The sequence below is a fragment of the Variovorax sp. GW822-FHT04A09 genome (genome assembly GCF_058801005.1).
This window is the reverse complement of sequence record NZ_JBXAMV010000001.1, coordinates 1,068,914-1,184,256: the sequence shown is the minus strand read 5'-3', so window position 1 is coordinate 1,184,256 and position 115,343 is coordinate 1,068,914. Positions and strand designations below refer to the sequence as shown.

At 69.0% G+C, this 115,343-nt stretch carries 97 protein-coding genes (2 of these 97 running past the window's edge); 75 read left to right on the top strand and 22 right to left on the bottom strand.

The features are described 5' to 3' along the window. The 5 genes in view from kdsB to AC1RLW_RS05290 are tightly spaced (at most 14 nt apart) and all read right to left on the bottom strand, a layout consistent with a single transcriptional unit that may run on beyond the window. Window positions 1-32, bottom strand: the 5' end (the start) of a protein-coding gene (gene kdsB / locus AC1RLW_RS05310; RefSeq protein WP_493192418.1) for a 3-deoxy-manno-octulosonate cytidylyltransferase. 742 nt of this gene lie to the left of the window's left edge; only the first 32 of its 774 coding nucleotides appear in the window; its start codon is at window positions 30-32; its stop codon lies beyond the left edge, outside the window. Further along, the gene (locus AC1RLW_RS05305) at window positions 29-211 is read right to left on the bottom strand and encodes a Trm112 family protein (protein ID WP_013541700.1); all 183 of its coding nucleotides are present in this window, start codon (window positions 209-211) and stop codon (window positions 29-31) included. Before AC1RLW_RS05305 ends, kdsB begins: the two co-directional genes overlap by 4 nt. Beyond that, a complete protein-coding gene (gene lpxK, locus AC1RLW_RS05300; protein WP_493192417.1) occupies window positions 192-1,187 on the bottom strand; it encodes a tetraacyldisaccharide 4'-kinase in 996 nt (331 codons plus the stop codon). The genes AC1RLW_RS05305 and lpxK overlap by 20 nt, the downstream gene beginning before the upstream one ends. Further along, the gene (locus tag AC1RLW_RS05295; protein WP_493193061.1) at window positions 1,188-1,613 is read right to left on the bottom strand and encodes an ExbD/TolR family protein; all 426 of its coding nucleotides are present in this window, start codon (window positions 1,611-1,613) and stop codon (window positions 1,188-1,190) included. Between the two features lie 14 nt (window positions 1,614-1,627). Further along, window positions 1,628-2,260, bottom strand: coding sequence for a MotA/TolQ/ExbB proton channel family protein (locus AC1RLW_RS05290; RefSeq protein ID WP_095947709.1), 633 nt, complete (start codon window positions 2,258-2,260; stop codon window positions 1,628-1,630). A gap of 312 nt (window positions 2,261-2,572) precedes the next feature. Here AC1RLW_RS05290 and xseA point away from each other — a divergent pair, with 312 nt between their 5' ends. Both xseA and AC1RLW_RS05280 read left to right on the top strand, forming a co-directional pair. Then, a complete protein-coding gene (xseA, locus tag AC1RLW_RS05285) occupies window positions 2,573-3,886 on the top strand; it encodes an exodeoxyribonuclease VII large subunit (RefSeq protein WP_493192416.1) in 1,314 nt (437 codons plus the stop codon). Window positions 3,887-3,936: 50 nt separating this feature from the next. Beyond that, window positions 3,937-4,518, top strand: coding sequence for a superoxide dismutase (locus AC1RLW_RS05280; protein ID WP_095745206.1), 582 nt, complete (start codon window positions 3,937-3,939; stop codon window positions 4,516-4,518). Window positions 4,519-4,587: 69 nt separating this feature from the next. Here AC1RLW_RS05280 and AC1RLW_RS05275 read toward each other — a convergent pair whose 3' ends face one another. The 3 genes from AC1RLW_RS05275 to AC1RLW_RS05265 all read right to left on the bottom strand — a co-directional run bounded on the left by AC1RLW_RS05275 (window position 4,588) and on the right by AC1RLW_RS05265 (window position 5,830). Further along, entirely contained in the window at window positions 4,588-5,058 is a 471-nt protein-coding gene (locus AC1RLW_RS05275; RefSeq protein ID WP_307637033.1) for a DUF192 domain-containing protein, read from the bottom strand. A gap of 92 nt (window positions 5,059-5,150) precedes the next feature. Then, complete coding sequence (locus AC1RLW_RS05270; protein ID WP_070060553.1) at window positions 5,151-5,339, bottom strand: hypothetical protein; 189 nt, start codon at window positions 5,337-5,339, stop codon at window positions 5,151-5,153. A gap of 152 nt (window positions 5,340-5,491) precedes the next feature. Then, window positions 5,492-5,830 (bottom strand): hypothetical protein, encoded by a 339-nt coding sequence (locus tag AC1RLW_RS05265; RefSeq protein ID WP_062471494.1) that lies wholly within the window; start codon window positions 5,828-5,830, stop codon window positions 5,492-5,494. Window positions 5,831-6,049: 219 nt separating this feature from the next. Between AC1RLW_RS05265 and icd the strand changes: the two genes are divergently transcribed. From icd to AC1RLW_RS05155, 22 genes are all read left to right on the top strand, one after another. Beyond that, a complete protein-coding gene (gene icd, locus AC1RLW_RS05260) occupies window positions 6,050-7,309 on the top strand; it encodes an NADP-dependent isocitrate dehydrogenase (RefSeq protein WP_062471491.1) in 1,260 nt (419 codons plus the stop codon). 360 nt (window positions 7,310-7,669) lie between these two features. After that, entirely contained in the window at window positions 7,670-10,375 is a 2,706-nt protein-coding gene (tssH, locus tag AC1RLW_RS05255; protein ID WP_493192415.1) for a type VI secretion system ATPase TssH, read from the top strand. 98 nt (window positions 10,376-10,473) lie between these two features. Then, window positions 10,474-11,019 (top strand): type VI secretion system contractile sheath small subunit, encoded by a 546-nt coding sequence (gene tssB / locus AC1RLW_RS05250; protein ID WP_062471486.1) that lies wholly within the window; start codon window positions 10,474-10,476, stop codon window positions 11,017-11,019. A gap of 34 nt (window positions 11,020-11,053) precedes the next feature. Next, the gene (gene tssC / locus AC1RLW_RS05245) at window positions 11,054-12,544 is read left to right on the top strand and encodes a type VI secretion system contractile sheath large subunit (protein WP_493193060.1); all 1,491 of its coding nucleotides are present in this window, start codon (window positions 11,054-11,056) and stop codon (window positions 12,542-12,544) included. Between the two features lie 127 nt (window positions 12,545-12,671). After that, a complete protein-coding gene (locus AC1RLW_RS05240) occupies window positions 12,672-13,157 on the top strand; it encodes an Hcp family type VI secretion system effector (protein ID WP_062471480.1) in 486 nt (161 codons plus the stop codon). A 119-nt stretch (window positions 13,158-13,276) separates the two neighbouring features. Next, complete coding sequence (tssJ, locus tag AC1RLW_RS05235) at window positions 13,277-13,861, top strand: type VI secretion system lipoprotein TssJ (protein WP_493192414.1); 585 nt, start codon at window positions 13,277-13,279, stop codon at window positions 13,859-13,861. Between the two features lie 35 nt (window positions 13,862-13,896). After that, entirely contained in the window at window positions 13,897-15,252 is a 1,356-nt protein-coding gene (tssK, locus tag AC1RLW_RS05230) for a type VI secretion system baseplate subunit TssK (RefSeq protein ID WP_493192413.1), read from the top strand. Beyond that, window positions 15,249-16,511 (top strand): sterol desaturase family protein, encoded by a 1,263-nt coding sequence (locus tag AC1RLW_RS05225; RefSeq protein ID WP_493192412.1) that lies wholly within the window; start codon window positions 15,249-15,251, stop codon window positions 16,509-16,511. The genes tssK and AC1RLW_RS05225 overlap by 4 nt, the downstream gene beginning before the upstream one ends. Before the next feature lie 12 nt (window positions 16,512-16,523). Continuing rightward, on the top strand, window positions 16,524-17,180 hold the full coding sequence (locus AC1RLW_RS05220; RefSeq protein ID WP_493192411.1) for a hypothetical protein: 657 nt from the start codon (window positions 16,524-16,526) through the stop codon (window positions 17,178-17,180). A 53-nt stretch (window positions 17,181-17,233) separates the two neighbouring features. Continuing rightward, on the top strand, window positions 17,234-18,598 hold the full coding sequence (gene tssL, locus AC1RLW_RS05215; protein WP_493192410.1) for a type VI secretion system protein TssL, long form: 1,365 nt from the start codon (window positions 17,234-17,236) through the stop codon (window positions 18,596-18,598). 24 nt (window positions 18,599-18,622) lie between these two features. Beyond that, on the top strand, window positions 18,623-22,690 hold the full coding sequence (tssM, locus tag AC1RLW_RS05210) for a type VI secretion system membrane subunit TssM (protein ID WP_493192409.1): 4,068 nt from the start codon (window positions 18,623-18,625) through the stop codon (window positions 22,688-22,690). 18 nt (window positions 22,691-22,708) lie between these two features. Continuing rightward, window positions 22,709-23,440 carry a type VI secretion system-associated protein TagF gene (gene tagF, locus AC1RLW_RS05205; protein ID WP_493192408.1) on the top strand — a complete coding sequence of 244 codons (732 nt, stop codon included), beginning with the start codon at window positions 22,709-22,711 and terminating at the stop codon, window positions 23,438-23,440. Then, on the top strand, window positions 23,437-24,561 hold the full coding sequence (locus tag AC1RLW_RS05200; RefSeq protein WP_493192407.1) for a TagK domain-containing protein: 1,125 nt from the start codon (window positions 23,437-23,439) through the stop codon (window positions 24,559-24,561). Before tagF ends, AC1RLW_RS05200 begins: the two co-directional genes overlap by 4 nt. Beyond that, a complete protein-coding gene (gene tssG / locus AC1RLW_RS05195) occupies window positions 24,558-25,715 on the top strand; it encodes a type VI secretion system baseplate subunit TssG (RefSeq protein ID WP_493192406.1) in 1,158 nt (385 codons plus the stop codon). The genes AC1RLW_RS05200 and tssG overlap by 4 nt, the downstream gene beginning before the upstream one ends. Before the next feature lie 25 nt (window positions 25,716-25,740). Then, on the top strand, window positions 25,741-26,784 hold the full coding sequence (locus AC1RLW_RS05190) for a type VI secretion system protein TssA (RefSeq protein ID WP_493192405.1): 1,044 nt from the start codon (window positions 25,741-25,743) through the stop codon (window positions 26,782-26,784). Next, on the top strand, window positions 26,781-27,365 hold the full coding sequence (locus AC1RLW_RS05185) for a hypothetical protein (RefSeq protein ID WP_493192404.1): 585 nt from the start codon (window positions 26,781-26,783) through the stop codon (window positions 27,363-27,365). Before AC1RLW_RS05190 ends, AC1RLW_RS05185 begins: the two co-directional genes overlap by 4 nt. Before the next feature lie 140 nt (window positions 27,366-27,505). Beyond that, complete coding sequence (clpS, locus tag AC1RLW_RS05180) at window positions 27,506-27,865, top strand: ATP-dependent Clp protease adapter ClpS (protein WP_062471456.1); 360 nt, start codon at window positions 27,506-27,508, stop codon at window positions 27,863-27,865. Window positions 27,866-27,932: 67 nt separating this feature from the next. Beyond that, window positions 27,933-30,254, top strand: coding sequence for an ATP-dependent Clp protease ATP-binding subunit ClpA (clpA, locus tag AC1RLW_RS05175; RefSeq protein ID WP_062471453.1), 2,322 nt, complete (start codon window positions 27,933-27,935; stop codon window positions 30,252-30,254). Window positions 30,255-30,354: 100 nt separating this feature from the next. After that, the gene (cls, locus tag AC1RLW_RS05170) at window positions 30,355-31,803 is read left to right on the top strand and encodes a cardiolipin synthase (RefSeq protein WP_062471451.1); all 1,449 of its coding nucleotides are present in this window, start codon (window positions 30,355-30,357) and stop codon (window positions 31,801-31,803) included. Further along, window positions 31,804-33,243, top strand: coding sequence for an exodeoxyribonuclease I (sbcB, locus tag AC1RLW_RS05165; RefSeq protein WP_095745215.1), 1,440 nt, complete (start codon window positions 31,804-31,806; stop codon window positions 33,241-33,243). A gap of 20 nt (window positions 33,244-33,263) precedes the next feature. Beyond that, a complete protein-coding gene (locus AC1RLW_RS05160) occupies window positions 33,264-33,698 on the top strand; it encodes a DUF3574 domain-containing protein (RefSeq protein ID WP_493192403.1) in 435 nt (144 codons plus the stop codon). Next, window positions 33,685-34,236 carry a GNAT family N-acetyltransferase gene (locus AC1RLW_RS05155; protein ID WP_493192402.1) on the top strand — a complete coding sequence of 184 codons (552 nt, stop codon included), beginning with the start codon at window positions 33,685-33,687 and terminating at the stop codon, window positions 34,234-34,236. Before AC1RLW_RS05160 ends, AC1RLW_RS05155 begins: the two co-directional genes overlap by 14 nt. On the opposite strand, the gene AC1RLW_RS05150 is transcribed toward AC1RLW_RS05155, so the two are convergent. Next, complete coding sequence (locus tag AC1RLW_RS05150; protein WP_493192401.1) at window positions 34,233-34,742, bottom strand: GNAT family N-acetyltransferase; 510 nt, start codon at window positions 34,740-34,742, stop codon at window positions 34,233-34,235. The two genes, AC1RLW_RS05155 and AC1RLW_RS05150, sit on opposite strands and share 4 nt — an antisense overlap. Window positions 34,743-34,752: 10 nt before the next feature. Continuing rightward, window positions 34,753-35,817, bottom strand: a complete 1,065-nt coding sequence (locus AC1RLW_RS05145) for a DUF72 domain-containing protein (RefSeq protein ID WP_493192400.1) — start codon at window positions 35,815-35,817, stop codon at window positions 34,753-34,755. A 61-nt stretch (window positions 35,818-35,878) separates the two neighbouring features. Between AC1RLW_RS05145 and AC1RLW_RS05140 the strand changes: the two genes are divergently transcribed. The 8 genes from AC1RLW_RS05140 to AC1RLW_RS05105 all read left to right on the top strand — a co-directional run bounded on the left by AC1RLW_RS05140 (window position 35,879) and on the right by AC1RLW_RS05105 (window position 42,334). After that, window positions 35,879-37,357 (top strand): sensor histidine kinase, encoded by a 1,479-nt coding sequence (locus tag AC1RLW_RS05140; protein ID WP_493192399.1) that lies wholly within the window; start codon window positions 35,879-35,881, stop codon window positions 37,355-37,357. Continuing rightward, window positions 37,354-38,013 carry a response regulator transcription factor gene (locus tag AC1RLW_RS05135; RefSeq protein ID WP_095947697.1) on the top strand — a complete coding sequence of 220 codons (660 nt, stop codon included), beginning with the start codon at window positions 37,354-37,356 and terminating at the stop codon, window positions 38,011-38,013. Before AC1RLW_RS05140 ends, AC1RLW_RS05135 begins: the two co-directional genes overlap by 4 nt. 116 nt (window positions 38,014-38,129) lie before the next feature. Next, complete coding sequence (locus AC1RLW_RS05130; protein WP_056581174.1) at window positions 38,130-38,630, top strand: GlcG/HbpS family heme-binding protein; 501 nt, start codon at window positions 38,130-38,132, stop codon at window positions 38,628-38,630. Next, the gene (locus AC1RLW_RS05125; protein WP_493192398.1) at window positions 38,630-39,328 is read left to right on the top strand and encodes an ankyrin repeat domain-containing protein; all 699 of its coding nucleotides are present in this window, start codon (window positions 38,630-38,632) and stop codon (window positions 39,326-39,328) included. Before AC1RLW_RS05130 ends, AC1RLW_RS05125 begins: the two co-directional genes overlap by 1 nt. Before the next feature lie 65 nt (window positions 39,329-39,393). Next, window positions 39,394-40,029 carry an FMN-binding negative transcriptional regulator gene (locus AC1RLW_RS05120; RefSeq protein WP_493192397.1) on the top strand — a complete coding sequence of 212 codons (636 nt, stop codon included), beginning with the start codon at window positions 39,394-39,396 and terminating at the stop codon, window positions 40,027-40,029. A gap of 7 nt (window positions 40,030-40,036) precedes the next feature. Then, the gene (locus tag AC1RLW_RS05115; protein WP_493192396.1) at window positions 40,037-40,255 is read left to right on the top strand and encodes a hypothetical protein; all 219 of its coding nucleotides are present in this window, start codon (window positions 40,037-40,039) and stop codon (window positions 40,253-40,255) included. Further along, window positions 40,245-41,360 carry a tRNA adenosine(34) deaminase TadA gene (gene tadA / locus AC1RLW_RS05110; protein WP_493192395.1) on the top strand — a complete coding sequence of 372 codons (1,116 nt, stop codon included), beginning with the start codon at window positions 40,245-40,247 and terminating at the stop codon, window positions 41,358-41,360. The genes AC1RLW_RS05115 and tadA overlap by 11 nt, the downstream gene beginning before the upstream one ends. Further along, window positions 41,357-42,334 carry an LD-carboxypeptidase gene (locus AC1RLW_RS05105; protein WP_493192394.1) on the top strand — a complete coding sequence of 326 codons (978 nt, stop codon included), beginning with the start codon at window positions 41,357-41,359 and terminating at the stop codon, window positions 42,332-42,334. The genes tadA and AC1RLW_RS05105 overlap by 4 nt, the downstream gene beginning before the upstream one ends. Before the next feature lie 52 nt (window positions 42,335-42,386). On the opposite strand, the gene AC1RLW_RS05100 is transcribed toward AC1RLW_RS05105, so the two are convergent. Beyond that, on the bottom strand, window positions 42,387-42,722 hold the full coding sequence (locus AC1RLW_RS05100; protein ID WP_062480058.1) for a hypothetical protein: 336 nt from the start codon (window positions 42,720-42,722) through the stop codon (window positions 42,387-42,389). 331 nt (window positions 42,723-43,053) lie between these two features. On the opposite strand from AC1RLW_RS05100, the gene AC1RLW_RS05095 reads away from it, so the two are divergent. From AC1RLW_RS05095 to AC1RLW_RS05085, 3 genes are all read left to right on the top strand, one after another. Next, the gene (locus AC1RLW_RS05095) at window positions 43,054-44,001 is read left to right on the top strand and encodes an adenylate/guanylate cyclase domain-containing protein (RefSeq protein ID WP_062480056.1); all 948 of its coding nucleotides are present in this window, start codon (window positions 43,054-43,056) and stop codon (window positions 43,999-44,001) included. A 122-nt stretch (window positions 44,002-44,123) separates the two neighbouring features. Beyond that, window positions 44,124-44,474: a hypothetical protein gene (locus AC1RLW_RS05090; protein WP_307583582.1), complete on the top strand. Its 351-nt coding sequence runs from the start codon at window positions 44,124-44,126 to the stop codon at window positions 44,472-44,474. A 185-nt stretch (window positions 44,475-44,659) separates the two neighbouring features. Continuing rightward, entirely contained in the window at window positions 44,660-44,890 is a 231-nt protein-coding gene (locus tag AC1RLW_RS05085; protein WP_070060568.1) for a hypothetical protein, read from the top strand. A 20-nt stretch (window positions 44,891-44,910) separates the two neighbouring features. Here the strand turns inward: AC1RLW_RS05085 and AC1RLW_RS05080 are convergent, their stop codons facing one another. From AC1RLW_RS05080 to AC1RLW_RS05060, 5 genes are all read right to left on the bottom strand, one after another. Next, window positions 44,911-45,270: a response regulator gene (locus AC1RLW_RS05080; protein ID WP_070060569.1), complete on the bottom strand. Its 360-nt coding sequence runs from the start codon at window positions 45,268-45,270 to the stop codon at window positions 44,911-44,913. Between the two features lie 85 nt (window positions 45,271-45,355). Continuing rightward, window positions 45,356-46,573 (bottom strand): hybrid sensor histidine kinase/response regulator, encoded by a 1,218-nt coding sequence (locus tag AC1RLW_RS05075; protein WP_493192393.1) that lies wholly within the window; start codon window positions 46,571-46,573, stop codon window positions 45,356-45,358. Further along, window positions 46,563-47,177, bottom strand: coding sequence for a chemotaxis protein CheB (locus AC1RLW_RS05070; RefSeq protein ID WP_307693691.1), 615 nt, complete (start codon window positions 47,175-47,177; stop codon window positions 46,563-46,565). The genes AC1RLW_RS05075 and AC1RLW_RS05070 overlap by 11 nt, the downstream gene beginning before the upstream one ends. Then, complete coding sequence (locus AC1RLW_RS05065; protein ID WP_493193059.1) at window positions 47,174-48,004, bottom strand: CheR family methyltransferase; 831 nt, start codon at window positions 48,002-48,004, stop codon at window positions 47,174-47,176. Before AC1RLW_RS05065 ends, AC1RLW_RS05070 begins: the two co-directional genes overlap by 4 nt. 47 nt (window positions 48,005-48,051) lie before the next feature. Further along, window positions 48,052-51,546, bottom strand: coding sequence for a response regulator (locus AC1RLW_RS05060; RefSeq protein WP_493192392.1), 3,495 nt, complete (start codon window positions 51,544-51,546; stop codon window positions 48,052-48,054). Window positions 51,547-51,687: 141 nt separating this feature from the next. Between AC1RLW_RS05060 and AC1RLW_RS05055 the strand changes: the two genes are divergently transcribed. The 7 genes from AC1RLW_RS05055 to bioD all read left to right on the top strand — a co-directional run bounded on the left by AC1RLW_RS05055 (window position 51,688) and on the right by bioD (window position 59,323). Next, window positions 51,688-54,018, top strand: coding sequence for an ATP-dependent DNA helicase (locus tag AC1RLW_RS05055; RefSeq protein WP_493192391.1), 2,331 nt, complete (start codon window positions 51,688-51,690; stop codon window positions 54,016-54,018). Next, a complete protein-coding gene (locus AC1RLW_RS05050) occupies window positions 53,996-54,613 on the top strand; it encodes an alpha-ketoglutarate-dependent dioxygenase AlkB (RefSeq protein ID WP_493192390.1) in 618 nt (205 codons plus the stop codon). Before AC1RLW_RS05055 ends, AC1RLW_RS05050 begins: the two co-directional genes overlap by 23 nt. Beyond that, window positions 54,610-55,200, top strand: a complete 591-nt coding sequence (locus AC1RLW_RS05045; RefSeq protein ID WP_493192389.1) for a DUF4304 domain-containing protein — start codon at window positions 54,610-54,612, stop codon at window positions 55,198-55,200. The genes AC1RLW_RS05050 and AC1RLW_RS05045 overlap by 4 nt, the downstream gene beginning before the upstream one ends. 114 nt (window positions 55,201-55,314) lie before the next feature. Next, window positions 55,315-55,626, top strand: a complete 312-nt coding sequence (locus tag AC1RLW_RS05040) for a plasmid stabilization protein (RefSeq protein ID WP_493192388.1) — start codon at window positions 55,315-55,317, stop codon at window positions 55,624-55,626. 298 nt (window positions 55,627-55,924) lie between these two features. Next, window positions 55,925-57,352, top strand: a complete 1,428-nt coding sequence (locus tag AC1RLW_RS05035; RefSeq protein ID WP_493192387.1) for an adenosylmethionine--8-amino-7-oxononanoate transaminase — start codon at window positions 55,925-55,927, stop codon at window positions 57,350-57,352. Next, window positions 57,336-58,568 (top strand): 8-amino-7-oxononanoate synthase, encoded by a 1,233-nt coding sequence (gene bioF, locus AC1RLW_RS05030; protein ID WP_493192386.1) that lies wholly within the window; start codon window positions 57,336-57,338, stop codon window positions 58,566-58,568. Before AC1RLW_RS05035 ends, bioF begins: the two co-directional genes overlap by 17 nt. Beyond that, window positions 58,565-59,323, top strand: coding sequence for a dethiobiotin synthase (bioD, locus tag AC1RLW_RS05025; protein ID WP_493192385.1), 759 nt, complete (start codon window positions 58,565-58,567; stop codon window positions 59,321-59,323). Before bioF ends, bioD begins: the two co-directional genes overlap by 4 nt. Here the strand turns inward: bioD and AC1RLW_RS05020 are convergent. Then, window positions 59,306-60,358 (bottom strand): aldo/keto reductase, encoded by a 1,053-nt coding sequence (locus AC1RLW_RS05020; protein WP_493192384.1) that lies wholly within the window; start codon window positions 60,356-60,358, stop codon window positions 59,306-59,308. The genes bioD and AC1RLW_RS05020 overlap by 18 nt on opposite strands. Window positions 60,359-60,594: 236 nt before the next feature. On the opposite strand from AC1RLW_RS05020, the gene AC1RLW_RS05015 reads away from it, so the two are divergent. After that, a complete protein-coding gene (locus AC1RLW_RS05015) occupies window positions 60,595-61,578 on the top strand; it encodes an AraC family transcriptional regulator (RefSeq protein WP_062482185.1) in 984 nt (327 codons plus the stop codon). Between the two features lie 158 nt (window positions 61,579-61,736). Beyond that, a complete protein-coding gene (locus tag AC1RLW_RS05010; RefSeq protein ID WP_307638263.1) occupies window positions 61,737-62,966 on the top strand; it encodes an SAM-dependent methyltransferase in 1,230 nt (409 codons plus the stop codon). A gap of 21 nt (window positions 62,967-62,987) precedes the next feature. Here AC1RLW_RS05010 and AC1RLW_RS05005 read toward each other — a convergent pair whose 3' ends face one another. Further along, window positions 62,988-63,194 carry a dodecin gene (locus AC1RLW_RS05005; RefSeq protein ID WP_062482179.1) on the bottom strand — a complete coding sequence of 69 codons (207 nt, stop codon included), beginning with the start codon at window positions 63,192-63,194 and terminating at the stop codon, window positions 62,988-62,990. A 176-nt stretch (window positions 63,195-63,370) separates the two neighbouring features. On the opposite strand from AC1RLW_RS05005, the gene AC1RLW_RS05000 reads away from it, so the two are divergent. From AC1RLW_RS05000 to AC1RLW_RS04930, 15 genes are all read left to right on the top strand, one after another. Further along, window positions 63,371-63,571: a hypothetical protein gene (locus AC1RLW_RS05000; RefSeq protein WP_062482175.1), complete on the top strand. Its 201-nt coding sequence runs from the start codon at window positions 63,371-63,373 to the stop codon at window positions 63,569-63,571. Window positions 63,572-63,686: 115 nt separating this feature from the next. Continuing rightward, the gene (locus tag AC1RLW_RS04995; protein WP_493192383.1) at window positions 63,687-64,694 is read left to right on the top strand and encodes an LLM class flavin-dependent oxidoreductase; all 1,008 of its coding nucleotides are present in this window, start codon (window positions 63,687-63,689) and stop codon (window positions 64,692-64,694) included. A gap of 35 nt (window positions 64,695-64,729) precedes the next feature. After that, window positions 64,730-66,070 (top strand): LLM class flavin-dependent oxidoreductase, encoded by a 1,341-nt coding sequence (locus tag AC1RLW_RS04990; RefSeq protein WP_493192382.1) that lies wholly within the window; start codon window positions 64,730-64,732, stop codon window positions 66,068-66,070. Further along, entirely contained in the window at window positions 66,070-67,290 is a 1,221-nt protein-coding gene (locus AC1RLW_RS04985; RefSeq protein ID WP_493192381.1) for a M20 aminoacylase family protein, read from the top strand. Before AC1RLW_RS04990 ends, AC1RLW_RS04985 begins: the two co-directional genes overlap by 1 nt. Further along, window positions 67,287-67,823 carry a GNAT family N-acetyltransferase gene (locus AC1RLW_RS04980; protein ID WP_493192380.1) on the top strand — a complete coding sequence of 179 codons (537 nt, stop codon included), beginning with the start codon at window positions 67,287-67,289 and terminating at the stop codon, window positions 67,821-67,823. The genes AC1RLW_RS04985 and AC1RLW_RS04980 overlap by 4 nt, the downstream gene beginning before the upstream one ends. Further along, the gene (locus AC1RLW_RS04975; RefSeq protein WP_493192379.1) at window positions 67,820-69,646 is read left to right on the top strand and encodes an amino acid ABC transporter permease/ATP-binding protein; all 1,827 of its coding nucleotides are present in this window, start codon (window positions 67,820-67,822) and stop codon (window positions 69,644-69,646) included. Before AC1RLW_RS04980 ends, AC1RLW_RS04975 begins: the two co-directional genes overlap by 4 nt. A 40-nt stretch (window positions 69,647-69,686) precedes the next feature. After that, window positions 69,687-70,610 (top strand): ABC transporter substrate-binding protein, encoded by a 924-nt coding sequence (locus AC1RLW_RS04970; RefSeq protein WP_159271873.1) that lies wholly within the window; start codon window positions 69,687-69,689, stop codon window positions 70,608-70,610. A gap of 12 nt (window positions 70,611-70,622) precedes the next feature. Continuing rightward, window positions 70,623-71,549 carry an ABC transporter substrate-binding protein gene (locus tag AC1RLW_RS04965; protein ID WP_493192378.1) on the top strand — a complete coding sequence of 309 codons (927 nt, stop codon included), beginning with the start codon at window positions 70,623-70,625 and terminating at the stop codon, window positions 71,547-71,549. Between the two features lie 19 nt (window positions 71,550-71,568). After that, window positions 71,569-72,612 carry an LLM class flavin-dependent oxidoreductase gene (locus tag AC1RLW_RS04960; protein ID WP_307638257.1) on the top strand — a complete coding sequence of 348 codons (1,044 nt, stop codon included), beginning with the start codon at window positions 71,569-71,571 and terminating at the stop codon, window positions 72,610-72,612. 119 nt (window positions 72,613-72,731) lie between these two features. Beyond that, window positions 72,732-73,682 (top strand): sulfurtransferase, encoded by a 951-nt coding sequence (locus AC1RLW_RS04955; RefSeq protein ID WP_062472823.1) that lies wholly within the window; start codon window positions 72,732-72,734, stop codon window positions 73,680-73,682. A gap of 128 nt (window positions 73,683-73,810) precedes the next feature. Further along, the gene (locus AC1RLW_RS04950; protein ID WP_493192377.1) at window positions 73,811-75,022 is read left to right on the top strand and encodes a YeeE/YedE thiosulfate transporter family protein; all 1,212 of its coding nucleotides are present in this window, start codon (window positions 73,811-73,813) and stop codon (window positions 75,020-75,022) included. Window positions 75,023-75,186: 164 nt separating this feature from the next. After that, the gene (locus tag AC1RLW_RS04945) at window positions 75,187-76,776 is read left to right on the top strand and encodes an ABC transporter substrate-binding protein (RefSeq protein WP_493192376.1); all 1,590 of its coding nucleotides are present in this window, start codon (window positions 75,187-75,189) and stop codon (window positions 76,774-76,776) included. A 21-nt stretch (window positions 76,777-76,797) separates the two neighbouring features. Continuing rightward, window positions 76,798-77,763, top strand: coding sequence for an ABC transporter permease (locus tag AC1RLW_RS04940; RefSeq protein WP_493192375.1), 966 nt, complete (start codon window positions 76,798-76,800; stop codon window positions 77,761-77,763). 19 nt (window positions 77,764-77,782) lie between these two features. Further along, a complete protein-coding gene (locus AC1RLW_RS04935) occupies window positions 77,783-78,724 on the top strand; it encodes an ABC transporter permease (protein ID WP_493192374.1) in 942 nt (313 codons plus the stop codon). Then, a complete protein-coding gene (locus AC1RLW_RS04930; protein ID WP_493192373.1) occupies window positions 78,721-80,481 on the top strand; it encodes a dipeptide ABC transporter ATP-binding protein in 1,761 nt (586 codons plus the stop codon). Before AC1RLW_RS04935 ends, AC1RLW_RS04930 begins: the two co-directional genes overlap by 4 nt. A 7-nt stretch (window positions 80,482-80,488) precedes the next feature. Here AC1RLW_RS04930 and AC1RLW_RS04925 read toward each other — a convergent pair whose 3' ends face one another. The 3 genes from AC1RLW_RS04925 to AC1RLW_RS04915 are packed head-to-tail and all read right to left on the bottom strand — an operon-like array spanning window position 80,489 to window position 86,154. Continuing rightward, complete coding sequence (locus AC1RLW_RS04925; RefSeq protein ID WP_493192372.1) at window positions 80,489-82,390, bottom strand: esterase/lipase family protein; 1,902 nt, start codon at window positions 82,388-82,390, stop codon at window positions 80,489-80,491. Continuing rightward, window positions 82,387-83,400, bottom strand: coding sequence for an Lnb N-terminal periplasmic domain-containing protein (locus AC1RLW_RS04920; RefSeq protein ID WP_493192371.1), 1,014 nt, complete (start codon window positions 83,398-83,400; stop codon window positions 82,387-82,389). Before AC1RLW_RS04920 ends, AC1RLW_RS04925 begins: the two co-directional genes overlap by 4 nt. 60 nt (window positions 83,401-83,460) lie before the next feature. Further along, window positions 83,461-86,154 (bottom strand): bifunctional acetate--CoA ligase family protein/GNAT family N-acetyltransferase, encoded by a 2,694-nt coding sequence (locus tag AC1RLW_RS04915; protein WP_493192370.1) that lies wholly within the window; start codon window positions 86,152-86,154, stop codon window positions 83,461-83,463. A 319-nt stretch (window positions 86,155-86,473) separates the two neighbouring features. Here AC1RLW_RS04915 and AC1RLW_RS04910 point away from each other — a divergent pair, with 319 nt between their 5' ends. The 16 genes from AC1RLW_RS04910 to AC1RLW_RS04835 all read left to right on the top strand — a co-directional run bounded on the left by AC1RLW_RS04910 (window position 86,474) and on the right by AC1RLW_RS04835 (window position 115,287). Continuing rightward, complete coding sequence (locus AC1RLW_RS04910) at window positions 86,474-87,832, top strand: homoserine dehydrogenase (RefSeq protein WP_493192369.1); 1,359 nt, start codon at window positions 86,474-86,476, stop codon at window positions 87,830-87,832. A 277-nt stretch (window positions 87,833-88,109) separates the two neighbouring features. Continuing rightward, a complete protein-coding gene (gene gspG / locus AC1RLW_RS04905) occupies window positions 88,110-88,541 on the top strand; it encodes a type II secretion system major pseudopilin GspG (RefSeq protein WP_307638249.1) in 432 nt (143 codons plus the stop codon). Window positions 88,542-88,610: 69 nt separating this feature from the next. After that, complete coding sequence (gene gspK, locus AC1RLW_RS04900) at window positions 88,611-89,561, top strand: type II secretion system minor pseudopilin GspK (RefSeq protein ID WP_493192368.1); 951 nt, start codon at window positions 88,611-88,613, stop codon at window positions 89,559-89,561. Next, a complete protein-coding gene (gspL, locus tag AC1RLW_RS04895; RefSeq protein WP_493192367.1) occupies window positions 89,558-90,754 on the top strand; it encodes a type II secretion system protein GspL in 1,197 nt (398 codons plus the stop codon). Before gspK ends, gspL begins: the two co-directional genes overlap by 4 nt. After that, window positions 90,751-91,356 carry a type II secretion system protein M gene (locus AC1RLW_RS04890; protein ID WP_493192366.1) on the top strand — a complete coding sequence of 202 codons (606 nt, stop codon included), beginning with the start codon at window positions 90,751-90,753 and terminating at the stop codon, window positions 91,354-91,356. The genes gspL and AC1RLW_RS04890 overlap by 4 nt, the downstream gene beginning before the upstream one ends. After that, window positions 91,353-93,950, top strand: coding sequence for a type II secretion system secretin GspD (gene gspD / locus AC1RLW_RS04885; RefSeq protein WP_493192365.1), 2,598 nt, complete (start codon window positions 91,353-91,355; stop codon window positions 93,948-93,950). The genes AC1RLW_RS04890 and gspD overlap by 4 nt, the downstream gene beginning before the upstream one ends. Then, on the top strand, window positions 93,947-95,389 hold the full coding sequence (gene gspE, locus AC1RLW_RS04880; protein ID WP_493192364.1) for a type II secretion system ATPase GspE: 1,443 nt from the start codon (window positions 93,947-93,949) through the stop codon (window positions 95,387-95,389). The genes gspD and gspE overlap by 4 nt, the downstream gene beginning before the upstream one ends. A 16-nt stretch (window positions 95,390-95,405) precedes the next feature. Beyond that, window positions 95,406-96,611, top strand: coding sequence for a type II secretion system inner membrane protein GspF (gene gspF, locus AC1RLW_RS04875; RefSeq protein ID WP_493192363.1), 1,206 nt, complete (start codon window positions 95,406-95,408; stop codon window positions 96,609-96,611). A 164-nt stretch (window positions 96,612-96,775) separates the two neighbouring features. Beyond that, window positions 96,776-97,999 (top strand): substrate-binding domain-containing protein, encoded by a 1,224-nt coding sequence (locus tag AC1RLW_RS04870; protein ID WP_493192362.1) that lies wholly within the window; start codon window positions 96,776-96,778, stop codon window positions 97,997-97,999. Between the two features lie 236 nt (window positions 98,000-98,235). Then, window positions 98,236-98,961, top strand: coding sequence for a hypothetical protein (locus AC1RLW_RS04865; protein ID WP_493192361.1), 726 nt, complete (start codon window positions 98,236-98,238; stop codon window positions 98,959-98,961). Continuing rightward, window positions 98,958-99,506 (top strand): RNA polymerase sigma factor, encoded by a 549-nt coding sequence (locus AC1RLW_RS04860; RefSeq protein WP_493192360.1) that lies wholly within the window; start codon window positions 98,958-98,960, stop codon window positions 99,504-99,506. Before AC1RLW_RS04865 ends, AC1RLW_RS04860 begins: the two co-directional genes overlap by 4 nt. 11 nt (window positions 99,507-99,517) lie before the next feature. After that, window positions 99,518-100,519: a FecR family protein gene (locus AC1RLW_RS04855; RefSeq protein ID WP_493192359.1), complete on the top strand. Its 1,002-nt coding sequence runs from the start codon at window positions 99,518-99,520 to the stop codon at window positions 100,517-100,519. Window positions 100,520-100,587: 68 nt separating this feature from the next. After that, window positions 100,588-100,929: a FecR/PupR family sigma factor regulator gene (locus AC1RLW_RS04850; RefSeq protein ID WP_492741093.1), complete on the top strand. Its 342-nt coding sequence runs from the start codon at window positions 100,588-100,590 to the stop codon at window positions 100,927-100,929. Further along, window positions 100,920-113,894, top strand: a complete 12,975-nt coding sequence (locus tag AC1RLW_RS04845) for a filamentous hemagglutinin family protein (RefSeq protein ID WP_493192358.1) — start codon at window positions 100,920-100,922, stop codon at window positions 113,892-113,894. The genes AC1RLW_RS04850 and AC1RLW_RS04845 overlap by 10 nt, the downstream gene beginning before the upstream one ends. A 125-nt stretch (window positions 113,895-114,019) precedes the next feature. Continuing rightward, complete coding sequence (locus tag AC1RLW_RS04840) at window positions 114,020-114,655, top strand: RNA polymerase sigma factor (protein ID WP_493192357.1); 636 nt, start codon at window positions 114,020-114,022, stop codon at window positions 114,653-114,655. Window positions 114,656-114,669: 14 nt separating this feature from the next. Then, the gene (locus tag AC1RLW_RS04835) at window positions 114,670-115,287 is read left to right on the top strand and encodes a transposase (RefSeq protein ID WP_492683310.1); all 618 of its coding nucleotides are present in this window, start codon (window positions 114,670-114,672) and stop codon (window positions 115,285-115,287) included. Window positions 115,288-115,300: 13 nt separating this feature from the next. On the opposite strand, the gene AC1RLW_RS04830 is transcribed toward AC1RLW_RS04835, so the two are convergent. Further along, window positions 115,301-115,343, bottom strand: partial view of a type II secretion system protein N gene (locus AC1RLW_RS04830; RefSeq protein WP_493192356.1) — the 3' end only. Its footprint extends 389 nt past the window's final position; 43 of the gene's 432 nt are visible here — the last part of the coding sequence; the start codon falls outside the window, past its right edge; its stop codon occupies window positions 115,301-115,303.

The window sequence follows — 115,343 nt, the reverse complement described above, 5'->3', positions numbered from 1 at the left end:
AGTCGGGCCGGCACCAGAACGGTGAAGCTCACAGGCCCAGCTCTTCGTCGGACAGTGTGCGGGCCTCGTTCTCGAGCAGCACCGGGATGCCGTCGCGCACCGGGTAGGCCAGGCGCGCGCTGCGCGAGCAGAGTTCCTGCTTCTCGGCGTTCCAGGTCAGCGGGCCCTTGGTGACGGGGCAGACGAGCAGTTCAAGCAGCTTGGTATCCATCGAGCGATGATAGCTTTGCGTCGAGGGCGGCGAAGAACGCCGGCGAGGGTTCGAAGTGCAGCGGCACGGCGAGCGCATCAGGTGCCTGGTGCCAGAGCTTGACGGCGTCTTTTTCCGTGCAGACGAGGGGCAGGGCGGGACCGGCCGGACGTTGCCAGTCAGTGAAATCGTGGTGGTCAGGCAGCGCGAAGGTGTCCGCGAGCGTCAGGCCGCGCGCGCGCAGCATCGTGAAGAAGGCTTGCGGCCGGGCGATGGCGGCGAGCGCGATCACGGGCTGGCCGGCAAGCGTGTCCAGCGGGATGCGACGGCCGTCCTTCGCGAGGGCATACGGCGCCAGTTCGCGGGTGGCGGTGTAGCCCTCGGCGAAAGCGGGCCGCTCGCCGCTGTGCAGCAGCAGGTCGCAATGGCGTGGCCACGGCTCGCGCAGGGGGCCGGCGGGCAACAGCCAGCCGTTGCCAACACCGCGGTCGTCGAACACGCAGATCTCGATGTCGCGCGCCAGCGCCAGATGCTGCAGGCCGTCGTCGCTGACGATGACCTGGGTGGCCGGGTGCTTCTCTAGCAGGGCGCGTGCGGCCTCGATGCGCCGCCGGGCTACGAAGACGGGCGCAGCAGTGGCATGGTGGATCAGCGCGGGTTCGTCGCCGACGTCCTCCGGATCGCTGTCGGCCTGGACTTCACGGCAGTCGTCGGTGCGGCGGCCGTAGCCGCGCGACACCACGCCCACCCGCAGGCCACGCGCCTGAAGATGGCGCACGACGGCCATGACGACCGGCGTCTTGCCGGCCCCGCCCGCGATCACATTGCCGACCACGATCACAGGAACCGGCACGCGTCCGATTTCTTGCCAACCCCATCGGTAGAAGGCGCGCCGCAGCGCGAAGAGGGCGCCGTAGACCTGCGACAGCGGCCACAGCAGGCAGGCCAGCGCACCGCGGCGCAGCCAGGCATCCTGCAGCCGCGCGCCGGTCGACACTCAGTGACCGGCCTGGGCCGTCGACTGGGCGGCGAAGGTGATCTGCATCAGGCCGGCGCGGCGCGCGGCCTCCATCACCGTCACCACGGCTTGGTGCGGGCTGGCGGCATCGGCGCTGATGATCACGACGCTGTCCTTGCCACCGGCGGCGGCGGCGCCGAGCGCGGCGGCCACGGTGTCGACGCTGCGGTCCGCCAGCGGCGACTTGTTGATCACGTAGCGGCCGTCGGCCGACACCGCCACGATCACCTCTTTCGGGTAGTCGCGCTGGGCGTCGACGTCCGCGGTCGGCAGCCGCAGCTGCATCTCGGTGAACTTGCTGTAGGTGGTCGACAGCATCAGGAAGATCAGCACGACCAGCAGCACGTCGATGAACGGGATCAGGTTGATCTCCGGCTCGTCGCGCGCGCCGTGGCGAAACTGCATGCGGCCACGCGAGCTCATTTGCGCAGGGCGTTCAGGTGGCGTGCGAAGCGCTCACCCGAGAGTTCGAGGTTCAGCAGGTACTCGTCGACGCGGCTTCGGAAATAACGCCAGAAGATCAGCGTGGGAATGGCCACGATCAGGCCGAAGGCCGTGTTGTACAGGGCGATCGAGATGCCGTGCGCCAGCTGCGCCGGGTTGCCCGAGCCGACGGCACCGCTGCCGGGCGACTGCGAGCCGAAGATCTCGATCATGCCGATTACCGTGCCCAGCAGGCCGAGCAGCGGCGCCGCCGAGGCGATGGTGGCCAGCGCCGGCAGGTAGCGCTCCAGCTTGTGCGCCACGGTGCGGCCCGAGGCCTCCATGGCGGCGCGCAGGTCGTCTTCGGTGCAGCGCGGGTTGGCATTCAGTGCGCGCAGGCCGGCGGCCAGCACCTGGCCGAGCATGGAGTTGCTTTCCAGTTTGGTCACGACATCCGGGCCGGGAACCGCGCCGCGCGACACGGTGATGGTCTCGTCCAGCAGCTTCGGCGGAAGGACCTTGACGGTCTTGAGGCTGGTGAAACGTTCAATGACCAGCGCGAGTGCGATGACCGAACAGGCGAGCAATGGCCAGATTGGCCAGCCCGCGGCAACAATGATGGAAAACAAGAAAATCCTCCGGCCCGTAGACTGCAAATGCGCGGCGATTATCCACCGAGCCACCATCGGCTCGCGGCTTGTTTGCGTGTCGGCAAGGACGCACAGATTCTGTGGATAACTTTGTGATTAACCCATCGCGCAATGTCTCCGAACCCGCATGGGACGGGCTTTCCGTTAGATCGATTGAATTTTGAGCAGCACTTTTTTTAATGAAATCAACAGCTTGCACGAGAACTCGTGCATCTGTTCCACCATACCCCTCCAAAGTGGGGGGCGCGGCGCCCGTTGTGGAAGAGTGGCGCTCGGCGGCGGAGGGGCGCGATGAGCTTCAGGGAGCCGAACGCCACGCCCGGGCCGCGCGTGTGGGCCGTGGGCGCGCTGTGCCGCGCGGTGGCCGATGCGCTCGATGCGCGCTTCAACCCGGTCTCGGTGCGCGGGGAAATTTCGGGTTTCTCGCGCGCATCGAGCGGTCATTGCTATTTCTCGCTCAAGGACGAATCCGGCCAGCTGCGCTGCGCGATGTTCCGTCGCGCGGCGAGTCTGCTCGACTTCACGCCGCGCGACGGCGACCAGGTCGAAGTGCGCGGCCGGCTGGCGGTGTACGAACCGCGCGGCGATCTGCAACTAGTGGTCGAAAGCCTGCGGCGCGCGGGGCAGGGCGCGCTGTTCGAGCAGTTCCTGCAGCGCAAGGCACGCCTCGAGGCCGAAGGCCTGTTCGACCCGGCGCGCAAACGGGCGCTGCCCTCCATGCCGCGTGCCGTGGGCGTTGTCACCTCGCTGGGGGCTGCGGCACTGCATGACGTCGTGACCGCGCTGCGGCGGCGTGTGCCACATATTCCCGTGGTGCTGGCGCCGGCGGCAGTGCAGGGCGCCAACGCGCCGGCCGAACTGGTGCGCGCCTTGCAGTCGCTCTACACGCTGGAGCCGGCTGTCGACGTGATCCTGCTGGTGCGCGGTGGCGGCTCCATCGAGGACCTCTGGGCCTTCAACGACGAAACGCTGGCGCGCACCATCGTGCAGAGTCCTGTGCCGGTAATCAGCGGCGTGGGGCACGAAACCGATTTCACCATCGCCGACTTCTGCGCCGACCTGCGCGCACCGACGCCGACGGCCGCCGCCGAACTCGTCAGCGCGCCGCGCGACCTGTGGCTCGGCGCGCTCGACCTGCTTGACGAACGGCTCGGCGATGCGCTGGGCGGGCGGCTCGACGTGCTCGGCCAACGGCTGGACCAGGCGGCCGCGCGGCTGGGCCGCCCATCGGGCCTGGTCGCGCGCCAGCAGTTGCGGCTGGCGCACCACGCGCAGCGGTTGCATTACGCGGTGCTGTCGCGTCGGGAGCGATTGGCGCAGGTGCCGCAGGCCATCGCCACCGATTTCTCCGCGAAGTTCGCGCGTTCGCTGACGCAGCGTCGCGAGCGGCTTGAGCGCGTGGCCCTGCGCCTGCGGCTGCTCGACCCGGCCCTGGTGCTGCAGCGCGGCTATGCCTTGCTGACCGACGGCGAAGGCCGCGCGGTCGTCAGCGCAGGCAGCCTGCAGGCCGGCGATGCCGTGGTCGCACGCCTTTCGGATGGCTCGGTCGACCTGACCGTGACGCCCGGCGGCGCGACGGGAACGCGTCTGACGCCTGCCCCCTGATTACTTCCTAGAATCCTTCATTCCCCACAACCAACCCACGAGAAAAAACCATGGAACATGTGCTCCCACCCCTGCCGTACGCCATCGACGCACTGGCCCCCGAGTATTCGAAGGAAACGCTCGAATACCACCACGGCAAGCACCACAACGCCTACGTGGTGAACCTGAACAACCTGCAAAAGGGCACCGAGTTCGAAGCGATGACGCTCGAAGAGATCGTCAAGAAGTCCAGCGGCGGCATCTACAACAACGCCGCCCAGATCTGGAACCACACCTTCTTCTGGAACTGCATGAAGCCCCAGGGCGGCGGCGCCCCCACCGGCGCGCTGGCCAAGGCCATCGACGCCAAGTGGGGCAGCTACGACGCCTTCAAGGAAGCCTTCGTGAAGTCGGCCGTGGGCAACTTCGGCTCGGGCTGGACGTGGCTGGTGAAGAAGGCCGACGGTTCGGTGGACATCGTGAACACCGGCGCCGCCGGCACGCCGCTCACCACCGCCGACACCGCGCTGCTGACGGTGGACGTGTGGGAACACGCGTACTACATCGACTACCGCAACCTGCGCCCGAAGTTCGTCGAGACCTTCCTGGCCAAGCTGGCCAACTGGGACTTCGCGGCGAAGAACTTCGGCTGAAGCCGGACTTGGCGCTTGCCATGAAAAAAGCCGACCTGCGGGTCGGCTTTTTTACGCGCGCCGAGTTGCTCAGCGCTTGGCGGCCGAGAAGAGCTCTCCGCCGAGCTTGGCGCCCTTCTTGATGTTCTTCTTGGCGAACCAGCCTTGGTTCATTTCGAGCACGTAGCGCACCGGCTCCTCGGAGCAATGCGAGTTCTCGGTCATCGGTTGCATGTCGACCAGGTTGACGATACGGCCATCGTCGGCCACGAAGGCAGCGGTCAGCGGCAGCAGCGTGTTGCGCATCCAGAAGCACTGCGTGGCTGGCTGTTCGAACACGAAGATCATGCCTTCGGTCTGCGGCATCGTCTTGCGGAACATCAGGCCGATCTCGCGTTCGCGCGGCGATTGCGCCACTTGCGCATCGATCTTGTAGAGGCCGACCGACAACTGCGTGCGTGCCAGATCGGTTTGGGGTTGCGGTTGGATTTGCTGCTGCGCGTGGGCCGGCGCCAGGAAGGACGCGGACACCAGAAGCAGCGCGGCGAGACGCTGAAACATCGGATGACTCTTTCGGGGCCGGGACACAAGAAGGGCGGCCCGTGACCAATAAAAATGCCCGCTGAAGCGGGCATTGCCGGGAGCTTGAAAGCTTACACCTTCTTGGCGGCGGCCGCGTGGGCCTTGGAGACGTGGCGCACCTTGTGCTTCTTGACCGTGTGCTTGGCCTTGGCCTTGTGGACGGCGGGAGCGGCCGGCGCTGCGGGCGCGGGCTCGGCGGCTTGGGCGAATGCACCGGCTGCGAAGAGGCCGGCGACCAGGGCTGCGATCAGCTTGTTCATGAGAAATCCTTTGAGATTGTTGATATGGATCACCTCCCTGCGGAAGGCCTCCATTCAACGGACCTCAAGAACCCCGGTTGACAGTGGTTGAACAAAACTGCAAACGAAAAAAAGCGCTCCGGAGAGCGCTTTTCTTAGGGGGACAGACCAGCTTACTTGGCGCCGGGCATGTCAGGCGTGCCGCCTTGGGTGGCCTTGCGCTTCACGCTGCCGTCCTTGTTGCGGCGACGATCGTCGCGGGTCTTGGCGCGCTTTTCGCCAGCAACGCCAGCCTTGTCGGCACCGAAGGCGCCGCCTTCAGGCGTCTTGGCGATGTCGCCAGCAGCGGGAGCCACTTGACCAGCGGGCTTGGCTTCCTTCTTGGCTTCAGCGCGAGCTTGCGGCTTGCTGTTGGTCGCGTTGCCTTGTTCGGGCGTGGTACCGGCCGGGTTCTGGGCGTACGCGCCAGCGGCGAACAGGCCAGCGATCATGACTGCGAGAAGTTTGCTCATTGATGATTCCTCTATCGAGAATTGGTTGGAAACGCCTCCCGGCGAGCAGAAGGTCAGCCAGTAACGGGCTCTATCGCCCTACGGTTGACAATTGTCCGCTGATGGGTTGCGTCTAAAATGTACAGCGATTTGTTAGCGCGCTGTACAGCGATTCTCCCTCGCTGTCTGAATTCGCAGACAGTCGTTCGAATTACGTCACTCCCGGAGTCAAGCCCCCTCATGTCCAGCTATCAGCACATCAAAGTCCCGACCGAAGGCCAGAAGATCACGGTCAACGCTGACAATTCGCTCAATGTGCCCGATCAGCCGATCATTCCGTTCATCGAAGGCGACGGCACCGGGCTGGACATCACGCCGGTGATGCTCAAGGTGGTGGACGCCGCAGTGGCCAAGGCCTACGGCGGCAAGAAGAAGATCCACTGGATGGAGGTCTACGCCGGTGAGAAGTCGACCAAGGTCTACGGCCCCGACGTCTGGCTCCCCGAGGAAACCCTGCATGCAGTGCGCGACTACGTGGTGTCCATCAAGGGCCCGCTGACCACGCCCGTCGGCGGCGGCATCCGCTCGCTGAACGTGGCGCTGCGCCAGGAGCTCGACCTGTACGTCTGCCTGCGGCCCATCCAGTACTTCGAGGGCGTGCCCAGCCCGGTGCGCGAGCCGCACAAGACCAACATGGTCATCTTCCGCGAGAACTCGGAAGACATCTACGCCGGCATCGAGTTCGAAGCCGAAAGCGACAAGGCCAAGAAGCTCATCAAGTTCCTGCAGGACGAGATGGGCGTCAAGAAGATCCGCTTCCCCAACACCTCGGGCATCGGCGTCAAACCGGTTTCGCGCGAAGGCACCGAGCGCCTCGTGCGCAAGGCCTTCCAGTACGCCATCGACAACGACAAGCCCAGCGTGACCCTGGTCCACAAGGGCAACATCATGAAGTTCACCGAAGGTGGCTTCCGTGACTGGGGCTACAACCTGGCCGCCAAGGAATTCGGCGCCGAGCTGATCGACGGCGGTCCGTGGATGAAGTTCAAGAACCCCAAGACGGGCAAGGAAATCACCGTCAAGGACAGCATCGCCGACGCGTTCCTGCAGCAGATCCTGTTGCGTCCCGCCGAGTACAGCGTGATCGCCACGCTGAACCTCAACGGCGACTACGTGTCCGACGCACTGGCCGCACAGGTCGGCGGCATCGGCATCGCACCGGGCGCGAACCTGAGCGACACCGTCGCCATGTTCGAAGCCACCCACGGCACGGCCCCCAAGTACGCAGGCAAGGACTATGTGAACCCGGGTTCCGAAATCCTGTCCGCCGAAATGATGCTGCGCCACATGGGCTGGACCGAAGCGGCCGACCTGATCATCAGTTCGATGGAAAAGTCGATCGCCAGCAAGAAGGTCACCTACGACTTCGCGCGCCTGATGGACGGCGCGACGCAGGTGAGCTGCTCCGGTTTTGGCCAGGTGATGATCGACAACATGTAATTGCAAGCACTGACGTCGACAAGCGTCAGGCCCACGCCAAACCCTCGAGCTTCCGAAAGGACTCGAGGGTTTTTTCTTGCCTGTCGCATCCTCGATATCGTTATTGAAATACCTCCTTTGTCTTCCGAACGTAAGGAGCCACGGACAAACATCACAGATCGAGAGGCAGCTTCCTGCGTTTAACTATTGGTAGAAACTGTGCTGTGTTTGCCTCGCGGCAAGCCGCCAGAATCGCGCCCATTCCAAGAAGCATAGGGGGCGCGAAGTGGGGAAAAAGAACGCAGGAATCTGCCCGGCAGCAGGGGGCCTCGCAGACGACCCGATCGAACAGGGCGTGCACGCTGCACGGCAGATCGCGCAATGACGAGCTCTCGGCGAGCGCTGTTCGGCAAGCTCAACCTCACCTTGTTTCGCGGCATCGAATCCGCCACCGCATTTGCCAAGCTGCGTGGCAATCCCTATGTCGAACTGACGCACTGGATTCACCAGCTCTGGCAGCTCAACGACAGCGATCTGCACCGCATCTGCCGGCACTACCAGATCGACGCACAAGCCATCGAGAAAGACTTCGCATCGGCCTTGTCCAGCTTGCCATCCGGTGCCACCTCGCTGACCGATTTTTCCAGTCACATCGAAGCCGCCATCGAGCGCGCCTGGGTGCTCTCGAGCCTCAAGGTCGGCGCGCATTGCGTGCGTGGTGCATGGCTGCTTGCTGCGCTCCTTCAGACGCCAGACTTGCGGCGCGTGCTTCTTGGCATCTCGCCTGCATTCCAGCGAATCCCTGCAGATCAACTGACGGAGGCCATCGGTGCCATCGTGGTCGGCTCCCCCGAAGGGCAGGAAGGACCGCACGATGGCTCCGGTCTGCCATCAGCACTGCCTGGTGAAGCCAGCGCCGCGCGCGCCGATGCGGCGTTGGATGGAAAGTCGGCGTTGCGGCGCTACTGCACGGATCTGACCGAGCGCGCGTCTCAAGGGCAGATCGATCCGGTCATCGGGCGCGGACACGAGATCCGCACGATGGTCGACATCCTGCTGCGTCGCCGCCAGAACAATCCCTTGCTCACAGGAGACGCGGGCGTCGGCAAGACCGCGGTGGTCGAGGGGCTCGCGTTGGCCATCGCGCAAGGCGAGGTTCCTCCCGATCTGAAGAACTGCCGCCTGTGGAGTCTCGATGTCGGAGCACTGTTGGCCGGCGCAAGCATGCGCGGGGAGTTCGAGTCCCGCCTCAAGGCCTTGCTGGAAGAAGCGGGTAAATCGGCGCAGCCCGTCATCCTCTTCATCGACGAGGTGCACACCTTGGTCGGTGCGGGCGGGCAATCCGGAACAGGCGATGCCGCCAACCTGCTCAAGCCAGCGCTTGCACGGGGAACCTTGCGCACGATCGGTGCCACCACCTGGAGCGAGTACAAGCGCCACATCGAGAAAGACCCGGCGCTGACGCGACGCTTTCAGACGCTGCAGGTGGCAGAGCCCGACGAGGTTGCTGCGATCGAGATGGCGCGTGGCCTTGTCGCCACCTTTGCCGAGCACCACGGCGTGCTCGTGCTCGATGAGGCTGTGCGCGCGGCCGTGACGCTGTCGCATCGCTACATCCCTGCACGCCAGCTGCCCGACAAGGCGATCAGTCTCCTGGACACCGCATGTGCGCGCGTTGCCATGTCGCTTCACGCGCCGCCGCCTGAAGTCGAGCAATGGCGGCACCGCATCGCAGCCCTCCAGGTCGAGCTCGAACTGCTGAGTCAGGAGGGTGTCGTTGCCCAGGGGAGTGATGCAAGAGCGTTGCGCTTCGACGCAGCCCGATCTCAATTCGATGCCGCGCAGCAGGCGTTGACCTTGTACGAAGCGCGATGGCAAGACGAGCTTGCACTGGTTCGCACGATTCATGGATTGCGGACAAAGAAGAAGGAGGAGGCGAAAGAGCTGAGCTGCGCCGAGGGGAATGCACCCTCGGCGCAGCTGGAGGCCCTCGAACTCGAGCTTGCCGCGCACCAGAAGGAGTTGCCTCTGATTTTTCCCCAGGTGGACGAGGCCGTGGTGGCGGGCATCGTGGCCGATTGGACCGGGATTCCCGTGGGGCGGATGGTCACCGACGAAGTCGCGGCAGTCGTTGCGCTTCAATCACGGCTGGAAGCGCGCGTGATCGGCCAGGGGCCTGCGCTCGCGGCCATCGCGGAGCGCATGCAGACGGCGCGGGCGCGCCTGACGGATCCGAACAAGCCGGTGGGTGTGTTCCTGCTGGCCGGCCCTTCGGGTGTGGGCAAGACAGAAACGGCATTGGCATTGGCCGAAGCCATGTATGGCGGTGAGCAGAACCTCATCACCATCAACATGAGCGAGTTCCAGGAGTCGCACACGGTGTCGACCTTGAAAGGCGCGCCCCCGGGTTATGTCGGCTACGGCGAAGGTGGCGTGCTTACGGAGGCCGTGCGCCGAAAGCCGTACAGCACGATCCTGCTCGATGAGGTGGAAAAGGCCCACCCGGATGTGCACGAGATCTTCTATCAGGTGTTCGACAAGGGGTGGATGGAAGATGGGGAAGGGCGTCGTGTCGATTTCCGAAACACCACGATCCTGTTGACGAGCAACACCGGTGCTGAACTCATCACCGCTCTGAGTGAAGACCCCTTGCTGACGCCCGATGTCGAGGCCCTGCGCGATGCACTCCAGCCGGCGCTGCGAACGGTCTTTCCTGCGGCCTTCCTTGGCCGGTTGACCGTCGTGCCTTACCTGCCCTTGGCCCCGGACGCACTGCGCGACATCGTGAGCTTGCACCTGGATCGGGTGGTCGAGCGCATGCATGCGCAGCATGACATTGTGCTGGACTACACGCCTGCGCTGCTCAATGAAATCGTTAGCCACTGCGGTGCCTACGAAACCGGGGCTCGCCGTCTGATCGGCTTCATCGAACAACGTCTCCTGCCGATTCTTTCCCGGCAATGGCTGGATGCCCTTCAAGCGCGGCAAAAGATCCGGCGCATGACTGCCGACGTGAAGCCGAGCGACAGCGCCAACCCGGCCTTGCAAGGAGGAGGCGCCATCGTCTGTCACACCGAGTTCGCCTGAGTCCAGCGAGCCACCTCGTTGGCGCAGGAGATGCGTCGTTGCCTCCGAAAAGGCGCGATGCCAGGTTCTTGTCTGTCTTTTTTCACCAGGGAGTTTTCATGGCCACCAACAACAACAGCAGTCAGAAGTTCATTGCCCGCAACAGGGCACCACGTGTGCAGATCGAGTACGACGTGGAAATCTACGGGTCCGAGAAGAAGATCGAATTGCCTTTCGTGATGGGCGTCTTGTCCGATCTGTCCGGCAAGCCGACGCAGGCCTTGCCTCCTGTGCCCGAGAGAAAGTTCCTCGATATCGACATCGACAACTTCGACGAGCGGATGAAGGCCATCCAGCCGCGCGTGGCATTCGCCGTGCCCAACACACTGACGGGCGAAGGCCAGCTCATGGTCGACATCACCTTCGAGAGCATCGAAGACTTCTCGCCGGCCGCCGTCGCACGAAAGGTAGAGCCACTCAGCAAGCTCCTCGAAGCCCGCACGCAGTTGGCCAACCTGCAGACCTACATGGACGGAAAGGCGGGGGCCGAAAGCCTCGTCAACAAGCTGCTTCAAGACCCTTCGCTGATGAAGTCGCTGGCGAAATCCGCCAAACCCCGCACCGACGACCTGGACGGCGCACCTGCGTCCGATTCCGCTGCGTGACATTCAGACCAAGGAACTTCAGATGACCACCCTCATGGACAACGTGCTCGAGGCGCCCGAGGCGACGCGCTACACCGACCCCACCGACTTCTCGACCCTGCTCGACAAGGAATTCAAGCCCAAGACCGACGAAGCGCGCGATGCCGTCGAGGCGGCCGTCAGGACGCTGGCAGAGCAGGCGCTCGTCAACGCCGCAACGATGACCGACGACGCCTACAGCAGCATCGAGGCCATCATTGCCGAGATCGACCGCAAGCTGTCGGAGCAGATCAACCTCGTGCTCCACAAGGAAGACTTCCAGAAGATCGAGTCGGCCTGGCGAGGCATGCACCACCTGGTCTACAACACCGAGACGGACGAGAAGCTCAAGATCCGCTTCATGGACGTTTCCAAGGACGAAGTCCGTCGCACGCTGCGTCGCCACAAGGGAATCGCCTGGGACCAGAGCCCGATCTTCAAGCGCATCTATGAAGAGGAGTACGGCCAGCTCGGCGGCGAGCCCTACGGGTGCCTGGTGGCCGACTACTACTTCGATCACACGCCGCCCGATGTCGAGCTGTTGGGTGCAATCGCCAAGGTCTCTGCAGCATCTCACGCGCCATTCATCGCCGGATCGGCGCCCTCGTTGCTCGGCATGGAGTCGTGGCAAGAGCTTGCGAATCCGCGCGACCTCGCAAAGATCACGTCGAACCTCGAGCACGCACCGTGGAATTCGCTGCGAAACACCGAGGACTCCCGCTACGTTGGTCTGGCAATGCCTCGATTCCTGGCCCGGTTGCCTTATGGCGTGAAAACCAATCCTGTCGACGAATTCGACTTCGAAGAGGAAACCGAAGGCGCCGATCACCGCAACTACGTATGGAGCAATGCGGCCTATGCCATGGCCGTCAACATCAACCGCAGCTTCAAGCTCTACGGCTGGTGCACGATGATCCGCGGCGTGGAGTCGGGTGGCACCGTCGAGAACTTGCCGTGCCACACCTTCCCGACCGACGACGGCGGCTTCGATATGAAGTGCCCGACGGAGATCGCGATTTCCGACCGCCGCGAAGCTGAGCTCGCGAAGGCCGGGTTGATCCCGCTGGTGCACCGCAAGAACACCGACCACGCCGCGTTCATCGGAGCCCAGTCGCTCCAGAAGCCGCAGGAGTACGTGGACCCGGACGCGACCGCCAATGCCAATCTGTCGGCACGGCTGCCGTATCTTTTCGCCAGCACGCGGTTCGCGCATTACCTGAAGTGCATCGTGCGCGACAAGATCGGCTCCTTCAAGGAGCGCGACGAAATGCAGCGCTGGTTGAACGAATGGATCATGCATTACGTCGACGCCGATCCTGCGAATTCGTCCCAGGAAACCAAGGCCCGGCGCCCCCTCGCGGCTGCCGAAGTCGTCGTGGAGGACGTCGAAGGCAATCCGGGCTACTACAGCGCGAAGTTCTTCCTGCGTCCGCATTTCCAACTCGAAGGCCTGACTGTCTCTCTGCGTCTGGTTGCAAAGCTGCCGTCGCTCAAGGAAGCGGCCTGACACCCGGCTGCCATCGAATTGTTCGAGGAAGTGGCGCGCAGACGCCACGGCATTTTCAAGGACGCGCCATCAAGAGCGCTTGTGCATTCGTCATTTACTGACAAATTCAAACACAGGGAGTTTTCTCATGTCACAAGACATTTTTCTGAAGATCAACGGCATCGAAGGCGAATCGCAGGATTCGGACCACAAGAACGAGATCGAGGTTCTGGCCTTCAACTGGAAAGCCTTCCAGGAATCCACCATGCACGCCGGCTCGGGCGGCGGCGCAGGCAAGGCGACGGTCGAAGACCTCGAGTTCGACCACTACATCGACCGTTCGAGTCCCAACCTCATGAAGTACTGCCTGACCGGCAAGCACGTGCAAGAGGCCAAGCTCACGGTTCGCAAGGCCGGCGGCAACCCGCTGGAGTACCTGAAGTTCACCTTCTCCGACGTGATCATCACCTCGATCCAGCCCTTCGGCTCGAACTCGGACGAGATGCGTGTCAAGGAGCGCGTGCGCCTTTCCTTCTCCAAGATCAAGCAGGAGTACTCCGTGCAGAACGCACAAGGCGGCAGCGGCGGTGCCGTCACTGCGGGCTACGACATCAAGGGCAACAAGGAGTCCTGAAGCCTTCGCTTCGCCCCGGATCCGTCCGGGGCTTTTCGACTTCGGTTCGCGCAAGGGGGTTGAGGAGGCGCGAATCGAAGTCGGTTCTTTTGCGTTCCCTTTTTCAGTTTGATTCCCACATGAATCTCGACATGCCAGGGCTGTGCCGGAGTGTTGCGTCCCGACGCGGGTTGTCCAGGTGGAGGTCGCGTCTCGGGTTTCCATGCCTGTGGGGCGTTGCATTGGCCGTTGCGTTGGCAGGGCCTTCACTGGCATATGCGCAGCTCTCACACCCAAGAGAGCAAACCAAGCTCGATATCACCGTCACTGCGGAAGCCGGCGTCAACCCGGACGACAAGGGGAGGGCAGCACCCATCATGGTCCGCATCTACGAGCTCAAGTCGGAGGCAACCTTCGAGTCGGCCGATTACTTCTCTCTGCACAACAGCGACAAGACCGTGATGGGCGCCGACCTTCTGGTGCGCGATGAGTTCATCCTGCGACCCGGAGAGGTCAAGAAGATCCGGCGCATGTCGCACCCCGAGCTCGCCGCGATCGGCGTGATCGCTGGCTACCGGGAGCTTGCACAAAGCGAGTGGCGCCTTGTGCAGAAAGTCGATCCCGCCCCCGAGGCCGCCTGGTATCGCACCGTCATCCCCGCCAACAAGGTCAAGCTGGAGATCGCCCTTCAAGGCAAGGGCATCCAGCTGACACCCATCAAGTAGCACGTCTGCGGCCCGAAAGCACAACGATCGAACCCATGAGCTGGTACAACAAAGTCGCCTGGAGCGAAGGGCTCTTCCTGCGTCCGCAACTGTTTCAACAGCAGGAGCGCTACCTCGAACATCTGGCGCACAAGCGTGCCGCCTCGTTGACTCCCTTTTACTGGGGGTTCAACCACTACAGCATCGATGCGGAGTCGCTCTCACTGGGCAAGCTGGTACTGGCCAGCGCGGCCGGGATCTTCTCGGATGGCACGCCCTTCGACGCACCGGGCCAGACGCAGCCGCCAGCGCCGCTCACGATCTTGCCGGAGCATCTGGAGCAGGTCATTCACCTGGCGGTGCCGATCCGGACGCCCAACGGAGAAGAAACGACGTTCGATGACGCCAGCATCTCTGCGTCGTCATTGGCCCGGTTTTCGGTGTTCGATGCGGAGCTGCGCGATGCCAACTCGATCGGACAGGGTGCAAAGACCGTTCAACTGTCCCGTCTGCGCCTGCGTCTCCTGCCGCAACGCGAACTGACCGACGCCTGGATCGGCTTGCCGCTCGCCAAGGTGACGGTGCTGCGCTCGGACGGAAGCATCGCCGTCGACCCGCACCTGATTCCACCGGTGGCAGGCTATGGCGCAAGCCCCTTGCTGGCGGACTGGATCACCAATCTGCACGGTTTGTGCAAACTGCGCGCGCAATCGTTGGCCGCCCGACTGAGTGGCAACGACGGCAAGTCCAGCGAAGCTGCCGAAGTGTCCGACTTCCTGCTGCTGCAGATCCTCAACCGCTACGAGCCCATGCTCGAGCACTGGCTTCGGGTGCGTGAGACCTCTCCAGAGATGCTCTACACCGCGTTGCGCACGTTGAGCGGAGAGTTGGCCACCTTCGTTCGCGGAACCACCCGTCGCCCGCAACCGCATCCTGCCTATCAACACCTCGACCCGTACCTCTCCTTCAGGGAGTTGATCGGGGATGTGCAGGCCTTGCTGAACGACGTGCTCGTGCGAAGCGCCCAGAGCATCCCCTTGGCGTCAAGACCCAATGGTGTGCGCGTTGCGAGCGTCGAGCCCGCGGAGTTGCAGGGCTTCTCCAGCCTGGTGTTTGCGGTCGCGGCACACACGCCGCCGGAACAGTTGGCGAGCCAGTTTCCCGCCCGCTGCAAGGTGGGGCCGAGCGACAGGTTGACCGAGCTCATTCGGTCCCATCTGCCGGGGATACCGCTGCAGACCTTGCCCGTTCCGCCGCGTCAGATTCCCTTCAATGCAGGCTTTGTCTACTTCCAGATCGATCCTCGTGGTCCGTTGTGGGAGCACATGGTCAAGCACGGTGGGCTGGCGCTGCATGTCGCGGGCGAGTTTCCGGGGTTGCGCATGGAGCTTTGGGGAGTGAGGGAAAAATGAATCCCCTGAAATTTCCGACCCGTTTGTACGAAGGGGTCCTCTACGAGATCAAGAAGGGCGCCGAGCTCGCACTGTCGCATGGGCCTTTGCGATCGGGCAAAGGGATGGTGAGCGGAATGATCGCACTGGTGCTGGCCAACTTCAGCATGCTGGGCGTGTTGTTGTTCCAGTTTCCGGATTTCCTCAGCACGCCCAAGGTGCGTGAGTACCTGAGCTTTGATGTGATGCGAATCGTGTTGCTGGGCGCGATGGCATTGTGCGGAACCTTGGCGTTGTTCAACGTTGTCTTCGGATGGGTTCGACGCCTGTCTGCATGGGCATTGCTCTGGTTGGCCGTGGCCGTTGTGGGGTCGAAGTTGGGCGTCAGTGCAACGGGCAATGGCTGGCTTCCTGTTGCGGGGCAGCTGGCCGTTGTCCCCTATCTGGGGGTTGACTGGTTGATCTTCGATTTGCTGGCGACGACCCTGCTTTTCACCACGATCGAAAAGCTTCGGCCCCTGAAGCCCGAAATGCCCGTTTTCAGGAAAGACTGGCAGACCGACTTCATGTACTTCGTCACAGGCCACTTGCTCATTGGCGTGACGTTGTTTCTCGTCTATGCCGTCTTGTATGGCGTGAGTGGTGCACTTGCCGATCTCAATCCCGCCGCACAAGGCACGTTGCGCGGCTGGGTGCGGCAGCTTCCGTTCGGTTATGCACTGCTGTTGCTCTTGCTGATCACCGACTTCGGAAGGTACTGGCTGCATCGCTTCTATCACGAGACCGCCATTGGATGGCGACTGCACTCGATCCATCACAGCGCTGAACACATGGACTGGATCTCCGGAAGCCGGACCCATGGCGTGGAAACGGTGATCTCGACGGTGGTGATCCTGGCGCCAGCGTTCTTGCTGGGCTTTTCACAGAGCGTGATCAACGTCTACGTCTTGATCGCGGGCGTGCAGGCCGTGTTCAACCACACCAATGCATCGGTGCGGCTGGGGCCCCTGCGCTATCTCATCGTGACACCGAACTTTCACCATTGGCATCACAGCCGGGACGCAGAAGGCCTGGACCGATGCTATGCCGCGCATTTTGCGTTCTGGGACTACCTGTTCGGTACGGCGGTCAAAGCCGACAAGAACAAGATCTGGCCGGATGGCTATGGGGTCGTTGGCGACTACGTCCCGCGAGGGTTTTGGGCGCAGCAGCTGCATCCGATCCGATGGTCGGGGCGGTGGGTTGACGCCCACGGCGTCGAGCACAGAGAGAACCGTTGATCGGAGGCGCAGATGACCACACCCATCACCAGTCTCCAGAAAGAGTACATCCGTCTGCTCGACGGCAGTTCGGCCGCGATGACCATCGCCGGCGCGCACATGGCTTCGGGCGCCTTCGTCGGCGTGTCCTGGAAGAACCTGACCTTTGTCGGATGCGACTTCGCAGGGGACGGCAACATCAAGCTGGCATCGATGTCGGGCTGCAAGTTCATCGACTGCCGGTTTCTGGCACCCCATCACGACTTCGGCCTGATGACCGATGTGAGCTTCACCCAATGCAGTTCGGCTGGGCGTTCGATCGTCTGTGGGGGCGATGGAAGCACCGGCGTCCTGTTCCAGGCGTGCAGCTTTGACGGCGGAAGCTCAGCACCCGCGGCGCACGAAGGCGTGGGGTGCATGGGGGAGGTCACCTTTCGCAATTGCACAGGTCGCGGCGAAGTACTGGTGGCCGGCACCCGTCTGACCATCGACGACTGCCGGTTCGACCACATGACCTTCGCCATCGGCCGCCAGCGCCGGCGCGGGACACCGCTGGCGGCCACCGTCCTGATCGACAACTCGCAGGGCTCCGGCGTGTGGCGGATGGTCGATTGCCGCATGAAGACCAGCCACATCCAGAACAGCAGCTTCGAGCAGATCGTCAACGACAGCTCCGAGTGCGAGGCCTGAGCAGTCTTCGTTTTTTTCATCGGGCTCGGCCCGTTCATTTTTCCAACGCTCCAATGCTCTACAAAGAAGAATTCAACGAGGCGCCCGCGGGAGGCGGTGGAACCGCCCCAGGCGACGGATCCGACGATGGAGAACTGTTCGGCGAGTCGGCCGACGTCGCACATCTGGTGTCCGAGTCCTCGACGCAGGAGCGCCTGACCGCGGTCGCGGCGGCTCAGAATCCCTTGCTGGAGGCGGCCCAACCCTTGCTGCGGGCCCTGGCGGACATGCCCGCTGCGCTGGAAAGCGACGGCGTGGCGTTGTTCCATCAGTTGCTCGAGCGCGAGGTGGCCGCTTTCCAATCCATCTGCACCACTGCGCAGGTCCGGCACGAACATGTGGTGGCCGCGAGCTACGCGCTGTGCACTGCGCTCGACGAAGCGGCCAACAGCACGCCGTGGGGCGGCGGGCAGGGCGGAGAGGCCGGTATCTGGGCTGGCCAACAGCTGGCCGCGAAATTTCACGGTGATACCAAGGGCGGTGACAAGTTCTTCCTTCTCGTCGGTCGCCTCGCCGCGAGCCCGCAAGAGCACGTGGATCTGCTCGAAGTGCTGTACCAGATTCTCGGGCTGGGTTTCGAGGGGCGCTTCAGCACCGCGGCGAACGGGCGTCGGCAGCTTGAAACGGTCCGTCATCGGCTGTTCTCTCTGCTGGGCAACGCGCGCGGCGATGTCCCGAGCGACTTGTCGCCGCATTGGAAGGGTGTGGGGGCAGGCAAGTTTCGCTTGCTGCGCAGTGTGCCGGTGTGGGTGACCGGCTCGGTGCTGACGCTGATCCTGTTCGGCCTGTTCGCTTGGTACAAGTACCAGCTGTTGCAGTCGAGCGCCGATCTGCAGCAGCGCATCGCCGCCATCGGCCGGCTGCGTCCCCCGCCGGCGCCTCCCGTCAAGCCGCTGCGCCTGAAGGAATTGCTGGCGAGCGAAATCGAGCGAGAGACGGTGAGCGTGGACGAAGACGAGCGCCGCAGCATCGTCACCTTCAAGGGCGACGAGATGTTCGTCCCCGGTCAGGCGCGCCTCAGTGCACGGATTCTTCCCGTGCTGGCGAAGGTGGCTGACGAGATCAACCAGGTCTCCGGCACGGTCCAGATCACCGGTCATTCGGACAACCAGCCGATTCGCACGCGCGAGTTTCCCGACAACCAGGTCCTCAGCGAGAAGCGGGCACAGGCCGTGGCCGAAGTGCTGACGGGCAAGGGCGTCGTGCCGTCGCGCATCCAGACCGAGGGGCGCGGCGCCACGGTTCCCATCGCAGACAGCACCACCGCTGCGGGACGTGCCCGCAACCGGCGCGTCGACATCATGGTCACGCAGGGCACTGGCGTCAGCGCCAACGCCAGCGCGGGTCCGGTGAAGCAGCCAGCCGTCGCCCCGCGCTAGACGCAAGGCAGGAATCCATCACTCATGCAATATCTCAAACAGTTCCTGGCCTTCCTGTTTTCCCGACAGATGCTGGCCTTCCTCGCGATCGTGCTGCTGGCCCTCGCGATCTGGTTCATCGGCCCGCTGCTCGCGGTGGATGGGCTTCGCCCCTTCGCCTCGGTCGGGGTGCGCGTGACCTTCATCGTCATGCTGCTCGTGCTCGGTCTTCTCTGGATGGTGTCGGGTCCCTACAGCCTGTTGGGCGTGGCTGCGCTCTGCCTGCTCGTATGGCATGCAGGGCCTCTGCTGGCCATCGGGGCGGCGAAGCCATTGGCGCCGCTCTGGGTGCGCACCATGGTCATCTGCGCCATCCTTGTGATGTACGCGGTGTACTGGCTCTACCGTCTCTGGCAGGCCTTGCGCAACAACGACGATCTGCTCGCGAAGTTCCTGCGCTTTGGCCAGGATGCCGACAAGGACGACAGCGCGAAAGAGGAGCTCAAGACAGTCACCGCCACGGTCACCCGCGCCCTGGCCCAGCTGAAGGGCTTGCGTGGGCGCGGCGGGCTTCGCCGGATACTGGAGGGCAAGCGCTACCTCTACGAACTGCCGTGGTACATGATCGTCGGCAGTCCGGGCGCGGGCAAGACGACGGCGCTCCTGAACGCCGGACTGCAGTTTCCCTTGGCGCGCCAGATGGGGCACGCGTCCAGAAGCATGGTGCTCAGGTCGGAAGGCGGCACGCTGAACAGCGACTGGTGGTTCTCGAACGAGGCCGTGTTGATCGACACGGCCGGCCGCTACACCACGCAGGAAAGCAATCCGGTATCGGACCCGATCGAGTGGCGGGGATTCCTGGGGCTGTTGCGCAAGCACCGCACGCGCGCGCCGCTCAACGGCGTCATCGTCGCGCTCAATGCGGCCGAGTTGCTCACGATGTCCGAGATGGAACGCGCAGAGCATGCAAGCATGGTGCGAGACCGGTTGGCGGATCTGCGCCAGGAGCTCGGCATCCGCTTCCCGGTCTATGTGATCGTGACGAAGATCGATCTGCTGCGGGGCTTCAGCGAGTACTTCCAATCCCTCACCAGTGAAGGCCGCACCCAGACCTGGGGCTTCACGCTGCCGTTCCACGGCATCCAGAGCTCACGCGCGGCGGTGCGCGACCGTGAGTCGCTGCGCGCCCAGATCGAGGCGGAGCTGGCGCTGCTCAAGGACCGCCTGGCGGCGGGTTTGCGCGCCCGGTTGAACGAGGAATTCGACGTCGACCGCAGGAAGCGCCTGTTCGCGTTGCCTCAGGAACTGGCCGGCATGTCGGCGCTCCTGGTGCCGATGCTCGACGAGATGTTCCTGGCGTCGCGTTTCGACGGAACCCAGCTGCACGACACGCTGCGTGGTGTCTATTTCACGAGCGGCGCCCAGGCCGATCTGGAAATGCCTGCCGATGCCGGCACGCTGTTTCAGCGTCTGCAGCGCAGTCTGGGCCTGGGGGCGGGCGGCGCATCTGCGGCCGGCAACGAAGAGGGAGGCAAGCCACCGGGAAGAATGGCCTCGCCCATGCGGGGACAGCAAGGGTTCTTTCTGCAGGACCTGCTGACCAAGGTGATCATTCCCGAGGCGCATCTGGTGCGCCCCAATCTGCGCTGGGAGTTCCGCTTCCGGTTGCTGCGTCTCACCGGGCATGCGCTGGCCGTGGTGATCTTCCTGTGGCTTGCCGGCGCGCTGGCCCTGAGCTTCGGCAACAACCGCCAGTACCTGAGCGCCGTGGGCCAGCGCGCCGAGGCGCTCACCGTGCAGGTACGCCAGCTGTTCGCCGATTTCAAGCCTGCAGGGGTTCCGGACGTGCTCAGCGGGGCGCGCGAGTTGCCGGGCTATTCGGGCCTCGACATCGACAACCCGCCCGGCAGCTTTCTCTACGGCCTCTACACGGTGCCTCCGGTGCTGGATGCGGCCAGCGATACCTACGCCCAGCTGCAGGATCACACCCTGCTTCCCTCCGTCCTGCAGCGGATGGAGAGCGTGCTGAAGCAGAGCATGAACGACAGCGATGCCAAGACCGCGTACGAGGTCTTGCGTGTCTACAAGCTGCTGCACGACAAGGAGCGCTACATGCAGGGCGGAGCGCAGGATGTACGCAACTGGGTGCTGAAAGACTGGGAGAGGGCCGACAGCGCTGCCGCCTTTGGCGGCCGGGCATCGATGGTGGGGCATGTCACGGCTCTGTTCTCCGGTGCTCGACCAGTGCAGTCCGCATCGCTGCCCAACGAGGCGCTGGTGCGCGCAGTGCAAAACTTCCTGGACAGCAATACCTCGAGTCAGCGCGTCTATGAACGCGCCAAGGCCGCCATGCTGTCCGAGGCGCCCCAGGAGTTCACGCTGGTGCGCGCGGTCGGACCCCAAGCCGGGACCGTGTTTTCCCGCGCAGGCGGGTTGCCCCTGGAAAAAGGGGTGGCGGGCCTGTTCACCTATGACGGCTACCACGAAGTCTTCAACAAGCGCTTGCCGGAATTCGTGGTACGGGCCCTCGACGACGATGCATGGGTCATGGGGCGCGGCGCGCAGGGCGGCGCGACATTGGTCACGCAAATGAAAACACCGGCGCTGCTCGATGAAGCGGCCCGCAAGCTGCGCAACGACCCGCTGCTCGATGACATCCGGCGCCAGTATTTGGCGGAATACGCCCAGCATTGGGAGTCCTTTCTCGAGTCGATCCGCACCGTGAGCGGCAGCGACACCACGGGAACGAGCTTGGGCTTCGATCTGAGCGTGCTGCGGCAGCTTGCCGCCCCTGATTCTCCGCTGGCCCGGTTGGCACGAGCGGCGGCCCGCGAGACCACCTTGTCGCGGCCGCTGGTGGTTCGCACGCAGGAGGAAAAAGGCTTCCTCGACAAGGCCACCGACGAACTGAACAAGCAGACCAACGCCATCGGCCGGAACCTCGGCATCCGGGCCGAGGAGCGGCTTGAAAAGCAGATCGTCGACAACCGCTTCGCCGCACTGCGCGAGGTCGTCACGGGGCAGGCCGACATTGGCGTGACCAGCGCCGGCGCCGCCGCGGGCAAGCCGGGGCTCGAAAACATCTCTGGCCTGCTGAACGAGTTCTACACCTTGCTGGTCGTGGCAGACACGGCGCTCACAGCTGGAAGCCTGCCTCCCGGAGGTGCCGAGGTCGGCGCCCGTTTGAAGCTGGAGGCCGGCAAATTGCCGGCGCCCTTTCGTGAGGTGCTGACAGCGCTGGCCGCCAGCGGTGGCGACAAGGTGATGCTCGGTTCCACCGGCATCCTGCGCAGCCAGGCTCAACTGCAGCTCGACCGCATCATGGGGTTGATGGCGATGCAGGTCAGCGAGCCCTGCAAGCGCGGCGTGGAAGGGCGATACCCGCTGGCCGCCGTGACGCAGGACGCGTCCATCGAAGACTTTTCGCTGGTGTTCGCTGCCGGTGGTGCGGCGGACGAGTTCTTCAACAAGCACCTCGCCCCTTATGTGGACATGAGCGTGCGACCGTGGCGCTACAAGGATCCGAATGTGGCCAATGCCATGGTCGGCATCGACGCGGCGGCAGGCAACGGCGCCGGGCTGAAGCCGGCCACTTCCGGCCCGACCTTGCTCGGTGAATTGCTCAAGCTGCTGGCCCAGAGTGGTCCGAGTCTCGATGCCTTCTACCGCGCGCAGCAGATTCGCGACCTGTTCTTCCGCGACGCGGGCGGCAAGAAGCTGGCCTGGAAGATCGACCTGCGTGTGCTCGAGCTCGAGCCCAGCATCACCGAACTGGTCATCGACATCGACGGGCAAGGGCAGCGCTACGTTCATGGCCCGGTGCAGGCCTTTACCGTGAACTGGCCGGGGCCCCGCGGCGGGGCGATGGCGGAGATCACGGCCAATCCCCGCATTTCGAACCCGACCTCGACCTTCCTGGCCCATGGGCCGTGGGCCTTGTTTCGTCTTCTGGAGAAAGGGCGCATCGTGAGCACGGCCACGCCGGGGCGATTGAGCGTGGAATATGCGTTCGACGGCCGCAGGGCGTTGATCGATGTCAGTTCGGGCAGTCAGCCGAATCCCCTCGGTAGCGATGTGCTCAAGGGCTTTCGTTGCCCTGGACGCGCAGCCTGACCCATGCGGATGTGGAGCATGCTGCGTGCCGCGTGGCACGTCACCCCGCCCGCCATCTGGGGAAAACTTCCCGGTCATGCGGATTTCGTTCGCAGCGGCGTCCGCCACGGAGAGCCGGACGCGTGGATGCCTTGGCTGGCCCAGCAGTGCCGCCATGCCGGGGCGGACGCCACGGCACGTGCCATGGCGATTCCCGTCGCCTTCGTGCTTCCGCCAGGAACGCTGGCGTTCGCGCGGCGGCGCTTCGTGCTGGGCGTGATCGCGCCCTCCGTCGACAAGGTGGGTCGGCACCACCCCTTGCTTGTCTACCAACTGGCGCATCCACGCTGGACGCAGGCGCACTTCGGCGCTCTGGTGCAGGAGCCCCTGGATTGGCAGTTCTGGCTTGCGCGTGCCGTGGCCCGTCATGCCTGTGCCCAGGGGGCGGCCGATCTGCGCGTGCTGGAGCGCACGGTGCGGGCGCTGTGGCGCGTGCAACAGTCGCAGAACGGGCGTGCGGCATTGAAGGACGAGAGCAACCGCGCGCATCGGCGCCGGCAGATGCAGGCATTGCTCGAACGTGGGACGGGGCCCGCGCTGCCGGACGATCCCGCCGCGGCGCTGCAAGGCGTTCGCTTTCTGCCATGGGCCGACTGGCCGAGTCGGCTGCAGGGACCCCGGGCGGAAATGGCGTTCTGGCAGCAGGACGCGCAAGGGCGCTTCATCGGGGCGGCCAACCGGCTGCAGAAGCTGTGGGGGGATGCACCATGATCCGCACGGAGACACAGGGGGGCGACGCCGAAAAGACCCCGTTGCGCCTGCAACTCACGCACAGCAACGGGGAGCCGCGGCGTGGCGCGTTGTCGATCCCTCCCTCCGGCGCCGGCATGGCCGACGCGCTCCAGCTGTGCGGGGAGCGTCAGAGCGAAGCGCAATGGCGCGCGGCCAATCTGTGCCGCATCGCATGGAGCGACAGTGCAGGGGAATGGCGTTTGACGAACAGCAGCCACACGCTGATGTGCGTGTGTCGGGGCGAGCGTGTGCCCGCAGGAGCGAGCGTGCCGGTCGCGCCGGGGGACACGCTGGAACTCGGGCTGTTGCGTTTCACGGTCGAGCAAGGCGCCCCGGCCGACGTGAGGCAGCCGGGCACGCAGACGCCTGGTCGGCGCGGGTCCGCCGATGCCGACCGGGGCGCGGCGTCGCGCACGCCTGCGTCCGCGTCCGACGCGCAGCCCTTTGATCTGCGTGTATTGGCCTTCAACGACCCTCCGGAGGGCGGCGAGCGCGACGAACACGTGGATGTGCTGGCGAACCCGTTCGGCGTTCTCGACATCGCGGGGGCGCAGCCGTCGCCCGTCGCGGATGTCTTGGCGGGGTTGCTCGGTGATGCGCCCGTGGCTACGCAAGCACAACCTGTGGCGCGCCCGGCGAGCCCGCCGAGCCCGCCGACCCGTGGCGATGGCCGCCCGGCCAGCCTGCTCGACGAACTGCACGAGGAGTTCGTCCGCGTCGTGCGCGATCCCGCTCAACTCTCGGGGCGCGTCGACTGGGAGGGCTTGCTGGCATCGGGCAACGAAGCCGCGCCCACGCTCGATGACTTGCGCCGGCAGGCCGAGCCGTACCCGTTGCTGCGCGACATCCTGCTGCCGCGCGAGGGCATCGACCGGATCATCGAAGACTTCGCGCCCCTCGTGAGATCAGGCTTGCTTGACCAGGAGGTGCCCGAGGACGTGCTGGGCCTGTTCGCCCCGGAACTGGCGCGCGACAGCCGTGCGCCATTGCCCAGCCTGACACGGCAAGAGCACCATGACCTGTCGCCTGACAGCCATCTTCACCTGGGGTCGACAACGCGGCACCGCGTGGACAGCGACGAAGGCGAGGGGAATTCATGACGAAGTCCCACGAGGCAGCCCCCGGCGGGGCGCTTCAAGACATGCTGGGACGATTGCGGCGTGCGCCGTGGAGGTTTGGCTTCCTGTCCCTGTTGAGGCGCTTCGGCGCGTCCCACCTGCAGCATCCTCCCGTCGGCTTGGCCAGGCGCCCTCAGCAGGAGCCGTTCCGGCTGGGGCAGGCGGCGGCCTTGACCTTCGCGCCGCGCGAAATCGCCAGCGTGGTGCTGCCCGGCGAGTCGGAGCGCCGGGTGCCGGGGGCGTCGCCGACGCGGTCCGGCAACAACCCGACGCTGCCGGTCGTGCGCCTGTACGGCCTCGGGCTCCTGGGCCCCAATGGCCCGTTGCCGCTGCACTACACCGAACTGGTGCGGGACCGCACGGAAAACCACAACGACAGCACCCTGGCGGACTTTCTCGACCTGTTCCATCACCGCTACCTGACGCACATGTACCGGGCGTGGTCGCAAGGACAGGCCGCTGCCGGACTCGACCGGTCGGAGGACGAGGCGTTCAGCCGCTACATCGCACGCCTGACGGGGCACGACCCGCTCGAGATCCGCGATTCGGTGCTGCCCGCGCACGCCCGGTTGGCGGCCTCGACCCACCTGGCCCGCGAAGCCCGCAATCCCGACGGGCTGGCCGCCACGCTGGCGCACTTTTTCGCCGTGCCCGTGCAGCTGCAGGAGTTCGTGCGCCACTGGATCCGGATCGATCCCGAGGACCAGAGCCACCTGGGGCGCGCGCGGACCTCCAGCATCATGGGCGTCGGGGCCATGGCGGGGGAGGTCGTGGCCGACCGGCAGAACAAGTTCCGCCTCGTGCTCGGCCCGCTGAGCCTGGAGCAGTACCTGCGTTTCACCCCTCAGGGGCAGGACCTGGGCTTGCTCGTCGAATGGGTGCGGGGCTTTGTCGGCTACGAATTCGTCTGGGAGGTGGAACTGCGTGTGCGCAACGACAGCACCCCGCCGGCACGGCTCGACGACGCCGAGAAGCTCGGGTGGTCCACCTGGCTCGGCGGTTCTGGCCGCGCGGAAGACGGGCGGCCTGCCGTCGATGCGCCGCGTTCGACGCCCGGCTACACCGTCGGCATGGTGTTCGAGCCCGAGGCGTACATCGGCTCGCGCCATCACGGCCAAGCGGCCGCGGCGCGCTGAATCTTTCATTGGGAGAACCTGCTCCATGACTGCCCCCATCCACACCGACGCCGAGCCCACCGCCTACGCCACGCGCGCCCGCAGTGAGGCGGGCGACCGGCTGTCCCCCTTCAGCGCGGCGGCGCCTTGCGGCCCCAGCCTGGAATACGACGCCGAATACGCCGTCCTGCTGGCGCGCATGTCCCCGCGTGGCGATGCGCAGTACGGGCAGTTCGTCGGAGCTCCCGACGCGCCGAACTGGGCCGAGATCGAACGGGACTGCCGCCGGCTGCTGCTGCGAACGCGGGACATCAATCTCTTTGTCTGGCTGTGCCGCGCACGCACCCGGCTGGCGCAGGCGGCAGGGCTTGCGCAGTCGTTGGTGCTGCTGGTCGAGGCGCTCCGGACCTGGCCCGAAGCGGTGCACCCCCAGTTGGTGATCGAAGGCGAGCGCGACCCGGCCGTGCGCGCCAATGCGCTCGCTGCGCTGGCCGATCCGGAGGGCCTGTTGAGCGACGTGCGAGAAGTCGTCATTGCAGCCAATGCCGCGCGGCACCTGACGGTGCGTGAAGTCGAGCGCGCCTTTGCGATGCCCCGGGCGCCGGACGCAGCCAGTCCGGAGGCCATGGCGCAGCAGTTGGCAGACCTCGCGGCCGCTGCGTCGGGCGACGACCAGGCGCCGCTGCGCCTGTTGGCGCAAGCGGCCGAGGCGGCGGCGCAGATCGTCGCCTGGGCTGGCCAGCACCTGGGGCCGGACGCGCCTCCGCTGCATCCGCTGGTGCGGTTGCTGGCCCCATTCCAGCGAACCGGGTCATCGGCGCCGCCTGCCGCGGCCGCAACAAGGCCTGATCCGCTTCCGTCGTGGCCGGCAAGCACGCCAGCCGGTGAGGGCCTGGCGACACGCGACGACATCCTGCGTGACATTCGCAAGGCCCGCCGATGGTTTGAGAACCACGAACCGAGCAGTCCTGTCGCCGTGTTGCTCAAGCAGGCCGAACGCATGACCGGCCTGCGGTTTTCCCAGGTGGCCGATGCCATTCCACTTGATCTGCTGCGCAAATGGGATGCCGACGAGGAGGCTTCGCTGTGACGCTGATCCAGGCCAACTTTCTTGTCATCTGCTTCGCGGTCGGCGCCGCCGGCGCCTTGCTGGGTCTCTGGGTGTTCTCGCACAGGCTCGGCAGGCAACTCGACGCGCAGCGCCGTGCCTCGGATTCGGAGCGCGAACAGATGCGGCTGGCGATCCGCGCCGAGTTGGCGCTGCTCGGGCAGCAGCAGACCGCACATCAGAAAGCGCAACGCTTGGCACTGGCGCGGTGGCAGGCTGAGCAGGATGCGCGGCGGCTGGCTGAATGGCAGGCGTTGTCGCCAGTGTTCCCTACGTGGCCGGGCAGAAGAGGAGGGCCGGTTGCGCCGCCCGTTGCACCGTCACCCCCGCAGCGGCCGAGACCAGTGCCACCAGTACCGGCCTTGCACGAGGATTCGGAGCTGCAGAACTCGCCGGTCCCGCTCGGGCTGCCCGCAGCCGTTCACGAGGAAGCAGAATCGGCACCCGAGCGCGAACTCACCGACGAAGAAATCGACGCCTTGCCGCCCGATCTGCCGGTTCCGACCCGGGTGCCGGGCCGGAAATTGCCAGCGCCCAAAGGTCCCGTTCTGCGCAATCTGTAAAAAAGACCGGCAACCTGCCGGTTTTTTTACGTCTGTCTTCGTGCTGTCGTACACGACGCATGCCTCTTGATTTGTCGAATAGGCGTCACCAAGTCTGTTGGCGTCGGCACGGTGCTTGCACGCTCTATAGAATCTTTTTCATGGCAACGAGAATTCCCAAAACTCCCAGCACCCCACCGGCGCAGAAACCGGCGGGCGACGACGGAGATTCGGTCGTTCTGGAGCGCCGCCCGCAAAAAACGGCGCCGCCCCAGATGTACCAGGTCGTCATGCTGAACGACGACTACACGCCGATGGAGTTCGTGATCGTCATCCTGCAGGAATACTTCAGCAAGGACCGAGAGACGGCGACCCAGATCATGCTCAAGATCCACCTCGATGGCCGGGGTGTCTGTGGGGTTTATTCCCGCGACATGGCGGCCACCAAGGTCAATCAGGTGATGGAGGCCGCGCAGCAGGCAGGGCACCCGCTGCAATGTGTCAGCGAACCGGTCGCGTGAACCAGTTGAATTGCACGCGCTCCAACCCATCTGAGAACTTATTTACAGCAAGGCAAAAGGAAATCACATGATTGCCCAGGAACTGGAAGTCAGCTTGCACATGGCCTTCGTCGAGGCCCGGCAGCAACGCCACGAGTTCATCACCGTGGAACATCTGCTGCTCGCTTTGCTGGACAACCCGAGCGCCGCGGAAGTTCTGCGCGCCTGCTCGGCGAACGTCGACGACCTGCGGGCGTCGCTCACCAACTTCATCAAGGACAACACGCCGCAAGTGGCGGGTACCGATGATGTAGACACCCAGCCCACCCTGGGTTTCCAGCGCGTGATCCAGCGCGCCATCATGCATGTGCAGTCCACCGGCAACGGCAAGAAGGAAGTCACCGGCGCCAACGTGCTGGTTGCGATCTTCGGCGAGAAGGATTCGCACGCCGTGTACTACCTGCACCAGCAGGGCGTCACCCGCCTGGACGTGGTCAATTTCATTGCCCACGGCATCAAGAAGAGCGATCCGCCGGAAGCCGTCAAGGGCAGCGGCGAAGCGCCTCAGGGCGAGGGCGAAGAGGGCGGCGGCGAACGCAACGAGAAGGCCTCGCCGCTCGAGCAGTTCACGCAAAACCTCAACCAGCTCGCCAAGGACGGCAAGATCGATCCGCTGATCGGCCGCGAATACGAGGTCGAGCGCGTCATCCAGATCCTGTGCCGCCGGCGCAAGAACAACCCACTGCTCGTGGGCGAGGCCGGCGTGGGCAAGACCGCGATCGCGGAAGGCCTGGCATGGCGCATCACCCAGGGCGACGTGCCCGAGATCCTCGCCGAGGCGCAGGTCTATTCGCTCGACATGGGCGCGCTGCTGGCCGGCACCAAGTACCGCGGTGACTTCGAACAGCGTCTGAAGGGCGTGCTCAAGTCGCTCAAGGACAAGCCGAACGCCATCCTGTTCATCGACGAAATCCACACCCTGATCGGTGCGGGCGCAGCCTCGGGCGGCACGCTCGATGCGTCGAACCTGCTCAAGCCGGCGCTCTCCAGCGGCCAGCTCAAGTGCATCGGCGCCACCACCTTCACGGAATACCGCGGCATCTTCGAGAAGGACGCGGCCCTGTCGCGTCGTTTCCAGAAGGTCGACGTGGTCGAGCCGTCGGTGCAGGAAACCGTCGACATCCTCAAGGGCCTGAAGTCGCGCTTCGAGGAACACCATGGCGTGAAGTACGCGGTGGCCGCCTTGCAGGCCGCGGCCGAACTCAGCGCCAAGTACATCAATGACCGTCATTTGCCCGACAAGGCGATCGACGTCATCGACGAAGCCGGTGCTGCGCAACGCATCCTGCCGCCGAGCAAGCGCAAGAAGACCATCAGCAAGACCGAGGTCGAGGAAATCGTCGCGAAGATCGCGCGCATTCCCCCGGCCAACGTCAGCAACGACGACCGCAGCAAGCTGCAGACGATCGAGCGCGACCTCAAGAGCGTGGTGTTCGGCCAGGACAAGGCACTCGAAGTGCTGGCCTCCGCGGTCAAGATGGCGCGTTCGGGCCTGGGCAAGGGCGACAAGCCGATCGGCTCGTTCCTGTTCTCCGGCCCCACGGGCGTCGGCAAGACCGAAGCGGCGAAGCAGCTGGCCTACATCATGGGCATCGAGCTGATCCGCTTCGACATGTCGGAGTACATGGAGCGTCACGCGGTGAGCCGCTTGATCGGCGCGCCTCCGGGCTACGTCGGTTTCGACCAGGGCGGTCTGCTGACCGAGGCTGTCACGAAGAAGCCGCACGCGGTGCTGCTGCTCGATGAAATCGAGAAGGCGCACCCGGACATCTTCAACGTGCTGCTGCAGGTCATGGACCACGGCACGCTGACGGACAACAACGGGCGCAAGGCCGACTTCCGCAACGTCATCATCATCATGACGACGAACGCGGGCGCCGAGACCATGAACAAGGCGACCATCGGCTTCACGAACGCGCGGCAGGCCGGCGACGAAATGGGCGACATCAAGCGCCTGTTCACGCCTGAATTCCGCAACCGTCTGGACGCCATCGTCAACTTCAAGGCGCTCGACGAACAGGTCATCCTGCGCGTGGTCGACAAGTTCCTGCTGCAACTGGAAACCCAGCTCAGCGAGAAGAAGGTCGAGGTCACCTTCACCGACAAGCTGCGCAAGCACCTGGCGAAGAAGGGCTTCGATCCGCTGATGGGCGCACGCCCGATGCAGCGCCTGATCCAGGACACGATCCGTCGTGCACTGGCCGACGAGCTGCTGTTCGGTCGCCTGACCGACGGCGGTCGCCTCGAAGTCGACCTCGACGAGAAGGACGAAGTGCTGCTCGACATCCAGCCGATCCCGAAGAAGGAAGGCAAGTCGAAGCCCGAAGCGGAGGAAGCAGCCACGGGCTGATCCCGCCTCTCTGAGGAACGAAGTCAAAGGCCGGTAGCATTCGCTGCTGGCCTTTTTCTTTGGGCCGGCCGAAAACACTCCGCCTTCAACCGCTTTTGCCTTGATCCTCCCCGAACTCAGCCACGAATGGAAAACGGGCCTCTCCCTGGCGTGGAGCGGCTACATCGCCGTGCTGTCGATCTGGATCGTGATGCAAAAGCGCGCGCCGGTGTCCACCATGAGCTGGATCCTGTCGCTGGCGCTGCTGCCGTTCGCGGGCTTCATCGTCTATTACTTCCTGGGACCGCAGCGGCTGCGCAAGCAGCGGCTCAAGCGCCTGCGCAACCGCGCGAACGCGCATGCGCAGGCCGACCTGGCGCGGCTGCGTGACGCCTCGCAGCACGCGCCGCCGGCGCTGCAGCAGATGGCCCGGCTGGGCACCGCCGCGTGCGGCCTGCCGGTGTCGAGCGCCACGGGCGTCGAGCTGCTCTCGGGCGGCGCGCGCACCTTCGACGCGATCTTCGAGGCCGTGCGCGCGGCGCGCGACCACATCCACCTCGAGTACTACATCTTCGAGCCTGACCGGATCGGCACCGCCTTGCGCGACCTGCTGGTCGAGCGTGCGCAGGCCGGCGTGCGGGTGCGCCTGCTGCTCGACGCGCTCGGCTCCAAGCGCATCGGCCGCAAGTTCATGGCGCCGATGCACGCGGCGGGCGTGGAGGTGGCACTGTTCCACGACACCAAGATCGGCCGGCGCCTGCGCCCCGTGACCAACTACCGCACCCACCGCAAGATCGTGGTGTGCGACGGCCGCGTGGGCTTCACGGGCGGCGTGAACATCACCGACGAGGAAGACAAGCGCACCAACCCCAAGGACGCGTACCACGACGTGCATGTGCGCATCGAAGGCAGCGCGGTGCGCTGGCTGCAGACCACCTTCCTGGAGGACTGGAGCTACGCCACCGGCGAAAAGCAGCACCGCTCCGACGCCGTGCTGGACGCGCTGCTGCCCCAGGTGGAAGCGGGCGACATCCCGGTGCAGATCGTCACCAGCGGCCCCGACAACGCTTTCGAGGCCATCCACCGCATGCACGTCGAGGCGATTCATTCGGCCACGCGCCGGGCCTGGCTCACCACGCCGTACTTCGTGCCGGGCGAGCCCGCGCTGATGGCGCTGACCAGCGCGGCGCTGCGCGGTGTCGACGTGCGGCTGCTCGTGCCGCGCCGCAGCGATTCGGCCATCGTGAGCGCCGCCGCGCGTTCGTACTTCGACGAGCTGATCGCCGCCGGCGTCAAGATCTGGGAGTACAAGGAACGCATGCTGCACTCCAAGACGCTGGTGGTCGACGACCATTGCGCGATGATCGGCACCGCCAATTTCGACAACCGCAGCTTCCGGCTCAACTTCGAGGTCTGCGCCGTGGTCTACGGACCCGCGCTGACCCAGCCGCTGGCGGCGCAGTTCGAAACCGACCTGCACAGCTCCGGCGCGGTGCGCGCCCACCGCCCGCAGACTTTCTGGCGCCGCCTCGGCGATGCCATTGCGCGACTGTTTTCTCCCTTGCTCTGAATGAACCACACCTTTCTTTGGCACGACTACGAAACCTTCGGCGCCGTGCCGCGCCGCGACCGTCCCTCGCAGTTCGCGGCCATCCGCACCGACGCCGAGCTCAACGAGGTCGGCGAACCGCTGATGATCTACTGCAAGCCCGCGCCGGACTACCTGCCCAGCCCCGAGGCCTGCCTGATCACCGGCATCACGCCGCAGGTCTGCCTGGAGCGCGGCATTCCCGAGCACGAGTTCGCGGCCCACATCGAGCAGGCCTTCTCGCAGCCCGGCACCATCGGTGTGGGCTACAACACCATCCGCTTCGACGACGAGGTCACGCGCTTCCTGTTCTGGCGCAACCTCATCGACCCGTATGCGCGCGAATGGCAGAACGACTGCGGCCGCTGGGACTTGCTCGACGTGGTGCGCCTCACCTACGCGCTGCGCCCCGACGGCATCGAGTGGCCGAAGAAGGAAGACGGCAAGCCCAGCTTCAAGCTGGAAGACCTGGCGCGCGCCAACGGCCTGCTGCACGAATCGGCGCACGATGCGCTGTCCGACGTGCGCGCGACCATCGCGCTGGCGCGGCTCATCCGCGACAAGCAGCCCAAGCTCTTCGACTTCGCCTTCGGCCTGCACAAGAAGGACCGCGTGGCGATGGAGCTCGGCCTGCCCGCGATGCGCGAGACCGCCAAGCCCTTCCTGCACGTGTCGGGCATGTTCCCGGTCGAGCGCGGCTGCCTGGCCGTGATGTGGCCGCTGGCCAGCCACCCGACCAACAAGAACGAGCTGCTGGCCTGGGACCTGTCGCAAGACCCGAGCGAACTGCGCGACCTCGACGCCGAGACGCTGCGCCTGCGCCTGTTCACGCGCACCGCCGATCTGCCCGAAGGCATGACGCGGCTGCCGATGAAGAGCGTGCACCTGAACAAGTCGCCGATGGTGGTCGGCAACCTGCGCACGCTGGCACCGGCCATGGCCGAGCGCTGGGGCGTCGACATGGACACCGCCATGCGCCACGCCGCCATCGCGCGCGACCTGCCCGACATGAGCGCGATCTGGTCGCAGGTCTTTTCCCGCCCGAAGGAGGCGACGCCCGATGTCGATGAAGACCTCTACGGCGGTTTTGTCGGCAACGGCGACCGCCGGCGCCTGAACCAGCTGCGCGGGCTGTCGCCCGAGGGGCTCGCCAAGGAGCGCGTGGCCTTCGACGACGGGCGGCTTGAAGAGATCCTCTTCCGCTACCGCGCACGCAACTGGCCCGAGTCGCTGAACGAGGAAGAAGCCGAGCGCTGGGAAGCGCTGCGCGTGGCGCGCCTCTTCAAGGGCGAGGGCGGGGCGCGCACCATCGAGGCGCTGTTCAGCGAAGTCGATGCGCTGTCCGAGAACGCCGACGAGCGCGGCGAGGAAATCCTGGGCGCGCTGTACGAGTACGCCGAGTCGATCGCGCCCGAGGCCTGAACCAAGACCGAGGGGCCGGCATGAACAACGTCGCCCGCCCCAGGCTGTCTCGCGCAGGCATGGCGGGCGTGTTGGCCGCTGCGGTGCTTGCCGGGTGCGCCGCAGGGCCACCGGGCCACTGCGGCGCGGGCTTCGAAGCCTTCGAGCGCGACACCCTCTATTTCGGCCGCGCCATCCCCACGGGCGGTCAGGTGTCCGACGCCGACTGGGCCGACTTTCTCGACACCCGTGTCACGCCGGCCTTTCCGCAAGGCTTCACCGTGCTCGATGCCGCCGGCCAGTGGCGTGGTGCGTCGGGGCAGGTGGTGCGCGAGCCCTCGAAGCTGGTCGTGCTGCTGCACCCGCGCGATGCGAAGGCCGACACGGCCATCGCTGCGTTGATCGACACCTACCGCCAGCGCTTCGCGCAAGAGGCGGTGTTGCAGGAAAGGCAGTCCGTCTGTGCCCGTTTCTGAAGCCGCTCCCACCGTTCGCCGACTGATTCCCGTCGACGCGCCGGCCTACCGCGCGCTGATGCTCGACGCCTACGCGCGGCATCCCCAGGCGTTCACGTCCACGGTCGAGGAGCGCGCCAGCCTGCCGCCGGCCTGGTGGGAGACGCGCCTGCGCACGGACGCCGATGCCGCCGAGGTGGTGTACGGCGCCTTCGATGCCACCGGCGCGCTGATCGGCGCGGCGGGGCTGGGCCGCGAATCGCGGCAGCGCACGCGCCACAAGGCGACCTTGTTCGGCATGGTGGTGGCGGAATCGGCACGGCGCGCGGGCGCCGGCCGGCAGCTGGTGGAGGCCTTGCTCGCGCATGCACGCACGCTCGACGGCGTGCGCTTGGTGCAGCTGACCGTGACCGAAGGCAACCGCCCGGCGCAGGCGCTGTACGAACGCTGCGGCTTCCAGATCTTCGGCATCGAGCCGATGGCCACCGTGCTCGATGGCGCGTTCTCGTCGAAGGTCCACATGTGGTGCGACCTCGGCGCCGCACCGCCTGTGGCCTAAACGCCGCGCTCGCGCACCATCAGCAGCGCGGGCCCGTCGGGCGTGACCACCTCGCCCAGCGCACGGAAGCCAGCCTTGGCATAGCTGCGGATCGCGCGGGCGTTGCGCGGCGACGGATCGGTCTGGATGCGCGTCACGGCCGGGTCGGCGAACAGCTGGTCCGTGAAGGCGCGCACCATCGCGCTGCCGAGCCCGCGATTCAATTGGTCCGCCTGCGCCAGGAACTGGTCGATGCCGCGCGCGCCCGGGTCGCGTTCGTCTTCCCACCAGCCGTCGCCCGAACCCATCACGACGTACGACTGGATGAATCCCAAGGGCTGCCCGTCGCGCAGTGCGATGTAGCCGCGGTCGGGCGACTCGGGCGCCAGCATCGGCGTGAAGTCGGCCTCGACCTCGGCGAGCGTGGGCACGGGCGTCCACCATTCGGCCACGTGCGGGCGGCACAGCCACTCGTGGAGCATCGCGAAATCCGTGGATTGCAGGGGCCGAAACGAGATCGAAGGCATAGCGGGCGTCCTAGCGGCAGATCCGGTCGACGATGTCCTGCGCCAGCGAGGCGATGGTCAGCGGCGCGCAGCCTTCGGCGTTGTTGCTCACGGTGACGAAGGCGTTCTGCCCGGCGCCCGTGGTGCCGGCGATCACCTTGGCCAGCGCGGCGCGGGTTTCCGGGTCGGGGTCGAGCACCTTGTCGAAGGGGCCGTAGAGTTTTTCGGCGTCTTCGTAGCCGAAGCGGCCGTGGCGGCGGTGCAGGTTCCAGCGGCACACCAGCGGCCCGGGCCACAGGGCGCGCAGCATCGGCAGCTGGTCTTCGATGGGCGGCATCTTCGCGTGCAGGCCCATGCAGAAAGTCGCGCCCACGCTGCGCAGCATGTCGGCGAAGGCGGGGCACAGCAGCTGCGGGTCGCGCACCTCGACGGCGAGCACGGCGTCGGGTGCGGTTGGCTTCAGGTCGGGCATCGCCGCCAGCATCGCGCCGATGCGTGCGATCAGTGCGGGCTGGTCGGCCAGCAGATGCGCGGGGATCGGGCTCAGCTGGAACACCAGCGCGCCGATGCGGTGGCCCAGCCCGTCGAGCGCCGGCTGCACGAACTCCTGCAGCGCGATCTCGTGGCTCAGGAACACCGGGTTGGCCTGCGTGCCGCGGCCGCTTTCGTCGCGCACGGTGGCGTCGGTCACGAGGCTCGGGGCCTTCACGACGAAGCGGAAGTCGTCCGGCACCATGGCCGCGTAGCGCGCGTACTGGCTGGCGGTGAGGGCGCGGTAGAAGTTGCGGTCCAGGCTCACGGTGCGCAGCAGCGGGTGCTGGGCGAGCGCCGACAGGCCGTTCTTCGAGAGCACGGTCTCGGCGTAGTCGCCGTCCCAGACCAGGCCGGCCCAGCCCGGGTAGCTCCACGACGAGGTGCCCAGGCGCAGCTGCGGCGGCAACTCGGCGGCGAGAGCGACCAGCGACGCGTCGGGAGCCACCGGCTTCACGGTGGCGCCGCGCGGCTTCTTCGGCGAAGGCGGCGGCGCGTCGGCCGCTTCAACCGGGCGCGGAAGTTCGGGGAGGTCGGAAAAGAGGGAGTCCTGCACGTCAGCCATGTCTGGGTCGGCATTTTCGGCCAAGCGGGGAGGCCCGTCGGCGCCGGGCACAATCCGCGCCATGACACAGTGGTTGCGTACGCGGGGTGGTTGGTGGCTGGCTTGGTTGGTGCTCACGGCCGCCGGCGCCGTGTGGTTCGCGCGCGCCGAGCTGACCCGGCTCCAGCAGGATTTCGAGACCGACGCGCGCATCGCGCACCGCCTCATGAGCCAGCAGGTGGTGCAGTACGACGCCGTGCTGGCCACGCTCGCCTTGCTGGAACCCAACGCCGGCGCGGACTACCCCGAGCGGCGCCTGCCGTCGGTGTACTCGTCGATCCTGCGCGTGCAGCGGCGCGCGGCCGACGAGCCTTGGCCCGATGCCGAGCACGCCGATGCGCTGGCCGCCGCCGAGGCCCGCTCGCGCGCCGAGCGCCGCGCCGACCTGGCCGTGCTCGACCTGGCGCACGGCCGCTACCAGCTCGTGATCGGCTCGGAGCCGCTGAGCTACGCGCTTGAGATCGACCTCGTCGGCTCGGTGCCCTGGCGCGACTGGCCGATGAACCCGCAGCGCAGTCCCGTGCGCCTGGTCCTGCAGCGCGACGGCCAGCAACTGGTGCTGCAACACGGCCAAGCGGCCGCGCACGGCTGGCGCTACAGCCTGAGCAAGGAACTGGCGTCGCCGAGCCAGCCTTTCGAGCTGGTGGCCGAGCGCCAGGTCGGCTGGGCCGAGCTGCCGTGGCGCACCATCGGCGGCTGGGCGGTGGCGATGGCGCTGCTGCTGGCGGGCCTGTGGGCCGCGCAACGCCAGCGCATCGCACGGCGCCGCGCCGAAGAGCTGCTGCGCCTGGGCCAGGTCGCGCGCCTCAATGCGCTGGGCGAGCTGTCGGCCGGGTTGGCGCACGAACTCAACCAGCCGCTCACGGCCGTGCTGGCCAACGCCCAGGCCGCGCGCCGCCTGCTCGACGACGATCCGCCCGACCTCGCCACCGCGCGCGACGCGATGGGGCAGGCCGTCGAGCAGGCCCGCCGTGCCTCCGGCGTGGTCGGCCGCCTGCGCCGCGTGATCGAGCGCCCCGAGGCCGGTGGCGACGTGAAGCCGCTGGTGCTGCAGGAGGTGGTGCGCAGCGCCATGCACCTGCTGGCGCCCGAGTTCGCGCGCCACGGCGTGGCGGCCCAGTTCGACGCCAGCGCGCAGGCGCCCGTGCGCGTGCAGGCCGAGGCCGTGGCGCTGGAGCAGATCGTGCACAACCTGCTCATGAACGCGACGCAGGCGCTGGACCTCGTGCCCGCCGCCGAGCGGCGCCTCGTGGTCTCGGTCGGGCGCAACGGCGAGGAGGGCGTGCTGACCGTCACCGACAACGGCCGCGGCATCGCGCCCGAGGCGCTGCCGCGCCTGTTCGAACCCTTCTTCAGCACGCGCGAAGGCGGCCTGGGCCTCGGCCTGAGCCTGAGCGAAACGCTGGCCAGCGGCATGGGCGGCAGCCTGAGCGCCGCCAACGCCTCGCCGCGTGGCGCGCGCTTCACCTTGCTGCTGCCGCTGGTGGCACCCTCGACATGAACACGTTGACCGCCACCGCCGACCAGCCCCAATCGCCCCTGATCCACCTGATCGACGACGACCAGGCCGTGCGCGACAGCCTCTCGCTGCTGATCGGCACGGTCGGCCTGCGCGTGCAGGGCTGGGCCGATCCGCAGGCCTTCATCGACGGCTTCGACCGCGCGAGCGTCGGCGCCATCGTGCTCGATGTGCGCATGCCCGGCATCAGCGGGCTTACGGTGCTCGACCGGCTGGTGGCGCAGGGCGTCGACCAGCCCGTGATCATGCTGACCGGCCACGGCACGGTCGAGATGTGCCGCCGCGCCTTCAAGGCCGGCGCGGCCGAGTTCCTGGAGAAGCCGGTGGACGATGAGCAGCTGCTCGAAGCCCTGCAGCAGGCCGTGCGCCAGCATGTGCGCACGCGCGAGCGCTCGCAGGCCGACAACGCCGCGCGCGAGCGGGTGGCGCAGCTGTCGGAGCGCGAGCGCGAGGTGCTGGCCTTCATCGTGCAGGGGCTCACCAACAAGGAGATCGCGCGCGTGCTGGCGCTGTCGCCGCGCACCGTCGAGACCCACCGCGCCAACCTGTTCGCCAAGCTCGATTGCGACTCGCTGGCGCAGCTGATCCGGCGCTACGCCGTGCTGGCGTCGGATGCAGGAGAAGAGGGCGCTCCGTAGTTCTACGGAGTGCCGGGCGTAGCCGTACGAATGGTTGCAGCGGACCGTATTTTTTACAGTGACACCGTGGTCGGCACAGGCCGGCACGAACCCTCTCATCACTGGAGAAACAACACATGCAATCGATCATCCGCGTTGGCGGCCTCGCCGTTCTGCTCGCTGCTTCCGTCGCCCAGGCCCAGACGCCGGCCCCCGCTGTTCGCACCGAGAAAAACATCTCGCTTGCGCTGGCCAACCAGATCGCCGCAGAAACCGTGGCCGCCTGCGCCGCCAACGGCTACAACGTGGCCGCCACCGTGGTCGACCGCGCCGGCACCGTGCGCGCCGTGCAGCGCGCCGACAACGCCGGCCCGCACACGCTGTCGTCGAGCGAACGCAAGGCCTGGACCTCGGCTTCGGCCAAGAGCCCCACGCAAGCCATGATGGAAGGCGCCCAGAAGAACCCCGGCGCCGCCAACCTCGTGTACCTGCCGGGCTTCCTGCTGCTGGGCGGCGGCGTGCCGATCAAGTCGGGCAACGAAGTGATCGGCGCCGTGGGCGTGGGCGGTGCGCCCGGCGGCCACCTCGACGAGCAGTGCGCCAACGCCGCGCTCGAGAAGGTCAAGGGCCAGCTCTGATGACGGCGCGCGGTCTCTGGTCGGCGGTGCTCGCCGCCGCGATCGGCTGGAGCGCCGCGCCCGGCGCGGCGGCCCAGGTGCCGCCGCTGGCCGCCGAGGTGCTGGCCTACGAGGGCCTGCATCGCGCGGCCTGGCACGGCGATCTGCCCAAGCTCAAGAGCCTGATCGCTTCCGGCGCCAGCCTCGATGTGCGCGACGCGCGCGGCCGCACGCCGCTGCAGGTCGCCACCTATGCGCGCCAGCGCGACGCCGTGGCGCTGCTCGCCAAGGCGGGCGCGAACATCGACCTGCTCGAAGACGACCGCTACGACGCCGTGACCATTGCGTCCGTGGCCGACGACGTGACCACGCTCACGCTGCTGCTGCAACTGGGCGCCAAGCCCGGGCAGGTCACCAGCCGCTACGACGGCACCGCATTGATCGCGGCCGCACACCTGGGACACGACGAGGTCGTGCGCCGGCTGGTCGCAGCGGGTGCGCCGCTGGACCATGTCAACAACCTGCACTGGACGGCGGTGATCGAGTCGATCGTGCTCGGCGACGGTGGTGCGCGCCACCAGCGCACGCTGGCCGCGCTGATCGCCGGCGGCGCCAACCTGCAACTGGCCGACCGCCAGGGCCTCACGCCGCTGCAGCTCGCAAAGGCGCGCGGCTACACCGCGATGGTGAAGCAGCTCGAAGCGGCACGCGCCAAGTAGCCTGCCGCACCGCAAGCCGGGGGCGACTCGGGGACAATCGGACCTCCCCACGAGGAACCCGCCCCATGTACATGCCTCCGCAGTTCAACGCCAAGGACCCGGCCGTCGCGCTGGGCCTCATGCGCGACCACCCCTTTGCCAACCTGATCTCGAACGACGACGAGGGCCTGCCCTTCATCACGCACCTGCCCATCGTGGCCGAGCAGCGCGAGGGCGATGCGCTGGTGCTGCTCGGCCACTGCGCCAAGCCCAATCCGCACTGGCGCTACCTGCAGGCGCGGCCGCGCGCGGTGGTGGTGTTCCAGGGGCCGCACGCCTACCTGTCGCCTTCGGTCTATCCCGACCTGGCGCGGGTGCCGACATGGAACTACCTCGCGGTCCATTGCACCGTCGAAGCCCGGCTCGTCGAAACGCCCGAGGCGAAGGACGCGCTGCTCAAGAAGCTCATCGGCGACCACGAGCCGGCCTACGCCCAGCAGTGGAAGGACCTCGGCGAGGAGTTCCAGCGCAAGATGCTGGCCGGCATCATGGGCTTCGAGCTGCACGTGACGGCGCTGCAATGCAAGATCAAGCTCAACCAGCACCGGCCCGAATCGCACGCAGCGATGCGCGAGGTCTACCGCGCCGGCTCGGCCGACGAGCAGGCGCTGGCCGTGTGGATGGACCGGCTCGGCATGGCCGTCGCACCGGAGGCGCGCTGAGATGCGGATGTTCGGATTGATCGGCCTCGTGCTCGCGCTGGTGGTCGTCGGGCTGCTGGCGAAGCAGCAGCTGTCGCGCACCGCCATCGCCAAACAACCGGCAGCGCCCGGCGTGTCGGCTCCTGCGGCGGTCGATGCACGCACGCAGGCGCAGCAGGTCCAGCAACAGGTCAAGGACGCCCTCGACGCCGCGGCCCAGGCCCGCAAGATGCCCGATGACAACTGAGCCGGCCGCATCGACATCGGACGCGCACTGGATGGCGCTCGCGCTGCAGGAAGCGCAGCGCGCGGCCGACGCGGGCGAGGTGCCGGTGGGTGCGGTGCTGGTGAAGGACGGCCAGGTCATCGCGACCGGCCGCAACACGCCCGTGGCGCAGCACGACCCGAGCGCGCACGCCGAGATCAACGCCCTGCGCGCCGGCGCCGCCGCGCTCGGCAACTACCGGCTCGACGGCTGCGAGCTCTTCGTCACGCTCGAGCCCTGCGCGATGTGCGCGGGCGCGATGCTGCATTCGCGGTTGGCGCGCGTGGTGTTCGGCGCCGCCGACCCCAAGACCGGCGCCGCGGGCTCGGTGCTCGATCTCTTCGCCGAGCCGAAGCTGAACCATCACACGCGCGTGCAGGGCGGCGTGCTGGCCGACGACTGCAGCGCATTGCTGCAGCGCTTCTTCCAGCAGCGCCGCAGCGCCGCGCGCGCGCAGGCCGAGCCGTTGCGCGACGATGCATTGCGTACGCCCGTCGAACGCTTTGCCGCGCTCACCGATTTCGGCTTCGCTCCGCATCACGTCGAGGACCTGCCAATCTTGCAGGGCTGGCGCCTGCACTGGATCGACGAGACCGGCCCGGCCGGCAGCGATGGCCGCGTGGCCGATTGCCTGTGCCTGCATGGTCCGGGCGAGTGGGGCTACTTCTTCCGCCACCTCGTCGGCACGCCCGGCCTGCGCACGCTGGTGCCCGACCTGATCGGCTTCGGCAAGAGCGACAAGCCCAAGCGCGAAGCCACGCACCGGCTCGAATGGCACCGCGACGTGCTGCTGGCCTGGCTCGACCAGGTGCATCCCGAACCGCTCGCGCTGCTGCACAGCGCGGCGGGCGGCGAACTGGCCGCGCTGCTGCAAACGGCGGCGCCGGGCCGCTTCAGCGCGACGCTAACCGCACTCGACAGCGGCGTGCGCGCCAAGGACGCCTGGCGCGCGCCGTTCCCCGACCGGGGCTACGAAGCCGCGCTGCGCGCGCTGGGCCCACGGGCTGCATCGGGCGGTCCCACGGCGGCGCAGGCCACCCCCCTGGCCCGGCAGATCCGGGACGCAATGGGATACTCGACGACGTGACGTCCAAACATATCTACATCTATTCCCCCTCCAGTGCCATTCGCGACAAGGCCGCCTTCCGGCGCGGCGTGGCGCGGCTCAAGGCCCTGGGCCATGAAGTCGAAGTCGATGAAGCCGCGCTCTTGGCGCACCAGCGTTTCGCGGGCGACGACGCCACCCGGCTTGCCGCCATCTCGCGCGCAGCCGCCAGCGGCGCCGACGTGGCGCTGATCGCGCGCGGCGGCTACGGCCTCACGCGCATCCTCGACGCGCTGCCGTACAAGGCGCTGGCCAAGGCCATCGACAAGGGCACCGAGTTCGTCGGCTGCAGCGACTTCACGGCCCTGCAGAACGCACTGCTGGCCAAGAACGGCGCCGTCACCTGGTCGGGCCCCGCGGTCGGCGAAGACTTCGGCGCCGAAGGTGGTGCCGACGACATCATGGAAGCCTGCTTCGATGACCTGTTGAGCGGGCAGGGCGAAGGCACCGGCTGGCGCATGCCGGCGCGCGACGCCGAGCTCAAGGTCAAGCCGGTCGAAGACGCCGTGCTCTGGGGCGGCAACCTCTGCGTGCTGACCAGCCTGCTGGGCACGCCGTACTTCCCGGTGGTCGACAAGGGCGTGCTCTTCATCGAAGACACCAACGAACACCCGTACCGCATCGAACGCATGCTCGACCAGCTGAAGCTCGCGGGCGTGCTGGCGCGCCAGAAGGCCGTCGTGTTCGGCCAGTTCACCGGCGTGCGCAACATCGCCGGCTACGACCGCGGCTTCGGCATGAACACGGTGATCGACCGGCTGCGTTCAAGCCTGAAGAAGGTGCAGGTGATTGCCGGCCTGCCGTTCGGGCATGTGCAGACCAAGGTGCTGCTGCCGGTGGGCGCGAAGGTGGCGCTGGCCGCCGAGGGGCGCGACGTGTTCCTGGTGTGGGGCCATCGGCATGGCCACCATGACCATGATCACCACGGTCACGACCATCACGGCCACGACCATTGAACCAGCACGCAGGCGGCCACCGGTGCCGCTGCGATGCCGGCCGATCAGGACATCACTGGTTGGTGAAACGCTGATGGACGCGCGGGCCCATCGAGCCGGGCAGGCCGCCCTTGAACATGCTGTTGATTTCTTTCATCTGGCGCCGCGCGGCCGATTCGCCGTCGATGGCGCTCAGCGCCACCATCACGTCCTGACGCAGGTACCAGAGGGTCTCGACATCGACCGCAAAGCGCACGCGTTGGCTGACACGCTGGATCGATTGGCCACCGCGGCCCTGGAGCACCGACAGCATCGCCGTGCGGATGCGCCCGAGCTGACTTTCCGCAACCTGCCGCGAGCCCAGGCCGGGTACGTTCAGGAGCTGAAAAAGGCGGCGAAAGAGCAGCATGTCACGAAAAGCGTATTGCCGGGAGCTGAGACGGTCGCTACCTTAAGCCTCAGTTCGCCGGGACACAAGATGTGAAACACCGTTTCTTGTTTGCAAACAACAAGCTTTAGCGGTCTCTTTTGTTGTCATTTGAATTTTGAGCGCAAAAGTATTAAAAAACTTTGGCATTCATCTGCACGATGCGCCAAGCTGGCCCCGTCGATGCAGCGTCAACAAGAAGCTTCTGCGGATCGTTCCTTGCATGTGAAGGCGCATGTCGGGGAAACTTCTCGCAGGAGCGGCGAAAGGTCCAGAGCAACATAACCAGCGCTTGCCGCCAAGAAAAAACAGTATGGGTGTCAATTCCACAGTCGTTTTCGCGGACTTGACCGGAAGTACCAGGGTCTTCGAGGCCATGGGGAATGCACGTGCCACCGAGACCGTGACGCGGCTGACCCAATGGATAGGACGCGTGTGCGAGGCCCACGGCGGCCGGGTCGTGAAATCGCTGGGCGATGGCGTGTTCGCCATCTTCACCAGCGGCGCCGCCGCCACGCACGCGGTCATCGAGTTGCAGCGCTACCACCAGAAGCGCCTGGCCGGCTGGCCCGTGCCGCTGCGCATGGCGCTGCAGATCGGCGTGGCCAGCGGCGACGTGGTCGAGGTCGAGGGCGATTGCTTCGGCGACGCCGTCAACCTGGCCTCACGCCTGAGCGACCTGGCCGGGCCGGGCCAGATCTGGGTCACCGAGGCGGTGATCCAGCAACTGCATGAAGGCGCTGTGCAGCACCGCGACCTCGGGCCGATCAGCATCCGCGGGCGCACCGAGATGTCGATCGTCCACCGCATCGACTGGCAGGAAGACCTGACGAGCTTCCTCACCGTGCCGGCCGCGCTGCTGCCGGCGCGGCTGCCCGATTCCACCTTCGGCCGCATCGAACTCGCATGGCTCGACGTGCGCTCGATGTTCCGCATCGACCAGCTGCCGATTCACCTGGGTCGCGTGGGCGACGCGCAGTTCGTGGTCAACGACCCGCGCGTGTCGCGGCTGCATGCGCGCATCGAGGAGCGGCAGGGCAGTTGCGTGCTGATCGACGTCAGCACCTACGGCACCTGGGTGCGCTTCCACGGCAACGGCGGGCCGAGCCACGAGATCGCGCTGCGGCGCGACGAGTGCGTGCTGCACGGCCGCGGCGAGATCGGCCTGGGCGCGCCGCTGAGCGATTTCAGCGCGCCGACCATCGCCTTCAACACGACGGGCGACGACGTGATGCTGTCGCGCCGGGCCATCGTGAACTGAAGGCCGACTGAAAATCCCGTTCACGTTTGGCAACCAGCTGGTGCGCTTCGAGGTGCACCACGCAGGGACATGTGGCGTTGCAGGACCACGCCGGCGCCGTTCGCGCCAGGCCTGGAGCCACCATGCATTCCCCAAGCGATTCTTCCGTTTTCAGATGGGCCGCCGTCGCCGCGATCGCCGCCGGCGCGCTGCTCGCCACGGGTGCCGCCAGCGCGCGCACGAGCTGGTCGGTGCAGATCGGCACGCCCGGCGCGGTCTATGCGCCGCCGTACTACGTGCCGCCGCCCGTCTATGCGTACCCGGCCCCGATCTACTACGAACCGCCACCGCCGCGGGCCTACTACCGTCCGCCGCCGCCCGTGTACTACCGGCCGGCCCCGATCTACGTCCCGCCGCGCGGGCGCCTGTACTACGGTCCCGGCTATCCCTACCGTGCGCCGAACGATGATGACGACGATGACGACCGCGATTGACCGGCCACCCGCAAGCTTGCAGGCATGCCAATTCTTGGCGTGAACTCTGACGAAAACGTCACATTCAGTCACATTTGTAAGATCAAAGAATTCATTTCATGCCTGCAGAGGGTTTGGGCCCCGGGGCATGACACTTGCCTTGCATCGTTCAACAGGCGCGCAGAGTGCCGAAGGAGCGACAAAAAATGCAGACCAGCGTTCGGCCTTTCACCGATGTCGAGGCCGCCATTGCGGCGGTGGAGGCCCTGGACGGCGAACTCCGTAAGTTCGAGCTGGCCGTGGGGGACAACCTCCAGGACAGCATCGGCCTGCAGATGGCGCAGATCACCGACCGTGCGCTCGCACGCGGCTGGGAGCCCAGCGGCTTCATCCAGAAGGAAGGCTTTCGCCTCTACCGCTACCGCGCGATGCGCTGACAGGTGAGGAGGGGGTCGGATCAGCCCGGCGCGAGGATGCGCTCGAGCGCCCCGATGTCGATGGGCTTTTGCAGGTGGTGGTCGAACAGCACCTCGCCCGGCGCCGCATTCGCCGCGTCCCGCTCCGAAAAACCAGAAATCGCCACCAGCAGCCGCGGCGTGCCTTCGGCGGCGGTGGCACGCAGCCGGCGCGCCACCTCGGTGCCCGGGAAGTCGGGCAGGGTGAGGTCGATCAGCGCCGCATCGAAGCGCTCGCCGGCTGCCGCGTCCAGCGCCTGTTGCGCCGTGTAGGTGCAGCGGGCGGTGTGATCCTGCAGCGTCAGCAGCTCCCGCAGCAGGTCGGCTGCGGCCTCGTTGTCGTCGACGATCAGCACATTCACAGTTGTTTTCTCTCGGCATCCATTGATTGCGATCCCGCAGTATCGACGCTGTGCCTACCGGAATCCGTAACAGAGGCCTTGTTTGTTACTTCCCGGTGTGGGCCGAGGCGGGCGGCGGCTGCAGCGGCAGCTTGACGAAAAAGCGCGCGCCGTGGCCCGGCGTGCTCTCCACGCCGATGCGGCCCGCATGCAGGCTCACGATCTTGTGCGTGATGTACAGGCCCAGGCCCAGGCCGGCCGCGTGCTTGCGGCTGACGTCGGTGCGCTCGAACTGCTCGAAGATGCGCTGGTGGTCCTCGGGCGAGATGCCGATGCCCTGGTCGCGCACGCTCACGACCGCGTGGTCGCCGTCCTGGCGCACCGTCATCTCGACCGGCTTGCCGCCGCCGTAGCGCAGCGCGTTGGTCAGCAGGTTGGTCAGCACCTGTTCGATGCGGAACTCGTCCCACACGCCGCGCAGCGCGGGGGGCGCGTCCAGGCTGATGGTGCAGCCCGCGGCCTCGGCCTGGTGGCGCAGGTTGTCGACCACGGCGCGGGCCAGCTCGGCCAGGTCGACCGGCTTGGTCTGGATCGAGAGCGCGTCGCGGCGCAGCCGCGTCACGTCGAGCATGTCGTCGATGAGCCGCACCATGTTGCGGATCTGCCGCTGGTCGCGCTCGATCATGGTGGGCAGCTTCTCGGGCGAGAAGCTGTCCAGCTTGCCCTTGGACAGGTGCAGCTGCCGCAGCTGCGCCTCCAGGTAGAGCGTGTTCAGCGGCGTGCGCAGCTCGTGCGACACCATCGACATGAAGTCGTCGCGCATGCGCACCGCGCGCTCCAGCTCGCGCTGCGTGTGCTGCAGCTGCTGGACCAGCTCTTCCTGCTTGCGGTGCGCGGCGGCCAGCGATTCCATTTCATGGCGCAGCGCCTTGCGGTGCTGGTGCAGATCGACGAACACGCTCACCTTGCTGACCACCGCATGCGGATCGAGCGGCTTGTGCAGGAAGTCGACCGCGCCGCTTTCGTAGCCCTGGAAGGCGTAGTTCATTTCGCGCCCGGCGGCGCTCACGAAGATGATCGGGATGTGCCGCGTGCGCTCGGTGCCGCGCATCAGCTCGGCCAGCTCGAAGCCGTTCATGCCGGGCATCTGCACGTCGACGATGGCGAGCGCGAATTCGTGCTCCAGCAGCAGCGCCAGCGCAGCCTCGGCCGAGCCGGCGCGGTACACCAGCCGTCCGGGCGCGCGAATCAGCGCCTCGAGCGCCAGCAGGTTCTCGGGCAGGTCGTCGACGATCAGCAGCTTGCTTTCGACCTCAATGGGCATGGGCGGGCTCCAGTAGCTGCAGCAGGATGCGCAGGTCGCGCAGCCGGAGCACGTGGTCGGGGGCGTGGCGCGCAATGGCGGCGAGGGGCATGGTGGGAACCAGGGCTTCTTTCGGGTCTTGCACGGCGGTGAGTCCGCCGGCGCGGTGGATGCGCAGCAGGCCTTCGGCGCCGTCTTCGTTGGCGCCGGTCATGAGAAAACCGGCCACCGACGACCCGTAGGCATCGGCGGCCGAGGCCATGAGCACGTCGATGGACGGGCGCGAGAACAGCACGGGCGGCTCGCAGCTCAGCGAAAAGCGGCGCCCGCGCTCGATCGACAGGTGGTAGCCCGGCGGCGCGAAGTACAGGCAGCCGTCCACCAGCGGCATCTTGTCGAGCGCCTCGTGCACGGGAATCGGCAGGCGCTGCGCAAAGATCTCGGCCAGGTGGCTCTCGTGCGATTCGGGCAGGTGCAGCACCACCGCCATCGGAATGCGCCAGTTGGCCGGCAGGCCGTCGAGCACCGCGCTGAGCGCGTCGATGCCGCCGGCCGAGGCGCCGAGCACCACGGCTTCGACACGGCGAACCGGAAACGGACGGTGCTGCGTGCCGGCGCGCTTCATGCGACCTTGCGGTAGATGCGCTCGGCGCGCGCGTGGGCGTCGAAGCGGTCGGCGTAGCCCGAGAAGTCGATGCTTTCCTTCGAGCCCAGGCCGAGAAAACCGCGGTGCGACAGCGACTCGTGGAACAGTCCGAGCGCGCGGTCCTGCAGCTGGCGGTTGAAGTAGATCAGCACGTTGCGGCACGACACCAGCTGCGTCTCGGCGAACACGCTGTCGGTGGCCAGGCTGTGGTCGGCAAAGATCACGTCGGCGCACAGCGAGGGGTCGAAGCGCGCGGCCTCGTAGGCGGCGGTGTAGTAGTCGGAGAACGCGCTCAGGCCGCCCGCGCGCTGGTAGTTGGCCGTGTAGCCGCGGATCGCCTCGAGCGGAAAGATGCCCTGGCGCGCCTTCTCGAGCGAGGCCGGGTTGATGTCCGTGGCGTAGATCTGCGTGCGCGCGAGCAGGCCTTCCTCGCGCAGCAGGATGGCCAGCGAGAACACCTCTTCGCCCGTGCTGCAGCCCGCCACCCACACCTTCACCGACGGGTAGGTGTGCAGGATCGGCACCACGTGCCGGCGCAGCGCCAGGAAGTAGGCCGGGTCGCGGAACATCTCGCTCACCGGAATGGTCAGGAACTGCAGCAGCTGGCCGAACAGCGCCGCGTCGCGCAGCACGCGATCCTGCAGCGCCGAGATGCTGGGCAGCTCGAGCTGCTCCAGCGCATACAGCACGCGGCGCTTCTGCGAGGCGGTGGTGTAGTTGCGAAAGTCGTAGCTGTACTTGAGGTAGATGGCCTCCATCAGCAGGCGCAGCTCGATCTCGGTGTCGCTCAGCGGCTGGGGCTGCATGGGGGCGGTGGCCGGGTCCTGCAGCGCGGCGGGAAGGGGCTTGCGGGTCACAGGCGCTCCATCTTCGGCATCCACACGCGCAACAGCGAGAACAGGCGCTCCAGGTCGACCGGCTTGGCCAGGTAGTCGCTGGCGCCCGCGGCCAGGCACTGGTCGCGGTCGTCCTTCATGGCCTTGGCGGTGATGGCGATCACCGGCATCTTCGCGAAGCGCGGGTCGGCGCGCAGGTGGCGCGTGGCTTCCAGGCCGTCCATCTCCGGCATCATCACGTCCATCAGCACGAGGTCGATCTCGCTGACCTGGTCCAGGCGCTCCAGCGCCTCGCGGCCGTTGCGGCCGATCTCGACCGTGGCGCCGCGCTGCTCCAGCGCGCTGGTGAGCGCGAAGATGTTGCGCACGTCGTCGTCCACCAGGAGGATGGTGCGGCCCTCGAAGATGCGGTCGCGTCCGCGCGCCGTCTTCAGCATGCCCTGGCGTTCGCTGGACAGCGAGGCCTCCACCTTGTGCAGGAACAGCGTCACCTCGTCGAGCAGCCGTTCGGGCGAGCGCGCGCCCTTGATGATGATCGAGCGCGAGTAGCGCTGCAGCTCGGTCTCTTCGTCGCGCGTGAGGTTGCGCCCGGTGTAGACGATGACCGGCGGGAACGACACGATCTCTTCCGCCGCCATGGCCTTGAGCAGTTCGCTGCCCTGCATGTCGGGCAGCCGCAGGTCGGTGATCATGCAGTCGAACACGCGCGTGCGCAGCAGCGCCAGCGCTTCCTCGCCGGAGCCGACGGCGACGATCTCGATGTCGTCGTCGCCGATCAGCCGGATCACGCTCTCGCGCTGCAAGGCGTCGTCTTCCACCAGCAGCACGACCTTGACCTTCTGCGTGAGCTTTTCTTCCAGCCGGCCGAACACCTTGGTCAGCTCCTCGCGCGTGGCCGGCTTCAGCGCGAAGCCGATGGCGCCCATGTGCAGCGCGGCGGCCTGCGCGTTGTCGGCGGCCGAGACCACGTGGATCGGGATGTGGCGCGTGTGCGGCGAGTCCTTGAGCTTTTGCAGCACGTCCAGGCCGGTGCTGTCGGGCAGGCGCATGTCCAGCAGGATCGCGTCGGGCACGAACTGCGTGGCCAGCTCGAAGCCGTCGGCCGCGCCGTGCGCCACCAGGCAGCGGTAGCCCAGCTCGTGCGCCAGGTCGTACAGGATGTGGGCGAACTGCGGCTCGTCCTCGATGACCAGCACGCGGCGCACCTGGTCGCGCGGAATCGAGCGGTCGTCCGCGAAGCGCGGGGCCGGCACCACGGGCGCCGGGGCAGGGGGCGCGAGCGGCGGCGGCGACAGCACGGCGGGCGCATGCGAAGACGTCGACACCGAACGCAGCGTGCCGACGGGCGTGGCCGGCGCGGGCGAGGTCTGCGGCGCGCGCGGCGGCAGCTGCAGCGTGAAGGTGCTGCCCTGGCCGGCCTCGCTCTTCACCGTCAGCGAGCCGCCCAGCAGCTGCGTGAGGTCGCGCGAGATCGACAGGCCCAGCCCCGTGCCGCCGTAGCGCCGGCTGGTGGTGCCGTCGGCCTGGCGGAAGGCCTCGAAGATCAGCTCGTGCTGCTGCGGGTCGATGCCGATGCCCGAGTCGTGCACCGCAAAGGCCGCGCCGCCGTCGGCCGTGGCCGACACCGTGAGCGCCACTTCGCCGCGCTCGGTGAACTTGATCGCGTTCGACAGCAGGTTCTTCAGGATCTGCTCCACGCGCTGGCGGTCGGTGACCAGCAGGGCCGGCGCGTCAGGCCGCAGCTCCAGTCGGAACTCCAGGTTCTTGTCGGTCGCGAGCGGGCGGAAGGTGCTTTCCAGGCTCTGGGCCAGCTTGTCGAGCGGCACCTCTTCCGGCACCAGTTCGAGCTTGCCGGCCTCGACCTTGGCGATGTCCAGGATGTCGTTGATCAGCACCAGCAGGTCGTTGCCCGAGGCGTAGATCGATTCCGCGAACTTCACCTGCTCCAGCGACAGGTTGCCCTGCGGGTTGTCGCCCAGCAGCTTGGCCAGGATGAGCGCGCTGTTCAGCGGCGTGCGCAGTTCGTGCGACATGTTCGCCAGGAACTCCGACTTGTAGCGGCTGGCGCGCTGCAGCTCGTCGGCGCGGTCTTCCAGGTCGCGCTGCACGCGGCGCAGCGCGGTGTTGCGCTGGTCGAGCGCTTCGGTGCGTTCCGACAGCTGGCTGTTGGTCTGCTCCAGCTCGGCCTGCTGGTTCTCCAGCATGGCCTGCGAGGCGCGCAGGGCGCGCGACTGTTCTTCGAGCTCTTCGTTGGCGGTGCGCAGCTCTTCCTGCTGCACCTGCAGCTCTTCGTTGAGCTGCTGCGTTTCGGCCAGCACGTCCTGCAGCTGTTCGCGGTAGCGCGCCGCCGCCAGCGAGGTGCCGATGTCGTCGGCCACGAGGTCGAACAGTTGCTCGCTGCGCGCGTCGGGCGTGCCCGGCAGGCCGAGTTCGAGCACGCCGTTGACGGCGCCATCGGCCGCCACCGGCAGCAGCAGCACGGCCTTGGGCGCCATCTCGCCGAGGCCGGAGTTGACCTTCAGGTAGTCGGCCTGCACCGGGTCGATCAGCATGCGGCGCTGCTCGGCCGCCGCCTGGCCGACCAGGCTTTCGGTGGGGGAGAACACCTGCGGCGAGGCTTCGGCCTCGCTGGAGAAACCGTAGCTCGCGGCGCGACGCAGCGGGCCGTGGCGCTCGCGCACATAGAGCGCGCCGACCGAGCTGCCGAGGTGGCGCGAGAAGAACGCCAGGATCTTGCGGCCCATGTCCGGCGCACTGAGTTCGCCAACCAGCTCGCCCACCAGCTCGGTCTGCGCATTGCGCAGCCAGGCCTCCTGCGACAGGCGCTCGGCGTGCGCCGCCTGTTCGCCCAGCACCACGTCGTAGCTGTCGGACAGGCGCATCAGCTGCCGGCGGCCGAAGAACGCCACCAGGCCCGAGTACACCAGCGTGAAGAGAAGGAACAGCCCGACCACCCACCAGCTCGTGCGGTTGGCTTCGGTGTTGCGCTGGAAGCGCAGCGTCTGCTCGGTGTCCATGAAGGCCGTGAACTCGGCGCGCAGGTCGTCGGTCAGGCGCTTGCCGCGGCCCAGCCGGACGGTGGCCTGCGGATCGACGCCGTTGCGCCGCGCCTCGATCATTTCCCGCGCGAAGGTCAGCCACGACTCCTGCAGGCCGACGATGCGGTCGACGCGCTCCACCTGCTGGCGGTTGTCCGACACCTGGCGGCGCAGCGCGTCGGTGTCGGCCTTCAGGCGCGGCAGGGCGGACTGGTAGGGCTCGAGAAAGCTCTCCTCGCCGGTGATCAGGAAGCCGCGCATGCCCGTTTCCATGTCGATGGAACGGCGTTGCAGTTCGCTGGCGGCGCGCGTGACCTGGTCGGTGTGCTCGACCCAGCTCAGGCTCGTCAGCAGATACAGGATCAGCGCGACGAACGCCACGGCGCCGATCAGTCCGCCCAGCAGCGGCAGCTTGAGGTTGCGGCTGAGCAGGCGGTCGAATTCGACGGGGTCGATCGCGGAGGGAGTTTTCATGAATGCATTTGTAAGCAAAACTTGTCAAGTCTTGCCGAAAAAGATCATTTGACCTGTCGGAGAAGGCCTCGATACCGATTTGTGTGACGTATTGCCGCATTCGGCGCTCGCTATACTGTGATTTCATCCAGTATCGGCAGCATGCCTTCCGACCTCCATTCCGCTCCGTCAGCCGCCGTTTCGGCGGCGCACGTCGTGTCCGTCAAGGCCTTGTGCGCCTTCGGCGCGAAGGCGGGCGATCTCGACCTGCGCTTCGTGCCTGCGCCCAGCGCGCTCGAAGGCATGGCCGGCCACGCGCTGGTGCAGGCCCGGCGCGGCGGCGACTACCAGAGCGAGGTGCCGCTGGCCACCACCTGCGGCACACTGCGCGTGCGCGGCCGGGCCGACGGCTACGACCCGGCGCAGGCGCGGGTGGAAGAAATCAAGACCTTCCGCGGCGACTTCGACGCCATCCGCGCCAACCACCGCGCGTTGCACTGGGCCCAGGTGCGCTGCTACGGCTGGATGCTGTGCGAGCAGGAAGGGCTCGAGCAGCTGACCGTCGCGCTGGTCTACCTCGACCTGGCCAGCGGCGACGAAACCGTGCTCGATGAGCAGCACACGCGCGACACCCTGCGCACGCACTTCGAGACCCTGTGCGCCTGCTACAGCGACTGGGCGCAGCGCGAGGCCGCGCACCGCGGCGCGCTCGACGACGCACTGACGCAACTCGAGTTTCCCCACGCCGACTTCCGCACCGGCCAGCGCGAACTGGCCGAGGCGGTCTACCGCGCCGCCGTGGGCGGGCGCTGCCTGTTGGCGCAAGCGCCCACGGGCATCGGCAAGACGCTGGCCACGCTCTTTCCGCTGCTCAAGGCGCGCGCGGCGCACAAGCTCGACAAGGTGTTCTTCCTCACCGCCAAGACCTCCGGGCGGCCCGTGGCGCTCGACGCCTTGCGCGTGCTGGGGCAGGGCGGCGCCCACCGGCCGCGCGTGCTCGAACTCGCGGCCCGCGAGAAGGTCTGCGAGTACCCCGACCGCGCCTGCCACGGCGAGGCCTGCCCGCTGGCGCGCGGCTTCTACGACCGCCTGCCGGCCGCGCGCGCCGAGGCCGCGCAGGTGGGCTGGCTCGACCGCGAGGCGCTGCGGCGGGTCGCGCTCGCGCACGAGGTGTGTCCCTATTTCCTGGCGCAGGAAATGACGCACTGGAGCGACGTCGTCGTCGGCGACTACAACTACTACTTCGACAGCAGCGCGTTCCTGTTCGCCAGCATGAAGGACGCCAACTGGCGCGTCGCCGTGCTGGTCGACGAGGCGCACAACCTGCTGGAGCGCGCACGCGGCATGTACACCGCCAAGCTCGAAGGCGCCGCGTTGGAAGAAGCGCACCGCGTCGCGCCCGCCGCCGTGCGCGGCCCGCTGGCGCGGCTGTTCCGCGAATGGGACACGCTGCAGCAGGCGCAGACCGCCGGCTACGACACCGCCGACGAGATCCCCGAGCGCTTTTTGCGCACGCTGCAGGCCGCCAACACCGCGATGGCCGAGCATTTCGCCGCCACGCCCGACGCGGCGCAGGGGCCGCTGCAGCGCTTCTTCTTCGATGCGCTGCACTTCGCGCGGTTGGCCGAGGTCTTCGACGACCACTCGGTGTTCGAGCGCACGCTGGGCGCCACGCAGGAGCAGCGCGGCCTGGCCATCCGCAACCTCGTGCCCGGGCCGTTCCTCGAAGGCCGCTTCGCCGATGCGGTGTCGGTCACCTGCTTCTCGGGCACGCTCGCGCCGTTCGCGTTCTACCGCGACGCGCTCGGCCTGCCCGAAGACACGGCGCTGCTCGACGTCGAATCGCCATTTCGCGGCCAGCAGCTGCGCGTCGAGGTGGCGACCGGCGTCTCCACGCGCTTTCGCGACCGCGCCGGCTCGCTGCGCCATGTGACGGACATCATCGGCGCGCAGTTCGAACGCCTGCCCGGCAACTACCTGGCCTTCTTCAGCAGCTTCGACTACCTGGACAAGGCCTGCGCTGCGTTCTCGCTGCGCCACCCCGGCGTGCCCGTGTGGACGCAGACGCGCGGCATGCGCGAAACCGACCGCCACGATTTCGTGGCGCGCTTCGAAGAAGGCGGGCAGGGCATCGGCTTCGCCGTGCTCGGCGGCGCTTTCGGCGAAGGCATCGACCTGCCGGGCAGCCGACTCATCGGCGCCTTCGTTGCGAGCCTGGGGCTGCCCCAGTACAACGAACTCAACGAGATCACGCGCGAGCGCATGCAGTCGCGCTTCGGCAAGGGCTACGAGTACACCTACCTCTACCCGGGCCTGCAGAAGGTGGTGCAGGCCGCCGGCCGCGTGATCCGCACCGAGGCCGACACGGGCGTGCTGCACCTGCTCGACGACCGCTTCGCGCGCGCCGAGATCCGCGAGCTGCTGCCGCGCTGGTGGCATGTGCAACTGGCCGGGGAGGCTGGGGAAGACGATGCGCGCCACCCGACGCCTTGAGCACGCCGGCCAGCCCGACCTGTTCGGCGAGGCGCCCGTGGCGGCCATCGAAGGCCTGCGCTACGAACCCGGGTTCCTGTCGCGCGACGAAGAAGCCGGCCTGCTGCGCATCGTGCAGGACCTGCCGCTCAAGGAGATGCGCTACAAGGAATACACCGCCCGCCGGCGCGGCACCAGCTTCGGCGGCAGCTACGACTTCGACACGAACCGCCTCAAGCCCGGCGCGCCGCTGCCCGAGGCGCTGCACCCGCTGCGCGCGAAAGCCGCTGCCTGGGCCGGCCTGGCGCCCGAAGACCTCACCCACGTGCTGATCGCCGAGTACCGCCCCGGCACGCCGCTGGGCTGGCACCGCGACGTGCCCGACTTCGAGGACATCGTCGGCGTCTCGCTGCACGGCGACGCGGTGATGCAGTTCAGGCCCTACGTGCCCGGCGCACCCGCGTCGGGGCCGGCCGCGCTCGAGGTCCTCGTCGAGCCGCGCTCCGTGTACCTGCTGCGCGGACCGGCGCGCTGGGCATGGCAACATGCCATCGCCCCGACCGAGGGCCTGCGTTATTCGATCACCTTGCGTACCCGGAGACCCCGCGCGCCATGAACCGCACCACCTTCCTCAAGCTGCTCACGCACCACCTCTTTCCCGTGCTCAAGGCCGAAGGCTTCGAGGGTTCGGGCCAGACGCTGCGGCGCATCGACGGGCCGGTGATCCACGTGTTCAACGTGCAGGGTGCGAGCGGCGGCAAGGCCTGCTACCTGAACCTCGGCGCGCACCTGGACTTCTTGCCGCCCGAGGGCGGAACGCCGGTGGCGCCCGAGGCGCTCGAAGAATCGCACTGCGTGTTCCGCGACCGCCTGGACCCACCGCCCGGCGCGGCGTTCGGATGGGCCTATGGCGAGACGAAAGAACAGGCCGAAGAAAACGTCGAATTCATCGTGAGCGAGTGGGAAGGGCCGGGGCGTACCTTCTTCGCACGGCATGGCAGCTATCCGCAGAGCTTCGAACAGATGCTGCAAGAGACCGACCCGCACCAGATCCATGCGCGCACCGCCTTGCACTTCGCACGGATCGCGATGCACCTGGGCGACCGCGCACGGGCGCAGGCGCTGGTCGAGGCGGGGCTCGCGCGGGCGCCGGAACGCGCCACGGCCCTGAAGGCCGACCTCGCGAACGTGTTGTCGGCCTGAGCGCGCACGACAGACTGCGCTGACGCGCAGCGCCTGCCTCTTCCGACCCATGGCGGCTCACAGGCGGCCAGCATGAAGGCTTCTTTCATCCCCTTTGATTGAAGGAGCGCAGACATGCCAAGAGGCGACAAGTCGTCCTACACGGACAAGCAGAAACGCAAGGCCGAGCACATCGAGGAAGGCTACGAGCACCGCGGCGTGGCCAAGGGCGAGGCTGAGCGCCGCGCCTGGGCCACGGTGAATGCCGAGAGCGGCGGCGGCAAGAAGAGCGGTGCTGGCCGCGGCCGGCCCGAGAACCATGCACCGTCTCGCAAGGGTGGTCGCCTCGGTGGCGCCGCAGCGGCGAACCGCACCGCCGCCGAACGCTCGGCATCCGCCAGGAAGGGCGCTGCCACACGCAAGCGCAACGCCGAGAAGCGCGGCTGAAGCCGATTGCGAATACCAGCCATATCTTCTGTCCGAAAAGCGGAGTCCACCCGCCGCGCACCCTGAAAAGCGGACATTCCTTCGCCATCTGTGACGGCAGCCGGACAACTTGCATCGGCCCCGTGCCGACGCGGCCCTGCAGGAAGTCGCCAGCTTGCGCGACGTTGCCCTGAACGCACGTGCTACGCCGCCCAACCTCGGTCATTCCACCTTCTTTTTGCACGCGTTCCGGGCGTTTGCCGGGGCGCGTTCGCGTCGATACGATCCGCCGCCTTGCCCTCCAGAAAGGAACGCGCGGGTGCCTCCCTCGAACGTTTTCTCCCCCACGACCGCGCCAGCCGCCGCAGGTGCCGATGCAGCCAATGCCAACGTCGACTGGCAACAGCGCAGCCGCCGCCATGTCTGGCACCCCTGCACCCAGAGCATCCGCCTCGACGTGGCGCCGCCGCTGCCCATCGCGCGCGGCGAGGGCGTCTGGCTGACCGACCACGAAGGCCGGCGCTACCTCGACGCCACCAGCTCGTGGTGGGTCAACCTGTTCGGCCACGCGCACCCGGCGATCAACGCCGCGCTCAAGGCGCAGCTGGACACGCTGCCGCACGTGATGCTCGCCGGCTGCACGCACGCGCCGGCGGTCGAACTGGCCGAGCGGCTGGCGGCGCTCACGGGCGATGCGCTGGGCCATTGCTTCTATGCCTCCGACGGCGCTTCGGCCGTGGAGATCGCGCTCAAGATGAGCTTCCACGCCTGGCGCAACGCAGGCCGCGCCGGGAAGCGCCGCTTCGTGGCGCTGCGCGGCGGCTACCACGGCGAGACGCTGGGCGCGCTGCACGTCACCGACGTGCCCGTGTTCCGCGATGCCTATGCGCCGCTGCTCGCCAGCGCGCACCTCGTGGCCTCGCCCGACGCGCGCGCCGCCCGGCCCGGCGAAGACGCCGCCGCCGTGGCGAACCGCGCCGCCGACGAGCTCGAGGCGCTCCTTGCCGCGCAGCACGACAGCATCGCCGCCGTCATCGTCGAGCCGCTGGTGCAGTGCGCCACCGGCATGGCGATGCACGATCCGGCCTACCTGCGCCGCGTGCGCGCGCTGTGCGACTGCTTCGGCGTGCACCTGATCGCCGACGAGATCGCGGTCGGCTGCGGGCGCACCGGCACCTTCTTCGCCTGCGAGCAGGCCGGCATCTGGCCCGACTTCCTGTGCCTGTCGAAGGGCATCAGCGGTGGTTACCTGCCGCTGGCGCTGGTGATGACGCGCGAGGCCATCTACCAGGGCTTCGTCGACGACGATGCCGCGCGCAGCTTCTTGCATTCGCATTCCTACACCGGCAACGCGCTGGCCTGCCGCGCGGCGCTCGCCACGCTCGATCTGTTCGAGCAGGAAGACGCGCTGAACCGCAACCAGGACCGCGCCGCGCGCCTGCTGGCGCGGCTGCGCGAGGGGCTCGCCGGCCAGCCGATCGACCACCTGCGCCAGCGCGGAATGATCACTGCCTTCGACGTGCGCGAGCCCGGCGCGCGCTTCGCCGAGCGCTTCCATCTCGCGGCGCGCGATCACGGCCTGCTGATGCGGCCCATCGGCGCGACCGTGTACCTGATGCCGCCGTACGCCATCGCCGACGACGAGATCGACCAGCTCGTGGACGGCACGCTCGCGACGCTCAAAGCCGTCACCACCGCATCCGGCGCCGTCGCCGAAGAAGGAGCCCGCGATGCTGCGCTTGCTTGAACGCCTGCAGGACGAGATCACCGCGCTCGACGCGCGCTCGCTGCGCCGCCGCCGGCAGATCGCCGAGACCGCCTGCGCGCCCGAGCAGATCCTCACGCTGGCCGGCGCCGCTGCGCCGCGCAGCATGCTCGGCTTCAGCAGCAACGACTACCTGGGCCTGGCCGCGCACCCCGCGCTGGCCGAGGCGCTGGCCGAAGGCGCGGCGCGCTACGGCACGGGCAGCGGCGGCTCGCACCTGATCCTGGGCCACTCGCGCGCCCATGCGCAGCTCGAGGAGCGGCTGGGCGAATGGATGGCGCCGCACATTCCCGATGCGCGCAGCTTGTTCTTCTGCACCGGCTACATGGCCAACCTGGCGGTGCTGTCGGCGCTGGGCGACGGCGAGGCGGTGATCTTCTCGGAGACGCTGAACCACGCCTCGCTGATCGACGGCGCACGGCTGGCCCGCGCCCGCGTGGAACGCTACCCGCACTGCGACCTGCAGGCGCTCGACGCGCAGCTCGCCGCGTGCGACGCGCCGGTCAAGATCATCGTGAGCGACGCCGTCTTCAGCATGGACGGCCACATCGCCCCGGTCGCGGGGCTGCTGGCGCTGGCCGAGCAGCACGACGCCTGGCTGGTGATCGACGACGCGCACGGCTTCGGCGTGCTCGGCGCCACCGGGCGCGGCGCGCTGCAGGCGCTGGCGCTGCGCTCCGAGCGGCTGGTGCTGATCGGCACGCTGGGCAAGGCGGCCGGCGTGTCGGGCGCCTTCGTGGCGGCGCACCGCACGGTGATCGACTTTCTGGTGCAGCGCGCGCGGCCCTACATCTTCACGACGGCCGCGCCGCCGGCGGTGGCGCATGCGCTGCTCACCAGCCTGGCGCTCATCGAGGGCGAGGAGGGCATGCGCCGCCGTGCGCAGCTGCGCGCCCGCATCACCCAGCTGCGCAACGGCCTCAAGCAGGTGCTGCCGGCCGACGGCAGCGCCTGGCTGGCCGATTCGCCGACCGCGATCCAGCCGCTCATCGTGGGCGACAACGCGCGCGCCATGCAGACCATGGAGCGGCTCGACGCGCACGGCCTGCGCGTGGGCGCGATCCGTCCGCCCACGGTGCCTGCCGGCACCGCGCGGCTGCGCATCGCGCTGTCGGCCAGCCACACCGAAGCCGACGTGGCGCGACTCATCGGCGCGCTGGGCGAGGCCCTGGCCGAACCGTGGCCGGAGGCCGCATGACGACGGCGGCAGCAGCGACACAGCGCCGCTGGTTCGTCACCGGCACCGACACCGGCGTGGGCAAGACGCTGGTCAGCAGCGCCATGCTCGCGCTGCTGGCCGCCTCGGGCCTGCGCGCGGTCGGCATGAAGCCAGTGGCGGCGGGGCTCGATGCCATCGACGGCGAATGGCGCAACGAAGACGTCGAGCGCCTGCAGGCGGCCGGCAACGTCGACGCGCCGCTGGCCTGGCGCTGTCCTTACGTGTTGAAAGCGCCGATGTCGCCGCACCTGGCGGCGCGGGAAGAGGGCGTGCAGGTCGCGCTGCCCGTGCTGCTCGATGCCTTCGAGCGGCTGTCGGCGCAGGCCGATGCGGTGGTGGTGGAAGGCGTGGGCGGCTTCTGCGTGCCGCTGGGCGACGACCTGGACACCGCCGACCTCGCGGTGGCGCTGGGCCTGCCCGTGATCCTCGTGGTCGGGCTGCGGCTGGGGTGCCTGAACCATGCGCTGCTCACCGCCGAGGCGATCCGCGCGCGCGGGCTGGTGCTGGCCGGCTGGGTCGCGAGCGTGGTCGAGCCGCAGATGCTCTCGCCCGAAGGCAACCTGCAGACGCTGCGCGCCCGGCTCGGTGCGCCGCTGCTGGGCGTGGTGCCGCACCTGGCAGAGCCCGGGGCCGCGCAGGCCGCCGAACACCTCGACCTGCGCGCGTTGCGTGCCAGCGCGGCCCATGCCGCGCGTCGCACCGAGGCCCCGCTCGTGTCAGCCGCGACGGCCTGAATCGGCCAGCCGCTGGGCGCGCACGCCGCCCTGGCGCGCCAGCATCCAGCCCGGGTACTCGGGCGCCAGCGCACTGGCCTTGTCGATCGCCGCAAGTTCGTCGGCCGTGAGCCGCACCTCGGTGGCGGCGATGTTGTCGTCCAGCTGGTCGATGCGCTTGGCGCCGACGATCACGCTGGTCACCACCGGCTGGTGCAGCAGCCAGGCCAGGGCGATCTGCGCCACCGACACGCCGCGCGGCTCGGCGAACTGGCGCATGAGGTCGATGCAGTCGTAGGCGCGCTCCACGTTCACCGGCGGAAAGTCGAAGCTCGCGCGGCGGCTGCCTTGCGCGGTGGCGGTGTGGCGGTCGACCTTGCCACTGAGCAGGCCGCCGGCCAGCGGGCTCCAGACCATCAGGCCGAGCTGTTCGCTGCGCAGCATCGGCACCAGCTCGCGTTCCAGGTCGCGCCCGGCCACGGTGTAGTAGGCCTGCAGCGACTCGAAGCGCGCCAGCCGGTCGCGCTCGGCGATGCCCAGCGCCTTGGCGATCTGCCACGCGGCCCAGTTCGACACGCCCACGTAGCGCACGTGGCCCTGGCGCACGAGGTCGTCGAGCGCGCGCACCGTTTCCTCGATGGGCGTGATCGGGTCGATGCCGTGGATCTGGTACAGGTCGATGTGGTCCAGCTGCAGCCGCTTCAGGCTGGCCTTCACGCCGTCCATGATGTGGTAGCGCGAGGCGCCGGCCGAGTTCACGCCCTTGCTGCCGGTTTCGCCGAGCACCTTGGTGGCGATCACCACGCGGTCGCGCGGCACCTTCAGGTTCTTCAGCGCCTGGCCGGTGATGGTTTCGGACAGGCCTTCGGAGTACACGTCGGCCGTGTCGATGAAGTTGATGCCGGCGTCGAGCGAGCGGCCGATGAGGCCTTCGGCCTCGCCTTGCTGCAGCTGGCCGATGTGGTCCCAGATGCCCGGCGCGCCGCCGAAGGTCATCGTGCCGAGGCAGAGTTCGGAAACCAGGAGGCCGGTGCGGCCGAATTGGCGGTATTGCATCGAAAGTTGTCCTTTGCGGGTGGAGGGGCCGTCCGGCCTGACGGGTGGCCGGCGGTTGCGAAAAAGTATCCCGCCGGCGCGCCCCGGCGGGCGAGCGCGTTTCTGCAAAGTCTTTGCCTATTTCTCCAGACCTCGTGCGCAGGCCGTGCGAAGGAGAGGATGCGACGCTAAGCTGCGGGCAGCCCAATCCTCCATGGCCGCCACCGCGGCCGCTCTCCTTTGTCAGAGGCCTACCCATGTCTGATGAAACCCCCGACACCGCCACCGTCCTCGCCATGCCGATGCCGCTGGAACCCGAACTCGATGCCGCCCGCGAAGAGCTGGTGCAGCTCATCCGCCACATCACGCGCGGGCAGGACGGCACGGTCGAATGCGCCGTGCCCGGCCTGCAGGTGCACTGCATCAGCAAGCCCGACGGCCCCAAGCACGGCTTCGCGACGCCGGCGCTGGGCCTCATTGCGCAGGGCTCCAAACGGATCATCGTGGGCGACGACATCTACGTGTACGACCCCATGAACTACCTCGTCACCTCGGTCGACCTGCCGGTGTGCGGCCAGGTGTGCGTGACCAGCGAGAACGAGCCCTACCTGGGCGTGCGGCTGGAGCTGGCGCTCGACGAGATCGGCGACCTCATCGGCGACGAGAAGCTGCCGGCCAAGGCCAACGCGCCGGCCTCGCGCGGCATGTACGTCAACCGCATCGCCATGCCGGTGCTGGAGCCCGTGCTGCGCCTGCTGCGGCTGCTCGACACGCCCGAAGACATTCCGATCATGGCGCCGCTCATCAAGCGCGAGATCATGTACCGGCTGCTGGTGAACGGCGAGGGCGCGCGGCTGCGCCAGATCGCGCTGCACGACAGCCACACGCAGCGCATCGCGAAAGCCATCAGCGCGCTGCGCACCAACTACGCGCAGTCGCTGCGCGTGGAAGACATGGCGCGCGCGGTGCACATGAGCGTGTCGTCGTTCCACCACCACTTCAAGGCCGTGACGGCGATGAGCCCGTTGCAGTACCAGAAGCAGCTGCGCCTGCAGGAGGCGCGCCGCCAGATGCTGATTGCCGGTACCGACGTGGCCAGCGCCGCGCACAACGTGGGCTACGAAAGCCCCTCGCAGTTCGCGCGCGAGTACGGCCGCATGTTCGGCGCGCCGCCGCTGCGCGACAAGCGCCGCTGGCTCGGCGAGGCCGGCAACGACGCGACCTCGATGGAAGCCGCGTAGGCCCGGGCCCCGCGCGAGGGGGCTTTCAACATAGCACCTGCCGCGATTTCTTGCGTCGTCGTGGAAATGCAGGTTTCGCCAAATCTCGCTATCGTTTTGTTCGCTGCAGCACCCGTCCGCCCGTGGAGGCGGGACTACTCAACAACTCGGAGAGATGCATGCTTTGGGAAAAGAAGCTGGCGCAGTGGAGCGCCGCGGTCCGCGCACGGGCCAACCTGCCCGCGCGGCTCACCCTGTGGGACGGCCAGTCCTACGACTTCGGTGACTTCAGCGGGCCGGCGGTCACGCTGCACGTGAAATCGCCCGCGGCGCTGTCGCTGATGCTGCAGCCCACGCTCGACAACCTGGGCGAGGCCTACGTCAAGAGCAAGATCGACATCGAAGGCAAGCTCAGCGACGTGATCGACATCGCCTACGGCCTGGCGAAGACCTCGCTCGACAAGCCCGGCGGCGCGCTGCAGAGCATGGCGCGCTACTTCGCGCACACCAAGTCGTCGGACAAGAAATCCATCGAGTACCACTACGACGTGTCGAACGCGTTCTACCAACTGTGGCTCGACGCGAACATGGTCTATTCGTGCGCCTACTTCGAGAACGGCGACGAAGACCTGGCCACCGCGCAGCTGAAGAAAATAGACCACATCCTCACCAAGATCGAACTCCAGCCGGGGCAGACGCTGCTCGACATCGGCTGCGGCTGGGGCGCGCTGGTGATCCGCGCGGCGCAGAAGTTCGGTGCGCGCTGCGTCGGCGTCACGCTGTCGCAGAACCAGTTCGACCTCGCGACCGAACGCGTGAAGGCCGCAGGCCTCGCAGACCGCATCGAGATCCGCCTGCAGGACTACCGCGACGTGACCGGCCAGTTCGACCGCATCACCAGCGTCGGCATGTTCGAGCACGTGGGCCGCAAGAACCTGCCCGAGTACTTCAAGCGCGTGCAGCAGCTGCTGGCCGACGACGGCATCGTCATGAACCACGGCATCACCTCGTCCGACCCCGAGGGCGGCGGTGTGTCGTACGGTGGCGGCGACTTCATCGACCGCTACGTGTTCCCCAACGGCGAGCTGCCGCACATCAGCCTCGCGCTGCAGGCCATGCAGCAGGGCGGGCTCGAAGCCTTCGACGTGGAGAACCTGCGCCGGCACTACGCGCAGACGCTGCGCCACTGGAGCGACGCCTACGAGGCCCATGCCGACGAGGCGCGCGCGCTGGTCGACGAAGAGAAGTTCCGCATCTGGCGCATCTACCTCGCGGGCTGCGCCTATGCCTTCGAGAACGACGACGTGGCGATCTACCAGATCGTGGGGCGCAAGGCGGGCAGGGCGGCAAGCACGCTGCCATGGTCGCGCCGCTACATCTACGACGGCACGTCAGCGCTGCGCGCCTGACCCGTCAAGGCCGCGTTGCGGCTACTCGAGCGTGAAGCCGATCTTCACCGTCACCTGCCAGTGCGCGACCTTGCCGTCGACCACGTGGCCGCGCGTCTCGGTGACGGTGAACCACTGGATGTTGCGCACCGTCTCGTGCGCCTTCGCGATGGCGGTCTGCACCGCGTCCTCGATGCTGGTCTTGGACGAGCCCGTCAGCTCGAGCGACTTGTAGACATGGTTCGACATGGCGGCTGCTCCTTGGGTGGTTGCGTGCCCATCGTAGCCAGTGCACGGGGGGCGGGGCAACTCCTTTGAGCGCGCGGATGCGATGCAAACCGCATCAGGACATTCGCAATCCGTCGTTGGCAACGGCGGGTGCGCTTCGCAGAATCGGCGGCATCGAACCAGGGAAACCGCCCGCCATGCCACTGCACACCGTCGCCTCTTCATCCCCGGCCGCACAGGCCCGCCACGTCCTCGCGCTGACCGCCATCGCCTGGTGCATCGCGCCGGCGTCGCCGCATGAAGTGGCACGCCGCGCACCGCATGGCCATGTGCCACTGCGCGTGCGCAGGCGGCTGCACGCCACGGCCGTGGCGGCGCTCCTGCCCTATGCCTGGTGAGCCGCGCGACCCCGCAGATTCCAGATATCGATAGAGGAATTCAGCGCAAACGGCCCGTGCGATGGCTCGCAGAATTTGAAGCACACCCGCTTCCACTGCGCCATCGCCGAACACCGTGTCCTACTCGCTCTCCCTGCTCGACAAGAGCCTGATCCCCGAAGGTGCCGACGCCGCGCAGGCGTTCCAGCACACCATCGCGCTGGCCCGGCGCGCCGAACGGCTCGGCTATCGCCGCTACTGGCTGGCCGAGCACCACGGCAACCGCACCTACGCCGGTTCGGCGCCCGAGGTGCTGGCCTCGCACCTGCTGGCGAAGACCTCGCGCATCCGCATCGGCACCGGCGGCGTCATGCTCCAGCACTACAGCCCGTTCAAGGTGGCGGAGACCTTCAAGGTGCTGGCCTCGCTGGCGCCGGGCCGTGTCGACCTGGGCATTGGCAAGGCACCGGGCGGCCTGCCGCTGACCAGCAAGGCGCTGCAATCGCTGCACGACCCGGCGAAGGCGAAGGCCCTCGATTTCGAAGCGCGCCTGCGCGAGCTCGACGCCTTCCTGCACGACGGCGTGCCCGCCGACCATGCGCTGGCCGGCGCCGTGGCCACGCCGTTTCCGCCGGTGGCGCCGCAGCGCGTGCTGCTGGGCGGCAGCCCCGAGAGCGCGCTGCTCGCGGCGCGGCTGGGCTGGCAGTTCGTCTACGCGGGCCACTTCAACGGCGACCCCGTGAACATCGAGCAATCGATCGACGCCTACCGTGGCGCGACCGGCCGCGCGCCGCTGCTCGCGCTGTTCGCCTTCGCCGCGGAAACGCACGACGAGGCCGCCGAGCGCGTGGGCGCGCTGCGCAGCTTCCGCGTGACCTTGCCCACGGGCCAGAGCGTGAACCTGCCCAGCCTCGAAGCCGCCGCCGAGTTCGCGCGGCAGGCCGGCGCCAGCGACTACCGCACCGAGGAGCGGCGCCCGCACGTCATCGCCGGCACCGCCGACGAGGTGCGCGACGCGCTCGAGGCCCTCAGCGCACGCCACGGCATCGAGGAGTTCGTGATCGACATCCCGGTGGCGGACTTCGGCGCGCGCGCCACGGCGGTCGAGCTGCTGGCGCAGGCCCGCGAGCCCGCACTGGCCTGAGTTTTTTTGTTTTTCCCATCACAAGAACGATCGTCATGAGCAACATCCAGTTCGGCGTCATGCTGCAAGGGGCCGGCAGCCACATGAATGCGTGGAAGCACCCGGGCGGACCGGCCGATGCCAGCGTCAACCTCGACTTCTTCATCCGCAACGCGCAGAAGGCCGAGGCCGCGGGCATCGCCTTCGCGTTCGTGGCCGACGGGCTCTACATCAACGAGAAGTCGATCCCGCACTTCCTCAACCGCTTCGAGCCGATCTCGATCCTGTCGGCGCTGGCCGCCGTCACCTCGAAGATCGGCCTGGCGGGCACCATCTCCAGCTCGTACAGCGACCCGTTCACGGTGGCGCGGCAGTTCGCCTCGCTGGACCTCATCAGCGGCGGGCGCGCGGGCTGGAACGTGGTGACCACGCCGCTGGAAGGCAGCGCGAAGAACTACAGCCGCGCGCATCCCGAGCACGCGCTGCGCTACGAGATTGCCGACGAGTACCTGGCCGTGACGCAGGGCCTGTGGGACAGCTGGGACGACGACGCCTTCGTGCGCGACCGCGAGAGCGGCCGCTTCTTCGACCGCGACAAGCTGCACACGCTGGACCACAAGGGCCGCTTCTTCCAGGTGGCGGGGCCGTTGAACATCCAGCGCTCGCCGCAGGGGCAGCCGGTGATCTTCCAGGCCGGCTCGTCGGACGCGGGCATCGGCCTGGCGGGCAAGTACGCCGACGCGGTGTTCACCCATTCGCCCTCGCTGGAAGACACGCGCGCCTTCCTCAAGCAGGTGAAGGCCAGCGCCGTGGCGCAGGGGCGGCAGGCCGGCGACGTGAAGATCTTCCCGGGCATCGGCCCGGTGGTGGCGGCCACGGAAGCCGAGGCCGAGGCCAAGTACCTCGCCATCCGCGCATTGCTGACGGTCGAAGAGGCACTGGCCTACCTGGGTCGCTTCTTCGACCACCACGACTTCAGCCAGTACCCGCTGGATGCGCCGTTCCCCGAGCTGGGCGAGATCGGCCGCAACAGCTTCCGTTCGACCACCGACCGCATCAAGGCGAATGCCAAGGCCAAGGGCCAGACGCTGCGCGAGGTGGCGCTCGAAGTCGCCACGCCGCGCACGCAGTTCGTGGGCACGGGCGAGCGCATCGCCGACGAGATCATCCGCTGGGTGGACGAGGGCGCGGCCGACGGCTTCATCCTCGGCTTCCCGGTGCTGGGGCAGGGCCTCAATGACTTCATCGAGTTCGTGATTCCGGCGCTGGAGGCGCGCGGCCGCTACCAGCGCACGCTGCCCGGCCAGACCCTGCGCGACCACCTGGGCCTGCCGCGCAAGGCGAGCCGCCATGCCGCGCCGCAGGGCGGCGCCACCGCCGAGCGCAAGGCCGCCTGATGGGCGCCGCGCTGCCTCGACCGGCCCTCAAGGACATCCACCGCGTCGAATCGACCATTGCCGGCTACGGCGACGAATTCATTGCGCTGCGGCGCGACATCCACCAGCACCCCGAGCTGTCGTTCAAGGAGCACCGTACCTCGAAGCTCGTGGCCGAGCGGCTCGCGGCCTGGGGCTACGAGGTTACGACCGGCCTGGCCGGCACCGGCGTGGTGGGCACGCTGCGGCGCGGGCCGGGGCGCAGCCTCGGCATCCGCGCCGACATGGACGCGCTGCCGATCCACGAGGCCACGGGCTTGCCGTACGCGAGCGAGAACGCGGGCGTGATGCATGCCTGCGGCCACGACGGCCACACGGCGATCCTGCTCGCGGCGGCGCGCTTCCTGGCCGAGGCGGGCAGCTTTCGCGGCACGCTGCACCTGATCTTCCAGCCCGCCGAAGAGCTCGGCGCGGGCGCCAAGAAGATGATCGACGAGGGCCTGTTCACACGCTTCCCGTGCGACGCCATCTTCGGCCTGCACAACTGGCCCGGCGTGGGCGCGGGGCACGTGGGCTGCGTCACCGGGCCCGCGATGGCGGCCATCGACCAGGCCCACATCACGGTGCGTGGCAAGGGCGGCCACGGCGCGCAGCCGCACGAGACGGTCGACCCCGTGGTCGCGAGCGCGCACCTGATCGCGGCGCTGCAGACCGTGGTGTCGCGCAACGTCGATCCGCTGGACATGGGCGTGATCACGGTGGGCTCCATCCACGGCGGCGAGGCCTCCAACGTGATTCCGAACACGGTCGAGCTCAAGCTCACGGCACGTTCGTTCAAGCCCGAGGTGCGCGCGCTGCTGGCACAGCGCATTCCCGCCCTGGCGCGGGCGCAGGCCGAGAGCTTCGGCGCGCAGGCCGAGGTGGACTACCGACCGGGCTTTCCGCCGGTGGTCAACCACGCGGAAGAAACAGCCTTCGCACGCGCCGTGGCACTCGACACCTTCGGCGCGCAGCGGGTCGACCCGGCCTTCCGCCCACGCACCGCCAGCGAAGACTTCGCCTACATGCTGCAGGCGCGCCCCGGCAGCTACGTGTTCTTCGGCAACGGCGAAAGCGCCTCGCTGCACAGCCCGCGCTACGACTTCAACGACGCGATCCTCGCGCCCGCGGCCGTGTACTGGGCCCGGCTGGCCGAGCGCTTTCTTTCCGCCGACGGCGACACCCAGGAAACCACCCCATGAGCGAACAGTTTCTCTACACCACGCCGCTGGACCCGCTGGCCCGGCCGTTGATCGAAGGCCTTACCTTCGAGTACGACAGCCGCTACGACGACGTGCTGCGCGAACCCGGTGCGCCGCGCGAGATCGACCGCTACCCGCCCGAGGTGTTCGCGCCGCCGCACGGCAACTTCGTGCTGCTGCTGCGCGACGGCGTGGCGATCGGCGGCGGTGCCTTCATGCGCCACGACGAGCGCACCGCCGAGCTCAAGCGCGTGTGGACGCATGGCGCGCTGCGCCGCCAGGGCCTGGCCAGCCGCGTGCTGGCCGAGCTGGAGGCGCAGGTGCTGCGCCAGGGCTACGAGCGCATCTACCTCACGACGGGCTTTCGCCAGCCCGAGGCCGTGGGCCTGTACCGCAGCCATGGCTACACGGCGCTGTTCACGGACGACGCCGATCCCGAGACGCCGCGCAAGCTGCCGTTCGAGAAGCACCTGGCGCAGTGGGCCGCGCAAGGCCGTGCCGGGGCGGCACTGAGCGAGGCGGTGTCGCGATGAACACGACCACCATCCTCGATGTCGGCCCGGAGCCGCGCACCCCCACAGCACCCGCACGACCAATCGGCCGCAGCGACGCGACACCGCCCGCCAAGGGCGACTACTCGCACTTTCGCATCGTGCCCGCGACCTACCCGGCGCGCACCGTCGGCACCGTCTTCGCGGTGGCGGTGATCGGCCTCGTGCTGCATTCGGTGCTCACCAATCCGCGCTGGGGCTGGCCGGTGTTCGCGCAGTGGTTCTTCTCGGAGCCGGTGCTGGCCGGGCTGGGCCGCACGCTGCTGCTCACGGCGCTGGGCGCGGTGCTGGGCTTCTTCTTCGGCACCGGGCTGGCGCTGGCGCGGGTGTCGCGCTCGCCGCTCTTGGCGCGGCTGGCCTGGGTGTTCACCTGGCTCTTTCGCTCGGTGCCGGTGATCGTGCTGCTCTTGATCATCAACAACCTGGGCTACCTGTACGAGACCGTGTCGCTGGGCGTGCCGTTCACCGACCTGACGTTCTTCTCGTACCCGACCACGCAGCTCATCAGCCCCTTCGTGGCGGCGTTGCTGGGCCTCACGCTGAACCAGGCGGCCTTCGCCTCGGAGATCGTGCGCGGGGGCATCCTGTCGGTGGACCAGGGGCAGCTCGAGGCAGCCGCCGCGCTGGGCCTTTCGCGCCGGCGCCAGGCTTCGCGCATCGTGCTGCCGCAGGCCATGCGCAGCATCCTGCCGACGGCCTTCAACGACATCATCGGGCTGGCCAAGGGCACCTCGAACCTCTACATCCTGGCGCTGCCCGAGCTGTTCTACACGATCCAGATCATCTACCGGCGCAACCTGGAAGTGATTCCGCTGCTCATGGTGGCGACCGTGTGGTACCTCGTGATCCTCACGGTGCTGTCGGTGGCACAGCACTACATCGAGCGGCATTTCTCGCGCGGGGCGCTGCGCCACGCGCCGCGCTCGTGGCTGGGCGGCGTGGTGCACGGGCTGTGGGCGCGGGGCAGGGCGCCGGCCGCGGTGCCCGTGTCGGCACCGGCGCCGGCGCCCGCGCAGGTGCCGCGCTGGAACGGCTCGCGCGCGCCCGGCGGCGAGGTGACGATCCACGGCGTGTCCAAGCGCTTCGGCGCGCTGCAGGTGCTCGACGACGTGACCTTCACCGCGCCGCGCGGCAGCGTCACCGTGATCCTCGGGCCCTCGGGCTCGGGCAAGTCGACGCTGCTGCGCACCATCAACCACCTGGAGCGCGTGGACGACGGCTTCATTGCCATCGACGGCGAGCTCATCGGCTACCGGCGCGACGCCGACACGCTGTACGAGCTGCACGAGAAGGACATCCTCACGCGCCGCGTCGACGTGGGCATGGTGTTCCAGAACTTCAATCTGTTCCCGCACCTCACGGTGCTGGAGAACATCGTCGAGGCGCCGCAGTCGGTGCGCGGCCTGCCGCGCGCCGAGGCCGAGGCGCTGGCCACCGACCTGCTGGCCCGCGTCGGCCTGGCCGACCGCAAGGACGCGTACCCGCGCCAGCTCTCGGGCGGCCAGCAGCAGCGCGTGGCGATCGCGCGCGCACTGGCGCTCAAGCCCAAGGTGCTGCTGTTCGACGAGCCCACCTCGGCGCTCGACCCCGAACTGGTGGGCGAGGTGCTCGCGGTGATCGAGGAGCTCGCGAGCTCCGGCACCACGCTGGTCATCGTGACGCACGAGATCGGCTTTGCCCGCGAGGTGGCCGACACCGTGGTCTTCATGGAGCAGGGCCGCATCCTCGAGACCGGCACGCCCGAACAGGTGTTCAACGCGCCGAGGCACCCGCGCACAGCCGAGTTCCTGGCCAAGGTGCTCTGAGATTTTTTCCTTTCCCCCATTTCTCAAACTGACCGATTTCATGACCCATCGACGCCTTCTCCTGTCCGTTCTCCTGGCGGCCTTGCTGCCGATCGCCGCCACGGCCCAGACCGCCCCGGCGCCCGACCTGAGCCCCGAGCAGCCCGGTCGCCCGCGCGCGCAGAAGATCGACGAGGCCGTGCGGCTCGCGAAGGACTTCAAGTTCCTCAAGGAAGGCGTGCTCGTCGTGGGCACCACCACCGGCCGGTTGCCGTTCGCGGCCTACGCCACCGACACGAAGACGCCCGTGGGCAACGCGCCCGACATCGCGCAGCTCGTGGCCGACAGCCTGGGGCGCAAGCTGGAGCTGGTGTCCACCGCCTGGGCCGACTGGCCGCTGGGCCTGCAGTCGGGCAAGTTCGACGTGGTGGTGTCCAACGTGACCGTCACCGAGGAGCGCAAGGAGAAGTTCGACTTCTCGACCTACCGCAACGACCAGCTGGGCATCTACGTGAAGTCGGACAGCAAGCTCGGCGCCATCAAGGAGCCGAAGGACATCGCGGGCCTGAAGCTCATCGTGACGGCCAGCACGAACCAGGAGCAGATCCTGCTGCGCTGGAACAAGCAGAACCTCGCCGCCGGCCTCAAGCCCATCGAGATCCAGTACTACGACGACGATGTGGTGCAGCGCCTGGCCATCCAGTCGGGCCGCGCCGACGCGTACGTGGGCCCCAACGCCATCGCGGCCTACGAGGCGCGCGACGGCAAGACCCGGCTCGCGGGCCTGGTGTCGGGCGGCTGGCCGCTCAACGCCGAGATCGCCGTCACCTCGCGCAAGGGCTCGGGCATTGCCGAAGCCGTGACGCTGGCGCTGAACACGCAGATCAAAAACGGCAACTACGGCAAGGCCCTGTCGCGCTGGAACCTGGCGTCCGAGGCCATCGAGGTGGCGCGCACCAACCCGCCCGGTCTGCCGAAGAACTGAGGGGAGGGGACCATGTCGCTCAAGAAAAAACTGGGGGCGCTGGCCGCCCTCGGGCTGATGGCGTTCGCGCCGGCGCAGGCCGCCGACGCCTTCGACTTCAGCCCCGAGCAGAAGGGCCGCCTGCACACCGGCAAGGACGCCGAGGCCGTCAACGCCATTCCGCCGAGCTTCAAGTTCGTGAAGGAGGGCGTGCTGACCATCGCCATCGCGCCGTTCGCGCCGCCGATCTCCACCTATGCCACCGACGCGAAGACGGTGGTGGGCTTCGACCCCGACTTTGCCCATCTCATCGCCGAGGCGCTGGGCCTGAAGCTGGAACTGCGGCCCGTCGCCTGGGCCGACTGGCCGCTGGGCCTGAGCTCGGGCAAGTACGACGCCGTGATCTCCAATGTGGGCGTGACTGAGCAGCGCAAGGAGAAGTTCGACTTCTCGACCTACCGGCTCGGCCTGCACGGCTTCTACGTGCGCACCGACAGCGCCATCCAGTCGATCAAGGAGCCGAAGGACGTGGCGGGCCTGAAGCTCACGACCGGCGCGGGAACCAACCAGGAACGCATCCTGCTCGAATGGGACCGGCAGAACGTGGCCGCGGGCCTGAAGCCGGTGTCGATCCAGTATTACGACGACGATGTGACGCGCTGGCTGGCAGTGACGACGAAACGCGTCGACGCCAACTTCAACCCCAACGCACCGCAGGCCTACGAGGCCGCGAAGAACGGGCAGCTGCGGCTCGCGGGCACGGTCAACGCGGGCTGGCCGCTGAAGTCGGACGTGGCCGTGGCCACGCGCAAGGGCAGCGGCCTGGCGGTGGCGCTGAGCACCGCGGCCAACAACCTGATCCGCAACGGCACCTACGCCAAGGCGCTCGCGCGCTGGCGTCTGGCGGAAGAGGCGCTGCCGAAATCGGAGGTCAACCCGCCGGGGTTGCCGAAGTTCTGACCCCGCGAGCGACACGACCATGACCATCCACCACATCGGTTTCCTCACGCCCGGCAACTACGACGAGGCCGACCCGCACGCCGGCCTCGAGGCCGCGCTGCGGCTCTTTGAATTCGGCGAGCGGCGCGGCTTCGACAGCGCCTGGGTGCGCCAGCGCCACCTGGAGCGTGCCGTGTCGTCGGCGCCGACCTTCCTGGCCGCCGCCACGCAGCGCACGCGCCGCATCGAACTCGGCGCGGCCGTGATCCAGATGGGCTACGAGAACCCGTTCCGGCTCGCCGAAGACCTGGCCACCGTCGACGTGCTCTCGCGCGGGCGCCTGCAGGTGGGCCTGAGCGCGGGCGCGCCGCCGCACGGTGCCTTGCTGGGCGGGCGCTTTCAGGACGCACCGCCGGCCACGGTCGACTTCACGCACAAGCGCGTGGCGCGGCTGCGCGCCAACCTCGAAGACGTGCTGCTGGGCGACGAAGACACGGTGGTCGAATCGGCCGGCGGGCGCGTGCGTCCGCGCGTGCAGCCCTATGCACCCGGGCTGGTCGGGCGGCTCTGGTACGGCGGCGGGTCGCTGCGCTCGGCCGAATGGGCGGGGCGCAACGGCTTTCACTTGCTGCTGGGCAACGTGCTCACGGGCGAGACCACCGACGATTTCCTCGAGGCGCAGACCGGCCTCGTCGAACGCTACCGCGCCAGCGAAGTGCCGGGCGCGCGACGTGGACGGATCGCGCTGGGCCGCGTGATCGTGCCGCTGGACGGCGCCGATGCCGCCACGCGGCGGCGCTACCGCGCCTTCGCCGCGGGCCGCGTCGAGCGCACCCTGTCGCCGCAGGGCGAGCGCCGCACGCTGTTCGCCGGCGACCTCGTGGGCAGCGCCGACGAGATCCTGGAGCGCCTGCACCGCGACCCGGTGCTGCCGCTGGTGAGCGAGCTGCGCGTGGAGCTGCCCTACAACTTCGACAGCGAGGCCTACGAGCAGATCCTGGACGACCTGGCGGTGCGCATCGCGCCCGAACTGGGCTGGCGCGTGCGCGCCGAGCTGCCACATCAAGAGGCCGCACTCGCCTGAGCCTCAGACGCTTTGCGCATGCGCTTATCGCAAACGCTTCGTTGGTGATCGCGCGCTGCCTGCCTAGAGTTCGCTCTGATCTGTTTCTGATGTCTTCCATTCAACACAAGGAGTCCCGCATGTCGATCTTCAGCAGATGGTGGCGCGCCGCGTCCCTCGCCACGCTGACCTTCCTGGCCACCGCACCGTCGGCCTTCGCGCAGGCCTCGGCCGACGGCAGCGGTCCGCTGGTCTCCACCGACTGGCTCGAGAAGAACCTGCGCAACCCGAAGCTGCGCGTGATCGAGGTCAGCGTGAACCCGGGCCTGTACGAGCGCGGCCACATTCCGGGCGCGGTGAATTTCTCGTGGCACAACGACCTCAACGACCGCGTGCGCCGCGACATCGTGAGCCAGGCGGAGTTCGAGAAGCTGCTGTCGGCGGCCGGTGTCGACAAGGACACCACCGTCATCCTCTACGGCGACACCAACAACTGGTTCGCCGCCTGGGGCGCCTGGGTGTTCGACCAGTACGGCGTGCAGAACGTGAAGCTGCTCGACGGCGGGCGCAAGAAGTGGGAGGCCGAGAACCGCGTGCTCGACAACCGCGCGCCCGAGCATGTCGCCACGCGCTTCAAGGTGACGCAGCCCAACCCGCAGCTGCGCGCGCGGCTGGCCGACGTGCTGGCCGTGGCCGAGGGCCGCTCCGACGCGAAGCTGGTCGACATCCGCTCGGCCGACGAGTACAGCGGCAAGATCTTCGCGCCGGCCGGCGCCGCCGAACTGGCGGTGCGCGCGGGCCACGTGCCCGGCGCGGCCAACGTGCCCTGGGGCCGCGCGGTGAACGAAGACGGCACCTTCAAGTCGGCCGCCGAGCTGAAGGCGATCTACGCGGCCGTCGGCATCGACGGCAGCAAGCCGGCCATCACCTACTGCCGCATCGGCGAGCGCTCGAGCCACACCTGGTTCGCGCTGCACAAGATCCTGGGCTACAAGAACGTGCGCAACTACGACGGCTCGTGGACCGAGTACGGCAACGCCGTCGGCGTGCCGGTCAACAACCCGGCCGGCACGGTGTGGGCGTCCAAATGAATGAGTTGAGGTGAGATGAGTTCGAGGTGAGTCGGCGTTGGAGGGACCTCGCGGCCTCTCTGATGAGCGACATTGGGCGAGCCCTCGGGCTCGCTTTTTTTTGGACCCAAAAAAAGAGGGACCGGGGCATGTCCGCTTCGTCAATCACCGTGGCGCCTGCGCCGCTTTCGCGCACGGGCCTGGCCGCTGCTGTCGTGGTGTTGCTGTTGATCGCCGCCGGCGTGCACCTGCTGGGCGAGCGCAGCGGTGGCCGTGCGCTGGCCTTCGCGCTCGGGCTGGGCGCGGTGCTCGGCGTGGTGCTGCAGCGCTCGCGTTTCTGCTTCTACTGCCATGCGCGCGACTACTTCGAGGGCGGCGACGCACGCGGCCTGCTGGCCATCGTGGCCGCGCTGGCGGTCGGCACCGTGGGCATGCACGTCGTCATGACCGGCTGGCTGCCCGTGCCGCAGCCCGGGCGATTGCCGCCCGATGCGCACATCGGGCCGGTCAGCGGCGCCCTGGTGCTCGCGGGGCTGGCCTTCGGCGCGGGCATGGTGGTGTCGGGCTCGTGCATCAGCGCGCACTGGTACCGGCTGGGCGAGGGTTCGCCGACCGCACCCTTTGCGCTGCTCGGTGCTGTCGCAGGGTTCTTGTTGGGATTCACGAGCTGGAACTGGCTCTACAGCGCCACCATCGCCACCGCGCCCGTCGTGTGGCTGCCGCATCACCTGGGCTATGCGGGCTCGGCCGCGCTGCAACTGGCGGTGCTCGCGGCGCTCGCCGCCTGTCTCTGGCGGAAGCTGCCGGCGGGCGAGGCGGCGTCGTCTACGCCGCGCCGCTTCATCGACGCCGCGCGTCGCCTGCTGCACGGGCGCTGGCCGTATGCGTGGGGTGGGCTCGCAGTCGGCGCCATCGCCGTGGTCGTGGTGCTGCGGCTGCGTCCGCTGGGCGTGACCGCCGCGCTGGGCAGCGCCGCGCGCGACCTCGGCAACGCGCACGGCCTGCTGCCGCAACGCCTTGACGGGCTCGACGGTTTCGGCGGCTGCGTCACGGCGGTGGTCGAAAGCCTCTGGCAGACGCCCAACGCGTTGCTGGTCGGCGGCCTCGTGGCGGGTGCACTGGCCGCGGCGCTGGCGAGCGGGCAGTTCAAGCCCGCGTGGCCAACCGTGGGGCAGGTGATGCGCGGCCTCGGCGGCGGCCTGCTGCTAGGGTGGGGCGCGATGACCGGGCTGGGCTGCACGGTGGGCAACCTGCTGTCGGGCACGATGGCCGGCGCGCTGTCGGGCTGGGTGTTCGGCGCGAGCGTGCTGCTGGCGGTGTGGGGTGGATTGCGATTGAAGCGGCTGGCGGCGAGGGCGTGACCGCCATTCATCGCCGCGCGGCAGACACCGCATTTCCATATGCGGAGTCCTTCTTTCGGGACCGCGCGGCGCAGGGCACAGTCCCTCACGCACAGGCACAGGACGCCGCCGCCCCGCGCGGCCGTCCGCCTGTCTTCTCTTCCAAAGAACACCCGAGGGATTCCATGCTCCGACCACTCCTGACCGCGGCCCTGCTGGCCGCCGGCCTGCTGCAGGCGCCTGTTGCCGCCGCCGAAACCGTGCGCTGGGCGCGCAGCGCCGACCCCGCCACACTCGACCCGCATGCGGTCAACACCGGCACCAACTTCGGGCTGCTGCACCAGATCTACGAACCGCTGATCCTGCGCGGCGCCGACAGCAAGTTGCAGCCCGCGCTGGCCACCTCGTGGAAGCTCACGGCCGACCCGACGGTGTGGGAGTTCAAGCTGCGCCCCGGCGTCAAGTTCCATGACGGCGCGCTGCTCACGGCCGACGACGTGGTGTTCTCGCTGCAGCGCGCGCAGGCGCCGAGCTCGGCGCTCAAGTCGCTGCTGTCGTCGGTGGCCGAAGTGAAGAAGGTGGATGCGCTCACGGTGCAGGTCAAGACCAAGGGCCCGAACCTGATCTTCCCGAACAACCTCACGAACCTCTTCATCCTCAACGAGGCCTGGGCCAAGGCGAACAAGGCCGAGCAGTCGCAGGACGTGGCCAGCAAGACCGAGAACTTCGCCACCCGCAACGAGAACGGCACCGGCCCCTACGTGCTGGCCTCGCGCGAGGTCGATGCGCGCACGGTGCTCAAGCAGTTTCCGCAGTACTGGGGCCGCGGCCAGTTTCCGCTGGATGTGACCGAGCTGGTCTACGTGCCGATCAAGTCGCCCGCCACGCGCGTGGCCGCGCTGCTGTCGGGCGAGGTCGATTTCGTGCAGGACCTGCCGGCGCAGGACGTGGGCCGGCTCAAGGCCGACAAGCGCCTGCGCGTGACCGAAGGGCCCGAGAACCGCTCGATCTTCCTGGGCCTGAACGTGGGCGCGAAGGAGCTCAAGTACGCCGACGTGAAGGGCAGGAACCCGCTGGCCGACCCGAAGGTGCGCGAGGCCATCGGCCTGGCGATCGACCGCGACGCGATCAAGACGGCGGTGATGCGCGGCCTGTCGAACCCCTCGGGCATCATCGCGCCGCCTTTCGTGCATGGCTACGAGAAGGGCTTTGCAGCCTACCCGAAGGCCAATGCCGCGCAGGCGAAGAAGCTGCTGGCCGAGGCCGGCTACCCGAACGGCTTTGCGATCACGCTGCACACGCCGAACGACCGCTACGTGAACGACGAGGCCATCAGCACGGCGGTGTCGGGCTTCCTCGGGCGCATCGGCATCAAGACCACGGTGGCGGCGCGCCCGATCGCGCTGCACAGCACGGCCATCAACTCGGCCGACACCGACTTCTACCTGTTCGGCTGGGGCGTGCCGACCTACGACTCGGCCTACATCTTCGATTACCTGGTGCACACGCGCGGCAAGGACGGCCGCGGCCCGACCAACGCCACCGGCTACAGCAACGCCGAGGTCGACGCGCAGATCGCGTCGCTGGCCGCCGAGAGCGACAAGGCCAAGCGCGACGCCACCATCAAAAGCATCTGGCAGACCGTGCAGAAGGAGCGCATCTACATCGCGCTGCACGACCAGGTGCTCAACTTCGCGTCGGCCCCGAAGCTGGACATTCCGGTCAGCCCCGACGGCAGTGTGTTCTTCAAGAACGTGAAGGTGGCGAAACCCTAAGCACACACACGCACGCACACCATGTGGGTTCATCTCTTGCGCCGGCTCGGCCAGTCCGTGCTGGTGCTGCTGGCGGTGTCGTTCGTGTCCTTCCTGGTGTTCCGCCACATCGGCGATCCGACCATCAGCCTGCTCGGCGAAGACGCCACGATCGAAGAACGCGCCGCGCTGACGGCCGAACTGGGTTTCGACCGCCCGGTGCCGGTGCAGTACTTGCGCTACGTCGGCCACGCGCTGCAGGGCGACCTGGGCGTGTCGTACCGGCTCAAGCGACCGGTGGTCGAACTCATCGCCGAGCGGTTGCCGGCCACGCTGGAGCTGGCGCTGGTGGCGGCCGTGCTGGCGGTGGCGGGCGGCGTGGCGCTGGGCGTGTACACCGCGATCCGACGCGACAGCGTGGCCAGCCGCGCGGTCATGGCGGTGTCGCTGGTCGGCGTGTCGCTGCCCACCTTCCTGATCGGCATCGGGCTCATCTACCTGTTCGCGGTCGAGTTGCGCTGGTTGCCGTCGTTCGGGCGCGGCGACACGGTGCAGCTCGGCGGCTGGAGCACCGGGCTGCTCACGGCCTCGGGCTGGGCCTCGCTGCTGATGCCCGCGCTGACGCTGGGCCTGTACAAGCTGACGCTGATCATGCGGCTGGTGCGCGCCGAGATGCTGGAGGTGCTGCGCGCCGACTACATCCGCTTCGGCCGCGCGCGCGGGCTGCGCGAGCGCGACCTGAACTACGGCCATGCGCTGCGCAACACGCTGGTCCCGGTCATCACCATCACCGGGCTGCAGATCGGCTCGCTGGTGGCCTTTGCCATCGTCACCGAGACGGTGTTCCAGTGGCCCGGCGTGGGCCTGCTGTTCATCACCTCGATCCAGGGGGTGGACGTGCCGGTGGTGGCGGCCTACCTGCTGCTGATCGCGCTGCTGTACGTGGCGATCAATTTCATCGTCGACCTGCTGTACGTGCTGGTCGATCCGCGCCTGCGACGCGCCTGACTCCTTCTTTCTTTTCCGAATGACGCTTCCTTCTCCGACCGGCGCCCCCGCGCCGCGCCGCTGGCGCAACGCCGAGTCGTCCGTGCTGCGCGCCTTTGCACGCTCGCGCACCGTGCAACTGGCCGCCTTCGTGTTGCTGCTGGTTGCCCTGGCCTCGCTGTTCGCGCCGTGGATCGCGCGGCAAGACCCCTTCGATCCGGCCGTGCTCGACCTGATCGACGCCTTCACGCCGCCGGGGCAGCAGGGCGCCTCGGGCGCTTTCTACCCGCTGGGCGCCGACGACCAGGGGCGCGACGTGTTCTCGGCCATCCTCTACGGGCTGCGCATGTCGCTGCTCGTGGGCGTGAGCGCGGTCGGGTTGTCGCTGGTCATCGGCGTGCCGCTCGGGCTGGCGGCCGGCTATGCGGGCGGCTGGTTCGACACGCTGGTGATGCGCGTGGCCGACGTGCAGCTGACCTTTCCGGTGCTGCTGGTGGCGCTCTTGATCTTCGGCATTGCGCGCGGCCTGCTGCCCGAGGGCTACCGCGACGACATGGCGGTGTACGTGATCGTGGCGGCCATCGGGCTGTCGGAATGGGTGCAGTACGCGCGCACGGTGCGCGGCGCGGTGATGCTCGAGAAGCACAAGGACTACGTGGCCGCCGCGCAGATCATCGGCCGCTCGCGCACCGGCATCCTGGTGCGGCACATCCTGCCGAACCTGCTGGCGCCGGTGCTGGTGATTGCCACCATCAGCTTCGCGCTGGCCATCGTGGCGGAGTCGACCCTGTCGTACCTGGGCGTGGGGCTGCCGCCCACGCAGCCGTCGCTGGGCACGCTGATCCGCATCGGGCAGGGCTTCCTGTTCTCGGGCGAGTGGTGGATCCTGCTGTTTCCCGCGCTGGTGCTGCTGGCGCTGGCGCTGTCGGTCAACCTGGCGGGCGACTGGCTGCGCGACGCCCTGAACCCGAGGTTGCAATGAGCGCGCGCGACCCCTCGCCATCGCCCCGCGGCGAAACGCCCGTGCTGCGCGTGCGCGGGCTGGACGTGGCCTTCGACACGCACCGGGGCACGGTGCAGGTGCTCGATGGCGTCTCGTTCGAGATCGCACCGGGCGAAATCCTGGGCGTGGTCGGCGAGTCGGGCGCGGGCAAGTCGATGGTCGGCGCGGCCGTCATCGGCCTGGTGCCGCCGCCGGGGCGCATCGCGGGCGGCACGGTCGAGCTGCACGGCGAGCGCATCGACACGCTGCGCGGCGAGGACATGCGCCGCGTGCGCGGGCGCCGCATCGGCAGCGTGTTCCAGGACCCGCTGACCAGCCTGAACCCGGTCTACCCGATCGGTAGGCACCTCATCGAAACCATCCGCACGCACCTGCCCGTGAGCGAGCAGGAGGCGCGCAGGCGCGCGCTGGCATTGCTGGCCGACGTGGAGATTCCCGACCCCGAAAGCCGCATCGACCAGTACCCGCACCAGTTCTCGGGCGGCATGCGCCAGCGCGTGGCGATTGCGCTCGCGCTGTGCGCCGAGCCGCAGCTGCTGATTGCCGACGAGCCCACCACCGCGCTCGACGTGTCGGTGCAGGCGCAGGTGATCCGCGTGTTCCGGCGCGTCTGCCGCGAGCGAGGCACGGCGGCGATGCTCATCACGCACGACATGGGCGTGATCGCCGAGGCGGCCGACCGCGTGATGGTGATGTACCAGGGCCGCGTGCTGGAGACCGGTCCGGTGCGCCAGGTGCTCGACCACCCGCGCGAGCCGTACACGCGCGCGCTGATGGCCGCGATTCCTTCGGTGCACGACAGGCTGCATCGGCTGCCGGTGCCGGAGATCGGCGCGGACATTGCCGTGGCTGCCGCGCTGCCGCCCGCGCAGGCCGAGACCGTGGCGCCGCCGGCCGACAGCCCGCCGCTGATCCGCGTGCAGGGCCTGTCGCGCGAGTTCGATCTGTCGGCGGGTTGGCTCGTGCGCACGCTCGCGCGCCAGCCGAAGAAGGTGCTGCATGCGGTCGACGGCGTGAGCTTCGACATCGCGCGCGGCCGCACCTTCGGGCTGGTCGGCGAGTCAGGCTCGGGCAAGTCGACCGTGGCGCGCATGATCGCCGGCCTCACGCGGCCCACGGCCGGCACGGTGCATTTCGACGGCATCGACCGCTGGGGCGACGCCGCGCAGACGGCCGCGCTGCGCCGGCGCTTCCAGATGATCTTCCAGGACCCGCATGCCAGCCTCAACCCGCGCTGGCGCGTGGACCGGCTCATCGCCGAGCCGGTCGAGGTGCTGGGCCTGGCCGCCAGCGCCGACGAAACCGCCGAGCGCGTGGCCCAGGCGCTGCGCCGCGTGCGCATGTCGCCCGACGACGGGCAGCGCTACCCGCACCAGTTCTCGGGCGGCCAGCGCCAGCGCATCGCCATCGCGCGAGCCCTGGCCAGCCAGCCGGAGTTCATCGTCTGCGACGAGCCGACCTCGTCGCTCGACGTGTCGGTGCAGGCCCAGGTGCTGAACCTCATGCGCGACCTGCAGGACGAGTTCGGCCTGACCTACCTGCTGATCAGCCACAACCTCGCCGTGATCCGCCACATGTGCGACGACGTGGGCGTGATGCAGCGCGGGCGGCTGGTGGAGCAGGGCAGCGCGGCCGAGGTGCTCGATGCGCCGAAGCATGCGTACACGCGGGCGTTGATGGCGGCGGTGCCGGACATGCGGCACGCACCGGCCGCGGCCGTGCTCGCCACGGCATGAAGTGCCCTCAGGGCACGCGCTGCAGCTGCTCGCGCAGGATGCGCCGGATCTCCAGGATCGCCAGCGGGTGCTCCTGCACGCTGTGCGCCGACGGAATCACCAGCTCCGACACCGCGCCGTCGAGGTGTGCGCTGGTGTAGGGCACGATGCCGTCGCTCGACTCGGCCAGCGGCAGGCCGGGCGTGTCGTTGCCGATGATCGAGTGGTAGCGCACCTTCGGACTCAGCGGCAACCCGGACGACAGGCGCACGAAGGCGTCGCGGTCGCTGAGGTTGTCGATGCTGTTGGGAATGCGCAGCGGACCCATGTCCTGCGAGCTGGGCGCCACGCGCATCAGCTCGCGCGAGATGTCGTTGAGCTGGCCCAGCATGGCCACCGGCAGCGTGATGAGGTTGGCCACCCAGCGCGAGATGCGCTTGTTGGCGAACGAGGTGCCGCGGTGCGGCGAGGCGATGAAGATGGCGTCGCTGACCTGGGGCAGCGGCTCGAAGCGCAGGTAGGGCCCTAGCCCTTCCTCGATGCGGCGGCGCTGGGCGGCCGGCATGGGGTAGCCCTCGCGCAGCGCGTCCCACAGCACGTCGCCCGACGACGACACCAGCAGGCGCGAGAGCACGCCGCCCATGCTGTGGCCGATGAGCGTGACGTTGCGCGAGGCCTCGGCGCGGCCCTGCGGATCGAAGTGCGCCAGCGTCTGCGTGATGGCTTCGCGGATGGCCAGGTTGTTCAGCGGCAGCGGCGCGTTGGTCGGGTAGTACACCTGCCAGATCTGGTAGCGGCGGCGCAGCGTCTCGTCGCCGAGCACTTCGTTCGCCACGTTGATCCAGGCCTCGGGGCTGCTGGCCAGGCCGTGCAGCATGACGATGGTGCGGCGCTTCGGGTCGTAGGGCTGCATCAGGTAGATGTGCGGCCGGGTCAGGCCCTCGGCGCCGCCGAACAGGCTGCGCAGCGCCTGCAGCGCGAAGTCGGAGCGGGCCAGCCACAGGCCGTAGCCCGAGGTGAAGTTGGCGGCCAGCGGAATCTCTTCGCCGGCCAGGTTGATCGTGCTGGTGCGGTAGGGGTCGAACACGGCGATGCGCAGCGTGCGCGTGGCCAGCACGTCTTGCAGGGTGGCGCCGTCGAACTGCAGCAGCGCGGTGAGGGCGGGGAAGGGCGTTTCGCTGAAGGGCGGGGCGTCTTCGTCGGCCTGGGCCGCGGTCGGACGGTCGTCGCCCGCGGCGACCAGCTCGGCGCCGAAGCCGTCGCGGCGATAGATGTTGCGCAGGCCCGAGAAGGTCAGCGAGGCGGCGGGAATCAGCTCTTTGGGCGGGGGCGCGTCGGGCGCGAGCTGCAGCGCCGACAGGTCGGCGTCGATGCGCCAGCCGCTCACCTGCGGAATGGCGGCCACCGACATGTCGCTCTTGCGGTAGCGGCTGAACAGGCCGGTGATGGCGCGCTGCACGGCGTAGTTGTAGTAGTCGCGCACCTGCGTCTGGCGGTCTTCGAAGGCGCGGTCGCGCGGCTTGCGCGCCGTGTGGAACAGGTAGGCGTAGGCGTGGCGCGCGGTTTCCAGCCAGGCCTCGATGGCCTCGGGCGCCATGGGCTGCGCGGCCGAGCCGCCGTCGCCGCCCGCCAGCGCGAGCTGCAGCCACACCTCGGACAGCGCCGACATGCGTTGCTCGTCGCTCAGGCCGGCCGAGGTGGCGAGGTTCTGGCGGCAGGCGCGGCCGTCCTTGCGGCACTGGTCGGCATCGGAGCCGATGACGCGCAGCACCTCCTGTGCCGAGCTGCTGAGCTGGCCGGTGGTGAGCACGTCGCCGCGCCGCTGCGCCAGGTAGTCGGCCGGCGAGATGGTGCCGACCGTGACGCCGGCGCAGCCGGTGAGCAGTGACACCGCCAGCAGCAGGGCGGGGAGGAAGCCGATGCGCCTCATGGCGCGACGCCCGGCAGACCGTTGCGGATGGCTTGCGAGAAGTTCACGCCGGGTTGCTTGTCCGTGGCGATGGCCCGGTCGGTGATGCGGCCGCCGGCGCGCAGCGCGTCCATGCTCAGGCCGGGCGTCAGGCCGCCCACGTCGTGCAGGTACTCGGGCAGGTAGCCCGAGGCCAGCAGGCGGTAGTCCATCGGCAGGCCGGGCACGACGTGCCTGGCGAGGCTGTAGACGATGGTCGTGCAGTTGGCGGTGAGCGTGTTGTAGAAGCTCGGCGCGCGCGCCAGCGCATTGGCCTCGCCGACGTAGCCGAGGAACAGCGAACGCATCTCGGCCTGCGGCAGGCGCACGCGGTACATGTAGACGTCTTCGCCGCGCACGTTGGTGCGCACGCGCAGGATGTCGTGCTCGTCGGCGGCCACGAGGCTGTTCTCGAACTGCTTGAAGAAGCCGCCCACGGACGAGAAGCTTTCGCCGCGCTCCTTGCGGATCTCGATGGAAAAGGTGACGTACTGGCCGTCGTCGAAACCGAAGGACACCAGCGTGTGGGCGATGGCCGGGCCGGTCCAGTACGACAGCGACACGTCGACCGAGCGCAGGCGGTCCAGGTCGTAGCGGCGCGTGTCCCAGCGCACGGTGTAGTCGGTGTCGCTGCGCCAGTCGAAGTTGCGCACGTTCTCCATCGTGACCACGCTGCCCTCGACGCGCGGCGTCAGGTAGCGCGCCACGTCGTCGGCCCATTCGCGATGCTGGGAGGGCGCGATGGTGCCCCACCACTCGAGCAGCACGACGAAGCCGATGGCGTAGGCCAGCAGCGAGCGGCCGGCCTTGCCGCACCACAGCAGCACGATCGCCGCCAGGCCGAAGAGGCCCCACAGCACCATCGCGCCGACCTTGAGCGGGAGCGTCGCGGGCAGCTGGTACCAGAGGGCCGCGCAGGCCCAGGCAGCCGACAGCAACACGGCGAAGCTCACCAGCAGACGACCGAGGGAACGCAAAAGGATTCGGAGCATGAAGAAGCGCGGAGGTGGAGGGCGGCCGATTCTCGTCGAGTTGCAGCCGCCGCCGTCGGGCTACAGCGGGTAGGTCACGAGCTTGAAGTCCGGGTCCTCGGGGAAGGACTTCACCGAGAAGCCCAGCCGCCGCACCAGCTTGAGCATGTCGGGGTTGCCGGCCAGCACCAGCCCGTCCATCTCGGAAAGGCCCCGGTCGCGCGCCACGTCGATGATGCTTTCCATGAGGCGCGAGCCGATGCCCTTGCCGCTGAACTCGTCGGCCACCACGAGCGAGAACTCGCAGCTGGTCTGGTCGGGATTGGTGATGTAGCGCGACACGCCCACGATGCGCTCGCTCTCGAGGATGCTGCCGTCGGGCGCGGTGCTGCGCTCCATCACGGTGGCGACCAGCGCCATCTCGCGGTCGTAGTCGATCAGGGTGAAGCGCGACAGCATCGACGGCGGCAGCTCGTGGAAGCGCGAGACAAAGCGGAACCAGCGGCTCTCTGGCGACAGGCCCTGCACCAGCGCCTGCAGCATCTGCGCATCGTTCGGGTGCACCGGCCGCACGACGTAGGCGCCGCCACCGGGCAGCGGCCATTCGCGACGGTAGCGCGCAGGGTACGGCATGATGGCCAGGTGCTGGTAGCCGTTGCCCACCGGGCCCGCCACGGCCTGCGTGCTGCTGTCGACCACGATGCGCGCATCGACCGACACCGCGCCGTGCTCGTCCACGATGATGGGGTTGATGTCCATCTCGCGCAGCTCGGGCAGCTCGCACACCATTTCGGACACGCGCAGCAGCACGTCCTCGATGGCCTCCATGTTCACCGGGTTGGCGCCGCGCCATTCGCCCAGCGTCTCGGCCACGCGCGAGCGCTCGATGAGGTGGCGCGCCAGGAACTGGTTCAGCGGCGGCAGCTCCATCGCGCGGTCGTTCATGAGCTCGATCATGGTGCCGCCCGCGCCGAAGACGATCACCGGGCCGAAGGGCTGGTCGGTGACCAGGCCCACGTAGATTTCGCGTCCGCGCCGCGCGCGCACCATCTTCTGCACGGTCACGCCGTTGATGCGGGCGTCGGGCGCCAGGCGCGCCACGCGCTCCATCATCTCCAGATAGGTGTCGCGCGCGCTGGTGCCGTTCATCACGTTCAGCGCCACGCCCTCGACGTCGGACTTGTGCGAGATGTCGGGCGAGTCGATCTTCAGCGCCACCGGAAAGCCCAGCTGCGTGGCGATCATCATGGCCTCGTTGGCGCTGCGCGCGAGCAGCGTGCGCGTGATCGGGATGTGGAAGCACGACAGCAGCGACTTCGACTCCATCTCGGTCAGCACCTTGCGCCGCTCGGCCAGCACGCTTTCGATGAGCAGGCGCGCGCCGTCGATGTCGGGCTTGGCCAGCGCCGACAGCGGCGGCGGCGTCTGCTGCAGCAGCTGCTGGTTCTGGTAGAAGGCCGCGATGTTGCCGAAGGCACCGACGGCCGCCTCGGGCGTGCGAAAGCTCGGGATGGTGGCCTCGGCCAGCACGGCCCGCGCGTTGCCCACCGACGCATCGCCCATCCAGCACGACAGGAGCGGCTTGGGCATGGGGCGCGGAATGTCGGCCAGCGCGCGCGCCGTGGCGGCCGCGTCGACGCCGGCCTTGGGCGAGAAGATGGCGAGCACGCCGTCGATCTGGCTGTCGGCCGAGGCGGTGTCGATGGCGGCGCGAAAGTGCGCGGGCGTGGCGTCCTCCGACAGGTCGATGAGGTCGGTGAGCGACGCCAGCGCCGGCAGCGAGGGCTGCAGCGACCGCTGCGCGGGGGCCGAGAGGCGGCCCAGGTCCAGCCCGATCTCGTTGATCCAGTCGGCCGCGAGCACGCCGGGACCGCCGCCGTTGGTGACCACGGCCAGGCGCTTGCCCACCGGCCGGTAGCGCGAGGCCAGGCACTTGGCGGCCGAGAACAGCTCGACGAAGGAGCGCACCCGCACCGCGCCCGCGCGGCGCAAGGCGGCGTCGAACACATCGTCGCTGCCCACGATGGCGGCGCTGTGCGTCTGCGCGGCCTCGTTGCCGGCCGGCTTGCGGCCCGCCTTGAGCACCACCACCGGCTTGGCGTGCGAGGCCGAACGCAGCGCGCTCATGAAGCGGCGCGCATCGGCAATGCCCTCGAGGTACACGATGATGCTGTGCGTGCTCGAATCGTTGGCCAGGAAGTCGAGCACCTGCGGAATGTCGACCGAGGTGTGCGGCCCGAGCGACACCACGCTCGAAAAACCCACGCCGTTCTGCCGTGCCCAGTCGAGCATCGACGCCGTGAGCGCGCCCGACTGCGATACCAGCGCCAGCGGCCCGGTGCGCGCGAGCGGGCCGGCCACGCTGGCGTTCAGGTGCAGCGGCGGGCGTTGGAAGCCCAGCGAATTCGGGCCCAGCAGGTGCACGCCTTCGCGGCGCGCGATCTTGCGCCACTGCACGGCCTGCTCGGCGGCGATGCCGGTGGAGATGACCACCGCGGCCTTGCAGCCGATGCGCCCCGCGATCTCGAGGGCGGCCGCCACGTCGTGCGGCGCCAGCGCGATCAGTGCGAGGTCGGCATGCGTCTGCGCCAGCTCTTCGAGCGTGCCCTGGGTGCGCACGTCCAGAAAGCGCAGCGTGCCGTCGAAGCGGTCGGCCCGGAAGGCTTCGCGCAGCGTGCGGCCCAGGGCGGTCTGGCCCCCCGGATCGCTGGGCTGGCCGACGAAGGCCACGATCGACGCCGGGGCGAACAGGGGGGTCAGGAAATGCTTGTCCATGCCCTAGTTTGCCCGGATCGGGGCGTGCCGCAAGCACCGCGTGTACACTCGCCGGCTCATGTCGTGCCTTTCACTTTCCCCCGTTGCAGCATCCAGCGCCGCCGTTGTCGGCCGCACGATGCCGTTCGCCGCCTGCGTGCGAACGAGCGACGCAGTGAATGCACGAATGATTACCACCATGACCGCCGCGGCCCCCTGAGCACGCGCAGGGTGGCCGCTCCGGCAGCCACCTGGTGTCTCTTCTCCCGAATGAACGAAACCCAGCTGGCAGCTGGGTTTTTTTGTTTTTGTCCTGTTCGTTCGTTGTTTGGAGAAGCCCATGTACCGCGATCCCGTCTCGTCCTTCCTGCCCCAGCCCAGCCATCCTGCGGCCATTCGCCCCCTGCGCGTCGGCATGATCGGCATCGGCACCGTGGGCGCGGGCACCTTCCGCGTGCTGGCGCGCAACCAGGACCTCATTGCCGCCCGCGCCGGGCGCGGCATCGAGGTGACGGTGGTGGCGGCGCGCAACCTCGCGCGCGCCCAGGGCATCGTGGGCGAGGGCGTGGCGCTCACGGCCGATCCGATGCAGGTCGCCACCGACCCCGATGTCGATGTGGTGGTCGAGGTGGCCGGCGGCACCGGCCCGGCGCGCGACTGGGTGCTGGCGGCCATCGCCCACGGCAAGCACGTGGTCACGGCCAACAAGGCGCTGCTGGCCGTGCACGGCCCCGAGATCTTCGCCGCCGCCAGCGCGCACGGCGTGGCCGTGATGTACGAGGGCGCGGTGGCGGTGAGCATCCCCATCGTGAAAGCGCTGCGCGAAGGCCTCACGGCCAACCGCATCGAATGGGTGGCGGGCATCGTCAACGGCACCACCAACTTCATCCTGAGCAAGATGCGCGACGAAGGCCTGGACTTCGCCGACGCGCTCGCGCAGGCCCAGGCGCTGGGCTATGCCGAGGCCGACCCGGCCTTCGACATCGAGGGCGTCGACGCCGCCCACAAGACCGCGCTGCTGGCCGCCAACGCCTTCGGCATGCCGGTGCGCTTCGCCGACGCGCAGGTCGAGGGCATCACGGCGCTGCAGCGCGTGGACGTGGCCTGCGCCGAACAGCTGGGCTTTCGCGTCAAGCTGCTGGGCGTGGCGCGCCGACGTGAAGAAGGCGTGGAGCTGCGCGTGCAGCCCGCGCTGGTACCGGCGACGCACCTGCTCGCGCAGGTGAACGGCTCGATGAACGGCATCATGGTCAAGGCCGATGCGGCGGGCATCACGATGTACTACGGCGCAGGCGCCGGCTCGGAGCAGACCGCTTCGGCCGTGATCGCCGACCTGGTCGACGTGGCGCGCCTGGACGGCACCCACGCCGGCCAGCGCGTGCCGCACACCGGCTTCCATGCGCATGCGGTGCGCGAACTGCCGGTGCTGCCGCGCGCGGCCGTGCGCAGCGCGCACTACCTGCGCGTGCCGGTGCAGGCGGCGACCGACATCGCGGCCGTGGCCGAGCTGCTGGCCGCGCAGCGGTTGCCGGTGCGGCAACTGGTGCTGGCGAACGGGCCGGCGGAGGCGGCGCCGCAGGTGCTGGTGATCACCGAGTCGGCGCTGCAAAGCGCGGTCGATCTCGCCTTGCACGCGTTGCAGACGAGCCCGTTCGTGGCCGGGCCGGTGATCGCACTGCGCGTCGAAACGCTGGACTAGGAAGGTGTGAACGAACCCGCCATGCCCGCTCATCCCGCGCAGGCACGCGCCCTCGGCGTTGCAAATGCTCGCCGTAGCGTCAGCTACGGCTGCGCTTTGCGCCTTGAGGGCACGCGCCTGCGCGGGCTGCTCGGACACGCCGGATTCATTCACACCTTCTGAAGGCCCGTCACCGAACTCCCGAGGATTTTCAATCGGACTGACATGCGCCGCTGCGAGGATGGCCCGCAGTGCTCGTCGTTGTCCTTGTGAAGTCTTTTCCCGGGAGTTGTGGAACATGGCCGCCCGTTCAATCCGTCGCCGTGCCGAGCGGGCTTTCACCCTCATCGAGCTGATGGTGGTGCTGGTCATCATCGGCGTGCTCGCCGCGCTCATCGTGCCGAGCCTGATGGACCGCCCCGACCAGGCCCGCGCCACCGCGGCCCGGCAGGACGTGGCCGCGATCATGCAGGGACTGAAGCTCTACCGCCTGGACAACGGCGCCTACCCCAGCGCTACGCAGGGCCTGCGTTCGCTCGTCGAGAAGCCGGCCACGGGCAAGGTGCCGACCAACTGGCGCACCTACCTCGAACGCCTGCCCCAGGACCCGTGGGGCAACGCCTACCAGTACCTGAACCCCGGCACGCACGGCGAGGTCGACGTGTTCTCGCTGGGCGCCGACGGCGAGCCCGACGGAGAAAAAGCCAACGCGGACATCGGCTCCTGGTAGCGCGGGAATGGCACCGTGGGCGCGATGGCAGGGATCGGAACAGGCCGCCGGCAACGGCGCATGCGCGGCATGGCGGTGATCAGCGCCTTGCTGATCGTCGCGGTGATCGCCGCGCTGGCAGCGGCCTTGCTCGGGCGGCAGTCGGCCTTCATCCGCACCACGCAGGGCGAGCAGTCGCGCGTGCAGGCGCGCTGGCTGCTGCGCGGGGAGCTGGGCGCGGCGCAGCGGCTGCTGCGCGCCGAGGCCGTGCGCGAGCCGACCACACGCCTGGACGGCTTGTGGACCCGGCCGTTCGCCGGGCCCGTGGCGGGGCAGGTGGCCGCCGAGGGCGCGCGGCTGCTGAGCGAGATCAGCGACGAGCAGAGCAAGTTCAACCTGCGCAACCTCGTCGACCGGGGCCGCATCGACCCGGCCGAAGCGGCCGTGTTCCAAAGGCTTTGCACGATGACGGGCGTCTCGCAGGCCCAGGCGCAGGCGCTCATGCGGCGCGTGGTCGGCAGCATCGCCGACCCCGAGGGCGAAGCCGCGCAGACGATGCCCGATGCGGCGGCCGACACCATGGCCGCGACGCTGGGCCTGCCGCCCGAGTTGCCGCGCGCCCCGCAGGCCCCGCGCCCGCGCGTGCTGGAAGACCTGCTGGCCGTGCCCGGCGTCGATGCCGGCGTGATCGCGCGGCTCGCGCCTTTCGTCACGCTGCTGCCGGCGCGCACCTGGATCAACGCGAACACGGCCAGCGCCGAACTGCTCGCGGCCGGCGTGCCTGGGCTGGCGCTGGACAAGGCGCGCGCACTGCTCGCCGCGCGCGACCGCGGCCAGTGGTTCATCAACCGTGGCGACTTTGCGAACCGGCTCCAGATGCCCGCGCTCGACGAGCGGGACGTGCGCATCGGCATCGACAGCAACTGGTTCCGCGTCGCCAGCGTGCTCGACACGCCGCGCACGAAGTTCGTGCAGGTCGCGCTGCTGCAGGACGACAAGACCAGCGTGCCGCGCGTGGTCTGGCTGCGGGAGGGCGTGTGAGCGCGCTGAAGGTCGATCGCCTGCGCCTGCAGCTGCCGCCCTGGCCGGGCGAGGGCGAAGCCGATCCCGTGGACGCCGAGGTGCACTGCGGCTGGCGCGCCGCCGATGGCCGGTGGCACGACGGCGGCGCGCTCGCGCTGGGGGCCGTGGCCGGCTGCTTCGAGGCGCGCCATCTCGAGGTCGCGCTGGCGCCGGGCGAGGTGGCGCTGGCGAGCTTCGCGCTGCCGCCGTTGACGGGGCGGCACCTGCATGCGGCGGTGCTCGGGGCCATCGAGCCCTGTGCGCTGCAGCCGATCGACGCGCTGGCGGTGGGCGTCGGTCCGCGCGGGGCCGACGGCACGGTGCCGGCCGCCTGGATTGCGCGCGACGCGATGGTGCGCTGGCTGGCGCTGCTGCGGCGGCACGGCGTCGCACCGCGCGCGCTGTGCCTGCCGACCGCCTTCCTGCCGACGCCCACCGAGGGCTGGACAGGCCTGGAGCTGGACCGCTGGCTCGTGGTGCGCACCGGCGCCGGCACGGGTTTCATGCAGGCGCTGGCGCACGGCGCGGACCGCGACGCCGCGCTGGCGGCGCATGTGACGACCGGCGAGGCGGCGTCGCCCGCCGTGCACTGGACGGCGCAGGAGGAGGGCGACCCGGCGCGCTGGTCGGGCGAGGGCTGGCGCTGGGCGCTGTCCGCGAGCGACCCCGCGCAGGCGCACGCGGGCGTAGCGGCGCTGCTGCGGCCGGCGGCCTTGTGGGGCTGCATGGCCGCGCTGGTGTGGACGGCCGGCCTCCAGGTGCATGCCCACCGGCTCGCGACGCAGGGCCAGGCCCTGAAGCGCGAGATGGCCGCGCGGGTCAACGCCGCGTTTCCCGAGCTGCCCGTGGTCGTCAACCCGGTGCAGCAGGCGCGCCAGCAGAAGGAGGCGCGGGCGGGCCAGGCGCCGCAAGCCGCGGTCGGCGGCGACTACGCGGGGCTGTCGCGCGCGGCGGTGGGCTTGCTCGCGCAGCTGCCGGCCGGGCAGGTACAGGCGCTGCACTACACGGCGGGCGAGCTGCGCATCCGCTGGCGCGAGGGCGCGGCGCCGAACACCGAGGCGCTGCGCGTGCTGCAGGCGCAGGCGCGCGAGCGAAGCCTGTCCGCCGACCCGGAGGCCGGCGCACTGCGCATCACGCCGGCCACGGCCCGCGCAGAGAAGGACATCCCGTGAACCTGTCCCGGAAGGGCGGCGTCCTCCTCGACCCCGCGCGGCGGATGGCACGCGAAGCGATCGGGCGCTGGCGCGCGCTCCCCGCACGCGACCGCCTCGGTGCGGGCCTTGCGCTGCTGTTGGTGGTGCTGGCGATCCTGTGGCTGGGCCTGGCCCGTCCCGCGCTCGACACCGCCGCGCGCTGGCAGCGCGACCTGCCGAAGCTGCGGGCCCAGTCCGCCGAACTCGACACGCTGCTGGCCGATGTGCCCGGCGCGCACGCCATGCCCGATGCGGCACAGGGCGGCATCGACGCCGCCCTCGACCGCGCCGGCCTGCGCGGGCGCTACCGCCTGCACGACGCCGTGGCCGACGGGCCAGCGGCGGCTGGGAGCCCGGCGCAACCCGCGCGCGGATGGCGCGTCGAATTCCCGGAGCCCGTGCCAGCCGCGCAGGTGTTCGCCTGGCTCGTGGCGGTTTCGGCGCGCCGCGACCTCGAGGTCACGCGGGCGCAGCTGGCGCGCATCGACAGTTCCGACGACGACAGCGAGGGCACGCCGCAGGGCCGCGTGCGCGGCGCGGTGGCGCTGCAGTCCACACAACTCACCAAGGATGGCCAGTGACACGAGATCGAAACGGCGCGGCCCTGCGCCGATGGACGGCGGTATGCTGCCTGGGTGTGTTCGCGATCGCCGCCAGCGCCGCGACCCCATCGCCACCTGCCAAGACCGCGCCGCGTGCTGGTGCCGAAGAGCGCGTGGTGCTGAACTTCGTCGATGCCGACATCACCTCGGTGGTCTCGGCGCTGGCGCGTTTCCTGGGGCGCAACTTCCTGTTCGATCCGCGCGTGAAGGGCCAGATCACGCTGGTCTCCGAAGGTGAGGTGCCGGCCGCCACCGCCTACGGCATGCTGGCCTCGGCGCTGCGCATGCGCGGCTTCGCGATCGTCGACGTGGGCGAGGTGAGCCGCGTCGTGCCCGTGGCCGACGCGAAGCAGCAGGGCGGATCGGTCAACGCGCGCAGCCCCGGCGGCGGGCTCGCGACGCGCACCTTCCGGCTCAACTACGAGAACGCCGAGGCGATGGTGCCCGTGCTCAAGCCGCTGGTCGCGGCCGAGAACAGCATCGCGGCCTATGCCGCCAACAACACGCTGGTCGTCACCGACTACATCGACAACCTCGAGCGGCTGGCGCGCATCATCGAGAGCATCGACACGCCGACCGCGCTCGACGCCCAGCTGGTCAAGCTGCGCCACGGCATTGCCACAGACATCGCCGCGCTGGCCACCGAGCTGCTCGAAGGCAGCGGCGAAAAAGGTCGGCGCGACATCGTGGTGCTGGCCGATCCGCGCTCCAACAGCATCGTGATCCGCTCCAGCAGCCCGGGCCGCACGGCGCTGGCACGCGAACTCATCGGCAAGCTCGAGAGCGCGCAGGGCGACCCGGGCAACCTGCATGTGGTCTACCTGCGCAATGCGCAGGCGGTGCACCTGGCGAACGTGCTGCGCGGGCTCCTCACGGGCGAATCGGGCGAGCAGACCGCCACGGGCGGTGGCGGCAGCTCGGTGCGTGCCGCGCTGGGCGCGGGCGGCATGCTCGGCGGGGCGGGGGCGGCGAATGGCGGCGCGGCGAACGGCACGTCGGCCACTGGCACTCAGCCCACGTCCGGCGGCGCCACGGGAAGCACCGCGGGAAAATTCGGTGGCCTGCGCGGCACGGCCGGCGGTGCCAACGGCCCCGCGCAGGGTGCGGCAGGCGGTACCGGCAGTGCGTCCACCGCGTTCTCCAGCGGCGGTGTCACGGTGCAGGCCGACGCCACCACCAACACGCTGATCATCGCGGCGCCCGACCCGATGTACCGCAGCCTGCGCAGTGTGATCGACCTGCTCGACCAGCGGCGCGCGCAGGTGCTGGTCGAAAGCCTGATCGTCGAGGTCACCGAGCGCGACGCGGCCGAGCTGGGCATCCAGTGGATGGCAGGCGGCAATAACGGCCGCGTGCGCGGCGGCACCAACTTCGGCGGCGCGGGCCTCAATGCCAACGCGCGCACCACCATCGATGCGATGCCGCGCGGGCTGAACATCGGCGTGGTCGACGGCACCATCAACCTGCCGGGCGTAGGCGAGGTGCTCAACCTGAAGGTGCTGGCGCGCGCGCTGCAGGCCAAGGACGGCGCCAACATCCTCTCGACGCCGAACATCCTCACGCTGGACAACGAGCCGGCCTCGATCATGGTCGGCAAGACCGTGCCCTTCGTGAGCGGCCAGTACATCACCAACGGCAACAGCAGCACCAACCCGTTCCAGACCATCCAGCGCGAGGACATCGGCCTGAAGCTCAACATCCGGCCGCAGATTTCCGAGGGCGGCACGGTCAAGCTCGACATCTACCAGGAGGTGTCCAGCATCGACGAGCAGACCTCGGGCGCGGCCGGCATCGTCACCAACAAGCGCGCGCTCGATACGAGCATCCTCGTGGACGACGGCCAGATCATGGTGCTGGGCGGGCTGATGGAAGACAGCGTCGCCAACGGCACCGAAGCCGTGCCCGGCCTGGGCTCGCTGCCGCTGCTGGGCAACCTGTTTCGCTACGACAAGCGCCAGCGCGTCAAGACCAACCTCATGGTGTTCCTGCGGCCCTACGTGATCCGCGACGCCAACGCCAGCCGCGGCCTCACGCTCGACCGCTACAACTTCATGCGCCTGCAGCAAGGCCGCGCGCGCCCGATGGCGCACGGCCTGCTGCCCGACAGCGGCGCGCCCGTGCTGCCACCCGCCGACCTGCCCAGCCTGCGGCAAGCGCCCGAGGTCGACCTGCGCCCCCAGAGCTGGGAGCACACACGCGACCAGCCGCCGCCGCCCACCGCCACAGCCAGTGCGGTGCGCCAGGCACCCGCCGCTGCGCCTTCGCCACCCCCGACGCAGCGCTCGCGGCTGCCGACAGGCGTGACGGTCGAGTCCGACCCCGCTGCGCTGTACGGCGGCGTCAACGACAAGGTCACCGTGGTGCAGTTCGCCGACACGAAGACCGAGCAGGAGGCGCTGCGCATCGTGCAGCGCGTGCGCGTGAGTGGCATCGGCGCCTACATCGTCGGCGGTCCGGGCGGGGAGGGCGCGATGGTGCGCGTGGACGTGCCGCGCGAGCCGCAGGCCGTTGACAACGCGGTCGCCGTGCTGCGCGAGCTGGGCTACCGGCCCGAACGGGTGGTGACGCCATGAACACGGCCCGCACCGAAGCCGCCTTGCCCCAGGCCTGGGCCCGCAGCCAGCGCGTCGCGGTGCAGCGCGACGGCGAGGCGGCCTTCCTGGCGGTCAGCCCGCGCACGCCCGGCTGGGCCGTGGTCGAGGCGCGCCGGCTGCTGGGCGCGCTGCCGCTGCGGCAGGTGGGCGACGACGACATGGAACGCCTGCTCGCCGAGCGCCAGGCCGAATCCGGCGACGCCGCCTCGGTGGTCGGCGCGGTGGAGCAGCAGGTCGACCTGGCGCGGCTGATGCAGGACATCCCGGCCGTCACCGACCTGCTCGACGCGCAGGACGACGCGCCCGTCATCCGCATGATCAACGCGCTGCTCACGCAGGCCGCGCGCGACGGCGCGAGCGACGTGCACCTCGAATCCTTCGAGACCCATTCGGTGGTGCGCTTTCGCGTCGACGGCACGCTGCGCGACGTGGTGACGCCGCGCCGGGCGCTGCATGCGGCGCTGATCTCGCGCATCAAGATCATGTCGCAGCTCGACATCGCCGAAAAACGCCTGCCGCAGGACGGGCGCATCACGCTGCGCGTGGGCGGTCGGCCGATCGACGTGCGCGTGTCGACCGTGCCCACGGCGCACGGCGAGCGCGCCGTGCTGCGGTTGCTCGAGAAAGACGCCGGCCGGCTGCGGCTCGAACGGCTGGGCATGGCGCCCGACACGCTGGCCGAGCTCACGCGGCTGGTGCGCCAGCCGCACGGCATCGTGCTGGTCACCGGCCCCACGGGCAGCGGCAAGACCACCACGCTGTACGCCGCGCTGGGCCAGCTCGACCTGGGCACCAGCAACATCCTCACGGTGGAAGACCCGGTGGAGTACGACCTGCCCGGCATCGGCCAGATTCCGGTGCACGCCAAGATCGGCATGACCTTCGGCGCGGCCCTGCGCGCCGCGCTGCGGCAGGACCCCGACAACCTCATGATCGGCGAGATCCGCGACCTCGAAACCGCGCAGATCGCCGTGCAGTCCTCGCTCACGGGCCACGGCGTTCTGGCCTCGCTGCACACCAACGACGCGGTGTCGGCCGTCACGCGCATGAGCGACATGGGCATCGAGCCCTTCCTTCTGTCGTCTTCGTTGCTGGGCGTGCTGGCGCAGCGGCTGGTGCGCTGCCTGTGCCCGGCCTGCAAGGCACCGCGCGTGCAGGACGACGGCCGCACGGTCTACGTGCCCGTGGGCTGCGCGGCCTGCGGCCACTCGGGCTTCAAGGGGCGCACGGGCATCCACGAACTCTTCGTGGTGCACGACGACATCCGGCGCCTGATCCACGAAGGCGGCGACGAACAGGCCATGCGCGCCGCCGCCGTGCGCCACGGCATGCGCTCGATGCGCGAGGACGGCCAGCGCTGGGTGCGCGAGGGCGTGACCACCGCCGAGGAAATCCTGCGCGTCACGCGCGACGCCTGATCACCCCCGATCCGCCATGGCACGGTTCCAGTACGAAGCGGCGAACTCGGCCGGCGAGGTGCAGCAGGGCAGCGCCGAGGGCGAGTCCGCGCGCTCCGTGCGCGCCCAGCTGCGTGAACGCGGCCTGACGCCGCTCGGCATCCGCGAACAGGCGGCCAGCGGCGGCGCGCTGGCCTGGCTGCAACCGAAGCTTGGCGCCGCCGACCTGTGCTGGGCCACGCGCGAACTCGCGAGCCTGCTGGGCGCGCGCCTCACGCTCGAAGCCGCGCTGGTCGCGACCATCGAACAGGCCGAGCGACGCCACGTGGCCGAGGCGCTCGGCGCGGTCTGCGACGGCGTGCGCGCCGGCCTTCGGCTGGCCGACGCGCTCGGCGAACGGCCGCGCGACTTTCCACCGATCTACCGCGCACTCGTCAGCGCCGGCGAAGACTCGGGCGACCTCGCGCGCGTGATGGAGCGGCTGGCCGACTACCTCGAGAACCGCGACACCCTGCGCGGCAAGGTGCTCACCGCCTTCATCTATCCGGCCATCGTCGGCTTCGTGTCGCTGTGCATCGTGGTCTTCCTGCTGGGCTACGTCGTGCCGCAGGTCATCGGCGCGTTCGCGCAGGCGCGCCAGGAGCTGCCGGCCATCACCCGCGTCATGCTGGCCGCGAGTGCGTTCGTGCGCGAATGGGGCTGGCTCACGGCGGGCGTGTGCGCGGGCGCCGGGTTGCTCGCCCGCGCCGCGCTGCGCGATGCGGGGCGGCGCCTGCGCTGGCATGCGCTCGTGCTGCGCCTGCCGCTGGTGGGGCGCTATGCGCTCGGTGTGGACACGGCGCGCTTCGCGTCCACGCTGGCGATCCTCATGGACGCGGGCGTGCCGTTGCTGCGCGGGCTCGAGGCCGCGCGCCAGACCCTGGGCAACGACTGGCTGCGCCGCTGCGTGCTCGAGGCCACGGGCCGCGTGAAGGAGGGCGCGCCCCTCGCGGCGGCGCTGAAGGCACAGAAGATTTTTCCGTCGAACCTCGTGCACCTGGTGGCCAGCGGCGAGAAGACGGGAGCGTTGGCGGCCATGTTCGAGCGCGCGGCGCAGAACCTCTCCCGAGATCTGGAGCGCCGCGCGATGCGCCTGACCACGCTGCTGGAGCCGCTGATGATCCTGGCCATGGGGGGCGTGGTCATGGCCATCGTGCTCGCGGTGCTCATGCCGATCATGGAAATCAACCAGATGGTGCGCTGAATGTTCGGGAGCTTGGCGCACGCCGGCGCCCCGTTTCGCACGCATTCACGGGTGCGTGTTCCCGAGCTTTTTTCGGGTGGCTGTCACCTCGCGAACGCACCATCGATCCTGTCGCTGCACAGGCGACACGAGTCAAATTTTCTGGTCCCTTCAAAGGAGTTTCCATGCGTGCAAAGTTCAAGTCGGTCGCCCTGTCGGCCGTGATGATGGCGGCCCTCGTGGCCGCCGGCGCCGCTTCCGCCCAGATCGCCGTCGGCGGTGGTGCGACCCTGCCCGAAGTGCTCTATGACGACATCCTGCCCAGCGGCGTCGGCTTCACCGACTTCAGCTACACCGGCACCGGCAGCGGCGCCGGCAAGACGGGCTTCGTCAGCAACAGCGCGACCGCCTTCCGCAACGAGTCCGTGAGTGGCACACCGGCCTGGGCCGCCGGTCAGTCGGTGCACTTCGCAGGCAGCGATTCCGCGCTGACCCAGGCGGAGTTCAACACCTATACCGCCAACGCCGCCGGTGCCACCGGCTGGGGCCCGATGATCCAGGTGCCCGCCGTGGCCACCTCGGTGCTCATCCCCTACAAGCGCGCCGGCATCGCCGACCTGAACCTGACCGACGCCAAGATGTGCGCCGTCTTCAGCAACAAGACCGGCGGCCAGACCTGGGGCCAGGTGCGCGGCACGGCCGACACGACGACCGTGAAGGTGGTCTACCGCACCGACAACAGCGGCACCACCGAGCTGCTGAGCCGCTACCTCGTGGCCGCCTGCCCGGGCGCCGGCTTCACGGTGTCGAACAACTTCGCCACGGTGGTGGGCGGTGCGCTCTCGCCGGCCAACGTGATCCCCTCGCACTGGGTCGGCGTTGCCGGCAGCAGCGGCGTGTCGGGCGCTTTCGGTACCGACGGTCGCGTGGGCTACCTCAGCCCCGAGCCGAACTACACGGGCGCGAGCAACGCGGTCGTCGCGAAGATCAACAACGTGCTGCCGGTCGCCAGCTCGATCCGCAACGCGCTCGCCAAGCAGGTGCTCCCGAACGGCCCGGCGGCCAACCCGCTGAGCTGGGTGCCCGCCTACGTGATGCCGGCCGCCGGCACCGAGTACCCGATCTTCGGCACCACCAACCTGCTGTTGAACCAGTGCTACAAGGACGTCGCGATCCAGACCAAGGTCAAGAACCTGCTGACGGGCCTGACCGGCACGACCTACGACGCCAAGATCGAAACCGGCCCCAGCTCGCACAACTTCGTGGTGCTCCCGAACGGCACGTCGCCGGGCACGCCGCCGGCCGCCAACAACAACTGGAAGGCCGTCATCGCCGCCAACTTCCTGAACGCTTCCAGCTCGCTGAGCATCGGCTACGCCAGCGTCTGCAACGGCAAGGGCCGTCCGTAAGTTGCTGATCGGTCAAGTCTGAGCGGGCCTTGCCCGTTCGCCGACCGGAGGCCCCGTGGAGAGGCTGCGCTTCGGCGCGGCCGATCCCCGGGGCCTCTTCGCCGTGCGTGCCGAGGAAGAAGACCGAATGGATGTCATGCGTGCGTCACCGTCGATCACTACCGTGACCACGGCCTTCCGCAGTCCCGAGGGCGCGGAAGAACGAAGTCACCCAGGAGCCTGTGCGTCCCACCGGTATGAGAGCGAACGCGGCATCGGTCCGTGCCCTGGCACTGATCGGGTGCCTGGCCTGGGGCGTGGGCGTGCAGGCGCAGCAGCCAACCGAGCCGGCCGCCAAGGCGGCATCGGCGGCGCGCCGGGCGTTCGACATCGCACCGCAGCGGCTGGGCGATGCGCTCGATGTCTACAGCCGGATGACCGGCCTGGACATCCTGATCGACGGCGAGCACGCGCAGCGGCTGTCGAGTGCGGTGCGCGGCTCGTTGAGCGCGGCCGAGGCACTCGAAGCGATGCTGGCCGGCACGGGCATGGAGGCGCGCCATGCGAACGCGGGCTCGGTGGTGATCCGCGAGGCCGCCGCAGGGCCGAAGGAGGCGGGCCTGTCGCCGGAAGCGGCGGGCCTGGAGGGGTCGGGTTTCAACGAAGGGGATGTCTTGCATCAAGCCTATGCCGCACAGGTCCAGCACGCCTTGCGTGGTGTCCTGTGCGATACCACGCAGACGCGGCCGGGCAGCTACCGCCTCGCGCTGCAGCTGCACCTGGACGCGCGCGGCGCGGTGGACCGCTTTCGCCTGCTGAGCACCACCGGAGAACCCGACCGCGATGCCGCGGTGCGGTTCAAGGTGCAGCGGCTGTCGGTCGGCGCGCCGCCGCCGCCGTCATTGCCGCAACCGCTCGTGGTGCTGCTGTTGCCGGAAGGGCCGGGCGCGCGCACCGACTGCACGCCGCCGGTGGCGCCATGAGCGAGAGCCTGGCCTCCACGCTGCGCGCGCGCATGGTCGCGCGCTATGTCGAGCTGCGCGGCAAGCTCGAACGCATCGTCGGTTCGCGCGACGACGCGGCCGACGCCATGCAGGAAACCTGGCTGCGGCTCGCGGCCATGGGCGACGCGGGCACGGTGCACAACGCCGACGCCTACCTGCTGCGCATGGCCGCCAACATCGCGACCGATGGCTACCGCCGGGACAGCGTGCTGCTGGTGCGCGGCGAGATCGATGCGCTGGTGCACCTGGTGGACGAAGCGGGCGACCCCGAGCGCATCGCCAGCGCGCGCAGCGACGTGCAGGCGCTGAGCGATGTGCTGGCGCGCATGCCGGCGCGGCGCCGCGAGATCCTCGTGGCCGCGCGGGTCGAGGGGCTGCTCAACAGCGAGATCGCGCTGCGCTTCGAGGTGTCGCTGAGCACCGTCGAGAAAGAACTGCGCGCGGCACTGGATTACTGCAAGAAGCATTTGCCGGACGTGGACGCGGTGCAGCGCGGCCATTTTTCCGGGCCGAGACACAACTGATGATGAGCGCCATGTCTTCCCCCGATACCGAAACGAGCATGCTGGAGCGCCAGGCGCGGGCCTGGTGGGCGCGCCTGCATTCGGGCCAGGCCACGCGCGCGGATGCCGATGCGTTCAAGCAGTGGGCCGCGTTGAGTGCCGCGCACGCGCAGGCGTGGCGCGAGCTGATGCGCGTGTGGTCCGCGCTCGATCCGCTGCTGGCCGAAGAAGCCGCACGACAGGCCGAAGCCGCACGCTCACGCACGTCTCGCACGCGGGGCCACCGCTTCTGGCCGGCGCTGTCGAACGCGCTGCATTCTCCGGGGCGCCGTGCCTTTCTCGGCGGTGCGGTCGCGGCCTCGGTGACCGCGGGCGTGCTCGCGGTCGATCCGCCGCTGGGCCTGTGGCCGTCGGTCGGCGAGCTGACGGCCGACTACAGCACCGCGACCGGCGAGCAGCGGCAGGTGGCGCTGGGCGAGGGCGTCAGTGTGCGCATGAACACGCAGACGCAGATCAACCGCCTGCAGGGCGCGCGCGGATTGGCGTTGGTCGCCGGCGAAGCCGAGATCGCGACCGCTGACGAGGTCGAACTGTTCGTCGAAGCCGGCGGTGGCCGGCTGCAGGCGCGCGGGGCGCGCTTCAACATCCGCCATACGGGCCCCGAAGTCTGCGTAACCTGCCTCGACGGCCGCGTGCTGGTGTCGGTGAACGGGCAGCAGCGTTCGGTCGAGGCAGGCCGGCAGGTGGTGTACGACCCCAGCGGGCTGCACGAGGTGGTGCGCGCCGACCTGGCGAACGTGAGCACCTGGGGCACGGGCGTGCTGTCGTTCGACGGCACGCCGCTGGCCGAGGTCATCGCGGAGATCAACCGCTACCGGCCGGGCCGGATCATCCTGCGCAACGAGGCGCTGGGCCGCGTGGCGGTGCGCATGCAGCTGTCGCTGCACAGCATCGACAACGCGCTGGCGATGATCCGCGAGCTCTACGGCGCGAAGTTGCGCAGCCTGCCCGGCGGCATCGTGCTGCTGAGCTGAATTTCTGACGCATCGCGAGCAGCCTGCAAAAAGTTTACGGGTTGCATCGCGCAGGCTCGTCATGGGGTATGCAACCGACGCCTCATGACACCCGCCTGAGCGACGAAGCGCTGGCCTGGGTCGTACGCCTGAACCGCCTGCATGGCAGTGAGGCCGAGGCACAGGCGCTCGCGGGCTGGTGTGCACGCAGCGCGGCGCATGCGCGGGCCTGGCGCGAGGCCTTCGCGCTGTGGCAGTTGCTGTTGCCCGCGGCCTGCCAGACCCGGCCGTTGCCTGCCCCTCGATTCCCGTCGATCGCCCGCGCGGCGAACGACATCCATGTGTCCGTGCGCCGTCCGGGGTCCCGGGCGGCGTTCGATCCCGCCGTTTCTCCCTTCGCGCCGTTTCGCTCCCGCTCATCATGGTCCTGAATCCGCACGCCCATTCTTCGCGCCGACGCGCCGTTTCGACCGAGGGCGAGCTGCGCCTCACGCCGCTGGCGCGTGCGCTGGCCGTGGCGCTGGCCACCGCGGGTGCGCTGGGCGTGGCCCAGGCGCGGCAAGCCTTCAGTCCCGCCTGGTTCGCCGACAAGGGCGCGGCGCAGGCCGGCGCGGTCCAGAGCGGGCGCCTGCCGAACGGCATGCCGGCGTCGAGCCTCACGAACCCGGGGCTGCAACAGCAGCAGGCGAACGCGCAGCTGCAGCGTTCGATCAGCAACCTGAACCTCGCGGCACAGGCCATCGCGGCGCAGCAGGCGGCCCAGACGGCGGCGCGTGAGGCCGCACGCAACACGCCGTCGTCGGTGCCCGACGGTCTCACCGAAGGCGGGCTCGCGGTCGACACGAACAGCCTCACGGCCGGCTGGCACAACGCCAACAGGCCCGAGCAGACGCCGTCGGCCGACGGCCGCACGCGCGTGGCGATCCAGCAGACCGGTGACCGCGCGGTGCTGAACTGGGAGACCTTCAACGTCGGTCGCAACACCACGGTCGATTTCAAGCAACAGGCCGACTGGGCCGCGCTCAACCGCGTGAACGACCCGAAGGCACGGCCCTCGCAGATCCAGGGCCAGATCAAGGCCGATGGCACCGTGCTCATCGCCAACCGCAACGGCGTGGTGTTCAGCGGCACCAGCCAGACCGACACGCGCAACCTGGTGGCTGCCGCCGCCCACATCAGCGACGACCAGTTCAAGGTGCGCGGCATCCACAGCGCCCGCGCGGGCGAAGGCTATGCACCGAGCTTCACCGATGCGCAGGGCGCGGTGAAGGTCGAGGCGGGCGCGCAGCTCACCACGCGCACGCCCGCCTCGGTGACGCAGGGCGGCGGCTACGTGCTGCTGATGGGCAAGGAGGTGCACAACGCCGGCACCGTCACCACGCCGCGCGGGCAGGCGCAGCTTGCGGCGGGCGACTTCTTCATCGTGCGCCCGGGGCAGGGCACGGCCGAGAACACCTTCTCGACCACGCGCGGCAACGAGGTGGCGCCGCAGTTCCTGCCCGACAGCACGGCGGGGCAGGTGAGCAACACCGGCCTGCTGCGCGCACCCGAGGGCGACATCACGCTGGCCGGCCGAAAGGTGGTGCAGGACGGCGTGGCGCTGGCCACGACCACGGTCGACACGCGCGGCACGATCCATCTGCTGGCGTCGGCCGCCGATGCGAAGAGCAGCGTCACCGTCACCGGGCGCGCGCTGAACGCGGTGCTGCTCGACACACAGGACGGCCGCACGGCGCTCGACAGCCAGCGCAGCGCACTCATCAACGAGTCGGCCAGGCAGGACGTGCTGCGCCGGGGCGCTGCATTGGGCGCGTTCGACAACCTCTCGCTGCTCAACGACCGGCGCGACCTGTCGCGCATCGAGATCGTCTCGGGCGGCGGCGTGCTGTTCGAAGGCGCGTCGACCACGCTCGCCACCGGTGGGCAGATCGCGGTGAGCGCGGGCCGCCAGGGCGGGCGCAGCACCGTGGCCGACGGTGCGCGGCTCGACGTATCGGGCGCTGTGGGCGTGCGCGTGGCCATGGCCTCGAACAACGTCGAGATCAACATCCAGGGCAACGAGCAGCGCGACGCACCGGTCAACCGCGACACCACGATGCTCAACAACAGCAACGTGTGGATCGACCGGCGCAAGCTCACGCGTGTGGCGGCAGGCACCGGCGGCTACGACGGCGAGCGCTGGTACACGGCGGGCGGCCTGCTCGAGGTCGGCGGCTACCTGGGCCTTCAGGGACACAGCGTCGGCGAATGGGCGGCGCAGGGCGGCCACGTGGTCTTCACCGGTGCCGAGGTGGTGACGCAGGCGGGCTCGAACATCAACCTCTCGGGCGGCACGCTGGACGTGCAGACCGGCGTCATCCGCCAGAGCTGGCTCAAGGGCCGCGACGGGCGGCTGTACGAGGCGTCGAGCGCGCCGGCCGACATCGTCTACACCGGCGTCTACAAGGGCTTCGAAGACGAACACAAGCGCTGGGGCGACAAGACCACGGGCTACTTCTACAACCCGCTGATCGGCCCGCAGCAACGGCTCGAGAACGGCTACACGGTGGGCCGCGACGCGGGCCGCCTCGAAGTGGCGACGGGCGCGGCGGTGCTGCGCGGCGACATCACGGCCACCGCCTACCAGGGGCCGGGGCAGGGCACGAAGAGCGACGCGGCGCTCGACGGCTACGCGCAGTCGCACGCTGCGGCGGCCCGCGCGGGCCAGCTCACGCTCGGCAACGACCAGGTCGTCGGGTTCAACGACGACCCCACGAAGGGCGCGGTGGGCATCTTCCGCCAGCTGGTGCCGACGCTCGATCGCATCGTGTTCGCAGACGGTGCGGCGGGCGCCGACACGGCCAGGCTCGGGGCCGGCGACCCGCTGCCCGCCGCCGACAAGGAGGCGCTGCGCCTGGACAGCCGGCAGCTCAGCGGCTTCGGCCTGGGCGCGCTCGTGGCCGTGGCCGGCAAGGAGATCGCGGTGGACGGCGCGCTGGGCGTGGCACCGGGAGGGCGCATCGCGCTGCACGCGACGACGGTGGCGGTGCGCGGCGACCTGACGGCGCGCGGCGGCCAGATCATGCTGGGCAACGTGGTGCGCAGCGCCAGCAACGTCGGGGGACCGGGCGATGCCAACCTGCCGCTGGCGGAGGGCACGCTGCCCGAGGCCATCGGCGTGCGCGTCGCGCCCGGCGTGACGCTCGATGCGCGCGGGCTGTGGAGTAACCTGCAGATGGACCCGTCGGGCAGCAGCGGCCTGCCGTACCTCGATGGCGGCGCGGTGCGCATCCGCAGCACGGGCGCGATCGACCTGGCTGCGGGTTCGCTGATCGATGTGTCGTCGGGCGGCGCGGTGCTGGCCAACGGCAAGACACGCGGCGGGCGCGGCGGCGATGTGGACCTGCTGGCGGACAGCAACACCTCGGTGGCGACCCACGGCCTGCTGCATGCGGATGGCGACATCCGGGGCTACGGCGTGAGCGGCGGCGGCACCTTGCGGATGGCGTCGGGCACGGGGGTGGTGATCGGCGGCACTGTGCCGGGTGGCGATGGGCAACTGTCAGCCGGGCAGGCCGCGCCGACCGACTTGATCCTGCTGCAGGACTACCAGGTGCGCGCGGGCGACGTCCTGCCGGTTGACTACCACTACCAACGCACGCGAGCCTTACCCGGAGAAGCTCTGGGATCGCAGCCGCTCTTCGATGATGGTGCGAACGCCGTCACCATCGCGGCGGATTGGAGGCTGCCCCGACCGAATGGGCCGCGCGGGGGGTACTCAGTCACCGCCATCGTGAACGGCGAGTCAAGGGTCTTTCGTTCGAGGGGCGTCGAGGAAGGCGAGGAACCCGCGACAGTGCCTGCGGGCGCCAGGATTGTGGGAATGTCCAATGTCGTCGAATTTCCCATCATCTTTGTCGTTCCCGCTGCCGTCTTCCCGAATGGGCTGAGCGTCGCTGAACAAACGGCAACCGTCGTCGCAGGCCGGGTTGCGCCTGCCGATTTCATCATCGCGAACGGAACACAGGTAGCCGCGGGTACGCGCTTCCGTGAACCGGTGAGCACCCTCGCGAGCATCGCCATCGACAGCGGCATCTTCCAGTCGGGCTTCTCACGCTACGACGTCAACGGACACCTCGGCCTTGTCGTGGCCGACGGCGCGAAGCTCGACGTGCGCATGCCGGTCTACCGCTTCGCGCCCGACGCCAAGACCGTCGCCGGTGGAAGCGAGCCCGAGCGCGCGCTGGCACTGTGGATGCCGCCGCTGTGGACCGAAGACCCGGTGCGCGGCGTGCTCACGCAGCGCGGCGGCGTGAGCCTGCAGTTGCAGGCGCTCGTGGACAACGGCGTGGCCACGGTGTCGCGGGCGCCGGTCGACGTGCGCCCGGGGGCCGAAATCACGGTCGACTCGGCCCAGTCCATCAGCCTGCGTGGCCGCGAGATCACCATCGACGGCCTGCTGCGCGCGCCGGGCGGCACCATCAGCGTGGAGGGGAGCGGATTGCCAGGCAGTGGGCAGGCGGGCAGTCCGGGTCAGCCCGGGCTGGTGTGGATCGGCGAGCGCGCCGTGCTCGACACCTCGGCACGGGCCGCGGTGGCCTACGACAATTTCGGTCGGGCCTACGGGCAGGTGCCCGACGGCGGCACGATCCGCATCGGTGGCGCGTTCGATTGGGAGCAGACCGGGCTGACCCAGGCGCCCGAAGCCTTCGTCGTGATCCGTCCGGGCGCGCTGCTCGATGCGTCGGGCACGCGTGCCGACCTCGATCCGGGCGCGGGCGGGCCGCGCGGCATGACCTCGCCGGTGCCGGTGGCGAGCAACGGCGGCACCATCGTCCTCTCGTCGAGCCAGGGCCTCTACCTGGACGGCACGCTGCGCGCGGCCGCCGGGGGGACGGGCGCCGCGGGCGGCACGCTGGCACTGGCGCTCGAGTCGGCGATCTACCCGACCGTGCTCACGACAGGCGAACTCCTGCGTCATCGCGAATTGGTGCTGGCCCAGACGCAGGGCGACAGCCCGCTCGCGGCGGCGACTTCGCGCTTCGACGCACGACAACTGCTGCGCACGGGCACGGGCCGGATCGGCGTCGATCGCATCGAGGCCGGCGGCTTCGACAACCTGTCGCTGCTGGTTCATGGTCCGTTGAGCTTCGATGGCAACGTCGCACTGAACCTGGGACAGAGCCTGCGCCTGTACGCGGCTTCGTACGCGCACAGCGACGCAGCGGCGGCAGGGTCTTCGGTGTCGCTGAGTGCGCCTTATGTCCGGCTGGCGGGGGTGCGCAGGCCGAAGGTCCCCGATGACTCGACCATGCCCGAGGCCGGCTGGGCGCAAGGGCCGTCCACGCAGGTGCCCGACGGCACCTTCGCGGTCGCCGGCGACCTGATCGACGTGCGCGACCGCGTCGGCTTCGGTGCACGAGCGACAGTCGACTTGCGCACCTCGAACTACGCGATGGACCGGCGCGGATTCGCAGTCGTCGAACTCACGAGCCGCGGCGACCTCCGTCTTCTGGGCGGCATGGGGAGCGAGGGGCTCACCGACATCACGACGGAGCTGGCAACCGCCGGCAACCTGGCATTGACCGCCGCGCAGGTGTACCCGGCCACGGATGCCAGTGCCCGGATCCTGGCAGGCGTGATGCCACGGGACCCGGCTTCCGGCGAGACGCCGCGCTACGCCGAGGGCAGCGTGCTGGCGATCCGCCGCCACGGTGACGGCGAGGTCGCGACGCCGTACTCGGCGTTCGGCAGCCTGCGGCTCGGCGCCGAGACCATCGAGCAGGGGGGCATCCTGCGTGCCCCGCTGGGACGCCTGCAACTGGGCTCCAGCTTCACGGGCGAGGTGGCCGAACGGGTGACGCTGCTCGCAGGCAGCGAAACTTCGGTGAGCGGTGCGGGTCTGCAGATGCCCTATGGCGGCACGGTCGACGGCCTGAGTTATCGCTACGGCGGACAGGCCGTGACGCCGGTCGGCGCGGGCGGAATGGAAGGCTCTGCGGCCGTCCGGCGCGGCATCGGCTTCAACGCCCGCCATGTCGACGCGCAGGCCGGTTCGCTGCTCGACCTGTCGGGTGGCGGCACGTTGTCGGGCGCGGGCTTCACCACCGGTCGGGGCGGCTCGGTCGACGTGTTGGCCACGCCGCTCGCGAACGCGAACCCTTTCAACGCCTACAGCGACCGCCGCAGCGGCGTGTACGCCATCGTGCCCGGCAGCGCGGCCAGCTATGCGCCGGTGGCGCCCGAGGCGGGCTTCGGCGCACCGGCGGTGGGACAACAGGTCACCCTTCCGGCCGGCGTGCCGGGCCTGCCGGCCGGCACCTACACGCTGATGCCCTCGACCTATGCGCTGCTCCCCGGCGCCTTCCGCGTCGAGGTCGGCGCGGGCGACCGCATCGGCCTTTCGGGCGTGACCGGCGTGGGCAACGGCTCGTATGTCGCGCCCGGCTACCTGGGCGTGGCCCACACCGCGATCCGCGAGGCGCTGCCGAACCGCCTGGTGCTCACGCCCGGTACGCAGGTCCGTGCGCATTCGAGCTACCGCGAGACCGACTACAACACGTTCATGCGCGCGGACGCGGCGCGCCAGGGTTTTGCGCGCGGGATGCTCACGGTCGATGCGAAGACGCTGGACATCTTCCTGGCCAAGCCCACCGACACCGACACGAACCGCCTGGGTTTCACCTTCGACGGCCAGGTGCGCCTGGATGCGGCGCCCGGCACCGACGGCTTCGGCGGCACGGTGAACGTGCGCGGCCTGGGCGAGGTGCTGGCGGCGGGGCAGACGGCCGCCACCGGCCTGGCCGGTGCGTCGGTGCAGGCCGACGAACTCAGCAAGCTGCATGCACCACGGTTGGTGCTCAATGGCGGCATCTTCGTCGAGTACGGCCAGAAAGGACGACTGGCCACGATCGGCGGCGACGGCAGCCTGGTGGTGCGCAGCGGTGCGCGCCTGTCGGCGGGCGACATCGTGCTGGCGAGCAGTCCCGGCTTTGTGGGCGAGCAACAGATCGTCATCGAGGAAGGCGCCTCGCTCAGCACCCTGGGCCAGAAGGCCTCGGGTTTCGACTCGAGCGCGGGCTATGTGTTCACGGGCACCTCGGTGCTTGCGTTGTCGAACGGCTGGTTGAACTTGCAGTTGGGCGCGTCGTCGCCCGATGTGCCGTATTCCGTCGGCATCCACGTCGGCCAGTGCGTGACGGCCTCGTGCAGCGGCACCACGCAGCTGGTGTCCGAGGGCACGCTGGCCATCGCCACGAACGGTGCGCTGACGCTGGCCGACAACGTGTCCTACGGCACGCGCAACCTGTCGCTCGCGGTGGCGGCGGTCAACCTCGGCGAGGATGCGGCCATTGCCACCGCAGGCGCCAACGGCCGCCTGCCGCTGGGCCTGGCGCTGAACCAGGCGCGGCTGGACCGCCTGCTGGCGGGCAACACCGCCATCGGTGCGCCGGCGCTGGAGACCTTGATCCTCAACGCGCGCGACGCCGTGAACATCTTCGGTGCGGTGAAGCTCGACGCCAGCGGCCTCGACCGGCTGGTGTTCGGCACGCCGGCCATCCACGGCTATGGCGCGGCGGGCGACGTGGCCGCCATCCGGGCGGGCGAGTTCGTCTGGTCCGGCTCCGATGCCGTGCCCGGCGCGGCCATGGCCGACCTGCTGGGCGCGGGCACGCTCGACATCGGCGCCCGCACCATCGTGCTGGGCCACGGCCCCTATGCGCAGCCCAGCGGCCAGGCGACCGATGCGCGCCTGGCGTTGGGCTTTGCCGACGTGAAGCTGAACGCCAGCGAACGCGTCACCGCCAGCGGTCGCGGCACGCTCGCGGTGCACCAGCGCCAGGACGCGTACACGCCGGGCGAGGGCTATGCCTACGAAGGCGGCAACCTCGCGGTGGTGGCGCCGGTGCTCACGGGGCAGGCGGCCTCGACGATGCGGATCACCGCGGGCGGCGACATCACCGTGGCCGTGCCCGAAGGCGTGGCGCCCGGCACGAGCGACGCGCTGGGCGCGACACTGGAACTCAGGGGGAAGCGCGTCGGGCTGGAGGGCAGCATCGTGCTGCCCTCCGGCCGGCTGGTGCTGGCGGCGACGGACAACGTCACGCTCGGCGCGGGCTCGCGCATCGACCTGTCGGGCCGCACGGTGACGCTGTTCGATGTGGCGAAGGACAGTGCCGGCGGCGAGCTGCTGATGACCAGCGCGGCCGGCCACATCACACAGGCGGCGGGCGGTCTCATCGACGTGTCGGCGCGCCGCCAGCGCGGCGGCACGATCGAGGCCGTGGCGCTGGGCGAGGGCGCCGGCCACGTCGCGCTCGACGGCGCGCTGCGCGGCGCCACCAGCGGCAGCTACGACGCGGGTGGCACGCTGGTGCCCTACGACGCGGGCGAGCTGACCGTGCGCGCCCGGACCCTGTCCGACTTCGCGGGCCTGAACCAGCGGCTCAACGACGGCGGCGTGTTCGGCGCGCGGCGCTTCCAGATCAAGCAGGGCGACCTCGTGGTGGGCGACGGGGTGAAGGCGCGCGAGGTGGCCATTGCGCTCGACGGCGGCAGCCTGCGCGTGGACGGCCGCATCGACGCGAGCGGCGTGCAGGTCGGGTCCATCCGGCTGGCCGCCGCGGGCGACCTGCGCGTGAACGGCACGCTGGACGCACACGGCACGGGCCTGCGCGTGGACAGCGCAGGCCGCATCATCGACAGCCCGAACCGCGCCGTGGTCGACCTCACGAGCCGCGACGGCACGCTCACGCTGGGCAGCGGCGCACGCATCGACCTGCGCGCCGGCACCGACGTGGCCATGGGCACCCGCGCCGGGCAGAACGACGGCCGCGCGCGGGGCACGCTCGACCTCAATGCACCGCGCCTCGGCGCGGACGACGTGGCCGTGGCGGTCGAGGGCACGCCGGCCATCGTGGGCGCGAAGACCGTCGCGGTGAATGCCTTCCGCACCTACGACGACGCGCCGCTGGCTTCCACGCCCGACGTGACGGGCCACCGGCCGCAACTGATCACGCAGGATTTCCTCAACAAGGTTGACGTCCACAGCGTCGCCTTCATCGACAAGGCGCTGGGCAACGCCTCGCTGTCGGCGCGCCTCACAGGCCTGGGCAGCTACCACCTGCGCCCCGGCGTGGAGATCGTGAGCGACCGGATCAACAACCCGAACGGCGACCTCACGGTGGACGGCGACCTCGACCTCTCGGGCTACCGCTACGGCCCCGCGGCCGACCGTGGCGATCCGGCGCGGCGCGGCTTCGGCGAGCCCGGCAAGCTGGTGATCCGCGCGGCCGGCGCACTCAACGTGCACGGCAGCATCAGCGACGGCTTCGCACCGCCGCCGGCCACGCCGGACGACGTGGGCTGGATGCTCGCCGAAGGGCGCTACGCCGGCGGCGCCGTCATCGTGCCCATCGACGGCGTGACGCTCGACACCGGCACCCGCTTTCCCGCGGGCGCCACCCTCAACTACAGCGTGGCCGTGAACCCCACCACGCTGCCCGCCGGCACCGTGCTGCCCGTGGACGCGGTGCTGCAAGCGCCGTGGAGCCTGCCGGCCGGCACCGTGGTCGCGGCCAACATCTACCGCCCCGACGGTTCGCTGGCCCATGCCGCCGGCTCGGTGCTGGCCACGGCCGTGACGCTGCCGTCCGAGACGCGGCTGGGCGCCGGCACCGCGCTGCGCTCGCCGGCCTCGGTGGGCGCGCTGACCTGGCCCAAGGGCGTGGAGCTGCCGGTGGAGATGACCATGGCCGGCCCGCTGCAGCTCGCGCGCGGCGCGCTGATTCCGTCGAACACCTTGCTGGAACTGCCCGGCAACACGCCGGTGCAGCTGCGGCCCACGGTCGATGGCGTGCAGGGGCGCAACTGGGCGATCGCTCCGATGCTCGGTGAAGGCGCCACCTCGTGGGACCTGCAACTGGTGGCGGGTGCGGACCTCGGCGCGGCCGACCGCCGGGCGACGCGGCCGGATTCGCGCGCGGCATTGCAGCTGGCCGACGCGCACAGCGTGTTGAAGTTCACGATCGAAATGGGCCCCGGCAACGGTCCGCCGGTGTGGGCGCCGGGCAACTGGCTGGGTCGCCCGCCCGGCACACCGGTCGATCCCGAGGACCTGTGGTGGTGCGACATCGGCGCCGGCCTCTGCGTGCCCGGCGGTGGCCAGGAACGGGCTGTCGGCGCGCCGAACACGCCCGCCTTCAGCGTGCTGCGCACCGGCACCGGCGACCTCGAGTTGCTGGCAGCCGGCGACCTGCGGATGCGTTCGCCCTTCGGCGTGTACACGGCCGGCACGGCCACCGCGACCGAGGCGGGCCACAACCGCCCACGCGGCAGCGGCGCCGACGGCCTGCTGGGGCCGCAGTCGCCGCTGACCGACTACAACGGCGCGCTCTCGGCCTACCGCGCGTGGTATCCCGACCAGGGCGGCAACCTGCTGATCGCAGCCGGCGGCGATCTTGTGGGTCACATCGTCTCCGATGAACGCTCAAGCGTGCTGGCCGGCAACTGGCTCTGGCGGCAAGGCTCGGGCACGGCGGGCATCGACAGCCCGATCCCGAGCGCATGGTGGATCAACTTCGGCGCCTACATCGGCGGTGCCGTCGTGCCCGGTGCGTTCACGGAGCCGACGCTGGCCGGCTTCACCGGCTTCGGCACGCTGGGCGGCGGCAACCTGAGCGTGCGCGTGGGCGGTGATGCGGGGGCCATCGCACCGCGCACGCCGCAGCCACTGGTGAACTCGCAGGACAGACCCAGCAGCGGCGGCCTCGTGCTCGCCGTGGCGAGCACCGGCCGCGTCGGCGCGGACGGTGCGCTGACCCTCACAGGCGGCGGCGACATCGACATGCGCGTGGCCGGCGCCCTGAACCCGCACCGCGCGCTCAACGGGGCCGCGGAGAACCTCGTGCTCACCGGCGCCATCGCCAACCTGCGCGGCAGCACCGACGTGCGCGCGGCGTCGATCGGCAGCCTGGGCCTGCAGTACCTGTCGAGCAACTTCAACCTGAGCGACCCGATCGACACGCGTGCCATCGATCCCTTCAACCCGACCTTTGCCGATGCGCGCGGCGGCATCAACCTGCTGCCGGGCGACGCGACGATGCGCCTGAGCACGCGCGGCGACCTGGTGCTCGGCGCCGCAGCCGACCCCGGGCGCGTTCCGACGCCGAACACCTCGGCCTTCAGCGTCGGCGGCACCGGCTACGACGGAGGCGGGCAGGGCTGGTTCAGCCTGTGGAGCGACCGCAGCGCGATCGACTTGCTGTCGGCGGGTGGGCACCTGACGCCCGTGATGGCACGCCGGGACAGCGCCGACTCGACACTGAAGACCACCTCGCCGGACGCATGGATCGTCTATCCGGGCATCTTTCACGCCGCCGCGTTGACGGGGAACATCTACGCCGGCTATGCGGCGCTGCCGCAAGCACGGTACTACCCCGTGGCACTGAGCTACGGGCTGACCCTGGCGCCTTCCGCACGCGGCGAATTCGAGATGCTGTCGGGCGGTTCGATCTACGCGGGCCAACTCGGCATGGGCATGTCGGGCACCGGCACGCCGCTGCCGACGCCGTTCAATCCCGCATTCGTTGGACTTTTCGAAGACCAGTTCATCCGCGAAATTCGTGTCTCCAACGTCTCGCCCATGAGTCCGACGATGCTCACTGGGGGATTCAACAGGACTTCGCTGTTTGCCTTCGGCCCGAACACGGCAGCGCAGCCGCTGGCCCGCGACGTGGCAGCACCGCCCGTTCGCTTCTATGCGGCCAGCGGTGACATTGTCGGCCTGCGCACTGGCGAAACCCTGACCCTGCCCGACGGCAGCGCGACCTGGTACCAGGCCGCCGGCCCGGTCTGGATCAAGGCCGGCCGGGACATCGTCAACACCGGCGATGCGCCGGGCACGTTCTGGGTGGAGCGTCCGAGCGAGCTCCAGAGCACAGCCTCACGCGGCAACCTCATCGTCCACCAGCAGCCCTCCGACGTCTCGGTGATCTCCGCGGGCCGCGACATCCTCTACGCCAACGTCGACATCGCCGGCCCCGGCACGCTCGAAGTCTCGGCGGGCCGGCACCTGCGGCAGGAAGACCGTGGCGGCATCACCTCGATCGGTCCCATCGTGCCTGGCGACACGCGGCCCGGCGCGTCGGTGGCGCTCATGGCCGGCGTGGGCGCGCAGGCGGCGACGCAGGGGCTGGACATGGCGCCGATTCGCGCGCGCTACCTCGACCCCTCGAACCGCGCCGAAACCGGCACGCCGCTGGCGCAGCAGCCGGGCAAGGCCGCGAAGACCTACGAGGCCGAGCTGGCCGCATGGCTGAAAGCGCGCTACGGCTTCGACGCCGGCACCACCGCGCAGGCGCTGGCGTACTTCGACGGGCTGGCCCCGGCGCAGCAGCGCATCTTTTTGCGCGAGGTGTATTACGCCGAGCTGCGCGAAGGCGGGCGCGAGTACAACGACGCGGACGGCCCGCGCCAAGGCAGCTACCTGCGCGGGCGCGAGATGATCGCCACGCTGTTCCCCACGCGCTCGGCACTCGAGGGCGACATCACGATGTTCGGCGGTTCGGGCGTGCGCACGCAGTTCGGCGGCGACATCGACATGCTCGCGCCGGGCGGCAGCATCATCCTGGGCGTGCAGGGTGCGGTGCCGCCGGCCACCTCGGGCGTGCTGACGCAGGGGGAAGGCAACATCCGCTTCTTCAGCGAAGGCAGCCTGCTGCTCGGGCTGTCGCGCATCATGACCACCTTCGGCGGCAGCATCCTCGCGTGGTCGGAGAAGGGCGACATCAACGCCGGGCGCGGCGCCAAGACCACCGTGGTGTTCACGCCGCCCAAGCGCGTGTACGACAACGTCGGCAACGTCGAGGTGTCGCCGCAGGCCCCGAGCTCGGGCGCGGGCATCGCGACGCTGGCGCCCATCGCCGAAGTGCCGCCGGGCGACGTCGACCTGATCGCGCCGCTGGGCACCATCGACGCGGGCGAGGCGGGCATCCGCGTGTCGGGCAACGTCAACGTGGCCGCGCTGCAGGTGGTAAACGCCGCCAACATCCAGGTCAAGGGCGAATCGGCCGGCCTGCCGGTGGTGGCCTCGGTGAACGTGGGCGCGCTGACCAACGCCAGCGCCGCGGCCTCGCAGGCCAGCATGGCGGCGCAGGACGCGATGCAGCGCGAACGCGCGGCGGCGCGCCAGGCGCTGCCGTCGGTGTTCACCGTGCGCGTGCTGGGCTTCGGCAACGAGCCTGCGAGCGGGGGTGCCGGCAACGGCGCGCAGGCGCCAGTCGACAGCGCCAAGGCGACCACCACCGCCGCAACCTACAACCCGCGCAGCGTGATCCGCGTGCTCGGCGGCGGCAGCCTGCCGCCGGCGATGAGCCGGCAACTGACGGACGAGGAGCGCGCCAACCTGCAACGCTGAACGACCCGTCGAGCCCGCGCCCCGACCGACGGGCGCCCGTGTTCCTTCCCTTGTTGTCCCAGGCCTGGCCGCTGCCGCCACCGGAGAGTCCGGGTCGGCGCGACGGGCGCTCAGCGAAACCGACCATGACTCCCCATCCTCACGCCTTGCGACGCGCCCCGGACCGGTTCTCCTCGATGCGGCCTTCGGTCTGGCGCCTGATCGACGACCGGGTTGCGCTGCCTGCGCTGCGTCCGGCCCCACGGCCGGTGGCGGCGCCGACGCCGGGCGTGCAGCTGCAGCAGCACCTCGTGGCGCAGTACGCGCCGCTGCAACGGCGCCTCGAACGGCAGCTCGGCTGCGCCGACCTGGCCAGCGAATGCCTGCACGAGGCCTGGCTGCGGTTGGGCGAATGCACGCTGCAGGAGGTGCCAGCGAACCCCGATGCCTATGTGTACCGCGTGGCGTCCAATCTCGCGATGGACCGCATCCGCGCGCGCAAGCGCTGGCAGGGCGTGAGCGCGGAGGGCGCCGACCTGGAGGCGATGGCCGACCCGCGCCCCGGTCCGGCGCAGATCGCGCAGGCGCGCTCCGACGTCGCCGCCGTCGACCGCGCCATGGCACGCCTGCCGCAGCGCCATCGTTCGGTGCTGCTGGCGCTGCGCTGGCACGAGATGTCGCGCCAGGACGTGGCCCGGCGCCAGGGCACGACGGCGCGGCGGGTCGACACCACGCTGCGGCAGGCGCTGGCCGAATTGCGCCGCGACGGCGCGGCAACGTGAAGGGAGCGAACAAGATGAAGTGGATGTCGCCGTTGCGGGTCACCATGCAGGAGCTCGATGCCCGGCTCTCGAAGATCGTCGAGCGCGCGCGCGAAGGCCCGGTGGCGGTCAACCGCTACGGCTCGCCCTGGGTCTGGATCGTGAGCCACCAGGCCTGGGTGCAGGCCGACAACCTGCGCGCGCTGGTGCCCCAGAGCCATCCGCTGGTGGCGCTGCGCGACCAGGTGGAAGACACGCTGCGCCACGAGCGCACGCTGCTGGCCGAGCTGGAGCGCCAGCATGGCGGCACGGTCGATGCGGCGACGCTGTTCAAGAGCCTGATGCTGCAGATCATCTATTCGCTCGAAGACGCGCAGAAGGTGCACGAGAGCCTTGCCTACAACATGCTCTTTCGCTGGTTCGTGGGCTTCGAGCGCTTTGCCGACGAACTGCCCGCGCGCGCGGCCTTTGCGCGCGAACTCGAAGCCTTCGGCGGCGATCCGCGTGCGGTGCGTGTCGTGACGCGGGCGCTGTCGGGCGCCTTCCTGCCGGAGTCGGGCGACGGCGATTTCCGCGTCAACCGCGGGCTGCTGCATGCGCTGTCGAACTGGGCCTCGGCGCCGGATGCGCGCCCGCGCGAAACGGCGCCCTGAGCGCCGCGAAGGTTCAGGGCGCGGCGCGCACGATGCCGGGCGCCGTGGGCAGCACC

Coding starts and splice junctions, on each gene's coding strand:
- AC1RLW_RS05305 (WP_013541700.1), bottom strand. CDS start 211: ATGGATACCAAGCTGCTTGAACTGCTCGTCTGCCCCGTCACCAAGGGC.
- AC1RLW_RS05295 (WP_493193061.1), bottom strand. CDS start 1,613: ATGCAGTTTCGCCACGGCGCGCGCGACGAGCCGGAGATCAACCTGATC.
- xseA (WP_493192416.1), top strand. CDS start 2,573: ATGAGCTTCAGGGAGCCGAACGCCACGCCCGGGCCGCGCGTGTGGGCC.
- AC1RLW_RS05280 (WP_095745206.1), top strand. CDS start 3,937: ATGGAACATGTGCTCCCACCCCTGCCGTACGCCATCGACGCACTGGCC.
- AC1RLW_RS05275 (WP_307637033.1), bottom strand. CDS start 5,058: ATGTTTCAGCGTCTCGCCGCGCTGCTTCTGGTGTCCGCGTCCTTCCTG.
- AC1RLW_RS05270 (WP_070060553.1), bottom strand. CDS start 5,339: ATGAACAAGCTGATCGCAGCCCTGGTCGCCGGCCTCTTCGCAGCCGGT.
- AC1RLW_RS05265 (WP_062471494.1), bottom strand. CDS start 5,830: ATGAGCAAACTTCTCGCAGTCATGATCGCTGGCCTGTTCGCCGCTGGC.
- icd (WP_062471491.1), top strand. CDS start 6,050: ATGTCCAGCTATCAGCACATCAAAGTCCCGACCGAAGGCCAGAAGATC.
- tssH (WP_493192415.1), top strand. CDS start 7,670: ATGACGAGCTCTCGGCGAGCGCTGTTCGGCAAGCTCAACCTCACCTTG.
- tssB (WP_062471486.1), top strand. CDS start 10,474: ATGGCCACCAACAACAACAGCAGTCAGAAGTTCATTGCCCGCAACAGG.
- tssC (WP_493193060.1), top strand. CDS start 11,054: ATGGACAACGTGCTCGAGGCGCCCGAGGCGACGCGCTACACCGACCCC.
- AC1RLW_RS05240 (WP_062471480.1), top strand. CDS start 12,672: ATGTCACAAGACATTTTTCTGAAGATCAACGGCATCGAAGGCGAATCG.
- tssJ (WP_493192414.1), top strand. CDS start 13,277: ATGAATCTCGACATGCCAGGGCTGTGCCGGAGTGTTGCGTCCCGACGC.
- tssK (WP_493192413.1), top strand. CDS start 13,897: ATGAGCTGGTACAACAAAGTCGCCTGGAGCGAAGGGCTCTTCCTGCGT.
- AC1RLW_RS05225 (WP_493192412.1), top strand. CDS start 15,249: ATGAATCCCCTGAAATTTCCGACCCGTTTGTACGAAGGGGTCCTCTAC.
- AC1RLW_RS05220 (WP_493192411.1), top strand. CDS start 16,524: ATGACCACACCCATCACCAGTCTCCAGAAAGAGTACATCCGTCTGCTC.
- tssL (WP_493192410.1), top strand. CDS start 17,234: ATGCTCTACAAAGAAGAATTCAACGAGGCGCCCGCGGGAGGCGGTGGA.
- tssM (WP_493192409.1), top strand. CDS start 18,623: ATGCAATATCTCAAACAGTTCCTGGCCTTCCTGTTTTCCCGACAGATG.
- tagF (WP_493192408.1), top strand. CDS start 22,709: ATGCTGCGTGCCGCGTGGCACGTCACCCCGCCCGCCATCTGGGGAAAA.
- AC1RLW_RS05200 (WP_493192407.1), top strand. CDS start 23,437: ATGATCCGCACGGAGACACAGGGGGGCGACGCCGAAAAGACCCCGTTG.
- tssG (WP_493192406.1), top strand. CDS start 24,558: ATGACGAAGTCCCACGAGGCAGCCCCCGGCGGGGCGCTTCAAGACATG.
- AC1RLW_RS05190 (WP_493192405.1), top strand. CDS start 25,741: ATGACTGCCCCCATCCACACCGACGCCGAGCCCACCGCCTACGCCACG.
- clpS (WP_062471456.1), top strand. CDS start 27,506: ATGGCAACGAGAATTCCCAAAACTCCCAGCACCCCACCGGCGCAGAAA.
- clpA (WP_062471453.1), top strand. CDS start 27,933: ATGATTGCCCAGGAACTGGAAGTCAGCTTGCACATGGCCTTCGTCGAG.
- sbcB (WP_095745215.1), top strand. CDS start 31,804: ATGAACCACACCTTTCTTTGGCACGACTACGAAACCTTCGGCGCCGTG.
- AC1RLW_RS05160 (WP_493192403.1), top strand. CDS start 33,264: ATGAACAACGTCGCCCGCCCCAGGCTGTCTCGCGCAGGCATGGCGGGC.
- AC1RLW_RS05150 (WP_493192401.1), bottom strand. CDS start 34,742: ATGCCTTCGATCTCGTTTCGGCCCCTGCAATCCACGGATTTCGCGATG.
- AC1RLW_RS05145 (WP_493192400.1), bottom strand. CDS start 35,817: ATGGCTGACGTGCAGGACTCCCTCTTTTCCGACCTCCCCGAACTTCCG.
- AC1RLW_RS05140 (WP_493192399.1), top strand. CDS start 35,879: ATGACACAGTGGTTGCGTACGCGGGGTGGTTGGTGGCTGGCTTGGTTG.
- AC1RLW_RS05135 (WP_095947697.1), top strand. CDS start 37,354: ATGAACACGTTGACCGCCACCGCCGACCAGCCCCAATCGCCCCTGATC.
- AC1RLW_RS05130 (WP_056581174.1), top strand. CDS start 38,130: ATGCAATCGATCATCCGCGTTGGCGGCCTCGCCGTTCTGCTCGCTGCT.
- AC1RLW_RS05125 (WP_493192398.1), top strand. CDS start 38,630: ATGACGGCGCGCGGTCTCTGGTCGGCGGTGCTCGCCGCCGCGATCGGC.
- AC1RLW_RS05120 (WP_493192397.1), top strand. CDS start 39,394: ATGTACATGCCTCCGCAGTTCAACGCCAAGGACCCGGCCGTCGCGCTG.
- AC1RLW_RS05115 (WP_493192396.1), top strand. CDS start 40,037: ATGTTCGGATTGATCGGCCTCGTGCTCGCGCTGGTGGTCGTCGGGCTG.
- tadA (WP_493192395.1), top strand. CDS start 40,245: ATGACAACTGAGCCGGCCGCATCGACATCGGACGCGCACTGGATGGCG.
- AC1RLW_RS05100 (WP_062480058.1), bottom strand. CDS start 42,722: ATGCTGCTCTTTCGCCGCCTTTTTCAGCTCCTGAACGTACCCGGCCTG.
- AC1RLW_RS05095 (WP_062480056.1), top strand. CDS start 43,054: ATGGGTGTCAATTCCACAGTCGTTTTCGCGGACTTGACCGGAAGTACC.
- AC1RLW_RS05090 (WP_307583582.1), top strand. CDS start 44,124: ATGCATTCCCCAAGCGATTCTTCCGTTTTCAGATGGGCCGCCGTCGCC.
- AC1RLW_RS05085 (WP_070060568.1), top strand. CDS start 44,660: ATGCAGACCAGCGTTCGGCCTTTCACCGATGTCGAGGCCGCCATTGCG.
- AC1RLW_RS05075 (WP_493192393.1), bottom strand. CDS start 46,573: ATGCCCATTGAGGTCGAAAGCAAGCTGCTGATCGTCGACGACCTGCCC.
- AC1RLW_RS05070 (WP_307693691.1), bottom strand. CDS start 47,177: ATGAAGCGCGCCGGCACGCAGCACCGTCCGTTTCCGGTTCGCCGTGTC.
- AC1RLW_RS05065 (WP_493193059.1), bottom strand. CDS start 48,004: ATGCAGCCCCAGCCGCTGAGCGACACCGAGATCGAGCTGCGCCTGCTG.
- AC1RLW_RS05060 (WP_493192392.1), bottom strand. CDS start 51,546: ATGAAAACTCCCTCCGCGATCGACCCCGTCGAATTCGACCGCCTGCTC.
- AC1RLW_RS05055 (WP_493192391.1), top strand. CDS start 51,688: ATGCCTTCCGACCTCCATTCCGCTCCGTCAGCCGCCGTTTCGGCGGCG.
- AC1RLW_RS05050 (WP_493192390.1), top strand. CDS start 53,996: ATGCGCGCCACCCGACGCCTTGAGCACGCCGGCCAGCCCGACCTGTTC.
- AC1RLW_RS05045 (WP_493192389.1), top strand. CDS start 54,610: ATGAACCGCACCACCTTCCTCAAGCTGCTCACGCACCACCTCTTTCCC.
- AC1RLW_RS05040 (WP_493192388.1), top strand. CDS start 55,315: ATGCCAAGAGGCGACAAGTCGTCCTACACGGACAAGCAGAAACGCAAG.
- bioF (WP_493192386.1), top strand. CDS start 57,336: ATGCTGCGCTTGCTTGAACGCCTGCAGGACGAGATCACCGCGCTCGAC.
- bioD (WP_493192385.1), top strand. CDS start 58,565: ATGACGACGGCGGCAGCAGCGACACAGCGCCGCTGGTTCGTCACCGGC.
- AC1RLW_RS05020 (WP_493192384.1), bottom strand. CDS start 60,358: ATGCAATACCGCCAATTCGGCCGCACCGGCCTCCTGGTTTCCGAACTC.
- AC1RLW_RS05015 (WP_062482185.1), top strand. CDS start 60,595: ATGTCTGATGAAACCCCCGACACCGCCACCGTCCTCGCCATGCCGATG.
- AC1RLW_RS05010 (WP_307638263.1), top strand. CDS start 61,737: ATGCTTTGGGAAAAGAAGCTGGCGCAGTGGAGCGCCGCGGTCCGCGCA.
- AC1RLW_RS05005 (WP_062482179.1), bottom strand. CDS start 63,194: ATGTCGAACCATGTCTACAAGTCGCTCGAGCTGACGGGCTCGTCCAAG.
- AC1RLW_RS05000 (WP_062482175.1), top strand. CDS start 63,371: ATGCCACTGCACACCGTCGCCTCTTCATCCCCGGCCGCACAGGCCCGC.
- AC1RLW_RS04990 (WP_493192382.1), top strand. CDS start 64,730: ATGAGCAACATCCAGTTCGGCGTCATGCTGCAAGGGGCCGGCAGCCAC.
- AC1RLW_RS04985 (WP_493192381.1), top strand. CDS start 66,070: ATGGGCGCCGCGCTGCCTCGACCGGCCCTCAAGGACATCCACCGCGTC.
- AC1RLW_RS04980 (WP_493192380.1), top strand. CDS start 67,287: ATGAGCGAACAGTTTCTCTACACCACGCCGCTGGACCCGCTGGCCCGG.
- AC1RLW_RS04975 (WP_493192379.1), top strand. CDS start 67,820: ATGAACACGACCACCATCCTCGATGTCGGCCCGGAGCCGCGCACCCCC.
- AC1RLW_RS04970 (WP_159271873.1), top strand. CDS start 69,687: ATGACCCATCGACGCCTTCTCCTGTCCGTTCTCCTGGCGGCCTTGCTG.
- AC1RLW_RS04965 (WP_493192378.1), top strand. CDS start 70,623: ATGTCGCTCAAGAAAAAACTGGGGGCGCTGGCCGCCCTCGGGCTGATG.
- AC1RLW_RS04960 (WP_307638257.1), top strand. CDS start 71,569: ATGACCATCCACCACATCGGTTTCCTCACGCCCGGCAACTACGACGAG.
- AC1RLW_RS04955 (WP_062472823.1), top strand. CDS start 72,732: ATGTCGATCTTCAGCAGATGGTGGCGCGCCGCGTCCCTCGCCACGCTG.
- AC1RLW_RS04950 (WP_493192377.1), top strand. CDS start 73,811: ATGTCCGCTTCGTCAATCACCGTGGCGCCTGCGCCGCTTTCGCGCACG.
- AC1RLW_RS04945 (WP_493192376.1), top strand. CDS start 75,187: ATGCTCCGACCACTCCTGACCGCGGCCCTGCTGGCCGCCGGCCTGCTG.
- AC1RLW_RS04940 (WP_493192375.1), top strand. CDS start 76,798: ATGTGGGTTCATCTCTTGCGCCGGCTCGGCCAGTCCGTGCTGGTGCTG.
- AC1RLW_RS04935 (WP_493192374.1), top strand. CDS start 77,783: ATGACGCTTCCTTCTCCGACCGGCGCCCCCGCGCCGCGCCGCTGGCGC.
- AC1RLW_RS04930 (WP_493192373.1), top strand. CDS start 78,721: ATGAGCGCGCGCGACCCCTCGCCATCGCCCCGCGGCGAAACGCCCGTG.
- AC1RLW_RS04925 (WP_493192372.1), bottom strand. CDS start 82,390: ATGAGGCGCATCGGCTTCCTCCCCGCCCTGCTGCTGGCGGTGTCACTG.
- AC1RLW_RS04920 (WP_493192371.1), bottom strand. CDS start 83,400: ATGCTCCGAATCCTTTTGCGTTCCCTCGGTCGTCTGCTGGTGAGCTTC.
- AC1RLW_RS04915 (WP_493192370.1), bottom strand. CDS start 86,154: ATGGACAAGCATTTCCTGACCCCCCTGTTCGCCCCGGCGTCGATCGTG.
- AC1RLW_RS04910 (WP_493192369.1), top strand. CDS start 86,474: ATGTACCGCGATCCCGTCTCGTCCTTCCTGCCCCAGCCCAGCCATCCT.
- gspG (WP_307638249.1), top strand. CDS start 88,110: ATGGCCGCCCGTTCAATCCGTCGCCGTGCCGAGCGGGCTTTCACCCTC.
- gspK (WP_493192368.1), top strand. CDS start 88,611: ATGGCGGTGATCAGCGCCTTGCTGATCGTCGCGGTGATCGCCGCGCTG.
- gspE (WP_493192364.1), top strand. CDS start 93,947: ATGAACACGGCCCGCACCGAAGCCGCCTTGCCCCAGGCCTGGGCCCGC.
- gspF (WP_493192363.1), top strand. CDS start 95,406: ATGGCACGGTTCCAGTACGAAGCGGCGAACTCGGCCGGCGAGGTGCAG.
- AC1RLW_RS04870 (WP_493192362.1), top strand. CDS start 96,776: ATGCGTGCAAAGTTCAAGTCGGTCGCCCTGTCGGCCGTGATGATGGCG.
- AC1RLW_RS04865 (WP_493192361.1), top strand. CDS start 98,236: ATGAGAGCGAACGCGGCATCGGTCCGTGCCCTGGCACTGATCGGGTGC.
- AC1RLW_RS04860 (WP_493192360.1), top strand. CDS start 98,958: ATGAGCGAGAGCCTGGCCTCCACGCTGCGCGCGCGCATGGTCGCGCGC.
- AC1RLW_RS04855 (WP_493192359.1), top strand. CDS start 99,518: ATGTCTTCCCCCGATACCGAAACGAGCATGCTGGAGCGCCAGGCGCGG.
- AC1RLW_RS04850 (WP_492741093.1), top strand. CDS start 100,588: ATGCAACCGACGCCTCATGACACCCGCCTGAGCGACGAAGCGCTGGCC.
- AC1RLW_RS04845 (WP_493192358.1), top strand. CDS start 100,920: ATGGTCCTGAATCCGCACGCCCATTCTTCGCGCCGACGCGCCGTTTCG.
- AC1RLW_RS04840 (WP_493192357.1), top strand. CDS start 114,020: ATGACTCCCCATCCTCACGCCTTGCGACGCGCCCCGGACCGGTTCTCC.
- AC1RLW_RS04835 (WP_492683310.1), top strand. CDS start 114,670: ATGAAGTGGATGTCGCCGTTGCGGGTCACCATGCAGGAGCTCGATGCC.